The 115,343-nt window shown below is 34.5% G+C and carries 115 protein-coding genes and 1 pseudogene (1 of these 116 only partly in view); 8 read left to right on the forward strand and 108 right to left on the reverse strand.

What is annotated here, in order from left to right; genetic code table 11:
- Positions 1-72 precede the first annotated feature (72 nt).
- The 3 genes from BLP68_RS05180 to BLP68_RS05190 all read left to right on the forward strand — a co-directional run bounded on the left by BLP68_RS05180 (position 73) and on the right by BLP68_RS05190 (position 1,859).
- A complete protein-coding gene (locus tag BLP68_RS05180; RefSeq protein WP_091540861.1) occupies positions 73-657 on the forward strand; it encodes a TetR/AcrR family transcriptional regulator in 585 nt (194 codons plus the stop codon).
- A 61-nt stretch (positions 658-718) separates the two neighbouring features.
- Positions 719-1,273 (forward strand): hypothetical protein, encoded by a 555-nt coding sequence (locus tag BLP68_RS05185; RefSeq protein ID WP_091540862.1) that lies wholly within the window; start codon positions 719-721, stop codon positions 1,271-1,273.
- Positions 1,263-1,859, forward strand: coding sequence for a GNAT family N-acetyltransferase (locus BLP68_RS05190; protein ID WP_176758874.1), 597 nt, complete (start codon positions 1,263-1,265; stop codon positions 1,857-1,859). The genes BLP68_RS05185 and BLP68_RS05190 overlap by 11 nt, the downstream gene beginning before the upstream one ends.
- A gap of 286 nt (positions 1,860-2,145) precedes the next feature.
- On the opposite strand, the gene BLP68_RS05195 is transcribed toward BLP68_RS05190, so the two are convergent.
- From BLP68_RS05195 to BLP68_RS05555, 75 genes and pseudogenes are all read right to left on the reverse strand, one after another.
- On the reverse strand, positions 2,146-2,622 hold the full coding sequence (locus tag BLP68_RS05195; RefSeq protein WP_091540865.1) for a pyridoxamine 5'-phosphate oxidase family protein: 477 nt from the start codon (positions 2,620-2,622) through the stop codon (positions 2,146-2,148).
- A 53-nt stretch (positions 2,623-2,675) separates the two neighbouring features.
- The gene (locus BLP68_RS05200) at positions 2,676-3,656 is read right to left on the reverse strand and encodes a helix-turn-helix domain-containing protein (RefSeq protein WP_091540868.1); all 981 of its coding nucleotides are present in this window, start codon (positions 3,654-3,656) and stop codon (positions 2,676-2,678) included.
- A 136-nt stretch (positions 3,657-3,792) separates the two neighbouring features.
- Entirely contained in the window at positions 3,793-4,500 is a 708-nt protein-coding gene (locus BLP68_RS05205; protein ID WP_091540869.1) for a DUF5131 family protein, read from the reverse strand.
- Positions 4,501-4,637: 137 nt separating this feature from the next.
- Positions 4,638-5,492 carry an AraC family transcriptional regulator gene (locus BLP68_RS05210; RefSeq protein WP_091540872.1) on the reverse strand — a complete coding sequence of 285 codons (855 nt, stop codon included), beginning with the start codon at positions 5,490-5,492 and terminating at the stop codon, positions 4,638-4,640.
- Between the two features lie 403 nt (positions 5,493-5,895).
- Positions 5,896-6,420 (reverse strand): DinB family protein, encoded by a 525-nt coding sequence (locus BLP68_RS05215; protein WP_242876905.1) that lies wholly within the window; start codon positions 6,418-6,420, stop codon positions 5,896-5,898.
- Positions 6,421-6,471: 51 nt separating this feature from the next.
- The gene (locus BLP68_RS05220; protein ID WP_091540874.1) at positions 6,472-7,059 is read right to left on the reverse strand and encodes a helix-turn-helix domain-containing protein; all 588 of its coding nucleotides are present in this window, start codon (positions 7,057-7,059) and stop codon (positions 6,472-6,474) included.
- A 34-nt stretch (positions 7,060-7,093) separates the two neighbouring features.
- Positions 7,094-9,130 (reverse strand): AAA family ATPase, encoded by a 2,037-nt coding sequence (locus BLP68_RS05225; RefSeq protein ID WP_091540877.1) that lies wholly within the window; start codon positions 9,128-9,130, stop codon positions 7,094-7,096.
- A gap of 1 nt (position 9,131) precedes the next feature.
- Entirely contained in the window at positions 9,132-9,596 is a 465-nt protein-coding gene (locus tag BLP68_RS05230) for a DUF6530 family protein (RefSeq protein WP_176758875.1), read from the reverse strand.
- Positions 9,593-9,937 (reverse strand): GIY-YIG nuclease family protein, encoded by a 345-nt coding sequence (locus BLP68_RS05235; RefSeq protein ID WP_091540882.1) that lies wholly within the window; start codon positions 9,935-9,937, stop codon positions 9,593-9,595. Before BLP68_RS05235 ends, BLP68_RS05230 begins: the two co-directional genes overlap by 4 nt.
- A 351-nt stretch (positions 9,938-10,288) precedes the next feature.
- Positions 10,289-11,197: an Mph(B) family macrolide 2'-phosphotransferase gene (locus BLP68_RS05240; protein WP_091540883.1), complete on the reverse strand. Its 909-nt coding sequence runs from the start codon at positions 11,195-11,197 to the stop codon at positions 10,289-10,291.
- Between the two features lie 163 nt (positions 11,198-11,360).
- Complete coding sequence (locus BLP68_RS05245; protein WP_207647873.1) at positions 11,361-11,960, reverse strand: TetR/AcrR family transcriptional regulator; 600 nt, start codon at positions 11,958-11,960, stop codon at positions 11,361-11,363.
- Between the two features lie 680 nt (positions 11,961-12,640).
- On the reverse strand, positions 12,641-13,423 hold the full coding sequence (gene bla / locus BLP68_RS05250; protein WP_091540889.1) for a subclass B1 metallo-beta-lactamase: 783 nt from the start codon (positions 13,421-13,423) through the stop codon (positions 12,641-12,643).
- A 497-nt stretch (positions 13,424-13,920) separates the two neighbouring features.
- Positions 13,921-15,711: a BlaR1 family beta-lactam sensor/signal transducer gene (locus BLP68_RS05255; protein ID WP_091540893.1), complete on the reverse strand. Its 1,791-nt coding sequence runs from the start codon at positions 15,709-15,711 to the stop codon at positions 13,921-13,923.
- 3 nt (positions 15,712-15,714) lie between these two features.
- The gene (locus BLP68_RS05260; protein ID WP_091540895.1) at positions 15,715-16,101 is read right to left on the reverse strand and encodes a BlaI/MecI/CopY family transcriptional regulator; all 387 of its coding nucleotides are present in this window, start codon (positions 16,099-16,101) and stop codon (positions 15,715-15,717) included.
- A 543-nt stretch (positions 16,102-16,644) separates the two neighbouring features.
- Positions 16,645-17,613 carry a linear amide C-N hydrolase gene (locus BLP68_RS05265; RefSeq protein ID WP_091540897.1) on the reverse strand — a complete coding sequence of 323 codons (969 nt, stop codon included), beginning with the start codon at positions 17,611-17,613 and terminating at the stop codon, positions 16,645-16,647.
- 771 nt (positions 17,614-18,384) lie between these two features.
- A pseudogene (locus BLP68_RS05270) lies at positions 18,385-18,657 on the reverse strand (HEPN domain-containing protein); the annotation flags it as partial.
- Positions 18,658-18,678: 21 nt separating this feature from the next.
- On the reverse strand, positions 18,679-19,002 hold the full coding sequence (locus BLP68_RS05275; protein WP_091540899.1) for a nucleotidyltransferase domain-containing protein: 324 nt from the start codon (positions 19,000-19,002) through the stop codon (positions 18,679-18,681).
- A gap of 121 nt (positions 19,003-19,123) precedes the next feature.
- On the reverse strand, positions 19,124-19,381 hold the full coding sequence (locus BLP68_RS05280; RefSeq protein WP_330389079.1) for a hypothetical protein: 258 nt from the start codon (positions 19,379-19,381) through the stop codon (positions 19,124-19,126).
- 399 nt (positions 19,382-19,780) lie between these two features.
- Entirely contained in the window at positions 19,781-19,921 is a 141-nt protein-coding gene (locus BLP68_RS21645; protein ID WP_176758876.1) for a hypothetical protein, read from the reverse strand.
- Between the two features lie 149 nt (positions 19,922-20,070).
- Positions 20,071-20,883 (reverse strand): DUF169 domain-containing protein, encoded by an 813-nt coding sequence (locus tag BLP68_RS05285; RefSeq protein WP_091540902.1) that lies wholly within the window; start codon positions 20,881-20,883, stop codon positions 20,071-20,073.
- An 11-nt stretch (positions 20,884-20,894) separates the two neighbouring features.
- The gene (locus BLP68_RS05290) at positions 20,895-22,526 is read right to left on the reverse strand and encodes an ABC transporter substrate-binding protein (RefSeq protein ID WP_091540904.1); all 1,632 of its coding nucleotides are present in this window, start codon (positions 22,524-22,526) and stop codon (positions 20,895-20,897) included.
- Between the two features lie 39 nt (positions 22,527-22,565).
- On the reverse strand, positions 22,566-23,552 hold the full coding sequence (locus BLP68_RS05295; protein WP_091540906.1) for an ABC transporter ATP-binding protein: 987 nt from the start codon (positions 23,550-23,552) through the stop codon (positions 22,566-22,568).
- Between the two features lie 29 nt (positions 23,553-23,581).
- A complete protein-coding gene (locus BLP68_RS05300; RefSeq protein ID WP_091540909.1) occupies positions 23,582-24,550 on the reverse strand; it encodes an ABC transporter ATP-binding protein in 969 nt (322 codons plus the stop codon).
- Positions 24,547-25,392 (reverse strand): ABC transporter permease, encoded by an 846-nt coding sequence (locus BLP68_RS05305; RefSeq protein ID WP_091540912.1) that lies wholly within the window; start codon positions 25,390-25,392, stop codon positions 24,547-24,549. The genes BLP68_RS05300 and BLP68_RS05305 overlap by 4 nt, the downstream gene beginning before the upstream one ends.
- Position 25,393: 1 nt before the next feature.
- Positions 25,394-26,341 carry an ABC transporter permease gene (locus BLP68_RS05310; RefSeq protein WP_091540914.1) on the reverse strand — a complete coding sequence of 316 codons (948 nt, stop codon included), beginning with the start codon at positions 26,339-26,341 and terminating at the stop codon, positions 25,394-25,396.
- 1,011 nt (positions 26,342-27,352) lie between these two features.
- Positions 27,353-27,757 (reverse strand): SMI1/KNR4 family protein, encoded by a 405-nt coding sequence (locus tag BLP68_RS05315; RefSeq protein ID WP_091540917.1) that lies wholly within the window; start codon positions 27,755-27,757, stop codon positions 27,353-27,355.
- Positions 27,758-27,775: 18 nt separating this feature from the next.
- Positions 27,776-28,360 carry an HNH/ENDO VII family nuclease gene (locus tag BLP68_RS05320; RefSeq protein ID WP_091540918.1) on the reverse strand — a complete coding sequence of 195 codons (585 nt, stop codon included), beginning with the start codon at positions 28,358-28,360 and terminating at the stop codon, positions 27,776-27,778.
- Complete coding sequence (locus BLP68_RS05325) at positions 28,357-31,617, reverse strand: ATP-binding protein (RefSeq protein ID WP_091540921.1); 3,261 nt, start codon at positions 31,615-31,617, stop codon at positions 28,357-28,359. Before BLP68_RS05325 ends, BLP68_RS05320 begins: the two co-directional genes overlap by 4 nt.
- 12 nt (positions 31,618-31,629) lie before the next feature.
- Positions 31,630-32,127: a hypothetical protein gene (locus BLP68_RS05330; protein WP_091540922.1), complete on the reverse strand. Its 498-nt coding sequence runs from the start codon at positions 32,125-32,127 to the stop codon at positions 31,630-31,632.
- 18 nt (positions 32,128-32,145) lie between these two features.
- A complete protein-coding gene (locus BLP68_RS05335; RefSeq protein ID WP_176758877.1) occupies positions 32,146-34,446 on the reverse strand; it encodes a dynamin family protein in 2,301 nt (766 codons plus the stop codon).
- Positions 34,446-35,807 carry a dynamin family protein gene (locus BLP68_RS05340; protein ID WP_091540927.1) on the reverse strand — a complete coding sequence of 454 codons (1,362 nt, stop codon included), beginning with the start codon at positions 35,805-35,807 and terminating at the stop codon, positions 34,446-34,448. The genes BLP68_RS05335 and BLP68_RS05340 overlap by 1 nt, the downstream gene beginning before the upstream one ends.
- Before the next feature lie 17 nt (positions 35,808-35,824).
- Positions 35,825-36,748, reverse strand: coding sequence for a helix-turn-helix transcriptional regulator (locus BLP68_RS05345; RefSeq protein ID WP_207647874.1), 924 nt, complete (start codon positions 36,746-36,748; stop codon positions 35,825-35,827).
- Positions 36,749-36,922: 174 nt separating this feature from the next.
- A complete protein-coding gene (locus BLP68_RS05350; RefSeq protein WP_091540932.1) occupies positions 36,923-37,501 on the reverse strand; it encodes a GGDEF domain-containing protein in 579 nt (192 codons plus the stop codon).
- A 217-nt stretch (positions 37,502-37,718) separates the two neighbouring features.
- Positions 37,719-37,862, reverse strand: a complete 144-nt coding sequence (locus tag BLP68_RS22430; protein ID WP_408606025.1) for an ADP-ribosylglycohydrolase family protein — start codon at positions 37,860-37,862, stop codon at positions 37,719-37,721.
- Entirely contained in the window at positions 37,802-38,203 is a 402-nt protein-coding gene (locus BLP68_RS05355) for an ADP-ribosylglycohydrolase family protein (protein WP_242876909.1), read from the reverse strand. Before BLP68_RS05355 ends, BLP68_RS22430 begins: the two co-directional genes overlap by 61 nt.
- Before the next feature lie 24 nt (positions 38,204-38,227).
- Positions 38,228-39,277, reverse strand: a complete 1,050-nt coding sequence (gene mcrC / locus BLP68_RS05360) for a 5-methylcytosine-specific restriction endonuclease system specificity protein McrC (RefSeq protein WP_091540935.1) — start codon at positions 39,275-39,277, stop codon at positions 38,228-38,230.
- Positions 39,278-39,282: 5 nt separating this feature from the next.
- Positions 39,283-42,015, reverse strand: a complete 2,733-nt coding sequence (locus tag BLP68_RS22075; RefSeq protein WP_091540938.1) for an AAA family ATPase — start codon at positions 42,013-42,015, stop codon at positions 39,283-39,285.
- Positions 42,016-42,028: 13 nt separating this feature from the next.
- Complete coding sequence (locus BLP68_RS05370) at positions 42,029-42,646, reverse strand: hypothetical protein (RefSeq protein WP_176758878.1); 618 nt, start codon at positions 42,644-42,646, stop codon at positions 42,029-42,031.
- 7 nt (positions 42,647-42,653) lie between these two features.
- Positions 42,654-43,724, reverse strand: a complete 1,071-nt coding sequence (locus tag BLP68_RS22080; RefSeq protein ID WP_242876910.1) for a hypothetical protein — start codon at positions 43,722-43,724, stop codon at positions 42,654-42,656.
- A gap of 65 nt (positions 43,725-43,789) precedes the next feature.
- Positions 43,790-44,557 carry a DUF2089 family protein gene (locus tag BLP68_RS05385; RefSeq protein WP_176758879.1) on the reverse strand — a complete coding sequence of 256 codons (768 nt, stop codon included), beginning with the start codon at positions 44,555-44,557 and terminating at the stop codon, positions 43,790-43,792.
- 164 nt (positions 44,558-44,721) lie between these two features.
- Positions 44,722-44,997, reverse strand: a complete 276-nt coding sequence (locus BLP68_RS22085) for a hypothetical protein (RefSeq protein WP_242876911.1) — start codon at positions 44,995-44,997, stop codon at positions 44,722-44,724.
- Positions 44,994-45,551, reverse strand: a complete 558-nt coding sequence (locus BLP68_RS05390; RefSeq protein WP_242876912.1) for a hypothetical protein — start codon at positions 45,549-45,551, stop codon at positions 44,994-44,996. The genes BLP68_RS22085 and BLP68_RS05390 overlap by 4 nt, the downstream gene beginning before the upstream one ends.
- A gap of 205 nt (positions 45,552-45,756) precedes the next feature.
- Complete coding sequence (locus BLP68_RS05395; RefSeq protein WP_091540942.1) at positions 45,757-46,836, reverse strand: hypothetical protein; 1,080 nt, start codon at positions 46,834-46,836, stop codon at positions 45,757-45,759.
- 109 nt (positions 46,837-46,945) lie between these two features.
- Positions 46,946-47,815: a DNA-methyltransferase gene (locus BLP68_RS05400; RefSeq protein WP_091540943.1), complete on the reverse strand. Its 870-nt coding sequence runs from the start codon at positions 47,813-47,815 to the stop codon at positions 46,946-46,948.
- Positions 47,816-47,937: 122 nt separating this feature from the next.
- On the reverse strand, positions 47,938-49,329 hold the full coding sequence (locus BLP68_RS05405; RefSeq protein WP_408606026.1) for a recombinase family protein: 1,392 nt from the start codon (positions 49,327-49,329) through the stop codon (positions 47,938-47,940).
- Complete coding sequence (locus tag BLP68_RS05410; protein WP_242876913.1) at positions 49,214-50,500, reverse strand: recombinase family protein; 1,287 nt, start codon at positions 50,498-50,500, stop codon at positions 49,214-49,216. Before BLP68_RS05410 ends, BLP68_RS05405 begins: the two co-directional genes overlap by 116 nt.
- Positions 50,501-50,585: 85 nt before the next feature.
- Positions 50,586-51,266 carry an N-acetylmuramoyl-L-alanine amidase gene (locus BLP68_RS05415; protein WP_091540949.1) on the reverse strand — a complete coding sequence of 227 codons (681 nt, stop codon included), beginning with the start codon at positions 51,264-51,266 and terminating at the stop codon, positions 50,586-50,588.
- Position 51,267: 1 nt separating this feature from the next.
- A complete protein-coding gene (locus BLP68_RS05420; protein ID WP_408606023.1) occupies positions 51,268-51,669 on the reverse strand; it encodes a phage holin family protein in 402 nt (133 codons plus the stop codon).
- Positions 51,670-51,726: 57 nt separating this feature from the next.
- On the reverse strand, positions 51,727-53,781 hold the full coding sequence (locus tag BLP68_RS05425) for a non-contractile tail sheath protein (RefSeq protein ID WP_091540954.1): 2,055 nt from the start codon (positions 53,779-53,781) through the stop codon (positions 51,727-51,729).
- A 2-nt stretch (positions 53,782-53,783) separates the two neighbouring features.
- Positions 53,784-55,421, reverse strand: a complete 1,638-nt coding sequence (locus BLP68_RS05430; RefSeq protein WP_091540956.1) for a hypothetical protein — start codon at positions 55,419-55,421, stop codon at positions 53,784-53,786.
- A gap of 18 nt (positions 55,422-55,439) precedes the next feature.
- Entirely contained in the window at positions 55,440-56,813 is a 1,374-nt protein-coding gene (locus BLP68_RS05435) for a hypothetical protein (protein WP_091540957.1), read from the reverse strand.
- A gap of 12 nt (positions 56,814-56,825) precedes the next feature.
- Positions 56,826-57,173, reverse strand: a complete 348-nt coding sequence (locus BLP68_RS05440; RefSeq protein WP_091540959.1) for a hypothetical protein — start codon at positions 57,171-57,173, stop codon at positions 56,826-56,828.
- Complete coding sequence (locus BLP68_RS05445; protein ID WP_091540960.1) at positions 57,174-59,720, reverse strand: phage tail tape measure protein; 2,547 nt, start codon at positions 59,718-59,720, stop codon at positions 57,174-57,176.
- 44 nt (positions 59,721-59,764) lie between these two features.
- Complete coding sequence (locus BLP68_RS22090) at positions 59,765-59,917, reverse strand: hypothetical protein (RefSeq protein WP_242876914.1); 153 nt, start codon at positions 59,915-59,917, stop codon at positions 59,765-59,767.
- A gap of 125 nt (positions 59,918-60,042) precedes the next feature.
- The gene (locus BLP68_RS05455) at positions 60,043-60,390 is read right to left on the reverse strand and encodes a hypothetical protein (protein WP_091540962.1); all 348 of its coding nucleotides are present in this window, start codon (positions 60,388-60,390) and stop codon (positions 60,043-60,045) included.
- Between the two features lie 2 nt (positions 60,391-60,392).
- Positions 60,393-60,695, reverse strand: a complete 303-nt coding sequence (locus BLP68_RS05460) for a hypothetical protein (RefSeq protein WP_091540964.1) — start codon at positions 60,693-60,695, stop codon at positions 60,393-60,395.
- A gap of 2 nt (positions 60,696-60,697) precedes the next feature.
- Positions 60,698-61,093 carry a phage tail tube protein gene (locus BLP68_RS05465; RefSeq protein WP_091540966.1) on the reverse strand — a complete coding sequence of 132 codons (396 nt, stop codon included), beginning with the start codon at positions 61,091-61,093 and terminating at the stop codon, positions 60,698-60,700.
- A 13-nt stretch (positions 61,094-61,106) separates the two neighbouring features.
- A complete protein-coding gene (gp17, locus tag BLP68_RS05470; protein ID WP_091540969.1) occupies positions 61,107-61,514 on the reverse strand; it encodes a tail completion protein gp17 in 408 nt (135 codons plus the stop codon).
- Positions 61,514-61,921, reverse strand: coding sequence for an HK97-gp10 family putative phage morphogenesis protein (locus BLP68_RS05475; protein ID WP_091540971.1), 408 nt, complete (start codon positions 61,919-61,921; stop codon positions 61,514-61,516). The genes gp17 and BLP68_RS05475 overlap by 1 nt, the downstream gene beginning before the upstream one ends.
- Entirely contained in the window at positions 61,921-62,238 is a 318-nt protein-coding gene (locus BLP68_RS05480; protein ID WP_091540974.1) for a phage head closure protein, read from the reverse strand. The genes BLP68_RS05475 and BLP68_RS05480 overlap by 1 nt, the downstream gene beginning before the upstream one ends.
- A 4-nt stretch (positions 62,239-62,242) precedes the next feature.
- Entirely contained in the window at positions 62,243-62,515 is a 273-nt protein-coding gene (locus BLP68_RS05485) for a head-tail connector protein (RefSeq protein WP_091540976.1), read from the reverse strand.
- Positions 62,516-62,523: 8 nt separating this feature from the next.
- On the reverse strand, positions 62,524-62,709 hold the full coding sequence (locus BLP68_RS05490) for a hypothetical protein (protein ID WP_091540978.1): 186 nt from the start codon (positions 62,707-62,709) through the stop codon (positions 62,524-62,526).
- Between the two features lie 98 nt (positions 62,710-62,807).
- Positions 62,808-63,998 carry a phage major capsid protein gene (locus tag BLP68_RS05495; protein WP_091540980.1) on the reverse strand — a complete coding sequence of 397 codons (1,191 nt, stop codon included), beginning with the start codon at positions 63,996-63,998 and terminating at the stop codon, positions 62,808-62,810.
- A 12-nt stretch (positions 63,999-64,010) separates the two neighbouring features.
- On the reverse strand, positions 64,011-64,727 hold the full coding sequence (locus BLP68_RS05500; protein ID WP_091540982.1) for a head maturation protease, ClpP-related: 717 nt from the start codon (positions 64,725-64,727) through the stop codon (positions 64,011-64,013).
- On the reverse strand, positions 64,728-65,963 hold the full coding sequence (locus tag BLP68_RS05505) for a phage portal protein (RefSeq protein ID WP_456297604.1): 1,236 nt from the start codon (positions 65,961-65,963) through the stop codon (positions 64,728-64,730). It abuts the gene before it with no gap.
- 63 nt (positions 65,964-66,026) lie between these two features.
- Positions 66,027-67,157 carry a PDDEXK family nuclease gene (locus BLP68_RS05510; RefSeq protein WP_091540984.1) on the reverse strand — a complete coding sequence of 377 codons (1,131 nt, stop codon included), beginning with the start codon at positions 67,155-67,157 and terminating at the stop codon, positions 66,027-66,029.
- 58 nt (positions 67,158-67,215) lie between these two features.
- Positions 67,216-68,364, reverse strand: a complete 1,149-nt coding sequence (locus tag BLP68_RS05515) for a hypothetical protein (RefSeq protein ID WP_091540987.1) — start codon at positions 68,362-68,364, stop codon at positions 67,216-67,218.
- Between the two features lie 139 nt (positions 68,365-68,503).
- The gene (locus tag BLP68_RS05520) at positions 68,504-70,057 is read right to left on the reverse strand and encodes a terminase large subunit (RefSeq protein WP_091540990.1); all 1,554 of its coding nucleotides are present in this window, start codon (positions 70,055-70,057) and stop codon (positions 68,504-68,506) included.
- Positions 70,057-70,530: a phage terminase small subunit P27 family gene (locus tag BLP68_RS05525; protein WP_091540992.1), complete on the reverse strand. Its 474-nt coding sequence runs from the start codon at positions 70,528-70,530 to the stop codon at positions 70,057-70,059. The genes BLP68_RS05520 and BLP68_RS05525 overlap by 1 nt, the downstream gene beginning before the upstream one ends.
- 118 nt (positions 70,531-70,648) lie before the next feature.
- Positions 70,649-70,855, reverse strand: coding sequence for a gamma-glutamylcyclotransferase (locus BLP68_RS05530; protein WP_091540994.1), 207 nt, complete (start codon positions 70,853-70,855; stop codon positions 70,649-70,651).
- A 97-nt stretch (positions 70,856-70,952) separates the two neighbouring features.
- The gene (locus BLP68_RS05535; protein ID WP_091540997.1) at positions 70,953-71,726 is read right to left on the reverse strand and encodes a hypothetical protein; all 774 of its coding nucleotides are present in this window, start codon (positions 71,724-71,726) and stop codon (positions 70,953-70,955) included.
- A gap of 64 nt (positions 71,727-71,790) precedes the next feature.
- Entirely contained in the window at positions 71,791-73,140 is a 1,350-nt protein-coding gene (gene dcm, locus BLP68_RS05540) for a DNA (cytosine-5-)-methyltransferase (RefSeq protein WP_330389081.1), read from the reverse strand.
- Positions 73,127-74,398: a site-specific DNA-methyltransferase gene (locus tag BLP68_RS05545; protein WP_091541002.1), complete on the reverse strand. Its 1,272-nt coding sequence runs from the start codon at positions 74,396-74,398 to the stop codon at positions 73,127-73,129. Before BLP68_RS05545 ends, dcm (BLP68_RS05540) begins: the two co-directional genes overlap by 14 nt.
- A gap of 35 nt (positions 74,399-74,433) precedes the next feature.
- The gene (locus BLP68_RS05550; protein WP_242876915.1) at positions 74,434-74,979 is read right to left on the reverse strand and encodes a hypothetical protein; all 546 of its coding nucleotides are present in this window, start codon (positions 74,977-74,979) and stop codon (positions 74,434-74,436) included.
- Between the two features lie 188 nt (positions 74,980-75,167).
- Positions 75,168-75,542 (reverse strand): HNH endonuclease signature motif containing protein, encoded by a 375-nt coding sequence (locus tag BLP68_RS05555; protein ID WP_091541004.1) that lies wholly within the window; start codon positions 75,540-75,542, stop codon positions 75,168-75,170.
- 451 nt (positions 75,543-75,993) lie between these two features.
- Between BLP68_RS05555 and BLP68_RS05565 the strand changes: the two genes are divergently transcribed.
- Positions 75,994-76,413, forward strand: a complete 420-nt coding sequence (locus BLP68_RS05565; RefSeq protein ID WP_091541009.1) for a hypothetical protein — start codon at positions 75,994-75,996, stop codon at positions 76,411-76,413.
- Between the two features lie 338 nt (positions 76,414-76,751).
- Here BLP68_RS05565 and BLP68_RS05570 read toward each other — a convergent pair whose 3' ends face one another.
- The 16 genes from BLP68_RS05570 to BLP68_RS05630 all read right to left on the reverse strand — a co-directional run bounded on the left by BLP68_RS05570 (position 76,752) and on the right by BLP68_RS05630 (position 88,461).
- Positions 76,752-77,180: a DUF1492 domain-containing protein gene (locus tag BLP68_RS05570; RefSeq protein WP_091541011.1), complete on the reverse strand. Its 429-nt coding sequence runs from the start codon at positions 77,178-77,180 to the stop codon at positions 76,752-76,754.
- Positions 77,170-77,415 (reverse strand): hypothetical protein, encoded by a 246-nt coding sequence (locus BLP68_RS05575; RefSeq protein ID WP_242876916.1) that lies wholly within the window; start codon positions 77,413-77,415, stop codon positions 77,170-77,172. The genes BLP68_RS05570 and BLP68_RS05575 overlap by 11 nt, the downstream gene beginning before the upstream one ends.
- Positions 77,415-77,843 (reverse strand): DUF7768 domain-containing protein, encoded by a 429-nt coding sequence (locus BLP68_RS05580; protein ID WP_091541014.1) that lies wholly within the window; start codon positions 77,841-77,843, stop codon positions 77,415-77,417. The genes BLP68_RS05575 and BLP68_RS05580 overlap by 1 nt, the downstream gene beginning before the upstream one ends.
- Positions 77,833-79,215, reverse strand: a complete 1,383-nt coding sequence (locus BLP68_RS05585; RefSeq protein ID WP_091541016.1) for an SNF2-related protein — start codon at positions 79,213-79,215, stop codon at positions 77,833-77,835. The genes BLP68_RS05580 and BLP68_RS05585 overlap by 11 nt, the downstream gene beginning before the upstream one ends.
- Entirely contained in the window at positions 79,212-79,433 is a 222-nt protein-coding gene (locus tag BLP68_RS05590; RefSeq protein ID WP_330389085.1) for a VRR-NUC domain-containing protein, read from the reverse strand. Before BLP68_RS05590 ends, BLP68_RS05585 begins: the two co-directional genes overlap by 4 nt.
- 361 nt (positions 79,434-79,794) lie before the next feature.
- Positions 79,795-82,221 (reverse strand): virulence-associated E family protein, encoded by a 2,427-nt coding sequence (locus BLP68_RS05595; RefSeq protein WP_330389087.1) that lies wholly within the window; start codon positions 82,219-82,221, stop codon positions 79,795-79,797.
- Positions 82,222-82,223: 2 nt separating this feature from the next.
- A complete protein-coding gene (locus tag BLP68_RS05600; RefSeq protein ID WP_091541018.1) occupies positions 82,224-84,185 on the reverse strand; it encodes a DNA polymerase in 1,962 nt (653 codons plus the stop codon).
- Positions 84,166-84,342 (reverse strand): hypothetical protein, encoded by a 177-nt coding sequence (locus BLP68_RS21650; RefSeq protein WP_176758880.1) that lies wholly within the window; start codon positions 84,340-84,342, stop codon positions 84,166-84,168. The genes BLP68_RS05600 and BLP68_RS21650 overlap by 20 nt, the downstream gene beginning before the upstream one ends.
- Before the next feature lie 67 nt (positions 84,343-84,409).
- Positions 84,410-84,961, reverse strand: a complete 552-nt coding sequence (locus tag BLP68_RS05605) for a DUF2815 family protein (RefSeq protein WP_091541021.1) — start codon at positions 84,959-84,961, stop codon at positions 84,410-84,412.
- A 22-nt stretch (positions 84,962-84,983) separates the two neighbouring features.
- Positions 84,984-86,135 carry a DUF2800 domain-containing protein gene (locus tag BLP68_RS05610; protein WP_091541024.1) on the reverse strand — a complete coding sequence of 384 codons (1,152 nt, stop codon included), beginning with the start codon at positions 86,133-86,135 and terminating at the stop codon, positions 84,984-84,986.
- Positions 86,135-86,461, reverse strand: a complete 327-nt coding sequence (locus tag BLP68_RS05615) for an rRNA biogenesis protein rrp5 (protein ID WP_091541026.1) — start codon at positions 86,459-86,461, stop codon at positions 86,135-86,137. The genes BLP68_RS05610 and BLP68_RS05615 overlap by 1 nt, the downstream gene beginning before the upstream one ends.
- Positions 86,454-86,630, reverse strand: coding sequence for a hypothetical protein (locus tag BLP68_RS21655; RefSeq protein WP_176758881.1), 177 nt, complete (start codon positions 86,628-86,630; stop codon positions 86,454-86,456). Before BLP68_RS21655 ends, BLP68_RS05615 begins: the two co-directional genes overlap by 8 nt.
- 79 nt (positions 86,631-86,709) lie before the next feature.
- Positions 86,710-86,904, reverse strand: coding sequence for a phage antirepressor KilAC domain-containing protein (locus tag BLP68_RS22095; RefSeq protein ID WP_330389092.1), 195 nt, complete (start codon positions 86,902-86,904; stop codon positions 86,710-86,712).
- Complete coding sequence (locus BLP68_RS05620; RefSeq protein ID WP_242876917.1) at positions 86,889-87,404, reverse strand: antA/AntB antirepressor family protein; 516 nt, start codon at positions 87,402-87,404, stop codon at positions 86,889-86,891. Before BLP68_RS05620 ends, BLP68_RS22095 begins: the two co-directional genes overlap by 16 nt.
- 84 nt (positions 87,405-87,488) lie before the next feature.
- Complete coding sequence (locus BLP68_RS05625) at positions 87,489-87,920, reverse strand: sigma-70 family RNA polymerase sigma factor (RefSeq protein WP_091541029.1); 432 nt, start codon at positions 87,918-87,920, stop codon at positions 87,489-87,491.
- A gap of 256 nt (positions 87,921-88,176) precedes the next feature.
- On the reverse strand, positions 88,177-88,461 hold the full coding sequence (locus BLP68_RS05630; RefSeq protein WP_091541031.1) for a hypothetical protein: 285 nt from the start codon (positions 88,459-88,461) through the stop codon (positions 88,177-88,179).
- Between the two features lie 379 nt (positions 88,462-88,840).
- Between BLP68_RS05630 and BLP68_RS05635 the strand changes: the two genes are divergently transcribed.
- The gene (locus tag BLP68_RS05635; RefSeq protein ID WP_091541033.1) at positions 88,841-89,608 is read left to right on the forward strand and encodes a hypothetical protein; all 768 of its coding nucleotides are present in this window, start codon (positions 88,841-88,843) and stop codon (positions 89,606-89,608) included.
- A gap of 58 nt (positions 89,609-89,666) precedes the next feature.
- Here BLP68_RS05635 and BLP68_RS05640 read toward each other — a convergent pair whose 3' ends face one another.
- The 10 genes from BLP68_RS05640 to pssA all read right to left on the reverse strand — a co-directional run bounded on the left by BLP68_RS05640 (position 89,667) and on the right by pssA (position 104,918).
- A complete protein-coding gene (locus BLP68_RS05640; protein ID WP_091541036.1) occupies positions 89,667-92,057 on the reverse strand; it encodes a hypothetical protein in 2,391 nt (796 codons plus the stop codon).
- Between the two features lie 327 nt (positions 92,058-92,384).
- Positions 92,385-95,276 (reverse strand): DEAD/DEAH box helicase, encoded by a 2,892-nt coding sequence (locus tag BLP68_RS05645; protein ID WP_091541037.1) that lies wholly within the window; start codon positions 95,274-95,276, stop codon positions 92,385-92,387.
- Between the two features lie 530 nt (positions 95,277-95,806).
- The gene (locus tag BLP68_RS05650) at positions 95,807-97,417 is read right to left on the reverse strand and encodes a hypothetical protein (RefSeq protein WP_091541040.1); all 1,611 of its coding nucleotides are present in this window, start codon (positions 97,415-97,417) and stop codon (positions 95,807-95,809) included.
- Between the two features lie 220 nt (positions 97,418-97,637).
- Positions 97,638-99,707 (reverse strand): DNA cytosine methyltransferase, encoded by a 2,070-nt coding sequence (gene dcm, locus BLP68_RS21955; RefSeq protein ID WP_207647875.1) that lies wholly within the window; start codon positions 99,705-99,707, stop codon positions 97,638-97,640.
- Positions 99,708-100,208: 501 nt separating this feature from the next.
- Positions 100,209-101,564 (reverse strand): 23S rRNA (uracil(1939)-C(5))-methyltransferase RlmD, encoded by a 1,356-nt coding sequence (gene rlmD / locus BLP68_RS05660; RefSeq protein ID WP_091541046.1) that lies wholly within the window; start codon positions 101,562-101,564, stop codon positions 100,209-100,211.
- Positions 101,565-101,679: 115 nt separating this feature from the next.
- The gene (locus BLP68_RS05665; RefSeq protein ID WP_091541049.1) at positions 101,680-102,444 is read right to left on the reverse strand and encodes a class I SAM-dependent methyltransferase; all 765 of its coding nucleotides are present in this window, start codon (positions 102,442-102,444) and stop codon (positions 101,680-101,682) included.
- A gap of 72 nt (positions 102,445-102,516) precedes the next feature.
- On the reverse strand, positions 102,517-103,236 hold the full coding sequence (locus BLP68_RS05670) for a pseudouridine synthase (protein ID WP_143003057.1): 720 nt from the start codon (positions 103,234-103,236) through the stop codon (positions 102,517-102,519).
- Between the two features lie 29 nt (positions 103,237-103,265).
- Complete coding sequence (locus tag BLP68_RS05675; protein ID WP_091541051.1) at positions 103,266-103,595, reverse strand: DUF1904 family protein; 330 nt, start codon at positions 103,593-103,595, stop codon at positions 103,266-103,268.
- A gap of 20 nt (positions 103,596-103,615) precedes the next feature.
- Entirely contained in the window at positions 103,616-104,167 is a 552-nt protein-coding gene (locus BLP68_RS05680; RefSeq protein ID WP_091541053.1) for a DUF6648 family protein, read from the reverse strand.
- Between the two features lie 232 nt (positions 104,168-104,399).
- Positions 104,400-104,918: a CDP-diacylglycerol--serine O-phosphatidyltransferase gene (gene pssA, locus BLP68_RS05685; RefSeq protein WP_091541056.1), complete on the reverse strand. Its 519-nt coding sequence runs from the start codon at positions 104,916-104,918 to the stop codon at positions 104,400-104,402.
- A 374-nt stretch (positions 104,919-105,292) separates the two neighbouring features.
- Between pssA and fba the strand changes: the two genes are divergently transcribed.
- Both fba and BLP68_RS05695 read left to right on the forward strand, forming a co-directional pair.
- The gene (gene fba, locus BLP68_RS05690; RefSeq protein ID WP_091541059.1) at positions 105,293-106,222 is read left to right on the forward strand and encodes a class II fructose-1,6-bisphosphate aldolase; all 930 of its coding nucleotides are present in this window, start codon (positions 105,293-105,295) and stop codon (positions 106,220-106,222) included.
- 296 nt (positions 106,223-106,518) lie between these two features.
- Positions 106,519-107,682 carry an MFS transporter gene (locus BLP68_RS05695; RefSeq protein ID WP_143003058.1) on the forward strand — a complete coding sequence of 388 codons (1,164 nt, stop codon included), beginning with the start codon at positions 106,519-106,521 and terminating at the stop codon, positions 107,680-107,682.
- Between the two features lie 63 nt (positions 107,683-107,745).
- On the opposite strand, the gene BLP68_RS05700 is transcribed toward BLP68_RS05695, so the two are convergent.
- The 5 genes from BLP68_RS05700 to gap all read right to left on the reverse strand — a co-directional run bounded on the left by BLP68_RS05700 (position 107,746) and on the right by gap (position 113,378).
- Complete coding sequence (locus BLP68_RS05700; protein WP_091541063.1) at positions 107,746-109,215, reverse strand: carbon-nitrogen hydrolase family protein; 1,470 nt, start codon at positions 109,213-109,215, stop codon at positions 107,746-107,748.
- A 254-nt stretch (positions 109,216-109,469) separates the two neighbouring features.
- Positions 109,470-110,624: a class I SAM-dependent methyltransferase gene (locus BLP68_RS05705; RefSeq protein WP_091541065.1), complete on the reverse strand. Its 1,155-nt coding sequence runs from the start codon at positions 110,622-110,624 to the stop codon at positions 109,470-109,472.
- Between the two features lie 37 nt (positions 110,625-110,661).
- A complete protein-coding gene (locus BLP68_RS05710) occupies positions 110,662-111,351 on the reverse strand; it encodes a metallophosphoesterase (RefSeq protein WP_091541066.1) in 690 nt (229 codons plus the stop codon).
- Positions 111,352-111,377: 26 nt separating this feature from the next.
- Positions 111,378-112,181, reverse strand: coding sequence for a GTP diphosphokinase (locus BLP68_RS05715; protein ID WP_091541068.1), 804 nt, complete (start codon positions 112,179-112,181; stop codon positions 111,378-111,380).
- A 186-nt stretch (positions 112,182-112,367) separates the two neighbouring features.
- Positions 112,368-113,378, reverse strand: a complete 1,011-nt coding sequence (gap, locus tag BLP68_RS05720; RefSeq protein WP_091541070.1) for a type I glyceraldehyde-3-phosphate dehydrogenase — start codon at positions 113,376-113,378, stop codon at positions 112,368-112,370.
- Positions 113,379-113,651: 273 nt separating this feature from the next.
- On the opposite strand from gap, the gene BLP68_RS05725 reads away from it, so the two are divergent.
- Positions 113,652-113,882, forward strand: a complete 231-nt coding sequence (locus tag BLP68_RS05725; RefSeq protein ID WP_091541073.1) for a SelT/SelW/SelH family (seleno)protein — start codon at positions 113,652-113,654, stop codon at positions 113,880-113,882.
- A gap of 64 nt (positions 113,883-113,946) precedes the next feature.
- Here BLP68_RS05725 and BLP68_RS05730 read toward each other — a convergent pair whose 3' ends face one another.
- A complete protein-coding gene (locus BLP68_RS05730) occupies positions 113,947-114,384 on the reverse strand; it encodes a hypothetical protein (RefSeq protein ID WP_091541075.1) in 438 nt (145 codons plus the stop codon).
- 93 nt (positions 114,385-114,477) lie between these two features.
- Positions 114,478-115,343, reverse strand: the 3' portion of a protein-coding gene (locus BLP68_RS05735) for a tRNA modification radical SAM protein MnmL/YtqA (protein WP_207647876.1). It continues 82 nt past the right edge of the window; only the last 866 of its 948 coding nucleotides appear in the window; its start codon lies off the right edge, out of view; the stop codon is at positions 114,478-114,480.

Consider the following 115,343-nt stretch of genomic DNA (forward strand, 5'->3'; position numbering starts at 1 on the left):
TTCCATAAAGAAATTGACCTACCGGACAGTTAGTGTTATAATGAAATAAAAACATAAAGAAAGAGGGTTAAAATGACTCAAGATCTAAGAATTACTAAGGGCAACGAAACAAAAGATCGTATTCTAGCTGCATCTATGAAAATCATTGCTGAAGAAGGAATCGAAGGATTAAGTGCAAAAAAAATAGCTGATCTTCTAGGAATTAGTAAGAGCAATATTTTCCATCACTTTGGGTCTGTAGATGAAGTTCTAAATGTGATTTTTGAAAACATCCTTGATTATCTGGTGAAACCAGTTAAATCCCATCAGGGCCCAGACTTAAAAGTATTTCTCCTTTTCCTTGGGGAGAGTATCTACTCACTAAGTGAAGAAGAAAAGATATCCTATTCTGTTTTACTTAATTTCTATAATTCTTGCTTATACAACGAAAAATATAGAGCCTATTTATTAAAGACTAAGGATGAGATGATTGATGCTATTGCAACACAATTATCCCGCTATAGTTCTCAAAGAAAAGAGAAACTTTTAATAATTTCAGAAATGATCATCATGACATTAGATGGTTACGGTCTCCATTTTTTACTAGAATCGGATATAGAAACATTTGAAAAAATTTGGACTTTACAAATAGATGCATGGCAGTCTTTATTAAATTAAATCGCTGCCATTTTCTATATAATTCAAATTGACCGTTCGAACGGTCAGAAAGAGGTGTTTTATGATTAAAATCCCAAAGTTTTTCCATGAAATTCTAGGTGAATTTCAGACGAAATCATCCTTAGTTGTTATTGCTCTTTTTGTACTGATTTCTGGTTTTGCAATAGGTATTCTAGGCTATGATGAGTGGAATGGATTATCTTTAGTAAAACAAATAGTAACTTGGTTTTTGTTCTTAGATATCTCAGGAGGCGTTGTAGCAAACTTAACCAAGGGCACTGATATTTTTTATGATCGATATCCAAGGAAAAGGTGGGTATTTATTGCTATCCACATTCAACCAATTATCCTTTCGTGGTCGATAGGAATTTCAATTCTTTATGGGGTTATAATTTGTGCCTACACTTTAATTACTGCAGTATTCTTAAATTTCATTAGAGACTACTCATTTCATACCCTCTTAGCTGGAAGCTTAACAGGTTTAGGTTTGCTAATAGTGGCTTATTTGGGGCAAACAGTTCCCTTCTTTGCATCTACTTTATTGATTTTTTATGTTTTTAAGGTGTTATTTAGCTTTTCAGTTTTTCACCATAGGGGGGAGCAAAATGAACATTAATGAAACTCATATATCCTTGCTATCTCGAGCATTTGAGAAAGACCCCATGTTTGATTATTTATTTTCAAACAAAAAAAGCAAAGACCAATCAAAGATTTTAATTAGATTTATCATTAAGCGAAATCGCTTATTAGATGGTCTGATCCTTACCGATCATACTAAAGAGCCTACTTACGTAGCGATTGTGGATCGACCAAGGAATCTTGTGAGTATATCTACAAGAGCTATGGTTAGATTAAATATAGAGATGCTTTTATTAATGTTTCAGCTACCATTTCATGTGCTTAGGTTCTTAACGAAGTACCAAAAACTATCTTTTAGAAGTGCACCAAATGAACCCCATTACTATTTAACCATGATTGGTGTAGATCCTTCCTCTCAAGGGAAGGGCATCGGTAAAAAGGTTTTAAGAGAGATTCATGAAATTGCTGAATCTTCACAGCCATCCTACCCTATTGCACTTGATACAGAAAATCAGCAGAATGTCGCTTATTATGAAAGTTTTGGATATGAGCTAAAGGATACAAAAATTATCGATGGACTAAGGGTATATTGTATGACTCGGCCTGCAGAACAAAATAAATAATTACAATTTATACTCTATCAAAATAAACCTAGCCTCTTATTTACCAAGGAGGCTAGACAATTCTTTCCTTACTTTTCACAAATTTCATCTATTCTGCGAAATTTCCTCCCCTCTTTAACATAATAATATTTCGCATAAAATAATTTACTTCCCCCAGGGAGAACTCTCAAATAACTTGTATACATACTAATAATTTTCGAATGGGCTCCATATGGCAATTTAAGCAAGCCTCCAGTAATCAAAAGAACCGTCCCAGTGATTATTTACCAGTGATTATTTACAGTGATTATTTAACTTCTTTCTTGGTAAAGTCGACTTTATACTGCCATTCATCGTATTTTTTGTCGTTATCAGTTATGATTCCTTCCGTAAGGGTTATACGCAGAACTATTGAGTCAGGGTTATCTTCGTCCCCATGTGCATCGAACCATGCGAAGATTTTTTTCATCTTCCCTCTTATTTCTGCATTCCTCTCGTCCTTTACCCAACCGAGATTTTCAGCCCTTCCTTGAGCAACAAACAAGCCCAAGCCACAAATGGAAACCTCGTTGTTTTTCCCAATTTCCAACGTTTTATTTTTATTGGCGTCTGAAGAAACATAGAACACGCCGTCTTCATAATAAGCGTTAACCATACGGACAGCAGGGCGGGGATTACCGGCGGCGTTTAATGGCAATGCAATAGTTGCCAGAGCAATAAGGTTGTCCTTGCCCTTTCCACAGAAATCTTCCATAAGTTTCATTGCGTTTTCGTATTTACTCATTTTAAATCCTCTCCTTTAATGATTTACTTTTTCATTATTGTTTGCCAAAGTGCTTAAATATCATCTTTCAGCTTTATAGGAAAATATCTTTGCATTTGTTTATAACCAAGTCCCTTTTCTATGTCTTTATAGGCAACATCCCTTCCATCTTCATATAAATAAGGCATATTGAACATAACATTGCGGCCTTTATCAAGCTCAAAATTTGTGCTTTCAATCCATCTGCGAACTTTATTTTCCACTTTGTGTATGCTCTCGTTATCTTCGTCAATACTGACTGCCATAGCGTATAAGCCACCCTGAAAATCCAACAGTTTAAAAGGGCTTACATCCGCATTGGTAACACCATCTTTAACGGCGCATATCCATTCGGCTTTGTCATTTTTAGGTAGCAAAAAATCAAAACAGTCGAAAATCACATTTTTGTACAAATGCACATGCTGCCACAATTGATACATGTATCCGCCGTTATTGAACATATCCTCCCATGATTGTTCGCCCACTGTCACCGCTCTAAATCCCGGTATCCTGACGACCATTATATCAGGGATTTTTTTATCTAATTTTTCCGTTATTTCAATCAAGCGGTTTATATTGGAGGGCTTGCCTATATAGTCAATGCTTATCAATTGTGTTTCAATCTCTTTAGCCTTGTTATACAGCAGTTTTATGTCGGAGTTGTCTGAAAAGTTCACTTGTTCGATTTCGCGTATAAAATCCAGCACGATTTCCTTTAGCTCATGCAAAAGCGCAACCTCGTTGTCTATGCTCTGTGCTTTTTTCCCCAGCACTTCTAAGACTACATCGGAACCGGAAGTGTTAAAAACACGTTGAATGTCTTTTATACTGATATTCAACTTGCGTAAAATGAGTATTTGCTCAAGCCGCCTAACAGCGTTTTCATCGTACATTCTGTATGCGTAGTCATCACTTCGGGTGCTGGACAGCAATCCCATATCCTCATAATAACGCAGTGTACGAGCTGTAATGTCATATTTGCTTGACACATCTTTGATTTTGATTAGGTTTCTCATTTGTTTCAACCTCTTTTCTAAATAATTGGGTATAAACTTAGTATAAAGTATTACCCAAAGGAAGAGTCAAGAGGGTAATGCTATTTTCTGTAAAAAATATTATCTCACACCCTGTATCTCCTCTTTAATCGAGTGGCTAACAATCTATATTTGCTTTTCTTGCTTGACTGCATAAGTCTCTTACATTAAGCAAATATTCTTTACCATCTTTAATAAAGCGAGTTCCACATTGTCTAAATTCAAAACCAACTCCTTTAGTTCTGCACTGCTCTCGAATTGATAAAACCCAATTGTAATTTAGTGGTCTTGCATTTCTATCTGATTCTCCACCAACTATAACTACTTCAACATTGTCTAGGTATTTTACAATGTTTATTTCTTCAATAAGCGGCTGACAAATCACATTTCTATGCTTTATTGGAAAGGCAGCGAGCATAGGGAGCCTGTAATCTGCCCTATCTTGATTCTCAACAGTGCAGCCAACAATTACATTATCGTACCCATCATTCCAGTCATTTGGAATACACTGCAAGAACCTTTCGATTCTCTTTGTAAGAAAAATAAATTTCAAATCAAAACGTTCTTTTATCATTTTCCAACATTCTTCTCTCCATTCATCAGCTTCTTCAATAAGAAAATCGGTAGAAAAGCATAAGTAGACTGTTTGACCTGATTTTATCTTATATTCACCTTTTTTGCTCTTTGCAACAGGCGCATTAAAATTATCGGTTTTTACAATAGTACTTGTGTTTACTCCTCTTTTGGCATCACCTTTATGAATATAGCAGTATTTACATCCTTCGCTATATTTATAACATCCACGCCATGGACTCCACATTGCCATAATAACACCACCTAAAATCTCGCATTCTCTTTGTTATGTTATATACTGGACCAACAGCCACATCTTCAATTTTCTCTAGGATAAGCCAATCATCCATATTACCCTGATGTTGGAAATTAAGACTAAATGTACCATGCCTAATTCGCCTTTTTTGTAACCGGGACCCAAACCTCGTATTTAGCATGCTCCGGGTCTGCATTTAAATATACTTCAATATCTGGTGCATTTCCATATTCATAACCTGAAGTCGGAAGCCATTCCGTTACAACTCTTTTTTCTAGTTCTTGTATAGACTGATTACTACCTTCTCCTGAAAATATTGCCCAGGTAGAGCTAGGAACAATGTACTCTTCTAAATCACTTTCTATTGGTTGATTACTTGCAACTGCAATATAATATCGCCAATTCTCTAATTCATTACAGGAACTTACTCCTAAGAGTCCCCATGGCACTCCCTCCATTATAGCAGCAAGCCTTGGTATTATCCCATTAACTGTGGCTTTACCCCACATCTGGGGTACTATTTCAAAGTTCTTCTCTACCTCTGTTTCTAATGGCTCTGAAATCCCAACAATTCTAAATGCTTCTTTCTTTTCAATTCTGTAATTCATCTCACTATCTCCTTTTATTGTTATTTTGAAGCTGATAGGAGGAAATGCTTTTAATATTGTACCTTCTTCTCTTGCCTGGGATGGTGCTATTCCATGTACACTTTTAAAAGCTCGATTAAATGCTGTTGGTGAATCGTATCCATACTTTAGTGAAATATCTATCACTTTCTCATAGCCATTTTGTAAATCTACAGCTGCTAATGACATTCTCCTACGACGTATGTACTCCGATAATGTGATATCCGCTATATAGGCAAACATCCTTTGAAAATGATACGGTGAACAACATGCAATCTTTGATACTTCTTCTAAATTAATAGGTTCTTTTATATTCTCTTCGATATAATTAACCGCACAATTCAATCGTTCTATCCATTCCATATCCACAGCCTCCTAACAATAAAATACTCTATTTTAGATAATCCTACCTCTCTTTTTCTGCCTAATAAAGAGAGGTTTATTAATTTATCCTTTTCCATAGTAATTCTTTTTTCTTTCCTCATTTATCATAGGCCCATTCCCCCGGTCATATACTGGCACTTCATATCTCATTTATTAGATCATTCAGGAAATATACAGAACCATCCTGGCTAACTTTTAATTGTAATTCTGCTTCGATACCAGCGATGTTACTACTACCGCCACATACTCATACCCGATGATTTCAAATCCATGCTTATGCTTATCTACCTAATAATGTGCATGCCATCATTACGTGGTGAAGCTGGTTTGGGTTCCTCTGCTGCATAACCCATAATAACCTTTCTTGAACTTACAAGTTTCCCTACTTTTTGCAGGTTGCATATAAAAATCGCCCATAACCTATTTCTGCTACATTTTTCATTAATTCTCCATTTAACCAAAGTGCAATATCAGCAAAATTCCTATCTGATAATGGCCATTTAGCATACTGCTTTAATTGGTATTCTTCGTCTGCCAACTCATTTAATTTTGATACCCATTGATCGTGTAATAACTTTATTGTCACTTTTGCCTGTTCAACATTTCCTGGCCAAAGGATGTCTTCTTTATTTAATGTGCCATCTCCAAAATTCCAATCTAGTGCAGTAGTCCACCAATATATAATATGCCACATCGTCCAAGCAATACTAGACGGCCCTATCTCATAACTTTCGCTTTCAGGCCAATCTATGCACCACCCATCGTCTTCCTTGCGCACCTGGAGCCCCTTGGGGCTAAATGCCCAATTTGCCTCTGTATCCTCAAGATTCTCTGTATGATAAAGATAGAGCTGCCAGCACATGTCAAGCTGAAATAGTATATTCTCTTTTATTTGCTGATTTCCCATTGATTGTAACACTCCTTAATTATAATAATACAGATTCCCCTTTAAAAAATATCATAAGTTTTCATATACCACTAAACCATGGTTAATACAATAAACATATAGTTTGCCACCAATAGTTATTGGAAACCTACAAGTAGGACTTTGCTCTGGATACAAACGATTTAAAAATACCCTATCGCTTTTAACACAAGCAACAAAAGAAATATAATGTTCTTTGGTCATAGGATGATCAAAGGTAATATAGTAATCCATGTCTATTTCTGCTACTGTAATTTGGGGTGAGGTAAGTGGATCCATAGGCATGATACGCTCCAATTTTCTTCCACAACAGAAGATAGAGGCACTTCCCGTGCTAACCAGAGTATTTCCACAGGAAGGACAGACATAAAATCGGATCCTGTCAATATTGCCATTGTCTGGCTTGTTGGGTGTAATTTCACCCTCCATCATCGGTTTCATATCAACCCCCAAAATAGCAGATAGTTCTGGCCACAGGGATAAATCAGGGCAGCCTAAGCCACATTCCCATTTGGAAACCGTCTTATTTTGAATACCCAACACATCTGCAATATTTTTCTGTGTAAGATTTTTTTCCTTTCGCAGCTTGGAAATCAACTTGCCTATTTTCACACAGTCCATATACCTACCTCCATTTCTGCTTAGAATAACATACTTACAGAAACCTTGCAATTATTTGTAGCAATCTTGCTGGAAGCTGCTTCAAATCGGTTATATCCAATGTATTTTCAGCTCCGTAAAGTTCACGTATAGCCTCTTTATCCTGCCCAATAGCTGCAGCAAGGAACTGGATGCCTTTACGACGATATTCCTGTAAAGTATCTTTCATGTCGTGAGCTGCTTTATCACCTGTGTAATCAGGCATAGCTTTAGGCTGCCCGTCACTAATGCTAATTAATAATTTAGTTTTTTGCGGTGCATTAAGCAATCTATCAGAAATAATACGTAATGCCATACCATCCCGGTTATTGCTACGAGCTTGAATGTTCATGAGAGCATATTTTTCGTCTATGTCTTTGTTTTCAAAGTTTACATATGCATAAATGGACATTTGTTCTAACTTAGAGCGGTCTGCTGTATCCCCGTAAACCATAATGGGAATTCCACAGCCAGTGCAGAATTCATATAAAGCGATGGCAGCCTGTTTTGCTGCATCTAAGCGACCAAAAGCCGACATAGACGCTGACTCGTCGATCCTGAGGGCAACTGCAAGGGAGGGTTCCTCTCCGGGTGGACGCTTACGGGCAAATACCCGAAAATCCAAAGAAGCAGCTTGATCAGCACAGAATTTTGTACCATAAAGCTGGGACTTAGTGAATTCAGCAGAAACCTTATGCTCTAAAAGTGGGTTTGTTTTGCGGATTAGCTCTCGAATGACTGGTAGTAAGCTTGCAGCCATGTTTTGATATTCTTCCCTATTTTGAGCGGTAGCTTCCGGACGGTGGACAATTAGCTTGATTGCATCATGGAAGCTTCCTTGAACACTTTGCCGAGCTTCTGTGTTCAACTGTTTACGAAATTCTTTTTTTTGTAATTGGCTTGTAATGGGTTTATCAAGCTCATGGTAAAATGGAGTGCCATTTTCTCCATTATCATTGCTTGAAGCATCAGTATTTTTATCACTGCTGGTATCGGAATGCCCCTCGCTGTCTGCTGATTTTCTCAGACGGATTGCATTTTTATCAGCCTTATCTGGTTCTGCAGCGTATTCTCCATTATCGGAAATATTAATTTCCATTACTTCTGGATTCTCTCCCTCTAAATGGGATTGATAGACGGTATCCAATTCGGAAAGCATCTCTAGCAAGCCATGGCTTGCTAGAGCCTGTTCTAAAATGGCAAGCTCCTGTGGATCAGTGGTAATTTTGTAGAGTACTTTGTGATATAAAGTATTTTTCACTGATGCCCCACTTGCAACGGCATCAACCCAAAATATATAGGATCGCATGCCGGCCACACCTTTAATTGCATTAGCCTTAGCTGTTTCATCCAACAGGATAATCGTTTCTGCTAATAGAGAAAGAACATTTTCAGAATAATAGCCGGTCTTAGCTTTGGCCCGTTCCATCATAACTGCTTTCGTTGGTAAGTCTAGTTTTTCGGCATGCTGTACTCTATCACGCAAAGCTTCGTTTAATGGACGGTAGCCATTGTAGCCACGGTTTGTTGTAATAATAGCAATAAAATCCGGGTGTCGATGGGCGATGCGAGTTGGTAGGTTTAAGCTACCACCAGGTTCTAATGCTGAATTAAGAGCCATTAAAACAGCTGCATCCCGAATCACTGTCGGCTCCTGAATTTCCAAGAGCCATCCATTTTCATAAGCACGAACAATTTCCGACGGATAATAGCGATATTCAACTGTATCAGATTTATTATTTTCGTTTAATACTGGCAGTATAGAACCCAGCACATCGGATTTATCCATATCTGCAAAACAGGTTACTTTCGTGTAGGGTAGGTTAAAATCGGCAGAGAGGGCTTTTGCAAGCTGGGTTTTTCCCGAACCTGCATCCCCCTCCATTAAAATTGTACTGATTTTCATTTCACCACGATTCCAATTTCTTTTTACTTCTTGATATATGCGTTTTTCTGCTTCACTTTCAATATGGGAAAGAGGCTTTTGCCAAACAAGGGACTGCTCTTCTTCTGTTAACAGTCTGCTAGGTGACAGAATACAGTTCTGTTTCATCTTAATAACACTCCAATTCTTCTAAAATACGGCTCAGTACCCGTTGTCTTTCTCCAATCAATTCCCCTAAATCATTCAGACCTTGAGCAAATGCTTTAATATCATCTTTGATGTTTTGGTTGTCAACACAAATCTCTACGGGTAGTACCCCACCTTGTACGCCAATTCGCTCCACGGTTGGTTTTTCCGGATCATATAACAGTGGAAGCCGATAAGCCTCCTTAAAGTAAAGTAATGTCCTGGATAAAAAGATTATCAGGTCAAATACTTGATGTATAGGGATCTCCTGGGCTAAAATCGACTTACCATCTTTGTCATTTTTCCAAATTTGTGCAGCAATCTGCATTTTTTTATTTTCTTCCAATATTGGCACACCTAATGTTAACCGTTTGATGTCAGAGTTATATGCATTTCTGCCATCTATGAGATCATAACCCTTTGACAACATAACTGTTTTTTCATTCATTTCCATATCCTCCTTGCATTAGGATCAGTAGCTAAACATTGCTCCCTTAAACTTTCTAGTTCTGCTGTATGATCTTCGTTTGGGTCATCATACTTTAACACTTTGATAACTGATAGTTCAAAGTTTTCTCTGCAATATTTGTTCCAAAGTTCCTGTAATCGTTTATTTGGATGCCAGTTGGCTGCTAATTTTAAATTAGTGCTGTTAAAGTCAGCTTTTGTATCTTTAGAGATACCTAAAAATACTTCGCCAGTTTCTTTACAGCAGTAAGATATTACACCCATTTCAGGCTGTCTGTTTTTATAGGCTTCCAAAATTTCTTTTTTTCTTTTAATATCCATTTGTCTTCACCTCGACTTTATTATATACTTATGTACTTAAAAACATAATCCACGCTACGTAGACCAATTAAACGCATTTATCCTATCCTCTCTACCCTACAAATTTCATCTATTCTGTCAACTCAACCCTATCTAATTTTAGGCTCATTTTTTACCTAAAAATAAACCCTCGATATGTTCCTATGAAGGCATATCGAGGGCTAAAGTCGAGAGGACAGAATTACTTTTAATTTTAACATCCTCTGTAATATATTGTTCTCAAGGCTTTCTGAGCCTTACTTTTTAAACATATCCACGGCATTTTTTGAACCATCGGTAGGTGGGAACATATCGATAACTTCTTTACACCGCTTACGAACCTTGCACTTCTAATACTTCCTTTGCCATCTGTTCATATTCCTCAATGCCAGACACTAATGCAAACTCAGCGATTGAAACTGGGTATGCTGCGTCAAGTTCGATAATATGCTCTTTCATCTTAAGCCAGTAATATCCACCAGCTTCCTTATAAGCAAGAATCAAAGCTTCCAGCCCTTCTTCTCCAAAAGCTTTATAGTTGAAAACAAAGTCATGCGAAACATCTGTAACCTTAGCTTCAGTCCAGTCGATTAATCCAGTCACATTGGCATCCTTATCAATCATAGTATGGCCGGCATGTACATCCCCATGAATCAGTCCAGTTTTCTTAGGCCACATATCATCATCATTCATCCATGCTTGCCATCTGTTCCATAGATTCTCACCTACACCAAACTTTGCTCTTACTGCATCCATACGCTGCTTCATTGACATTCTTGCTTCTTCTGGTGTGTGCACTACTAGGTCAAGCTCTGCGGCTTTACTACTAGGTATGCTATGCATCTCTGCCAGCACACTGCCTAGCGACTTGTGAAATAGTTCTGGAACATTATTTATGTCTATCTCCCAAATATAGTTACCTATGTTATGATCTATCGTACCTGCTGGCACACCATCTAACTTTTTATAAGCTATTAGATCATCTGTGTAAATGATCCAGTTTGGTGCCTGAAAGGATACAGCGTACTTATTTACCAAATCCAAAGCTTGTTTTTCTACCTTTGTTCTAGGCATCACATCTTCCCGTCTAGGTAATCTTAGAACCCAATCAATTCCATTATTATCTCGTGCAAAAACAACTTGAAAATCAAGCCCTGATTCATTAAACTGCATCATTTCTTCTTTAAGAAAAAGATTGTGTTTTTTTGCTATCTCAATTACTTGTTTAATATCTTTACTCATTAAAAATCACTCCTGACTTTAGCTTTTATATAGAAGTTATAAACTTGCAGCATGCTTGGATAAACCTCAGTACAGATATGAACATCATTAAAACGAATTATTCTTTCTGTCATAAATAACCACCTTTATACTTTTATATCACAATATCTTTATCTAGTCTAAATTAAAATCGAGTGATTCGATCAGCAACAGCTTCGAACAATAACTCTTTAATTCTTTCATAATTGTATTGCTGCAAATCTCTCTTTTGAGAACCTATTAACCAAGCTGCTCTTAAAACTCCAGCTATAATGCCTGGTTCTTCATCGATAATCTCCTTAGATTCTTGACGTGACTTTATAAACTCCATAAGAGGGACGATGCTTCTTAGATGCTCTGAGCCAACATAATCTGGATTTAGCTTTCTAGATACAAGCTTGTACTCCTCAAGGTCATAAACCAACCTTTGAGTTAAAATTTTATCTTCTAGTTCCAACGCCATCTCATTTAAGTATATCTTTATAGCTGAACGTATATCCTCTGCGGCCATAACCTTTGGCCAAACCTGCTTTTCAATTTGCTCTCCCTCATGTGCTAACAATTCCATATATAGCATTTCTTTTGATTCGAAAAATATATAAAAAGAACTCTTTGCAATGCCAACTGATGAAGTAATATCCTCAAGAGATGTACTCTTAAAGCCTTTATCTATAAAAAACCGATATGCAACTTTAAGCAATTCTTCTCGAATTTTTTCTTTTTCTAACTCTGTAAATTTAGCCACAACATAAAACGCCTCCATTCCAGAACATAAAAACAAATTGTTTATTTGTTTTTATTCTAACATGGATGTATGTAAAAATCAAGATTTGAATCACCTCAAAACCTAATCTCTTTCCTGTCTATTTTTAGTGTTCATTTAGATTTTGTCTTTTCCTCTCTTGACCAAACATACTAATGTACAGAAATATTTCATCGGTATCTTAACTACTGCAGAAATCATCGCCCAAAGCTGATGAAGGCTAAACGACAAGCAGGGCAAGTGTCAATACACTTGCCCTGCTTGTTGGGGCCAGCCCCAAACCCGATTTGACCTCTGCCCAACTTTACAATGGACCTTGATTATAATTATAGCATCATTATCCGTTATCTACTAACTTTCTCTCTTATTTCTAACATTAATCATCGTCTATCCTTATAGCATTCCCAAATTCATCCAACACAAAATCTTTTAAGCCTTTGATATCATCCTAATTTTTCTCAATCAAGACGCAACACAATTTACCAAATAAATGTTAGTGCTTGAACTTTATAACGAAACCTATCCCCAGAAGGTAAGCTTCGAGTGACTACACTCATATCTTTTTATTATTATATTCATTAAGTAATCTAACAGCGCTTGTGCAACACACGAGAACCGTCCCTTTGTGTTCTTTGTGTTCTCACTGAGAGGGACTTTTTATATTACTCGCTTACTAATTTTAATGTGTGTTTAATTAAATCTATACTTCCCCATTCTCCATGCCCAGGTATTACTACTTCGGCATCAGGGTACTTTTCTAGTAAGTTTTTTACTGAATACGGCCATTGTTGAACGTTTGCATCTTCAATATTACCCTTATCCTTTGAATCTAAGGATTTTATGAAACACCCACCAAACAAAACTTTATATTGTGGAAACCAAACTGTTATATTGTCAACTGTATGCCCTTCTCCAGGATAAAAAACTTCCACATCAATATTTCCAACCGAAAAGTTCGGTTCTGAGTCAAGTTTTGGTTGTGGTTTATTAAATCCACGCTTCTCAGCCTCTTTAACAGTCATGCTAGTACTTCTGACATCTACTTGATTTTCAAGTAATGTATCAATACCACCTATTCTATCCTCATGTGCGTGTGTAATGATTGCAATGCTAATATCTTTCTTAAACACATCCTTAGTAAGGGTTAACAACTCTCTTGTTTGCTCATTGTTCCATGGAGTATCAACTAAAATTAATCCATTTGAAGATATTGCAACAATACCATTAGAGGGTACCCTATAACCATTGTATATTGAATAGCTGGTATGTACCCAAATCGTATCATTTATCTTATATAACTCAATATAGTTCTCATCGCTTGAACCACTTTTGTAAAATTCTTCAAAAACCTCAACTTTTCCTTGAGAAATATCACCATTTTTATTGCAGCCAACTAAGGATAATAAAACAATTAAAATTATTATAAGTTTACAAAATCTTTTCATAAGACCTCCTTGAGTATTGTGATTAAACTTATTGCCTTTTTAACATTATACATATCTTAAAAACCTCACTTTCTTTAATATAACTATCCTTTATCTAAATATTACATGTGTAATATTAAAAAGTCAAGTGCTTTTATAAAGATATTTTTTATTGTTATATATAATAAAGACAACCTGGTTCCTTAACAGTTAGAATCACTAGAGTTATTGAAGAATCTTTACTATATACAAAACTACGAAATAACACTTTGGTACTTTATAGTAGTATATTATAGTATAATGGATTGGAGTTTTTTGATATGAGACAATTAATTTTTTACTTTTAATAGCTCCTTATTATTTAGGTTTTTCGAAAATATATTTATCCAACAAAACAAGACAAGGATAAAAGAATGAGAATATTATGTTCAACATTTCTTTATCTTTGTCTCTCGTTGTAAAATAGAAAAGGAAGGTATATTTAGAACACGTTGGTAAGCCGCACCCTACTTTATTACTTAATATATGTTTTTGCTTTCTAATATAGAGAGGGTTATCTCTGCTGCCACACTTCCACTAGCTTCATTATCTGCTCTGATATAAGTGGCAAAAATAAAGGTATTTCCTGCCTTCTCCACATATCCGATGAACCAACCATTGACGCCCTTATCATTAACAATACCTGTTCCTGTTTTTCCAGAGAGAATGGTTCCCTCTTTTTCTGACAGTTTTAATACGTCTTTGACTACCTTAATGTTTTCCTCTTTGAAAGGCATATTATATGTATAAAAATCTTTTAGCATCTGGACTTGCTCCACAGGAGATATGCACAATGAGGATTCTACCCAATAGTTCCATATCCCTCCAGATAAATCATAATTGCCGTATTGGATTTGTTCAAAATAGGATTGTAAGTTACTTAACCCTACCGATCTATCTAAATCTTGAAAATACCAGTTTGTAGAATACTTCATTGCAGAAGATAAATCTTGGTCTTGATTCCATTTTTCAAAAGGGTATTTCGTTCCATTCCAATGTTTTGATGAATTTCCATCCTGTATCACATTCAATTCCAATGCCATTAAAGCACTGAATATTTTGTAGGTAGAGTTGGGGGATACCCTGACTGTACTTATATGCTTATTGTAAATCCAATACTGATCATCTTGTAAATCATATAACACAAAACTTCCATCAAAACCATTGAAGAAGGGACTTAAATCCTCATACAACAGATGTTCTTTTTGAAAATCAAATCTGCCTTCCTTATAAGAGATAGCTGAGATCATAGGAAATTGGCTAAAAATAATACATCCAATAAAAACAAAAATAAGGATACTCTTAGCTCTCAATTGCTTTGATTCCGCTGTAAATGCAGTTATTTTTTCTATTCGTTTTTTTGCTTGTTGTTTGGAAGCACTTATATCTATGGTTAAATACAGATATGAGGGCTGTGATAATTTCTCAATAAAATAAATAATAGTTCTTCCGTAATCAATATAACAGCTTTCATCAAGCATCTTTAATACAGAAATATCACAGGCTATTTCTCGGTCTGTTCTCATGGTTTTAAAGGCTATCCACACCAGAGGATTAAACCAGTACAGCATTTGAAAAATGCACATCAAATAGTTGATAAAAATGTCCTTGTTTTTGTAATGGTTCAGCTCATGCAAAAAAACATACTTGATTTGATTACTAGATAAGTGCTTTACAATATTGGTAGGGAGTATAATATATGTACGTAGAAGTCCAAAAGTAATAGGAGTCTGTACCAAAGAGGACTCCCCCAGTATAATTTTCTTGGTAATGCCAAGTTCATCTTTACACTGCACAAATAACTTTTCTATTTCTTCATTTTGCAATGATCTAATAGATCTTTTTAGGTTCTTAATATGACCAGTACAGAGTATCGTGATTGCTATAAGAATAACTATGCCTGCAAACCATATTCCAATGAAGAACATGTTTAAGTATTCGGGAGTATAGCGGCTTACAGATAGTGCAAAGTCATCCAGCCAGCCAGCACTATTTAATGAATTATATTCTTTATAATGTAGGTCAAATATATGTGGGGTAATAATTTCGTTGATACTTATGCTACCTCCCCATTTATATAAACCTATACCATCAATCCATTGCATTGGTATAAAGGGTATAGTGAGCATACCTAGAACCAAAAACCAAATATTGTACTGCCATCTCATAGAAATATGTTTATTTAATATCCTTTTGACCAATAAGATAAGAAGAATCAAGGAGGATGTCACAATGGAACTTATTAATAAACGTAGATAAAAGAAGTCCATAGGCTACTTTCCTCCCTTGTCTAGCCTTTCGTCCAACATCTTCTTTAATTCATGTATTTCATCATTTGTCAATTTATTGCTTTCAATGAAATTCACAAGCATTGAATTAATAGCTCCGTTATAGAATTTGTTAAGAAAAGATTTGCTTTCTTTCTCTACATAATCTTCTTGTTTAATCAATGAAGTATACACGAATATTCTGCTATTTTTTGTGTAGTCCAAAACTCCTTTTTTAACCAATCTAGAAAGCAGGGTCTGAATCGTCTTAGGAGTCCATGAGCTACTTTCCAAAAGTTTATCGACAACTTCATTGGTACTAATGGGCTCATTTGACCATATAATCTTCATAACCTCGTATTCTGCTTCAGAAATAGTAGGTAACATACTCATATCATTAGACCTCCTAACTCTTACATTTGTAATAAATTGATTTTATCATATTATGATGAACAGAGCAATATCACGAAACACCTTTATAATCAGTAGATAATTGCAACAAACTCATATTGAACCTTCCCACAGGAGACATAAAGGGATAGTTCTTGCGTGCTCCTTCTATGCTCTATATGTTTATCTTATTATGCCGATGCTTATTCTTGTCAGTCTTTCCATTTACAACACACTAGAACCGTCCCTTTGTGTTCTGTGTTCTTTGTGTTGCATGATGGAGGATGTTGAAGCTAAAAAGGTTGAGATGATCATCACTAAACGCCTGTCCTGATTTGGCCGAAATACCGTCGATACACTATAATGTATTAGTTAGCTTAGAGAACTGAAAGTGGGCTTATACTTTGAAAAAAAAATATCCCCACAATAAATAATGAAGATAAACTGTTAATCACCTTGATTTTAGCCACAGCCTAGTCAAAAAGCCTAGATATGGGACTTCAGAGACATTAATGCAAATTCAGTTCTTTAACCTTCTTCGCCAAGTTATGGTAATATTTCTTCATATAAAGTACCTGTGGTTATTGGTATAGGATCATACTTTGTTTTTCCACTGAAATCGATTTTTTCAAAGTTCAAAACTCTAATAGATTGGTTTTGATTACTGCGAAAATAATATTTTTTATTTTTATGGTCTCTAACAACCTCATATTGTGTTATATGAACTCCACCTTCATGTGATTTTTCACCATTAACAAGGGTTACTCTATTAATAATGTAAAAAGCTTGCTGTATTTCCTGATTAATGTTTTGGCTAACTGAAGAATATTTTCGTAGTAGAGAAGTGCGAACAAAGCGGGAAGATGATGTAGAATCTCCCGGAAGCCCATGCAAACTACTACCATCTTGTGAGTTATTATTAAGGTTACGATAATTTTTCAAATTTTTTAGATGCCAGTGTAAAAAGGGATTAATAGTTAAAACTGAAGCACCTTCATTGTGGTATTGATTAATTTGACTGTTTTCTGCTTCAAGCACAATACTATCGCCATTGGCATCATGTGCAATAAGATGAAAGTCATTAAAGAATCGTAGGGGGGTCAATAGTCCACAGATAGTTACTTGAGGTAAGATTTTCTTTATATCTTCAATATCTTTACATTTTCCTAAAATATATTGTAATAGATAAACCATGGGAATATTTTTATCATTACATTTACAGGGTTTTGGATACTGAGTACCACCCAAAACCAGTAGGGCTGCTGATAAACCTTTTTCATTTAGGCCATCAGCATAGAAGGGCATGTTAAAGACACTTATTCCAACAAAACCATAGTCTGATTCCCACCTCATCCCTTCTTTCAGGAAATTTTTTTCATCTCCATCAATGAAACTTTGCACTCTTGTTTCTCTAGGAACTATAACAAACTTTGAATGAAGATCATCAGTGTAGTCCATAGTACGACCAGAGACTTTAATATTTTTTTGCCCAGGCAAAATAAATTCAGTACACATATATGATTCCTCCTTGTAATGAATTAATTTTTAAATAAGATGGCGAAGTCAATTTGTCTATCTGCACTACAATATATGTCAAAAATAATATATTGTGTACTTTGTGGGATTAATATGGGGGCTGGTGGCTTATAATACTAAATAATTAAAGGGGCAACAATAGCACTTATAATTACTAATTTTTGTGGACTGCAGAGAGGAAGGATTGCATTATTTGAAAAGGATCATAGCATAAGAATCCCTGAAGAAAAACTGGAATGGATTTCGAACGATTTATGCAGGCAGACAATACCCTAAGTAGAAAAGCAGAAGGTTCCGATTGGACTTTCATTGGTAAAACATATCACTAATTTCAACTTCTCTATCAGCACAACAGCCTCAGTCGTAGAATGTTCCCAATTCCACTTCGTTTCTCTCGTGCTCTTTGACATTCCTGACATGAGACGTATATTAGCTCGTCCAACGACAAAGGAGTTGTCGACGAACTTATGCAAGAAAATCTCAAATCTTTGATTTCGCGATTTCTACTGCCATCTGCTTACTTTGTAAGCAGTGTTACGGCTTCAACATGTCTGGAGTTGATAGTGTCAACAAAATCAAGTCGGAATAGCGCTTGCTCTCTAAAAAAATAATCCCCCTTAGGGGGATGGTAGTTCTATTATTATATATACTCCTACTCTTCTTGTACCATTTTTGGTGCTATATTGATAATAAAATCCCTAATTGCCTTCGCACTTATTAAGGCATCCTGCATATCTCTTTCCTCTAGCATTAATTCATTGGATACCTAGGTTGTACCCCGTAAGCAGTTAAGTCGGAACAATGATCTGCTATATCTAAAAAGCTATCAGATACATTGGCACATAGCTTTTGTAATTGATCTAGGTCATGAGTCTTCGGTGGATTCATCCCATGCAATACTAGATATCCCTTTAGATATTTTTCAGCTGACTGTTGACAATGATAACAGATAATTTCAATAGGAATAGGACACATCTTCAGAAGATATTCTGCACTCAATAAGTCCATTTCTGCAAACCTTTGCCATTCCTTTGCACTTGTTAATTATCCATAGAGCACCATACCTTCCTGTGCTATTTGACGCTCTATAGATGGAATATACTTTCGTTGATTAAATTTATTTTTCTTGCTAACTATCACATCTACTGGCATTGTTTTTTTATCCCTAATTGCTTTGTTTATCAGTTTCATTGCATCAATTTCGCGAATATCAGCATCCTCTTTAATTACAACAAAGATATCTAAGTCTGAGTCAGCATGTGGTATGCCAGTTGCATATGAACCAAAAAGAAATATCTGCTCCACTGGAATAATTCCTGTAATAATGTCTATAAGCATTTGTAATTCATCCTGTATTCTTTGATCCAACCTCGACACCTCCACTTACTTCTCAGTTTCTACATATCATTTTAACTGCCCTATATATCTATTATTCCACAATATGTAAAATTTATCTTCTGATATAAATAATCCCCTAGGGGGTAGTTCTCTAAAAATAATACGGCCAAGTCAGTGTATGAGGCATGTACTCCGGTATAAATGAAATTCCAACGACTGTTCCCGGTATATTTGTAATCTTTGCTAGCCATCCATAATCTACTTTTTGCGAGTACTTGACGATACCATAAATTCTCCCTGTATTTTCACCTACAATCAGGCTGTTTCTTTTAAGTTCATTACCGATTGGGGTAATAATATTTAATAGGCTATTATTAACTGTTGCTTGATTTTTCTGTGTCTTTTTCATTCACTTTCCCTCATTTTTTGCACGAAAAAAACACAACATCAATGTGCTGTGTTTTTTTCGTGATTATATTCATTTAGTTAATCTATCTTTTTGTATTCAAAGAATAAGTGAAAATTGCTATACCGTTTGAGGGAATTTCCGTTTAGTTTTATAAATTCCCAAGTCTCTTTGTAATCACCTTTAACTGCAAACTGTTCATCTCGAATGAAGTCAACAAATGTAGCTTCCGTCTTATAATAGGAATCAGAAAACCGACCTACAGAAGTTATAGGGTGAATTATCTTTTGTGATATAGTCTTCTTCATATTCTAGAAAGACAATTTTACTTTTTCTATTTATACCTTCTATGTACTTCTTAAGCAGAAAAGCCCTGTTCACACACCATCGTGAAAGGGGCTTTTATTCATTAGCTATTATTCTTAGTTTATTTATCAACAGGCTATTCTTTACCAGTCCACGGGCAGTTGCTGTTCTTGAAACCGGATTTTTAAATCGACTTTCAAGAATAATCCTTAGTTCAATTAAAGAGGTTTTTGACATATCTCCTAATTATTCCACCTGCCATAGTTAAATATTGAGCTGCAAATACGGTAAGTCTGATTGGCAAGTGGGCTACCTCCATCAAAATGCAACAGACGTGTTAATATTCATACCTTAGAGACAACTCATAGTAATTGGTTAGATAAAATCTATATACTGTTATTCCTTATTTTTTTAACCCTCTCGTCGTACTCTTTTAAACCAATACCATAGTTATAATGCATATCAATTTTGTTACCTAAGTCATTGTTATCAAGTGCATTTAGTATGCGTTTTTTCTCTTTATGACTAGAAACGGGATTGGCAGTTGCAACAACTCCGTCTACCAATGTATCAAATATGCCTATAGGAATGGCCACCCCTAATTCTCCTTTTTCAAATCTACCATTAGCTCTCATACCTCTACACATCAAGGAAACATTGATGTCATTGTTATAATATGGTTTAGAAATTAAATCTCCGCACGCAGCTTGATTCCCAAAGAAATTTAGATTTTTGGGGCTCCCAAATTTATATGCATAACCTTGCATTACCCTCATAATAGTTTCTGCATAATCAACCATAATCACAATGTCGGCATCTTCCATTAACTCCAATGGTCCAACCACAATTCCATATATTTCGTGACTCAGATACTTCATACTAGATACTATTTCTCTTGCAACTCCTTTACTTTGGTAAAGTCCGCTATAGTGATAGCTACGACCTTCTGATATAGTAATGTCTGGTTTAGATAAACCCAACGCATATCTAGCATACTCACAGGTCACATTACTATCAACAGCTTTTAAAATATTACCCTCCATAGCTTCTCTCAAGAGATAACACAATGTTCCTTTTTTTGCTGGTGTTGGAATTTTTAAGGCATCAAATTCATTTTGAAAGTCTACAAATTTTACGCCAATAATACTCCTTTGTAAATTCAATACAATAGTTGCCTTTTTTATATTCTGACTTTTCATGAGATGAGCTCCTAGTCTTCGATCCAAACATTCCAGAAGAAAGGTTGTCCATAGCCTGCATATCCTCTTACATTGTCTTGAATTCCATATAGCCTTTTATCATTGAAAACCTTGATATAAGGGACACTCTTCCAAAACTCTTTATAAAACTCTTTTACGATTTCGTATCTTTTATCATAATCAATTTCCTTTTCCATTCTTTTAAAAATTTCATCCATTCTTCTTGAATCCTCATCATCCCAATTAGTGATCCAACCATTTGTACCGGTCCACGGCTCAAACACTTGAGGATCTGGATTCATATCACTCCAACGGGAAAGAGTAATATTCCAATTGCCATTCTTCCTGTAATCACTATATGTTGATCGGTCATACAACTGTACCTCTACATTCAATCCAATATCTTTTAACTGATTTTGTAATACTAGTGCTCCATTACTCATATACATATCAGCTCTAACACCTAAAATAGTAATTAACTCTCCATTATAGTTGGAGTTCCGTACAAATTCTTTAGCTTTTTCTATATTCTGGCTGTCATATATACCTTCCCCCGCTGTCGCATCATGCCAAATGCTTCCCTCTGTGAACCAAGAACCATCATCAACACTCCAAAACTTACTATCCCCTACTTGTGCAGCTGCCATATCATAAGGGTTAATTGCATATGCAACACTTCTCCTTAGATTAACATCATCAAATGGACTTTTACCACTGTTAAATGCTACTACTCCAATAGTACCAAAGTTAGCTGCCGTTGGAGAAATGTTGGGAAAGTTTTCAACTTCATCGTATCTATCAGTTGACAATTCGTCTATAAAAGCAAATTGGGCGCTCTGCAGTCCCGCAACTCGCACGCTTTCTTCTGGAACAAACTCAATCGTTACTTGATCCAAGTATGCAACTCTTTTCCCCGATAAACCAGAAGGTTCCAGCTCTACATGTGTATAATCTTCATACTTCTTTAAAACTACTTTCTGTCCCATAACTATTTCGTCAAAATAAAACGGACCTGTCCCAATATGTTCTGTTATTATAGACTCACCAAATTTATCAATTATTTCTTTTTTCTTAACAAGCATTTTCTGACGAGAAACAGGAGACGCTAAAATATTTATAAAAGGTGAGTAAACTTCATCAAATTTCACTAATATTTTATAATCATCTATGATATCAATACCAACTAGAGAATGAGCAATGGCAGCACCAGCAGGGTTAACCTTGAACCATCTCTCCATAGAGGCTTTAACATCCTCCGCTTTCATTTCTTCACCATCATGAAATTTAACACCTTTTCTTAAAACTATTTCATAGGCTTTCCCATCATCAATAACTGTATATGATTCAGCCAAGTGTGGTATTGCTTCGTTATTGGCACTGAACTCGAACAACCCTTCATAAGCATGATTCGTAACTGCTGTTACTACCCAATCCGCTGATGGATGATCAGGATCAAAATTGTCTGGTGCTGACTGAAAAGCAACTGTTATTTCTCCACCATATACTGGTTCATTGCTTCCCTCTTCATTTATAGTATCATCATAGTCTACACTAGTAGGCTCAGATTGACACCCAGTTAAAAGTGTTGCCAATAAAGCTATTATTATCATAATTTTTATACCTTTTGATAGTTTGTTTTTCATTTTATAACTCCACCTTTTTAATTAATTTTAACATTAAAGTCAACTGCGAATCACTGCTGCCTTTCCTGATTCATTATGATGTGTTTTTTTACAAGCCACATAATGGGTTTCAGTTATTCTTTCATATTCATTTTCAAAATTTCTGCAGTTTTCATCCCCAAAAGGGCACCTATTATAAAAGCTGCACAAATCTTCATCATTTTCCATCTCTCCACCACCAAAGCATTCATAATCCAAATCTAAATTGCTATTTGGCTCAATTTTTAAAATAGAATCTAACAAGAGCTTTGTATATGGATGATGGGGAGATTCAAAGATCTCATCGGTTTTACCAACTTCAACAATTTGTCCCAAGTACATTATAGCGATCCGGTCACTCACATGTTTTACAACTGATAAGTTGTGTGATATGAATATGTAGGAGTAACCATAATCAACCTGTAACTTTTTAAGCAAATTGAGTATTTGGGCTTGAACGAGTAAATCCAGCGCTGAAACAGGTTCATCGCATATTATCAAATCAGGTTTTGTTGCTATAGCTCTTGCAATACCTATACGTTGTCTTTGCCCTCCTGAAAATTCATGGGGATATTTATTCAAATCATCAACTTCTAGTCCTACACTTGTAATTAATCTTTCACATTCCTGTTGAACTTCTTGTTTACTTAATCCTTTATCTGTCATTATGGATTCAGATAAGAGCTTTCTCACATTCATTCTTGGGTTTAAAGAGCTGTATGGGTCTTGAAAAATAATTTGCATAGAAGGTCTTATTCCTTTTAATGTTCTTTTAGACATAGTTCTAATATTCTTACCTTTAAACCATATTTCACCAGTATCTGCTTCAATTAATCTCAAGATTATTCTTCCTGTAGTCGTTTTACCGCAACCAGATTCTCCAACTATTGAAAAAATTTCGCCATTCTTTAAATTAAAATTTACATTTCTAACTGCTGGAATAGTATGGTCTTTTGAGGTGAATTTTTTGCTTATATTCTTAACTTCTAATAAATACTCATTATCCATTTTTCATCATCCATCTTCTATAATAGTTATCAATTATTTACTTCCCAGCATTTAACTCTACCACTTCCATGTAATTTTAAGGTTATGGGGGGTCTTACATTCATACATAGTGGTTTTCTCTCTTCACATCTTGCTGCAAACTTGCAACCGATAATTATTTCTTCCGGCCTAGGAACAGAACCATTAACAATCGTCAGATTCTTTCGACCTTCCACTAATTCCTTAGCAGAAAGTAAGAGTTTTTTAGTGTAGGGATGTTTCGGATTATTAATAATGTTTTCTGTTGTATCTTCTTCAACAATTTCACCGGAATACATGACAATAACTCTTTCACACATTTGGGAAATAACACCTAAATCATGCGATATGAGTAACATCGACATGCTTTTCTCTTTTATTAGCCTTTTCATAATTCTCAGCACTTGAGCTTGAACTGTAACATCTAAAGCTGTAGTAGGTTCATCAGCAATTAGTAATAATGGGTTACACGATATAGCAATGGCAATTAAAACACGTTGTCGCATTCCACCTGAAAGCTCATAAGGATAACATTTCAAAACTTTTTCTGGTTCTTTAATACCCACATCATTTAATAGTTCTATACTTTGACTATGTGCCTCTCTTTTAGACATTTCTAGGTGAGTTCTTAGTGGTTCTGCCAACTGTCTTCCTATAGTAAGCAATGGATTCAATGCTGTCATTGGCTCCTGAAAAATCATCCCTATCTCTCTCCCACAAATTTTCCTCAGTTCTTTCTCTTTCATAGTAGAAAGCACTTTCTCTCTAAAACTAATCTTCCCCCCTGTTATGCTGATATGTTTGTTTAATAGTCCTAGAATACTTAGTGCGGTTATACTTTTTCCACAACCAGATTCCCCAACTATTCCTAATGTTTGTCCTGGTTTTAAACTAAAGGATATATTATCCAAAATGGTCACAATAGCATTTTTACTCTTAGCTTTAATCTCTAAGTTCTCAATTTTCAACACTTCACTCATATTTCTCCTCTTCTATTTACATTTTTATTCTTAGGATCGTAATGAATTCTTAATCCATCTCCAAATGTATTTAAAGCAAAGACAGTTAAAGAAATAGTCAGTCCTGGGAAGGTCATAATCCATGGAGCCGTCATAAAGTAGTTCCTTCCATCATTAACCATGCCACCAAGACTAGGCATTGGAGCTTGAATCCCGACACCTAAAAAACTAAGAATCGATTCATTTAATATGGCCATTGCAAAAATATATGTTGTCTGCACGATTATTGGTGATATAATATTGGGCAGTATGCAGTTGGTAATGATATAAATATCTCCCTTGCCGATAGCTATAGTCGATTCAACATATTCAGTTTCTTTCACAGAGCGAACTGAATTAAAGGTAATTCTAGCTATCATAGGGAAGTATGAAATAGATAACGCTATTATGATATTTATAACCCCTGACCCCAAGATACCCGCTAGAGTAATTGCTAATATAATTGTTGGAAAAGCCATAATGCCATCTACAATTCTCATTAATAGTTTTTCTGTAATAGGATAATAGGCAGATATAGTTCCTACGACTAAACCAACAAATAAGCTAAATAATGTAACGAAAGCACCTATAAATAATGATATCCTTATACCAAAACAGGTTCTTGCAAATACATCTCTTCCCAAGTTGTCTGTACCCATTAAATGCTCTGTATAAGGACTTTCAAGTCTATTTGCAGGAGAAACAGAGGTTGTATCATGCTCTGTTAAAATAGATCCAAATATTGACAACAATATAGGTATGCACATCAAAATAATACCTAATCTTATTTGTGAATTTTTAAATGTAAGTTTATTGCCTATCATATTACTCAAACCTAGTCCTTGGATTAATTAATGTACATATTATATCTGCTAGCATGTTGATAAAAACAAAAATAATTCCAATAAATAAAAGTACTCCCTGTATTAAGGGATAATCGCGATTATGAACTGCAGTTATCACAAGATTCCCAGTTCCTGGTATATTAAATATTTGCTCAATCACAGCCGCACCACCTAACAAACCTGCAAAACTAAAACTCACCACCATCACAATCGAAGGCAACGCATTTATAAAAGCATGGAGGTTTATTACCTGCTTTTCATTTATTCCCTTTGCACGAGCAGTTCTTAAATAGTCCTGTTGTAGAACATCAAGCATTGTTGTTCTCGTCATCCGAGCAATTTGTCCGCTGTGCATTATTCCTAAAACTAATGCCGGAAGTAACAGGTCATAAACTGCAACGAAGAATCCTGCTGTTTCTACCCTTCGATATCCAGCCACTGGAAATAAGTTGATTTTTACGCATAATAAATGTATAAGTATTATTGCAATCCAAAATGCAGGTAATGATATAGATATTAATGATCCGATGGAGAAAGCTCTGTCGAAAAACCCACCATTTTCTTTTGCTGCTTTAATACCTATTGGAACACCTAAAGCAACACTAATTGTGATCGCAATCAACGCCAATAAAAAAGTGGGCTCAACCCTTGACATAACTATATCAATTATAGGTTCTTTCCAAAGTAAAGAATCTCCCATATCTAGACGTAAAAAGCCCGTTAACCAAATTAAAAATTGCTCAACCATAGGCTTGTCCAAATTCAACTCTTGTCTCATATGTACAATTTGATCGTTGGTAGCCTTATCCCCAAGCATTGTAATTATGGGGTCGCCTGGCATTAGGTGTATAATAAAAAACGAAAAAATAATTATCAATAATATTACAGAAAAACCCCTTAAAATTCTTTTAATAATATAGTTCAACATCCCTTATCGTTTATGACATCTTTAAAAAACTATTATGTCATACATCCTTTCTTATTATTACATTAATTTTTAGTACCATTATCGCTACAAATCATAGTTCCTTTTCCCAAACCTGTCATAAAAACTAACAAGTGGTCACCATCATTGAAAGAAAATTACACTAATAAATGCCATCAACTTACTAAAGCCCTTTATGCTTAAAAGCCATCTAGAATTATATCTCAACTTTATAACCACTGTCTAATTGATTTTATCAATATCTTTGTTAAAAATTATTCAAAGATTCAATAATATAGGTATTTAAAGTATAAATTGTTATAGTTGGTAAATAAGGCTTCTCCACAGCTAGTTTAACGCTTCAGCGCTATATTCTAAACATAAAATAATTATTTGCAAAACCAGTGAAATTACTATAGATAAACAGCTCGAAGGTTAATAGAAGATACTAAGGGTCTACAGACGCTAATCATAACTCCAACAGTGGTGCACATTTGCTAAAACAACTATCTTTCAAAGCACTTGAACTTTTAAGTTTTTTAAATCGCTCAATAATTTTGTTGTTTTTCATGGGAGCACTCCTTATATTAATATTAATATAGTTTATGCAATACTAAATATATCGCTCCTTTCTCCTACGTATACGTGTACAATTACCCCGTTGTCCCACCCGCACTTCATCGTATTGGTCTTTAATACGATTGCTAAAAGTTTGTGACCGATCCCAATGCAACAATTCAGAATTGATAAACCTACCCTTAATTCAAACCCATGACAATTTCGCAAAACTCTATATGCGAAATTTCTTCCCCCCCTCTAAAGAAAAATCCCCCAAACTATAGTCTGAGGGAACATATTGTACTATTCAATTTTCATAAAAACCCTTCCAGACCCACTACTCTTTCACCCTTGTTATCAATGTCACCGTCTCCACGTGGGTCTTGATAGAAAGATGATAATATTTCGCAGAATAAATAAGGGGTTTAATGGAGTTTCCCCCCTTCCCCCTTAAAATTATATTACACTATTATATGAGCTTAAATAATCACTTAAATTGTTATGAATTTTATTCATCTTGCCTGTTTCTCGAGCTTCAAAAACTTCTGATTTTTCATTTTGGAGTATTAATATGCCTTCAATTGCAATATTTTCTATAACATACATATTAGATGGTATATTAGGATTAAGCTCCCTTTCATTTAATGTAACATCCACCACATTAATTCTTGAGGATACATTTAGACCTGTCAACTCTATACCTTTAGCGCTTATAGCCCCAAAGTTTTCTAAATACATTTTATAATCAGCTGAAAAAACTAAATCTAATCTCTCTTCTGCGCTTTTAATCTCTATTTCTGATACTCCTTTTGAATGTCTTAAACCTTCTAGTTTTTTTATTACACTTATAATATTTTCCATAAGATTCACTCTCCTTATTTACTCACTCTCATTAGCTCTTATTTCCCAGTGATTAGATCTTTCTTTTGCAAATTCATTTCTATCTATTTCTGACTCCTTAGATTTATCATGTAAAATTTTATCATTACCTTTACCCCTATGTTCTTGAGTTGTCAGCTCAGCTAATGGACTGTCAGACTTTTGGCCAATATGATGTAGTTCAACAGTTTCTCCACTTTTGGTTATAGGTGGAAGTCCATTAGCCATACGCTCCCTATTAGTTTGTCCAAAGTCATCTTTTTGTTCAAGGTCAATATCGTTTCTTATTAAGCACTTCTTTCCATCGATTTCCGCTTCTTGTAACCCTGCATCCTTATATATCTTATATTCTTCCATAGACTCAATAGCATCAATAATTTCGTCAGACCAGCCTGTTTCTTCTTTAATTTTTTGTTTATCTTCATCAGTTAATCCTTTTTTCTCAGTGCTATCATTAGTGCAACTAAACGATAATGGCTTGTCTAATTCACTAATATCCATAGTCTTATTTGGCATTTCTTTAGCTAACTTAACTAATGAAGAATCTTGCCAATTTATTTCTGCAAATTTCATAAAAGCATTCATATCAATAGGCCTCCATTGTCGATTTCTTTTCTCCAAGCAGCATATATTTCAAGTTTATCTCCTCCTTGTTTTGAGTAGTCCTTCAATAAACAATGACATATAGCTATTATTATTTCATTAGTTAGCCCAATTGTGTGTTTTCTTACTATATCATATAGTTCATCTGTCAATAATTTGAAATTTTCCACTCTCTGAACTAAATTTTCTACAATAACCTTACAGTCAAGTAGCTCAGTAACCAGTTCAGCTAATTTATCAAAATGCTCATTTTTCCATACTGTCAGTTCACCTGTATTCAAGTATTCTCTCAACAAGAAATGTACACCTATTTTATTTTTAGTAGTAATATTTGCTTTTCCTAATAATTTGTTTAATTTATCTATATCAACATCAATTTTTTCAATAACCCGTCCCTTTAAGAGCAATTTTAGTAATTCATTAACAAATATATTATGATCCTCTTTTGTGTGTTCAAGAGATCTTGCATATTCATAGGGAATTTCTTTGCCATCAAATTTGTTTATTCTACACAAAACTGGCTCCAACCAGTCGTTTTGATAAACAACAGCAACTCCTCTTGGTAATTTTGCAATTTCATCCAATTGCTCATCTTTTAAAGCTGCTGATTTGCCCGCAAGTCGCCGATCAGACTCATCAGGTAATCTCATAATAATTTTCGTATTAGTATTCCTTATAGCAGAAATGTCTACAGCACTAGGTGACTGATCAGCTATGATAAAGCCTTCTCCATAGGTTCGCATCTCAGCTATGGCATTTGACAACATTTCTACTGATTTTCCTGCAACGTTAGAACCTTCTGGGTTTTGATCGTTAGATGTTCTCTTTAAAATATGGTGAGCTTCTTCTAAAACTGTAACATGTTTTAGCGTCTGATTCATACCTTCTGTAAATGCCATCCTGTGTTCATTCAACCTCATCACCAGAATGCCCATTATGAGAGATTTAGTTTCTAATGAGCCAACTCTACTTAAATCTACAATAACATTTTTATCAAATAAAACATTATTATCCACTTCGTCTGCAGAGAATATTTGTCCATTCAAACCATTAGTTAACGATTTTACTCTTGTTGCAAGTGAGCCTATATAGTTACTTTTTAACTCCTGTGAATATGCGGAGTTATCTATTACATTAATTAGCTCAATTTGCAAATCTTGAAAAGTAGGAAACAAATCATCTGAATATTTATTTTTAGACTCAACTAAATCCCATCCACATACCTCATATGCTTGTAGAACCGCATCTTTTAATACCGCAGGCATAGCGGCATACATAGGCCAACACACGCTAAATATTTCTATCAGACGGTCGATATGTTCTAGGATATGTATTTTAGGTGGAAATTTAAATGGATTAATTCTCAGCAAATCAGAGTATAGAGGATTAGTTCCAAATACAACTACATCTCGCCTATTACCAAATATATTTTTATATTCACCCTTAGCTGGTTCAATAATCAAGAAATTAATCCCAACAGTATCAAGTTGATCAAGTAATTCATAGACTGTATTACTTTTTCCTGAACCAGTAGAACCAGTAATAAAAGTATGCATAGATAAACTATTTCTATTAAGTCTTACTCTGTTACTACAGTCACTTCCCATGTTAAATACTTTGCCTAAGTTAATAGTATGGGTTGCTTTAACCCCATTATAGCTAACAACTTCCTTTCCAAAATCAGCATGTTCAATTACAGGAAAGCCACAAACTGATCTTCTTGGTAATCCCATGTGGAGTGCTAATTCATTTCCACTTACCAATGCACAAGGAGTTACTTGTATACTTCCTGCAGTGCTATTATAGGAAAAAATAGGATGGGCAAAATTTGTAACGTATTGTTTAATTAAGTTTGTTTTTATGCCATCAACTTTCCCCCAAGAATTGATAGCTGAAACTTCCACACCAGAGTTTTCTCCACGCATAAGTGCCTTATATGTAGAAGCTGCAATTTCAGCTGCATAAGAATTCTCTGATAAAAAATATGCAGCACATTCCCACATTCCCAAACTTTCAAACTCTTTTAATCTTTCTAGCTGTGTATCAATACGTTCTAAAGTATTTATTATTGTCTTGTCTTGCATCGTTAGCGCAATACTTTGAGATGTACCAGAAGCTATTCCTTTTGTATCTGTAGTCCCTTCATTCCTACTTTCATTTTCACCATAACTTTCTCCACTTGTCTCAGATTTGCTTTCACTGAAAGATGTACTAGATGATGTGCTATGTGTCTCAGTGTTTTGTAAGGCTGTACCGAGCAAACCTAATCCACCTGAAACAACACCTCCAATAGCTAAACTAGCACCTCCAGTAATTGGTGCAAGGGCAGCACTCACGATTCCCACAGCCGAAGCCAAGCCTTTTGTTGTTTTACTTCCCATTCCTTCCTTAGATATTGAATTAGAAACAGAATCACTTCTGGATTCACTAGAACTATATGTAGATGATTGGTTTTTTGTATATGAACTACCTTTTGTTAAACCCTCAGTAAATGATTGGGCTAAATTTATTGTATTATTATTTGAATAGCTTATTTGAGAATTTGCGAATGGTGACAAATGTGTATATATTTTCTCATAGTTTTTTCGTGTTTCCATCAACTGCTCTTGTGTTGTGCCATTTGCAACTATAATAGCTGTGTATCTTTCACCCTGCATTGATAGAGCAAGCTTTTCTAAGCCCTGCACAAAAGATTTATTTGCTTTATTTTCCTCATCTCTGCTATTAGCTACACATGATACTGCTGATATACTGTTCGCTTTTATTCTCCCCAATATATCATGCATTTCATCTTCAAGAAATTCTTGAGTTTTTATGCCAGGAAATTGGCCAAACATTGCATTTTTCAGTGTATCTTTTAAAGAGTTGGTAGTGCGTTCAGAGTCAAGTGAACGTATACCCAAATAAAAATCAGTTTTTTCTCCATTACTATCAATAATAATAAAAACAGCACAGTTCGTTGTTGAAAGTGCATTAAAAACACTGGCAAACTTGTAAGTAGAATATTCATCTTTTTCATATACCATTTCAGTAATTTTAAAAAATCTTACATTTTCAGCAATGTTTGATTTGAGTTCCTGCTCATCTAGAGGAACAACTTCTAGTTCTCTCAGTTTTGTTATATAATTTTTTAAAACTATATCATTAACTACTTGTAATGCATCTCGGAACTGCATATCTAAACTTTCATATCTTGGCAAAGAAACTGAATTACTACTATATTCTTTGATTTCATTCATGGATCTGTCCCCCTACTTATCAGTGATAATTAGCACTCCTCCAACAACCACAAATGCAACACCTGCTACTACAACAACTGACTTTGCAACAGTTATTCCTACCACTGTAGCTAGTACACCCCCAACCACCATACCTGTGCCAATTTGTTTCTGTGAAATCTGATTTCTATTTGAAGAAACTATTCGTTCCTTCTCGATTTTTTGAGCTCTCTCCCCATACAAATGTTTACATATACGTTTAAGTAGCTCAATTCTTACTTTTGAAAAATTATAAACAACCTGTATCATTTGTTCATCCATATAATTTTTAGTCCATAAGTCCACATCATATTTTAGAGCTTCTCCATCATGTTCTTCATACAAATCTAATAAATTCCCTTCAGACAAAGAAATCATCTGATTAAACTCTTCAAATGTAGGATCGACCACTAAGCTATCCTTTAGCATAATTCTAATCATAAGTGTATCATTATCTTTTACTGCTTGTTTAAACTCTTGAGTAATTGCCATTTCTATTTCCCTCCTTTATTAGATATCCAAAATAGATTCTATACGAGATTGTATATCCTGAAGCCACTCTAAACGTTTCTGCGTTTCTTTAATCATTGCTTCTACGTTTTTGCTATCCTTAGCACAGTGCTCTAATTCATGAAGTTTTTTGCTTAAAACTTCATCAAGTTCAACAAACTTTGATCTAAATGTGGTCTTTATGTAATTACTTTGTTCTTTTGCATATTTCATAGCATTATCACTGTTTTTAAATAATTGTTTTTGAATAGGTGCAAAGAATCTTTGTGTTAGCTCTGATGCATCAACATATTCTTTATTTTCATAAACATCTTTGTAGTAACCATCTTCATCAAACCATGTCCATGGTTTATACCATTTTTTATCTGAATTCTCCACCCATTTTTCCCCAACTTTAATTGATTCTGTTTTTGTTAAGTTGGTGATTAGGTTTTTTATATTTGCCATTGTCCCGCCATCTATTTCTCCATGTAATAATTCAAATGGATTTACTGTTACCGTACCTATTTCAATATCCTGTGCTAAGGCAGATATCCTTTCTTTGTATTGATCTAATAAGTCTTTTGCATTTTTCTCAACATAATCAGTAATTACCTTTTCTAGTTTAACTTGAACTTCTGCCTGTAAACCTTCCGCAAACTTTCCAAACACTTTGCACATGCTTTCCGCATCTCGCTGAGTAAGCTTAGAATCATCTTTTGAATTTTGAGATGAAATTTTCTTTTGTGCCTCCATAAGTATGGTGCTTGTAATAGACTTAATTTCCGAGTCATAATTAATTGCTTCAATTTTATCTTTAAATTTTTTAGCTTCTTGTCCATTTTTTAATTTTGCTTCAATAGCTTCTATTTGTGATAAAATCTCATTGCGTTTATTTTGATTTAAGGCTATTTCTTGTTTTGTATTCTCAAATGATCTTGCACTCTCCAGCTTTTTAGAAAAGGTATCTACGATGTTTTTGATTTTTGCTGTTTTTGCATACTTCGCAACATACATTTTAATAGATGATTCAATTGGAATTATTCCAGTATGAATAAGTGCTTCTGTATATTTATCATTGGAGTCCTTGGCTATAGCTAATTGAGATGTTATTTCACCTCGGACACTTGGTGTTAATGGTGCATAAGTTTCCAAGTGCAACTCTTCATTACGATTTAATTTCTTCACTTTTGTAATTGCTTCCATAATATTAGGGCTAATATCGTCATCCATAAAATTAATACTAGCTAAATCTACATTTTTCAGAGACGTTCTTATATCTAATGCAGGTAATGCTGCGGCAGGAAAAATATTTGGATTTTTGATTCCTTTATCCTCTAAATATTTTCGAACTTTTTGAATTGAACCAACAACACTATCTTCGCCTTGTTTAAAATCATCTAATTTATTAACTACAAATATGAATCTATCTTTTGACTGTTTACCTCCTACTCCCATACTATCTGCTACATGATTTAATAAATCATTATCATCATTAATTGCTAATTGAGTAGCATTAAGTATATATAAAACAACAGTTTTAGAGGATTCTGATAGCATTCTATACGTTGCTGCTTTATGCTCTGGATCTCTAGAGTTATTAGGACCAGGAGTATCTACTAATACCAGAGAAACATCATCTGCAGTAACAAAAGGAATATTTCCCTCAATACTTATGTTCGACACTATCGGGTTACTATTCAATTTATCCATAACTTCCAAACTAAGCTCCATATGAGTTTCTAATAAATCTCCATTTTTATCATATACAGTAGCTCTAAATGGATCTAAGTCCTTATCTTTAATTTTTGTAATAGTAGCTGTACATGCCTCCTGTTTTGCTGGCATAAGTTTTTGTCTAAGCAGCGCATTAATTAATGTAGATTTTCCTGCACTCATCGTTGCAACAACATTAACTTCAAAATCACTACTACTTGCCATTTCAAAGGCTCTCTTAACATCTGTCTGTTTCAATTCATCAAAAGGACCATTCTGAATATCATAAAAAATATCTTTAATAGCTTGTTCCTTATCTTTTACTTCCTTAGCCGGTCTATGATAACATATAATATCGATACCTTTTTCTTTCGCATCCTTGGTTACAGACAATAAATCTTCATAATCTAAAACAGTCCCATGAAAAGTAATTCTAAATTCTTTAGTATTACATTCTTCAACAAGAATTTTGGGCAACTCTTCTATCCACTCTTGTAATCTTCTATCATCTACATTTAATGCACTGTTTGCCTTAATAGGTTTGCCATCAATTTGAACTCTAGTTTCAACCTTGTATGGATTGTATTTAATAAATATTTCTCTCATTAGTATTCTGCCCCTTCCATAACGATTTGTTCTAAACAAAGTACTCCACATTTTACTAGCAAGTCATTAATTTGATAATTTTCATGTTTACTGTAATTTTTTATGGCCTTATTTAATGTATCCTCAGAGTAAAATTTCGAAAGATTATACTCGTCTTTTTTAAACTTCATTTGTAAAAATTTGTATTCATCTTCTTCGTCTTCGTTAAGGTCAATTCCATACATTTTCTTTTTTGCTAGTCCTCCCACATATGACGACACAGGACAAATAATCGGATTTTCCCACCCAATTTTATTTAAGTCTTTCTTTAAATTATTGATGCTTTCCTCAATTGAGTCCTCTGGAACTCTAAATCTATCTAGCTTATTCAGAACAAATATCAGTTTCTTTTTATCTACATTCTCATAAATAAACTGTAGATACTTTAAATCATCATCTGTCCCTGCATTTTCAGCATTTACTATGTAAACAATTTTATCATAATTTTCATTTAGAATACTCTCTTTTGTGATTTGAGCGTGATCATAGTTTTGTGATGAATTAACTCCAGGGGTGTCAATAATACATAATCTAGATGAGCCCTTTATCAATTGCCTAAAGTATGTAGAAGCAAATATTCTATTATCTTTGCTGTCAATATCATCAGTTAGTAAGTCTTTTTTACCTGCATTTAAGTTTAAATCATAATCAAATTTATAATTAAATCCATCCTCAAAGGGCTTATTATAAACAAAGTGTAACTTTGATGTGCATGCATCGTTCATAGTACGATTTACTGTCTTTCCAACTAGTGTGTTAATTAGTGTGGATTTTCCTGCACTCATGGTAGCTGTTGTCAAAATTGTCATTTGCTTTTGTCTTATATGCCTCTGGTTAATCTTCCAACATTTAACTTGATATTTAATTTTATCTAAATCTTGAATAGACTCTTCATCATTATAAAGATAGTTAAAAAACCTATCTAAATTTCTATGGTGTCTTTTATGACACATAAATTTAATATCATTTATTATGCTAGTGGCTTTATTAGGTTCCATCATAGCATTTATAAACAGACAGTCACAAATAAAAGCATATCTGTATGTAAAAAATTTGAAACCTTTAATTTTAAGTCCCATTACTCCTTTGCTCATCTTTTTTAATTCCTGAGTTCTATAAGTGTAGCTATCCTTGCTTACTCCTAAAAATACATTTTTATAATTATCTAAAGCTGATACAGAGAATTTATTTTTCGCGGAGTACTTATTTACAAAATATTCAAGAGCATTCAAATATTTTATTTTATATTTAATACTTTCTTCTATTATAGGATGGTCTTTTAAAAAGTGTGAAACGAACATCAAGTTTATATCAAACTCCATTTTTCTACCTCTCTCATTTAAATTTCCTTAACCATATCCCCCTGACTCCTTAACCACATATTAATTCCATTTCCATATACCTCAGCACTAATTGTATATACACCATTTTGCTGTGCAATAATTTCTGCAGTTGGTAATTTATCTAAAACAGCCTCAATAGATGGTCCAAGAAACTCAAATTTAACTTTTCTTAGTTCTCCGGAATACATAAATTGAACTCTCTTACGAAATTCTCCATCATTAAACTTATCTTTATATGGGATATTAAATTGTTGCTTTGTACCTTCTAAATCATTAATCCTATCGATTCGAAATACTGTAGGAAAATCTTTGCTTCCATCTGCCATATAAGCTATTAGATAAAAATAGTATTCAGAAAACATAATAGCAACGGGTTTAACTTCTCTCTCCTTCATAATGCCGTCTTGGCGTGTATATGTAAACTTTGTAATCTCACAATTTAAAATTAGTTGAGATAATTCCCAAAGTATAGAAAGTAGCTTTTTCCCATGTTTCAATGGTTCATAGTAGAGCTGCTCATTTTTTATTATTTGCTCGACTTTTTTACGGTCATTAGGTACTACCTGATTCAATAACTTATTGATAAGCCTATTTAGTTCTTCTTTACAAAATGCACGACTCTCTAATAATATTTTCAATATAGCCATTACTTCTTCGTTCGTAAGCCACTCTCGCTCAAACCGAACTAGAAAATAACCTTTTCTAGTCTTATCATATTTTATTGCAACTTCATTCTCTGTATAGTGATTTTCTGAAAGGTAGGCTCTTAGATCCTCTATATCTCGCTGTATTGTTTTTTGAGCAACTCCAAATTTTTCTGCAAGATCTCTTTTGCATAAAAGCTCTCCCTTATTTAAACCCTCATACATACTTAAAAGCCTAAAACCTTTGTTACCATTATAATCAAGACTAGTATTCAACTTATTCACCGCCTTATTTTCATCTTGAATCATTATATCTGGTTAAGACGGTCATTGATGGAATTTCGTTAGATTTCATCAGAACATACAGAATCCCATGTGTCCATCAATATTCACATATAATGCTGTTAAATTGTGGATATAACCTACACTATAAAACTTCGACAAAATCTTTTATAATCCTTTCCGTTTTTGCTGTTTTTCCCTATACATTTCACTATCTGCTAAGTGTATAAATTGATTAACATCTAAATCAGAACAACTATCATATTCATAGAAACCTATACTTAAGCTTATAGGAAAGATAAAGTTGCTCTCTTTGTTAAATCCTTCTATTGCCTTATAGACTCTTTTCCAAACTTCTTTAGCCTGTAATTTTGTAATACTAGTAAATACAATTATAAATTCATCTCCACCAAATCTAATAATAAAATCTTCTTTTCTAATGTTTGTAAGTAATATCTTGCTAAGTTCAACTAATAATTGATCCCCTGTACAATGTCCTAGTCTATCATTTACCAGTTTAAATCTATCAATATCAATAAAAGCAATAGTTGTGTTTGTATTATCTCTTAAATTTTTTTTCATTTCATCTTTGAGTTTCTTTATGCCTTCACACTTATTTAGAAAGCCAGTCATTTGATCTATAGAAGCTTGTTTTTTCAATGCATTTATCTCTTGGTTTAACTGTAAAATTTCTCTTTCTTTTTCTTTCAATAATATACAGTTTGATCTTTTACACTCTTGCCCCATATTGAATCTCCCCTCGCAACCCAATCTTATATGTAATCCTATGTCTCATTATATATGGTGATAAAGGACACATATTGTCCATGTATCCAACTTTCCTTAAGTTTTTTCAATAAAAAAACCGGCTAAGATAATTTTTTATCCCAACCAGCATATTTGTTATTTATTCTATTTATATTGAATACATTATCTCTAGAAATCTCTTAATGTAAGGTTCAAATCATCTACGATTAAATGCGAAATCCGATAATTTAAATAGCTTATTTCCTATGTCAACTATCAGCTCTTTTAATTGAACCACCTTTATCCATTCTTTAGGCAAGGCATCAATGCCATAACATGCCCCAAGAATATTTCCACAAATAGAACCTGTAGAGTCACTATCCCCATCATGCTTCTGGTTTGTGTATAGTACCAGCGAAGATAAGATTGATATGTACCACTTCCTGCGTAAGTTCCAATTCCTCTACGACTACAACGATGATATGCCCACATCATCCCATCAGCAGTAAACAGGGTCATCTGAGTATCATCAGAGATAAGAGCCTTACCAGTTACCATGTCAATCTCTAAGTCAGTTATGCCTAACTCTCCATATTTAGATTTGATTTCATCTAGTTTCATAAACTCCACTGTATAGCCTAGGGCATCCCCTATAGCTCCTCCAAGCAATGATGCTGCGAATAAGTCTTTTTTATTTCTCAAAGTTGGCACCTCCTAATTACTAGGTTAAACAACAAGAGATAATAACCTAGCAGATACATCTTCCCACTCTGCATCCAGATTTAGAGTTCTTATGCCAATACTTTTTCCCATAATTGGGAAGTTAGCATTGATTTCTTTTTCAATCGTTGGATATAACAGCATTCCCTTTACATTACCAGTAAAATTGCTATTGTTAACGTACGCCAAGATTTGAAACAAATGCCCAGTACGAACCTTTTCAATATCTGTCCAGTTGCTTGAGACAAGTGTCTGTGCATAATACTTGGTATCGATTATTAGCTGTGCATTTTTAACTTTATTTTCAATTACTATATCTGTTCTCATTTCTGGAAGCAAAGATAGATCTTCCTCGCAGATTTCCTCATCTAAGTTCCATTTCAATCTAGGGGCATGAACATTATATATTGCTTCTTTTAAATGGGTACGAAAAAAGTTCAATACAAATTTTTCATATAGTTTTGCCATTTGATTGTCCCTTACGAAGTCTGAAAAAGAAAACTCATTCTCCTCCTCATTAGTGATTAAACCTTGATATATTAATTGACTAATATTTATTAACATCCTGTAGTGGTAATTATTTCTGTTGTATCTAAGAGAAGCAAACAATGCTTTAGAAAGTCGAACTTCATTTATATCTGAAAAATACAGACGCATTCTCAATAGCTTATTCTTTAGAGTAGTGTCTAGGCTCGGTGATTTTACTAATATATTAATAGTTGTCTTTACAATCTGATTTAGCTTAATATCTTCTGAAAAATAATCGTACTGACATATCATCCTACCATTAAGAAAAGTCTGCTCCTTAATTGAATCTGATATATTAATCTTTCCTTTGATAGTTGATACTGCTTCTTTCTCTTGAATATAATATCTATTCAATCCTCTTTTTATTAAACTGCTTGTCCCGTTTATATAAATTCTAGCAAATAGATTGTAAATATTGTCAAACTTTTCGCTACCTAAAAGGATGCTATCTGATTGATCTAGCACATTCCATGCATAGCAAAGCATATAATATATATTTTTTATTGGTATTTTAGGACTATTACTCATATCTATCACCTTAGTAACTCGTCAACATAGTTCTTTGCCTTTTCTTCTTCATCAAACCAATATTCTCTTATAAGTGGTTGTATCTCATACTTAATAACATCTTCGTACCATTTATCCGAATTAATAAAATTACAGAAATAACTGTGGCCAATTCTAAAACCTTTTCCTAAATTAACATCTTTCACTATTTCTAGGTTTATACTACCTATCTTTGTCTTTATCTTATTTACTAGTTCTTCACTAGCCCCTTGTTCTATAAGATGGTTTTTAAATGCTTCTGTTTCGAATGCTGGTTCTAGTTCAAAGAAGCAAAATCTTCTTCTCAGTGCATAATCAATTATTGCTAAACTTCTATCAGCCGTATTCATCATGCCAATAATATACAGGTTCTCTGGTACGTAGAAAGGACTATCCGAGTATGTGAGTGTTAATTCTTCTCCACGTTTATCACTTTCTATCAGCATCATCAGTTCCCCAAATACTTTACTCATATTACCTCGGTTTATCTCATCAATAATGAAATAGTAATCTTCATCTGGATTTTCTGATGCCAGTTTACAGAATTGGTAGAAAGGTCCTTCTTTTAGTTCAAAGCCCATTCCATTGGGCCTGTATCCTATTATAAAGTCTTCATATGCATAACTTTGATGGAATTGTAGCATCTTTATTCTTGATGCATCCTCTTTTCCCATCATGGAATAAGCTAGTCTCTTAGCTGCAAAGGTCTTACCAACCCCTGGTGCTCCTTGTAAGATTAAGTTCTTCTTTCTTATTAATAATGATTTTATAGTTTCATAGGTTTCTTCTGTAATGAAAACTTGTGATAAAAAGTCTGCTTTTGTATAAGGTTTATATTCCTCTTGAGGTGGAAGTTCGATTTGTGGAGGCGTTATCCCTGTTTTAATTTCAATTTTCCCACTCCATGCTTTATACGATAATTCAGGAAAAGAGTGGACAGGATAATCCTCCTCATTAAACTTTTCTTTCATCAACTCTACAAGTGCGATATAGTCTGCACCAGCACACATTTTCTTTTGAGAGTTACGTGGTACCTTTATTTTTAACTTCTCTACCAAACTCGTTCTTGTATTATTATCTAGGGTTAAGTAATCCCACGGCCTAATCCAATATAATCCAAATGTGATGTTCCACTGAATACCATGCTGTTTAATTACTTTATCGTATATTTCTATAAAAGAGCTTTTATTTTCTACTGTATAGTTTTCAGCTAAGTTAATAGCATATTCAAACAGCTGCCATAGATTATCTATATCATTTTCTTCTCTATGATTCTCATCACCAAAGAACCATGACTTCATATTGTTTAGCACAGGAATGCCATCAAACGAGGTAGGAACTTCCTCTTCTACTCCAAGAAACTCAGACATTTCTTTCATTATTAATATTCTATTCTGATTTGTAATCCCTTTATTAAATAGTCCAAACACTGTAAAGGGGCAAACGTCAGTTAAAACTTCCTCTGTACCATCTGATGACTTTTTCATTAAAGGATTGTTCATATCAATTTTATTAAAAATTCCATTAATACCACTCATTAATTCAGAACGCTTGTCCTTATACTTAAGCAGTGCTTTTGCAGTTTCTTCATAAAACTCTGTCCATTCATATTTGTTACTTTCCAAGCCCCCATATTTATCTTTCCAGTAAGGGTCATTAAGAAATCTATCAATATCTTGATTACCTTTATTAAACGTAAAGTCTATCAGGCTTTTATACATCCATCCGTCTTTCTCATCTATTCTCCAAATAGTATTTCTACTAGTAAAAAAGTACCATTCTCTAAGGGGATTAACCAGTTCCCATTTAACAAATATCTTATGTCCATCATTAGAGTTGTTAGTCACAACCCCTATAGATTTAATTCCCATGACAGAGACACTGTGCCCTTGATTATCAAATGGCAGATTGTTTTTCCTAGTATAAGAGGCCTTTATTGCAATCCTGTCACCTGGCTTAATAGAGTTTACAAGTTCAGTATATTTATCATCATAGCCATTTTCCCATATCCCCTCATCTACGAATCGTTGCGTTTGATCCACATCATTTATAACAGCTCCAACAAACCAAGCTACTATACTTGTAGAAGTTCTTTCCATTAAAAACTCGCTGTACTTTGCCATTACTGCCGAGAGTTGATTATTTCCATATTTTTTATTGACCCTTGGAAAATCTTTATTTTCTCTTATTAGCTCTTCAATCTTTGTAAATTGGTTAAATGAGTCAATAGTAAACAAATCACTATTATCCAATGTAAGATTTTCAATTTCACTACATGCCTTTGAAAGAGTATATATATAACCTTTTATAGTAACCTGCGAGTATGGTCTCCCATTTTTTTGAACTTGTTTGCTCATCCATTCTGCAAATTCTTCTTTCAAATCATTTTCTTTCATCACATTTTCCTCCACAAAATCATTAGTATTATTTCTATTAGCCAATATATTGCACTCAATAAATTGCTTATATAAAAGTAAAGCAGAGCTCCATCTCCTGTTACACGAAATGTTCTTCTCATTATATAACTCTGATGAGTCCAGCAAATCACAGACTCTGCTTAAGACTTTACTATTATTAATTTCATATATATCTTGTTGAATAATCTTTTCACTCATTGCCCAAGTAGAGACAGCTGTTATTGCTGACCCATATGATTTTCGAGTCCCCTCAGCTAAATTTTTATTATCTTTTAACCATTTCTCAAATAATTCTCTCCCCAAGATATCCTCCCCCTTAACCTATATCTTCTCCTATGTACTTCTTCATAATTTTTATTAATCCATTCCAGTATGGTGGGTAATCATTACTTCCATTCTTACTGATTTTTTCACGGTTAGGAAATTTAATAATTAGATGCCACTGAGTTCCATCGCATATATTATTCTCGTAGTAACTATCCCTCCAACATGATACATCCAGAGCTGCTATTTCCTCTGTAAAAGTAATCCATTGTTCTGGTGGTAATGGGACTTCTTTTAATAAAATATCTGGGTGAAAATTAATTTCATTTTTAGGGTGCTTTAAATCCGCTGCCATTCCACCTGGGGTCTTAGCATATCTAATTAATTTGCTTTTTCTCTTCCCATTGATATATACAAAATAGGACTCTCCAAAATATCCGCCTACATAGAATTCTAATGATGTCATTCCTAGCATGCTAAATGTCTCATTAACACCAAAGTCTTGTCCACATGTTTTACAGTGTCTAGTTGGATCGTTGTCCGAAACACAACACCCTCCTAACACTGTTTCCCCACGTTCCACTAATTCAAAAGCTTCATACGATGGCATGCCATATAAAATTTTAACCGTTTCAGTTGATCCACAAGCTGGGCATTTTTTCTTTGGCATAGCAATATCACCCCATTGTCCTTTGTAATGCACCATTTGGTGTAGGTATATTATCACTGTCTATTTCTTTAATCAGACAGTAATGTTCCAAAAACTCTTTTGCAAATCTCTCCTCGGAAGTTCCTTTCTTTATTTCACAAATTTTCTTAAGTACTTGAGATGCTTGTATATCTGTTATGTATCTATGTAATCCACTTCCAAATACAATCTTCTCTGGCTTATTAGGATTAAAATAATAATCCCAAAACTTCAACTTTATGGCTTCATCAAGAGATAGTTGTAATCTATATTTGGGGTTTGCTCCTACATATCCTTCTTCTCGACTATCTCCTTCATGGTTTTCATCAATTAAAAATACAGCAAAGATAAATCTATCGCTATCATCAGTATAGGGAAGCTTAGAGGTCAGTAGTGCTAAACTATTAGCTTTCACATTTCTCAGTGACATAGGTTTTCCTTTCTCATCACCATTCTGTGTTACCCCTGCCCCGGCATTCCATATTTCAAGCATTTGGCTCTCATAACAAACAGATTTGCTGAATTCAAATTTTGTTTCATCGTAAAACTTAGCAATTTCATCTCTTGATATTTCACCATTTAAATATTTAAAACACATATTTTCTGGTTGACTACACCAAATATGTTTTGCTACTTTTATATTGTATTTAATTGTTTCGTCACTACATACACCTTTATAACCAACTACTTCGTTGTTTTTCCCACCATCACAATAATTACACTTAAAGGCAATATTATTTCTATCTGAATATTTTGTAGTAGATGCCTTTGTTTTACTGGAACTACCCATATTTTTTTCATTCTTTTTTACCTTAGCACTTTCCTCATTAACTTTCTTTATCTCTGCTTCTTTCTGTGCAATCTCAATTTTAACTTCTTCAATTTCTTTTAATAGGGCTGTATTTTCCAATTCCAAAAACTGTCCAAAAGCCGCTGGGAAAACAAACTTCTTTTCCGCCCCAGTTTCGTCAAATAATACTACTACATAATTTTGTTCAAATTCTATTATTTTTCCCTTACCAAAAACTTTATGTATAGCAATTTCACCACAAAGATTCAAATATATCCCCCCTATAATAGTTAAATTAATCCAAATGAAACATCACTATGAGCAGTATATTAAACCTACGTAGTAGCTCCATCTATAAACATAGGATTTATTGTTAAATATCCTCTTTCATTATTACAAATGCCTGCCCAGTCAAGTACTGCACAGATAACAAATCCTGGTCCAAATGCAGTTTCGCCTTCCTGTGCTCCATGCACTTTATGAGCAATATAGCCCTCAACAGAATCTAAAGATAAGTCATCACTACCAAGCTTTGCCCCTGAACGGGCTTTGCCTTTTACAGCTTTACCATTGTTTTTAAGTACCACTTCTACAGCAGCATCAAATGCTTCCCAAGTCAGTTGATTTGCTAGCGGAATTTTAGGTGAAACTAACCCTTTTCCATTTATATCAAACCTTATATCACAAGGGTCACCCTGTAATAATCTGATGGTGGTTTTACCTCCACAGTCGTTCAGCTTTTCTTTAATCTTTGCAATTACCGAACTATCACTACATTCTATTGGTACAAAACTCAATGTGGGCGCATCTGGAACCTCTTCCTTTTTATCTTTTATATCATCTATTCCTAACTTCATTACAATTTCAGCAATCTTCTTTTTAACAGCAGGATAAGACATACCCTTTTGTATTTGTACAGTCTTAAAATTTCCTTGATATCTTAGAAAAGTCATCACAAAGTCTAGTTCATCAACCGTAAGGTAATCAAACCTACTAAGTCCAAAATCTCCTGTTAATTCTAAGTTGCATTTCTTACAACTAAGATGAGTGGCTATTAGTTTATCACTACACCTTGGGCAATGACCTACAAGCTCCTTATCCATAATTATCCCTCCATTTATTACCATTGTATTTTAGTTTATTATTTATGTCAATGTAGTATATAATATATTTAATGACTACTTTTACTTTTATACATACTTTTCCTAAAAAAACAGTTGAGATACTTAGCCTCAACTGTTAATATTTTGTCTTTAACTTATTTAATTTAATTTAACGCTGGTAGAGTTTTTTGTAAATACTCTTGCCAATAATCATCGTCACCTTCTAGCCTGTGAATCCAGTGATACATCATTAATATCTCAAACCCTTGCTTTTTCCCTTTAGTATAAGGTTTCTTTGGCATTCTCCTATATAATGAATCAAGATTAAATAGATTACTTTTTTGCTTTATGTCATAATCATACTTCCTAAAATTATAACTACTTTTCTTTCTATGTGTAGCTGGCCATAACTCTTCATGGTCATAGAAATGTTCTGTCATTTATATACAAAGGCCCATACATTTACTTGATATTTGCTCCATGTTGATTCTATCCACTGATTTATTTCATCAGATATAAAAACACTTTCCTTTTTTATCTCTCTTTGACTCATCACTCGATGATAATCCTTTATAAACAAAAATAGTATCTCGGTTTGGTCTTTGATAAAAGGAAATTTCTTTACAAGTTTTGAATAACAATCATATGATAAGCTTCTAAATTCCTTATCAGAATCATAGAGGAAAAAGAATTCATCTTCTTTTAAGATGTTTCCAATATACCGGTTGATTTGCTTTCCATACTCTGAATATATTCTTGCAAGCCATTCCCTTATCTCCTCATCATATTCCTTCAGCTGTTGACTATATTTATATAGCTTTTCATTCTGAAGAACTGTTCTCTCTTCTGCCTCAGTAATATTAAGATAGTTATTAAAGTATTCGAAAACATAATTAACACAAAGTCTCATGTTTTCATTTCGTTCGTCAATATTAAATTCATTAATTTTATCTTCCTTTTTTCTTTTAGCTACATATTCTTCAATAGTTAGCACTATATCACCTACGCTATTCATTTGATATAATTACATTATCGTCAAACTTCTAAGACTCTAAATATATTGCAAACAAAAAATCCGGTTAGGTTGGTGTGTACCTTGACCCGGAATATTAATAATCTATTTTTTACCATGTAGTAAAGCCACCATTTTACTTTTCTCCATTATAAAAACCAATCCCTATTTAATATATTCGATCCACTTACATATATATTGTATTAGTATTAATATCTAATAATGCATCGCTATCGAAAAATTCTTCTAGTAGTAAATGTTTGCTTTTCTGCTTATCTCTTTTAGTCAAAATCTCAATTAGCTTCTGAACAGATAAATATTTAATTTTTGCATCTTGAAAATCCCTATTAAAATTTATGGAATTTACCCATTCACAAATAACGGGATAATCCGTATTAGGATCATTACCAACTATAACAAAATAAATATCTTTTCCATAGTCACCACATAAAAGTTTTAGAGCTTGAAATTTTAATAATACATCTTTCCAGACCCTCTTTAATTCCACCTCAAAAGCTACAATAATTTTTCCCTTTTTATTAGTCCATATAACATCTATTAAATCCACTTGTTCTTTTGACTTACCCTCAATCAGATTAATCAAATCAATATCCTTCATTGTTAAACATGCAACACTATTTAAGTTTATCCCATATAAACTCTGATTTTTTTCCCCTTTGGCTAATTTTGAATTGAAACCGAAATACACACCTAATGCACTTATTTGCCCTTGATAACTTAAATGTAACTGTTGTGCTGTTTCTTTATCTACAAAGTAATATTTCTGCTTTATCAGCGAATTTAAATTTGCAAGTTCAAACTCTACATAAACACTGTCAGTCTTTAGAGTTCCAAATCTGAGCACATTTTCTTCTTCGAACCAACCTTTAATCTTCTTTGAGTCTGATTGAAAACCTTCATAGTAACCTCTATCCAATATTTTTTCCTTTATTTCTTGGTATTTATCTTGCCAATTTTGATAGACATACACAACTGGTTTTTCAGGATCAGAAGTAGGCCTAGTTACTACTAACTTACTATTAGGCCGAATAATATTGTTAGTTTTTAGTTCTGCAATATCAAAATAGTTACTTTTACCACAAGCTCTATTTGTGTCCCATGGTTTTACAATATTATAATTGTTAAGAAGTTTTCTAACTTCTTTATGACTATTATTTAGTATCTTGTCTTTGATCGTTGATCCCTCATAGTAGCTTAAGTTATTAAACTTATTTAAAATTATTTCATGATTATTAGTTTCATCCAAACCTCTATCACCTAATCCTAGATTTTTATCTTTAGTGTTGGGTTAATTGCATAAAAAAATACCTATAGAAAGCATTTAGCCACTATAGGTATTTTTTGTTCAACTATATTCATTTTAAAGAAATTAATTCTTCCACAAGACCTGAATAAATATCTGGAATTAATTCACACCCAATAACATTTAATCCTAAGTTTAATCCAGCAATTAAAGTAGTTCCACTACCAGCAAAAGGATCTAAGACAATATCATTCTTTTTCGTTGCAATACTTAAACAATATGTAGGAAGTTCTATCGGAAAAAGTGCAGGATGTGATTTCATAGGTTTTCTCTTTCTTCCAAAGCATCCTATATTACTGTAAAAATAGTTTGTTGCATTTTTAAAATCCAACCAATTATCATCTCCGCAATTCTTACATATAAAATGACTATTACCTGGTTGGAAATTATCAGCTTCAACGGCAAATCCCTTCCCCTTTGTAAAGGCTAATACATATTCCCACCCACTAGATAGATACTTTTCCTTATATCTTCCTGAAGGCATTGGATTCCGTTTAATCCAAATTATAGTATCCCAATGATTAAATCCTACATCTTTTGCAATTCTAATTATGTCATGACTTGCATCAATTAATTCACTGTTTTTATGCCAAGTTGAGATATTGACAAATGCAAATTTATTCTTCTTAAGCTTTTTATACATAAGCTTAATTACTTCTCCTATGTCATTTATATACTTTTCATAACTACACCCGTTTCCTATTTCCCCTTTCATTAGTTTCCCTTTATTTGCATACTTCCATTTTCCGATATTACCATCCGTTCCTCCTCTTTGTCCGTATGCTCTTCTTTCCCAGTAGGGGGGACTTGTAACAATACAGTCTATCGAATCATCATCTATTTCGCTATTTAATACTGCTAAGCAGTCTCCTTGGTATACTTTCCACTTGTTTAATCCAAATTCCCCTTCATATACCCCCATAATTTTAACTCCCACAGGTAAAAGTTTTATACCTCAATATATGAGAGAAAAATTATAGAAATAACAATTATACTAAAATATAAGATATTTATGTAAAATAACATGCTCTTTAGATTGTGTTTTCATTCAATGTCACACTCAACTTCCGTCCCATCCAAAAGGCTGACAATCAACCTTTTATCTTCAAAAACTGTCATCTTCTCAGTAAGTTTAAAGTATAAATTCATATCAAAGTCCTTAAGGCGTTCTGCCTTTTCCAAAACCTTTATAAATTGATTTGCCTTATATCTTACTAAAACATTTTCACTTTCAAGTCTTTGTTTCCATTTATCTATAAAATAGTCTTTGTTTTCAATCATGGCATTAAAGGTGTTTACAAAGGCTAGATATAAAACTTTATCGTCTATGTGGCTACTATTACAGCTCTTCTTGCCCTTCCTTTCATACTTTTTATTGCATCTCCAAATGATTCTCTTTAACCTCTCATCTGTAGAGTTCCATACTTTTCTGCCAAAGGTACTTCCACAGTTGCCACAAATAATTCTACCTGCAAAGGGGTTTTTAACTGTTGCATAGTCTAACTTTGCTATTCCATGCTCTTTAACAAATGCTTTCCTTCTTTCCATCTCAAGCTGCACAGCTTCCCACATTTCTTTATCAATAATGGCAGGATGGCTTTCCTCTACATAGTACTGTGGAATTTCACCATTGTTCTCCGTCCTCTTCTTTGAAAGGAAATCTACTGTGTAGGTCTTTTGTAGTAAGGCATCACCCTTGTATTTTTCATTAGTTAGCATGTTTCTTATGCTGCTTTCATACCACTTTGCTTTTCCATTCCAATTGATAATCCCTTCTTCTTCAAGTTCTCTAGCTATTCTATTTGCTCCTTTACCATCTAGAAAATCGTTATAGATTCTTCTTACAATCTTTGCTTGGCTTTCATTTATTATAAGGTTACCTTCTGCGTCTTTGTCATAGCCTAAAAACTTAGTATGGTTAAGATGTAATTTCCCCTGTTCAAACCTTCGCCTTATTCCCCAGGTAGAGTTTTCAGATATCGATCTACTCTCATCTTGGGCCAGTGAACTTAAAATGGTAAGTAGCACCTCTCCTTTAGCATCTAAAGTATTGATATTTTCCTTTTCAAATATAATCCCTACTCCTATATCCTTTAGCTGCCTTACATAGTTTAGGCAATCTAGGGTGTTCCTTGCAAACCTTGAAATGGATTTGGTGATAATCATATCTATCTTACCTGCTTTACAGTCCTCAATCATCTTGTTGAATTGATCTCTCTTCTTAGTGTTGGTACCACTTATTCCTTCATCGGCATAAATTCCTGCTAGAGTATAATCTGGGTGATTTTCTATAAAAGTAGTGTAGTAATTTACTTGAGCTTCATAGCTTGATAACTGTTCTAATTGGTCTGTGGAAACCCTGCAGTAGGCTGCCATTTTCTGATTCTGTGGTTTTAAACTCTCTGCGAGATTTGTTCTGTTTACCTTTGCTGGTATAACTGTAATATTTCTCGCCATTTTTCATCTCCTCCTTTACTATCACTTCTTCCTTTATATTAATCCTGCTAATAATCTCATCCTCTATTTTTGTGCCTTCGCAGGAATTTTTTCCGTTTTTAATATAGTTGCTACATTGCCATACAATTTTTCTGCAGCTTAGCTTGCTATTCCAAGTTCTCCTTATTAAAGATGCACCACATTTACTACAGTAGAGCATTCTTGATAGGGGATATTGTTTTGTGTATTTATCTCTACCCCCAGTGTTCCCTTTGCACTTTCCTCTTCTTTTAATCTCCTCTTGTACTCTTTCCCACATTTCTTTTGAAATAATGGCAGGGTGATTGTTTTCTATATAATAGCTATTTACCTCTCCAGTATTTTTAACTTTCTTTTTCGTTAAATGATCTAGGGTATATGTCTTTTGAAGCAGGACATCCCCTTTATACTTCTCATTTTTTAAAATGGTTAAAATAGTGCTGTCATACCACTGTCCACCTGTAACCGTTGGAACCTTTTCATGATTTAGTTCTTTTCCAATTAAAAAGGTCCCTTTTCCACCAAGGTATTCATTAAAAATCCTCTTAACTATGTTAGCTTCCTCTTCATTGATGATTAGATTGCCATCCTTACTTTTGTCATAGCCTAGAAACCTAGTGGTGTTAATCATCACTTCTCCAGCTTCAAACTTTTTTCTAACTCTCCATTTAATGTTGTCACTGACATTTTTGCTTTCTTCTTGGGCAAAAGAAGAGAGAACAGCAAGCATCAACTCACCGTCCCCTGATAATGTATTAATATTTTCTTTTTCGTATCTTACCTCTACACCTAACTCCTTTAACTCCCTTACAACTTCTAGCATTACTGTAGTATTTCTTGCAAGCCTTGAGATGGATTTAGTAATGATTAAATCTATCTGACCATCCCTAGCTGCTTTAATCATTCGTTTAAACCCTGGCCTATTTTCGGTAGTGCCTGTTATACCCTTGTCAGCAAATACACCTACAAACTCATATTCAGGATTTGATATAATTAAGTTTTCATAGTAGGTTGTTTGGTTTTCCAATGAGTCTCCTTGAGCTTCACTATCAGTTGAAACCCTAGCATAGGCACATACCTTTTTCTTTACATCTTGTACCTTTCTAATGGGTTCAATAATCCTCACTCGCACTGCAGTTCCTCCTTTCTATCAATTTGGTACTACTATATATCACTCTAAACTTGATAGAAGTCAAGCTATATACAAGATAAAGAAGTTACCTATTAAAAACCATAATGGTGGCATCAAAACCTGCTGTCTTCAGCCTTTGCACTTGTTTTTCAGCATTATCTCTGACCCCATAAGAACCTGCCATTACTCTATAAAGGACCTGCCCATCTGTTTTTCCAGTAGCTAAATCTTCTTTATAGGAAATTCTAAGCTGAGCTAATATAGCCTTTGTAATCCCCATCACAATTTCTTTTCTTTTGCTATCAAATAGGTTATTATCCTTGGTATTATCAATAAACCCCATTTCCACCAGCACTGCCGGAGCTTTGATTTCCCTAAGTACATGAAAGCTTGCTGTCTTAACTCCCCTATTGATAAAACCAACCCCCACTAAAGCATTTTGTATTTTCTCAGCCAACACCTTTGACTTTGCTGATGCTTTTGTATAAACAAAGGTTTCAGCCCCCGTAGCTACCTCCGGTTTAAAGGCATTTCTATGAAAAGATATGAAGTAGTCATAGTTCCCTTTGTTCTCAAATTCACTTCTTTGTTTTAAACTTACAGCTACATCAGTAGTTCTAATTTCATCTATTTCAATGCCATGACGTCTAAGTTCCTTGGCTACCTCCATTCCTATACTAAGATTATCTTCTGACTCCTTTCTTCCTTTGTAAACAGCTCCTGGATAACTTCCTCCATGGCCATAGTCAAAGCATAATCTTGCCATTCTACTCATCCTCCCTACTAAGCTGAGATAGTACGCCCTTTAACTTATCAGGTATCGGTAGTCCTATTTTTGAAGCATTCTCTAAAATGCTAATCCCTTCATTTGAAAGGTAGAAAAAAATAACAGCGGTGCGAATGGCACTACCATTTTGAATAATATAAGTATCTACAGTGTGACCTACTGCAACCATAGTGAAGATAAGAACCTTTTTGAATATCCCATGAAAGCCTATTTCACTGGAGAGTTTCTTCTGTAGAACTGCAAGCATTATTCCCGTTACATAATCAATAGTCACAAAAGCCAAAAGAGCATATAAAAAGCCGTCAAAACCTCCTAAAAACCATCCCAGGAATGCTCCAACAGCTGTAAAAATAAACTGTATTGAATTTATAAAATCCTTCAAATTACTTCCTCCTCCCAACATTTATAATTGATTTTTTTTAAAATTTCATTTGGTATTCTATATATCCATCTTTTCAATTCTCAGAAGTGTCCTATTAATCATCCTTGGAATGTATTTTACTGGGATATCAGGCATCCAACTATCTCTTCTGATTTGTGTTCCTGCCCATACAAAAACCTCCCTCATTCCTCTAGATAATGCTATAACCGCTGCACTTTCAATTAACTGCCACTGTTTTTCTATACTTTTACCAAATAGATTGGTGAACTCTTCCCAAGCAAAGCCTGCAAAGTAATGGGTTTTATGCTGCTGATACCTAAGAAAATCTAGAGCAAAGTCAAAGATTTCCGGATGTCTTTCATTTTCATGGACCACCCAGTCATAGTCCTCTATCTGAATAAAGTCCAGGCTGGGATTTCTCCAATCCTCTATAGGAACATTTACGATTCGTATTCCTTCTGGAACCCTTTCTGCATCCAATACTGATGGTGGGAAGAATAGAACTGTATATTGCCCTCCAAAATAACTTTTAACGATTTCCTTTGCAAAATTAGAAAAGTCCCCTAATTGGTCTCTTAACCATTCAAGGACTTCTATATTTCCCGGTGTCAGTGGGATATCTGATGTTGTATAAACAGGTAACTGCCTTCCCTTCTCACTTTGAAATTTCTGTTTTGTGGCTTCATCATAAAAACAGGGCGGTCTTCCAGGATAGGGCTGTTGAACATTTCCCGGCATAAACTCCTGCCACCACCACCAAGGTTCTCCCAGCTGCAGTATTGGGGGCATTCCCTCTTCCACCATAATATCTAATAACTCCCTACATACCTTCTCATAATATTTCCTCGCCTGCTGATTGGTGGGACTAAAAAATGAGGTAGGGGGTTCCCATCCCGTTTGTCCATACTTCCCATCATACATTTTCTGTCTCCACTCCTCCGGTAGCTGCAGATTTTCCATGGATACTGACATTATCAAAGTTTCAAACCCATACTCCTTCATGGCTCTGCATAAATATCTCACCCACTGCTTTGCTGCTGTGCAGATACCTACTTCTTGTATAAGTGTTTGAGTATTATGATCTGTTGAATCAGCTCCAACTGTCCCTTTTTTATCGTAATAATGAGAGGCACCAATATATAAGTTGATGATTTTCCTATAACCTAAATGATATGTGGATTGTACCAACCTTAAAGGGTTTCTATAGTATTCATCATCATAACCTTCTGCTACTCGAAAAGGATGTTCTGCTACTACTTCAGGATAATCACCTAACGCTCCTCCTGCTACTAACCAATTATTAAACACAACTTTAATTTCATCAGAGTTTCCTGTTAATTCATTTTTTCCTTCTATATAATAAGTAGGGATTATGGGAATAACAATTCTTTCAATATTTGTATTACCTACACTGACAGCATTGTTTGGATGTGTCCCTTCCTTTAGGTTGTCAAAATGAATAGTATAGGTTTGATGCAAGCCATATTCGTAAGTAACCCAAATATCAGCTGCATAGAGAATTCCGCTTCCTGCAACTGGAGCAATCCTTCCATTAGCATAGTCTAGAACGTAGTCAGACTCCCTTGAACCATAGCCAGTATGAAGTTCTGTAATTTCACGGGTGTATAGGTAGTTACCTTCGCTATCAAAGACATCTTCATAACCTACCACTACCCACTTTTCCCAATAGACGATTTCACTGTCCCAAGCTATCCATTTATGAGATAAAGCCACCTCCCCTGTCCAGTAGTTGTAGCTATCTGTAGTATTTGCCCTGTTAGAGAGAAATCCTAATGTAACAACCTTCTCAGTGCCATCGGTATAATATATTGCTAAAGCCGGCAACTGCTCTAGATCATTAAACTTTGCCACACTTCCTTGAAAAACAGGAGAAAAACTGAGACTTACCCCTGCGTAGTTTTTACTAGTAGGATACTTAGCTCTATCATGCATTCTATAATCTTCACTGTTAAACAAAAGACCAATATAATCTGAAAAGGATCTAAAATGGCCTGTCACTTCTAAGCTATTTTCACTAGGAGATACTACAGAAGCCATAGCAGAAAAGTTAAATTCCACCTCCATAATTTCTGGCTGAAATTTAGTAACCATTTCTACAACCTCCCCACCACTTGTACACTTACATAACCATTGTCTATTGAAGCTGGTGCTGAACCTCCCCAGGTAATATAGGCTCCTGTGTAAAAAAGAAATCCATTTTCTTCTTCAATGATTAAATCGATATTAGGTACTATGTTATAGCTACCAAAGGAACTTCCTACATTGCCAGCAAGTATATTTCGAAGTAGAGAAGCCGTCACCGTTGGCGGTATGGTATATCTTTGATTAAACTGAATGCTAATGGTCTGATTATAGGGTATATTAATGTATTCCAGCCAAGTATCTGAAAGAGGAACCTCATCGGCACTGACAGAATAGGGGCCATTGGTATAGAAGGATGGGTATTTGCCATTAAAATCCGGTTCCATTTGAACTGCATCAATATAGGCTGCCCTTGTTCCAATATTAGAAAAGCGAATCCATACCCTTCCACTTTTAAGGGGTTCAAAGGAAAAGGTGTATCTTCCCACATCCCAATTGTTAGATTCTCCTGTATTATAGTAAGTTGCCATCATCCCAGCTTCATCTCTTAGTGGATAGGGGGCATAGTCATATTCACTAAATACCTGTACCTGAACATCCCCACCTTTTTTAAAGAAGGAAACTCTCGTAGATTTATTATCCCACCAAGCTGGATTTGCTCTTGGGTTATAATTTCCTTGAGTTGTTGTCTGTTCACTGGTTTCTCCCGGGTTAAGTTTCATGGACCTTGTATTGTCAAAACTTGAATCAGCAGTGGAAATACCTCCTGTCCAGAAGTGGGGTATTTTACTGACGGGATCAAACCGTTCAAAGGAGGAGTTAAAGATTAGGTTTTTAAAGGTTTTAATGAACCTTGGGTCAATGCCGTATTCATCCAACATAACTACATTGTTTCTTCCTCTGATTTCAAGACCATAGCGAATCTTTTTTTCCTCTTCTTCTGTATAAACATCTACTTGCCCCAACTTAACTTCATGATTACTTTGAGGTCCTTTCACTTTTAGACCAAACAAATTAATTTCTTCCCTTTTATCATGACGGCCTAGGGTTATAATCTTTTCAGCACCTTCAAAGGCATTTCCATCATAAATATGAAGTCCATCATCGTCGGTAATAATAGAGTTAAAATCTTTACCTTTATCTTCCCTTTCTAAAAGCTCATTGTCTAAATGCCTAAGATCTACATTATCTACCCAGAGATTCCCTATAGTCCCTTCCTTTTCAATGTAAATCCCAACCGAAAGGATTGTTTTATCTTCTTCCCTTTCAGGTTCTATGGTGATTTTCTTCCATGTAGGATAGCCTATAGGTCTTAAACTCTCTGGAAATGTTATACTTCCTATGGGATGAATAAACTCGTCCATACTGCCATCTGAGTAATAATAGGTCATTCTACATCGTGCTTTTATCTTTGGCTCTTGAATCAGAGGTGCTTCATCTACTCGATAGGTGAGGGTCAGTTTAAAGGAATAGGGCTTAAAATCAAGATTTGCTAGATTTACGGATTGGGTCATATAGGCATCTCCCGTTAAGACAAAGATGTGTCCTTGGGTAATGCCAAAATTAGCAACCCACACGCCACTAGAAGTCCAGTTAGAAAGTCCATCTACTGCTGTTGAATTTTTAAGTAAGCTGGCACTATAGCCCATTCCCTTCACCTCCCCTATTTATGATAATGCTTCTTTGGCCATTCCATAAACGCTACAGCTAAGTCCTCCATCATATGCATACTCTAGTTTTGTTACAAGAATTTCTTTATTGACAACCTTTAGTCTTTCATCGGATATTTTTATCACATCTCCAACTTCTAAGGCAGGATTTCCTCTAGCCTCTATTCGAACATTTCTACTTGGGAAACTCAGCATTTTAAGCATATTGGCACTTACTGCTACTGCGTATCCTTCATTTTGAATGTATTGGGTTTCATAGAAATATGTTTTTTCTCCCACCATCCCAACTACTGTAGAATTTTTCTGCTGAATTGTAAAACTTGCTTCCTCCACCTTATAGCCATATATATTTAAATCTACAGTTGTTCCCAGTGGTGATGAAAGAATGAATTTACCTAGATTAACTCCAACCTCTGCTGAGTCAAGGTATACTTGATGCGAGCTTCTTTTCTTTAGTTCAATACTGTGGAGAAATGCAACCGGCCCATTAAGAGATACCCTATCTAAAGTAATGTTTCCACTTGGAACTTGAAGATCTGTTAAAGACAATATTTCTTCCGGTTTTTCTACATTTCCCACATAGGATTTCTTATAGGTTAGGTCCATGCCTGAATAGATTTTGTCATAGGGACTTTCTATTTCCATAGATAAAATCTGATCTTCTCCTGTCCAGTGGGAAATAAATGCTTCATGATTTAAGAGCCTTCTTATCTTTATAACTCCATATCTGTCTACATACACGGAAGAAAACCCAGCAGTAGCTAACTTTTCAAGGCATTCTCCCACTGTATCTCCTTCGTACCAAAATATATCCAACATTTGTGTGAGGCCAGAATCAATACTGTACTCACTAGTTGATAATCCTAAAAAATAAAAGAGGACTTCAAAGGCCTCCTTTAAGGTTTTACTGTACTGTATGGGTATGATAGGCATTGGCTGTTTCATTAAATCCGCCAAAATATCATAACAGGTGGCATTGACGGTTAATCCATCGTAATCATAATTCCACGTTGAAGTTTTAAACTTTCCAAGAGGAATGTATTCAAAATCTCCACCAACCTCAAGTCCTAAAAAAGCCTTTACTATAATTCCTGGCACCTGTTTTTGATAATATGGACTTTCTGTATTGGTAGGTAGAAACATTTTATCCGTATCATTCAATGTAAATCTCAGTTCATTAGCAGTAACACTGCCAACTGGACCTAAAGCATCCCCACTTAATTCTTCTAAAAGAGAGAGGCTTATCATCTCCTCATCATCAAATACTGTTGGAGGGTTGTTTTCTCCTTCGAAATAGATTTCAATTTTCCCCTTCCATTTTCTATAGTCGGAGGATACTTTTTCTTTGTAGTTTTCACTGGTTGAAATCATAAGCCACCTCCTCTACTGCTCCATTAAGCTTAAGGTTACATTCTCCCAATACCTCTGACCCCTTATTGTGTTCCATAGACTTGTATCAAAGTTCTCTACATAGCAGACCATAGTCTCCACTCTTCCTGCTTCCATGTACTCCACACTAAAAAAGGGGCGATTTTGGTTTAACAGGGTATAAAGGCTATCAAGTTGACTATCTGAGAGATATCTCCAACCTAAGGTTAGCTTTCTTTTAGTAGCAATATAGTCAATTTTTGTGCTGCCGCTTGCTGTTTGGTTGATTCGTTGAATATCAGAGTATGAAATCTTGTACTCCGATAAGTTGAGTATAGGAACTCCAGCTATTTTAACCTCCATCTACTTCACCACCAATCCTATGCCTCTTTGTTTTTCCTTCATAAGGTTTGGTATAATTGCTCTGGCAAAGCTGGTCCCGTCAATTTTTAGGACGATTTCCTTTTGATCATTTCCAGCCTCCATACTGCTGAACTTTAGTGCATCTAAAACCCCTTGGTATACTGCCTTTGATAGGGTATCTTCATTACCCATAACAGTATCTATATTCCTTACCATTCCCATACCACTACTAGGTTCTATAGTTGGATTCATAGCAGCTGAAAGAGCAGCATTAAGTTTTGGTATTTCTTCTTTAATCCCTGCGTTCAACATATCAAAGAGATTGGGTATCCACTTATCTGATTCTGAACCAGGACCTTCTTCTGTGGGGGATGAAAAACCTAAGAATCCTTTTATTTTATTGGCTACACTCTTTGTTGCTTCTCCCACTGCATTGATACCTGATCTAATTCCATCAGCTAAACTCTTTGATAAATTGGCACCCCAACTCCAAGCATTTTTTACTGTGTCACTTATGAAGTTAAACACCCCTTTGAATCCATTAATAACGCCTTTCACTATCTTCCCTACGGTTTCAGTGATGCCCTTTAGCATATTAGTGAAGAAAGATAAAGCCCCATTAACGATATCAGGAATAATGGAACCTCCTACTAAGGCATACCATAATCCTTTAAATAGGGAAATTACACCTTCAACAAAACCTTTAATAAAACCTAGGATGGTATTAAAGACATTTACAATTAACTGCCATGTATTTTCTGCAATGGACTTCATAAAATCCCAAGCTGCTGACCAATCTCCCCGTAGGACAGCTATAACTAATCCTATAACATCTACAATAATACTAACTGCATTAATTACTGCCTGAATAAAGGGACCTAAGGCTTGAATCACTCCATTAATTGCCCCCACTGCAATAGCCATATTCATAGCAATAATGGCACCTAAAGCAATGAACACCGGTTCTAACAACTGCCACAATTGTTCAATAACATTCCATAAGGACATGAACAGACTTTTTAATGCCTCCCATATGGGCTCTACATAAGAAAAGAACACCTTTAGACTCTCCCAAAGTTGTCCTAAAACTGTAGATACAACTGTCCAAATGGCTGTAAAAACTGTTGTCACTGTGTTGATGATTCCCTCTCCATAGGTATCCCACCATGCCTTAATTCCTTCAATGGCTGAGGCCACTGCAAGGGATATACTCTGCCATATGGATACTACAGTATTTCTAAAATCCTCATTGGTGTTCCATAAATAGATTAGACCTGCAGTTAAAGCCGCTATTCCCACGATAACAAGTCCTATGGGGGAAATTAAAAAGGATATCGCACCAGCTACTGCACTAAGTCCCTTTGCTAATCCTGCTAAGATTAAAAAGAAGGGACCTATGGCTGCAGCAATAGCTGCTACCGTTACAATCATCCGCTTAACCCCTTCATCTAAGTTGGAAAACCACTGGACAGCCGGCTGTACATATCCTGTTACTAAATCTCTAAGAATAGGAATTAAAATATTCCCAAACTGAATAGCAACTTCTTCCACTGCTGATTTTAAAAGCTTCATACTTCCCTTAAAGGTATCCAGCTGTTTTTCAGCCATAAGGGCTGCTGCATCGGTTCCCGTAAGGTTTGCTTCCATTTCTATTAAAGCCTCTGAGCCTTGAGAGATTAAAGCCATCATACCAGGACCTGCTTCTTGTCCAAAGATGGCAATGGCTTGAGCTGTTGTAATGGATTTATCCCCTAAAATACCTACAATATCTGCAATGGAATTTGTAGCTGGATTTACTTGACCATAGGTTAATCCCAATTCAACAAGGGCATCATTGACAGCCTTTGTTGGCTTCATCAAACGGGATAAGGCTCCCCTTAATACGGTTCCAGCCTTTGAACCATCAAAACCTGCATTATATAGCTGTGATAGGGCTGCTGCTGTTTCTTCAATGGAGTAGCCTAAACTATTGGCCACTGGTCCTACATAACTCATGGATGTTCCAAGTTTATCAAGGGTAGCTTGGGAATTCCCAATGGCCGCTGCAAATATATTAGTGACCTTACCTGCATCTTGACTCTTTAAACCAAACTGATTAAGGGTGGCAATAACAGTATCTGTACTAAAAGCCAAATCACTCTGGGTAGCTGCTGCTAAATCTAGAATAGGCTTAATAGCCTCTCCCATCTCCCCTGCCTTATATCCAGCACTGGCCATATAATACATGGCATCAGCTGCTTCACTAGCTGAAAATACAGTGGACTTTCCCATTTCCCTAGCTACACTTGTCATCTTCTCTAGTTCTTCAGCAGTAGCCCCTGAAACTGAAGCTGCATTAGCCATAGACTGTTCAAAGTTTGCTGCTGTGTTAAGGGCAATTCCCCCAAGAGCTGTAAGAGGAATAGTTACTCCAGCGGTGAGGGTCTTACCGATATTCCCCATCTGTCTTGAGAAGCTGTTCAACTGGCTCTGTGCATCTGATAATCCTTTTTGTAATGATGAAATGTCTGCTGCAATTTTTACTACAAGATTTCGAATAATAGCCAAGCACCCTCACCTCCTCATATAATTTACTGCAATAAAAAAAGCACCTATTTTGGTACTTTCAGCCCCTTCTTCTCTGCAATTTTCAAAAGATCTCTACTGCCAGTTTTTTTCTCTTCCTTTGCTTTAACTACTTTCAATATCTTATCTAACTTAGGCATTTTCTTCTGTCTTGCAAAGGCTTCAATATGCCAAGCCAAATAAAGAAGGTCTTGTTGCTTTTCCTGCTGTTTGTACTGATAAGCATCACTTACTATAGAAAGTTCGTAGGGAGTATAGTCCCAAAAGCTTTGTGGAGATAAACCTAATCGACCAACGGCTACCCTTAGGAGTCCGTCAAAGCTCCATTCTCCTCCTTGTTCTTTTTCACCGCCGGTCTTTTGGACTTTCCCCCACCAAAGGCAAGTTCCATAGCTTTTCCTAGTTTCTCTGCTACTGTTTCCATTGAACTATATTCATCAATCAGATTCCCAACCACCTCTGGTGTCAGAGATTTATCCTCATGAAAAAGACCTCCGTACACAATGGTTCGAAGATCCTTCATACTGATATTTTCTAAGTCTAATTTACTGATAGGCTTTCCTGTTAGCTCTTCAATCTTAACTAAGGCATTCATCCCATACCTTAAGGTTCTAGGTCTGTCTAATTCTAAAGTGACTCCCATTTTACCCATTGTCATTCCTCCCTATATTCAAGCTGTCCCCTACCTATTAATTCGAGGGGTTTATTGATTATTTCATTACTGACTTCTACTTCTTCTAAAATAAAAACACACCCCTCATATCTTCTTCTGCTTTTACTGCTGTCGAGATAAAGATGGATGGTGTACTCTTTACTTTCTTCTGGCTGTTTTTCAAACCAGTAGCTTTTCACATTTACTTCGAAACTGAATTTTTGGAAGGTGCATTCCCAGTTTAATAAAAGACCTATTTGTACATCTCCATCAAATACAGCAGCTATCTTGCCTCTACTATACATTCTTAGAATCCACCTTCAAAGCTTAGTTCCCCTGTTCCTTGAAATTCAAAGGAAATGGTTACTGCATCTGATACATCATCTTCAATGGATAGGCTTGTGATAATTGCAGTGCCACTATAATAAACCGTTGCATTGACATAAAGTTTTAATAATACTGTCTCTCCATTTAAAAAAGCTGTTTGTAGAGCCTTCTGTCCATCGGTATCATTTTGAACATTAAACATTCCTTCTGCTGAAGCAGTCCACTCCATAATTCCTGCAATGTACTGTTTCCACTCCACCCCAAAACAGGAGGTATCTATGGTTTCAGAGCCTATGTCTAAAGACCAGTTTTTAATTTCCGAAACTAAAGTGTTATCTCCAATCTCAACCTTACCTTTTCTACCTGCTATTGCCATCTGTTTTCACCACCTAATCTTCTATATATTGAAATTCATAATCTGTTGAAATGATAAATTGATCGGTTCTATAATTTGTTGTAGTTCCTTGGCTTAGTGTTACTTCGCCAATTAAAAGAACCCCTTGAATGGTTAAATCACCCATAGTGCCACTGAAATTCTGCAGTATTTTTCTAAGGGTTTTTGAAAGTGCAACTGCTTCCTTATAGCTTTTTCCATGGCAGGAGAACTGTATTGTTTGGCTAACAAAGCCTGTGTCTTTTTGCAGAGCATGGCTTCTTCTTGTTGATATTTGAGAATATATGATCACTGGTAATTTTGCATTTTGGGGCATCATTATAGGATAAATCCTATCTCCAATTTTCTCCTTTAGGTCAGAATGATTTGATAAATACTGAAAAAGTGCTTCTCCCAGTTCCATTATCGAAACCTCCCTAATGCCCTAAGAACTGCTTGATTAACTGCCTTTGATATCTCTCCCTGTTTCTCATCAACTGCTGGTCTAAGGTAGGGTTTTGCTCCTTGATGTTTCGTTCCAAGCTCTACAAAGGTACCGTAATACTCCTGTTTTCCCGTCGCTATTTTAACATCTGCTTTACTTTGACTCTTTTTTCCCTTTGTTAAATGCAAACTTGCCTTTAACCTCCCTGAATCTACAGGGCATCTTCTTTTGGCTTCCTTAAGAGCAATTTTGCCTCCTTCTTCAGCAGCTTTCTCCAGTATCTTCTCTGCTGCAATCCCCATGTCTTTAAGGAGTTTTATAACTTCATCTGCTCCTTCAATACCTGAACTCACTTTTCTCTGCCTTGATGAATAGCTTCTCCCCATTAAACTTCCTCCTTGCACATCAGTTCAAGTTCTCTTTTCTTTTCTTCAACATTGATAACAGAAAGGATTTCAAAAATCCTATCATTAAAAAGAACCCGCATCTTAGGATGTATTCCTTTAAGATAACGAGTTCTTATTTTCGTTGTAACCTCTGCATTGATTTGCTTTGCAGAAAAATATTCTCTTCCAGATAAGGGCTCGATACTTGCCCATACTGTTTTTATATCCACCCATTCCTTTACCTCAGCACCGAAGCTGTCCCTTGTTGCCTGATACTCCTGTATGGTAATGCGATGACGAAGTTTTCCTATCTTCACCCTATCACCAGCTCTCTTTTCTATAGGGACTTAGGAGCCTTTTTATGGTATCCAATGTATTTTTAATGTTTTCCCCCTCCCTATTTTCATACATGGCACTGACGCTGTAAAGAACAGCATGCTTCACAAGTTCTGGTATTTCTTCAAACTCTGTAAGTGGATATCTTAAAATTCCTTCACAGAGTTCTACTGATGCTTCTATAAAGGAAGTAATCAAAGTATCCTCTTCGTCACTGTCTACTCTCAAATAAAGTTTTACATCTTCCAGTGCTATCATCTTCCCACCTACCCATCGGATTTAGATTTCGAGGCATTATTGGCCGTCTTTTTAGTTGCTTCTTGGACTTTTACTTCCACGGCTACTCCAGCCTTAATCCATTCCTTTGCTTTTCTTTCTTCCATGTCTACTTCTTCACCCTTTTTATAGCTAAAATTCAAGCCTGAAAGAGATGTATTAATCCTCACTTTCACCTGCTTCACCTCCATTAACTTCCCAAAAACCCTTAAAGAGGGGCATAAAAAAAAGACCCCTCTTCAAAAGTCTTAGTATCTTCTAACCATTAATTTATCTAAGCTGATTTCATTGTCAGTACCTTCACTGCTTCTGGAAGGATCAGCTTTCCATCTACTCTTTGGTAGGCTCTAAATCCAACCTGACCATTTACAGCATATAGTTCATTTAGTCTTTGGAAGGATCTCCCCTGTCTGTCTGCAATCCAGTAGTAGGAATAATCCCCAAAGGATAGTACCTTTTCCCCTGCTCCAATCTCTGGCATGAAGGCTGAAGTCTTTACTGGATTATTTAGAATTTTATCTGGTTGTCCTACTTGAACAGAAGGCTGCCAAATATATTGACCGTTATCATCCTTAAGCTTTCTGATGGCCTTTGCCGTGCTATCATTTAATAGCCATGTTGCATTTTTTCGATAGGGCTCTCTTAGAGAATGCCAAAGGTCAATGACTTCATCAAAGGTAATGGCATCGGCTATTGCTGTTGTAATACCAACTTGAGCTGTATTAAGAACTCCAGTAGGCTTGTTACTTCCATTTCCTTTAATAAAGGCTTCTTCTTCAGCAGCACCAATCCTTCTTGCAAACTCTGTGGCAATATAGTTTTCTAGGTTGAACACACTGTCATTTAGTAGTTCCTCTGAAATCTTAATAATCGTCCCAAGCTTATGAGCCCCTAAAATAACCTGACTAAAGGTATCATCACTTTCATTAAAGGCTCCACCCTCTTCAATCCAAGAAGCTGTTCCTTTAGAGGATACCACAGGAATTTGTCTGTCCCCATAGGATGTAGTGATAACTTTTGCCAGAGTTCTCATGATGTTTACATCATTAAGTGCTTGAATTAATGTAGCTTCAAATTCATCTGGAACCAAGTATCCCCCTTCTGAGTCCTGACCAATCCGGAGAGCATTCTGCACATCTAAGCTACTCTTACTCTTCATGGCATTCCAGAAGGCTTGTACGTATTCTCTTGATCCTCTACCTTTTCTTTCTGGCTCATCTAGATTGGTTGGCTTTGATGTAATAGGGTTGCTTGTTGCCCTTGAAAGTTCTAAATCTAAAGTAGCTTGCCTTTCTAGTCTTTCAATTTCCTTTCCTAGAGCTACAACTTCTTCCTCCATTTTTTCGTAAGTGGTTGTATCTTCTTGAGATAACAGTCCGTTTTCTCCTCTTCTACTGTCTAAAAACGCTTTAGCGTTTTCCCATACATTTGCTCTTTTTTCTCTTAACTGTAAAATCTTATTCATTATCCATTCCTCCTATTTCAATAGTTCTAGTCTTTTGACTAGATGATTATATGGGGTTCCTTTTTCCTTAGGATCACTATCTTTGCTTCCTTGTGGTTTAGCTTGTTTTGCCTTTTGAAACTTACCCATAAAGTTGTTGGTAATAGTGACCCTATCAAACATGAAGCTATTTACGATATTTTCAGGAACTTCTGTTTCTGTATATAACACCTTGTTACAAAATCCTAATTCATGAGCCTTATTGGCACTCATCCAGGTTTCTCTATCCATCATCTGAGATATTTTGTTTCTCGGAAGTTTTGTCTTTAGTTCATAGGCAGTAATGATACTTTCTTTTACTTCTGCTAGCATTTCAATGCCACGTTTCATATCTGCTTCTTCACCCCACACAATGGTGCTAGGATTATGAATCATAAGCATAGCCGTTGGTGACATGAGTACCTCATCTCCAGCCATGGCAATTACAGATGCTGCACTGGCTGCAATGCCATCGATCTTCACTGTAACTCTTCCTAGATACTCCTTTAACATGGTGTAAATTTGACTGGCAGCAAATACATCACCCCCTGGGGAATTGATCCAAAGGGTGATATCACCATCTGCCTCATCTAATTCTGCTTTAAATTCCCTAGGGGAAACTTCATCTTCAAACCAACTCTCCTGGGCAATGTACCCATCGAGATAAAGGGTCCTTCCATCTTCGTTTTTAACCCAGTTCCAAAACTTCATCTACTTTTCCCCTCCTTCCTTATCTGTATCTGATTCCTTCTTTGCATAGGCTCCTATGTCCTCAAGTTTTAACATATTCCCATTAACTGCATAGACATCCCCATGTTCGATGGTGTTTAGATCTTCTAATTCCCTTACATCATTTGGAGATAGGAAGCCATTTTGAATTCCAGTTGCATATCCCTCCATTCGACTCTTGTAATCTCCTCGAAGAAGTCCCTCCACATTAAGCTTTATAAAGTAGTCCTTTTTTTCTGATGGGGACAGTAGAGCCTTTTTCATGGCCATCTCCCACCTTGATAGCCACGGAGACAGAGTGTATTTTACAAACTCCAATGACTGCTGCTCAATGTTAGAAAAACTGGACTTCTCCAAATCTCCAATCATATGGGGCGGAATTCTAAAGATACGGGCAATTTCATTTAATTGAAACTTTCTTGTTTGAAGAAATTGGGCTTGTTCTGGGGGTATCCCAATAGGTTTAAAGCTCATACCTTCCTCTAACACTGCAACCTTATGGGCATTGCCACTACCTCCATAGACACTGTTCCAACTCTTCCTCACCCTTTCTGGGTCTTTTAAAATTCCAGGATGCTCTAAAACACCACCGGGATTGGCTCCATTATTAAAGAAATTTGCACCATATTCTTCAGTTGCTATTGCCATACCGATTGCATTCTTCGCCATAGCAATTGGTGAATAGCCTACAAGTCCATCAAATCCTAGTCCTGGAATATGAAGAACCTCCCAGTTTCGAAGAATATGCTCCTGTCCCTCTTTGTTGTAGATATAATAAAGTTCACCTGCCTCACTTCTATGGACTGTCATCTTATCTGGCATTAGAGGATAGAGTGCCATTACCTTCCCTCTACCATCTCGGATAATTTGAGCATAGGCATTTCCCCAAAGTAAAAGATGACCTATCAGTGTTTCACGAAACACGAATGAAGTCATCTCGGGGTTGGGTTCATCATGAAGTAAATAATATATTGGGTGGTCCAGTGCCTTTTCTTTTCCTCTGTCAGTCCTTTTATATGTGTGTAAGGGTAAAGATGCAATAGTCTCCGATAAAATTCTTACACAGGCATATACTGTTGTTGTTTGCATAGCTGTTTTCTCATTAACCATCTTCCCACTAGAAGTAGGTCCAAAGAAAAATTGATAGGCACTTTGCCACATACTATTTTTAGGGTCTGCTCTCGACCTAAAAATTTTTGATATAATGGGTATCTTCAAATGTCATCACCTCCTATAAATGGGCATGAAAAAAGCACCCATGTTAGTGGATGCCTTATTTATCTATACTGCAGATAGTTTTTTATTCAAGTTTGCTAAATTAATACTTTCTTGATAATTCCACTCAATTAAAGCAATACTATTTTCTGAGCATTTACGTCTCTTTTCATTATCTAGCCAAACTCTATGTTTAAATCCCTCTTCACCCCCAAAATAATCAATACTTTCATAGTGTTGTATACCTTGATACTCAATACCTATCTTTAGTTCAGGAATAAAAATATCTAAACTCTGTGGTGATAGCCAACTGGGTCTATGTTGATACAATGCGCTTGGGTACTTACTTTTAATAATTTTAAACAATGTTTCCTCTGACTTCCACTTTGATTGTATCACCCCGTCATTTACTAACTTGCTAAATATATTTTCCTTTCTACTTTTCCAATCATATGTATACCCTTCCACAGTCTTCTTGGTATTTTTATACCAATTATGAAATTCCAGCAAAATTAATTCATACAAGTTTCTAAAAAGCTCTAATTCATTTTTAAAATATTTATGTTCAATTACAAGTTGCGTAGCTTCACGACATTCCAAAATCAAAAATGGATTTGTATCTCGCCTTATCATATTCCCCTGAAAATGTGCCAGTAAACTTAGGAGAACGTGGTTCCTCAAGTCAACCCCATTATAACAAAGTGCATTTGCATAATACATCAAGCCTTTACCAAACAATTTGTACCCACCAAAATTATCACTCATAAAAAAGTAATATACCAAATGAAACATAAATGCTATATCATCTATATTTTTTCTATTAAATACAGTAAGATGATTTATTGTTTCATCTAAATCAAATAAATTATCTATAATTATATTTTTTTCAGCTTTCTTTACTACTTCTCTGATAATAAAAAAAGTATGAGAATAATCTTCTGGGTAAATAAATGCAACTTCATTCTCCCAATCTATCCACTCAAATTGTTTCATAAATTTTGATACGGTATCATTAGCAACAAAATGGCCATCTGCTTCTAATAGAAGTTGTGTGCTTTTCATAGACTCCTGCTGCTCTTTATAATTAGGCCACAAATACTTTTCGCATCCCATTTCAATAAATTTTTCTCTAATAGAGTCTATTGTTTTTTCATATTTTTTAAAACTTTTATGTTGTAGAAAATCCTCTAGATTCATGCCACGCCCCCTAGTTTTTCATGATATAACCAAACACTCAAATATTATTACTATTCAATCAACAAAGCTTCTTTACACTTTTCTCTTTTTTAATTAGATTATTTTGAATACCTTTAACATTATGAAGTAAATTGCTACATTCCTCATTTAATCTTTTTAGGTTAGTTTCATTCATATCAATGGATTGTAAATTTTTTAGAAAATCAATGCTATCATAAAAATCATCAATATCGATATATAACTCCCTATCATTTAATAGTACCAAGCCATCTTTCAATATGTCCCACCTTTGATTTAAAATATTAAATTTATAATTTGAAATAATTTTATGTAAGAATTCTTGATGATAAAAATCTTTATAGATTTCAATCATAGGATGTTCTTTGTACCTTTCACCATAAAAAAACTGGAACATTTCTTCATCAAATCTATTATCATTTATAATGGTATCATCTAAACGTATTTCATACATTAATAATGTTTTATACAATTGAACAACATTTTCTTTAGTTTTATCTTGCAAATTATTAAATTCGTTTATGTTGTCATATATATATTTAAATATTTTTAAATTAACCTTACCACTATCGTCAATTTTCTCATACCAACCTTCTATTAAATTACTATCTATATATTGCTGTATTAACATAAATTCTTTATATACGTCTCTTTCAATATTTATGTAAATCTCCTTTTTTTTCTCTTTTATTTGTTCTTCAATATTTAAAATTTGTAGGGCTTTTTCTCTTGATATAATAGGATTTTCACTCTGAGACAATACTACCATTTCTTGTTTTAAATCAGTTAAATTTTCTTCTAATTTTTCTATTTCACTACTTAATTTCAATAGTATAGAAGGTCGTTCAAAAACATACTGATCAAAAGCAAAGTAATCTTTTTTAATATTTTCAAGTCTTAATAAGACTTCATAAAGTTCTTTCTTTAGAATTACATTTTCTACTAAAATTTTACTTTTCTTATGTTGATATTTTTTATTTAATTCTAAGAAATCCTCTATAACTATCTTATTACATTCTAATTCTCTCCTCAATAATTCTATTTGTATATATAATCTATTTGCGTCTTTTTTCTGGGCAGATCTCTCTACTAAAAAATATGAGAGAAACGCAGAAACTAAAGGAACTATAATGCCTATCGTTAAACTGGTTAGTGGCAGTTTTTCTACATATTCTATTAATTTCTCCACAAATCCACCTCCAAAATTCAATTTGCTCTTCTTAACAAAATTATACCATAGTTCATAAGAGCTGTTATATTAAAATAGATTTATCTAGATGCTCCTTCACCATAATCAGAGTCACTATATAATAGGTTAGCTTTAATGTTTATAATATTAGAATTCCTCTATCATCATAAACCGACTTTCCACTATTTCCTCCTTCATTCCTAATTGCCCTATCTAGTGCCATCACCATAGCAACTGCCCCATCTATTTTTTCAGTAGACTTAGCTTTATCAAGCTTAATATTTCCGGCAGGATCCGTCCTTACATGAATATTATCCATCATCCATGATAGCACTGGATTTCCTCCATGGGCTATCCTCTTTTCCATGGTTATTTTCATTAGTTCTTTTGTAGGTGGAGACATATCTTTAAAGCCTTGTCCGAATGGAACTACAGTAAATCCTAAGTCCTCTAGGTTCTGTACCATTTGAATAGCTCCCCATCGGTCAAAGGCGATTTCTTTAATGTTATATTTAGTACCTAAATCCTCAATGAACTTCTCAATAAATCCATAATGAATCACGTTTCCTTCAGTAGTTTCCAAGTATCCTTGCTGTTTCCAAACATCATAAGGCACATGATCCCTTCTTACTCTTAATTCTAAATTTTCCTCTGGAATCCAAAAGAAAGGAAGAACGTAATACTTATCATCTATATCTGTTGGAGGAAATACCAAAACAAAGGCTGTAATGTCATTGGAACTCGATAAGTCTAAACCACCGTAGCATTCTCTTCCTTTTAATTTTTCTGCATCTACTACGAATGAACATTTCTCCCATAGGTCCATTGGCATCCATCGTACAGATTGCTTGACCCACTGATTAAGCCTAAGCTGTCTAAATAGATTCTCTTCGGCTGGATTATCCTTAGCACTAATAAATGCTGCTCTTACTTTTTCTATATCAATGGTATGACCTAATGAAGGATTAGCCTTAAACCAGTTTTTTTCATCTGTCCAATCGTCATCATCACTGATTCCATAAATAACAGGATAAAATGTAGAGTCCTTTTTCTTACCTCTTAAAATATCCTCTGCCTTTTGGTGTACTTCATAACAAATGGAGTTTCTATCAGTTCCTGCTGTAGTGATTAAAAAGAAAAGAGGTTGCTTTCTAGCATCCCCTGAACCTTTAGTCATAACATCATATAGTTTTCTGTTGGGCTGTGCATGAAGTTCATCAAAAATTACTCCATGAACATTAAGTCCATGCTTTGTAAAAGACTCTGAAGATAGTACTTGATAAAAGCTTCCTGTTGGCATAAAGACTAATCTTTTTTGTGATATCACTGGCTTGATTCTCTTCTTAAGAGCTGGACATTGCTCCACCATATCTACTGCTACATCAAATACAATAGATGCTTGCTGTCTATCTGCAGCACATCCATAAACTTCTGCCCCCCACTCCCCATCACCACAAGTTAGGTATAGGGCCACTGCTGCTGCGATTTCACTTTTTCCATTTTTCTTTGGAATTTCAATATAAGCTGTATTATATTGCCTATAACCATCTTCCTTTACCGTTCCGAATATATCCCTAATAATCTTATCCTGCCACGGAAGAAGATCAAAAGAAATGCCATGCCACACACCTTTTGTATGTTTTAATGCGTTTATAAAATTAACAGCTCTTTTAGCCTTATTATTATCCATCATTATTTCATCACCCTTAAAATCTCTTCCATTGGATCATAACTTTTATGCTCTTCTATATCCACACGAATTCTACTTCTTGAAGCAGGAGTCAACCCAAACTCTGAACAGAAATCTTTCATGACCTTTAGATATGTCTGTGCGATCGACACCTGGGGCACTTGTTGAATATATCCTGATGGAGTTTTAAAAATAGTACCATGCTTTGATAAGAATTCTTCTGCTTCTTTCCATCTAGAGTAGGCTTGGCAATACCCAGCAAAGGCTGTCATATCTACTTCTGTTAGCACCCCTAACTCCTCTAGAATCTTTGACATCCGTCTCCATTCCTTCTTTGCTTCAGGTTCCAACCATGACGGACAACGGGGAGCTTTCTTTTCTGGCTTTGGTTCTTTTTCATTTAAAGGTCTTTTTCCTGGATTACCCTCAAGTATCTTTAGAGCTGTCGGTTTTGGTTTTCGTCCTTTTGTTGCCATGGTTTCACCTCCTATTGTACAACTATAGCTTTAGCCTTTTATAAGTTGATTTACTAGTTCCATAACGAGAAAAAGAGTCTGCAAAGACCCTTCCCTCTCTCTAAAAAAACTATTTCATTTATCCTTTTATTCCTTTGAAATTATAATTGCCTTTCTTTACTTCTTCAAGTTCTGTATCAGCAGCTTTCTTATAATCCTTATCAAGCTTTTCCTTATCCTTGCACTCTAAGCAGATACAATCTTCATTAAACATAGACATAATCCTTCCATTCTTTAAGTCTTTTCCACATCTGTCACAGTTTTTCTGACTAAAAAATTTATCCATTAAAATACCTCCTATAGCTTTGGTACTCTATATATCACTTAAAACACAAGTAATAGCAAGCTTTTCATTGAAAGGTACCTACTAAATCTCTTAACTTTTATAAATTAAAATGGGGGTTACTCTTCCCCCCGTCTTCTCCCTTTTCTTGCTTTGGTTTTTCTTTTCTAAAGGCTGCATTCCCCGAAAGGTTCTCAAGAAGTACCTTTCTTGAAGCTTTATATTCATCACCAATCATCCCAAGTCTAAGGAGCCAAGTTCTGAAGGTATATTTTTCATTATCTATTTTACTAGGCTTGGGTGAAGCATACTTTAAAGATTTGGCATGCCTATTTAATACCTCAGCAAACTCAGAGTAGGTTTTTACCTTTTCCACAATCCACTTCCCTTTTATAAATTGAAAGGTTAGATTCTTATCCTTAAAATTAAATCCTAGTCCTGGGCAACTCTTTTCTCCTATATCCTCTAGTGCTATTTTGAAATCTTCAAGGCTCTTAACTTGGACCTCGTTAATCCCTAGAATAAAATCCTCTTCTACTATATTTTCTTTAAGATCAAAGGATTTTCTAATCAAAGTCTGCTTGCTAAAAATTATGTTTACTAAATTTCTTAATGTAATTCCTGTATGGTCTTCCATCGGTATAACAATCTCAACCTCATTTATTTCTGCATCCTCTTCCTCTAAACTTTCACTAGGGCATAGTATTTCTTCAAGTTCCAGTCTTTTATCACCCTTTGTAATGAATCCTTCTCTGTCGATGATGTAAGATTCTCCTCCTACTTCAACTCTGTATGCAAAACTGGGTGCTGCTAGGTATTTCGCTTTGACTCCAAAGTGTGATTCTAAGGCTTTTACTATTTGTTTTCTATCCATATTCATTCCTCCTGTGTTTTGGTAATACTATATATCACTCTAAAACACAGTAATAGCAAGTATTTTATGTTTTTTTAGGTAGATTATTTGCTATTGCAAAGGCTACATTTACAGTGACGGCATTTCCTGCCTGCTTATAAAGTTGGGCATCAGAATTAACCTTTTTGGCCCTTTCAAAGAGTTCATCTGAAAATCCTTGAAGTCTGAAGCATTCCTTTGGAGTTAACCTTCTTATGCGATAGTTTTCAGAAAGGGTTCCTTGCATACACTGGGTATCTAGAGTCTGCGCAACTTTCTTCCCTACTCTTCCTCTTCTAGTCTTACTGTTAGGAAAGGCAATATTTATGCTATCCCCTATCTTTGCTTCAGCAAAACCTTTCTTTGTAGCTTCTTTGATGGCAACACCATGACGGTCTTGAGAAGTTAAAGTAAACATCGGCTCATCAGTATCTTTCATCCTCCTGCCATTTTGCTTTTTTTCTTCTCGTTCTGGTGTTATAACGGCCCTTGCTTCTAAAACTGCACTATTCATAGCTGTTCTATTTACAATTCCTCCAGTGTATCTCGAAGTTATGCATCTTGAGGTTTCTGTTATTTTAGTTTTAGTAGTGGATTGGTCTATAAAGTATAATCCTGTCTTAGCTCCTACTCCACCACCATTTGCTGTAAGAGTAGGTGAAACCCCTTCTGTATCATACACATTACCACTGGCTCCTCTGCCACTTGGATTTATATTTCCGATTCGATAAAGTCCACTCTTTGCGCCAACTCCTCCAGCATTACTTTGAAGGGTACATGCAACTCCTTCCGTATCATAAACCCGATAACCCTGCATTCCACCTATAATTTGCTTAAGAGCTGCTGCGTTTTCTCCTCTGATAGGTAGTATTTCTCGTCTACCTCTGCTTCTAAGATTTGCAATAATGAACACACGCTCTCGGTTTTGGGGGACTCCGAAATCTTTGGAGTTAAGCACCTGCCACATTGCATCATACCCTGCTTGGTCCAATTCAGAGAGAACTGTGGCAAAATCAAATCCTCCATTAATTGATAGCAGGTTCTTAACGTTCTCAATAAGTAAGTATGTGGGTTTATCTTTTTCTTTTTTGCTTTTGATGAGATCAATGATGCTGAAATAGATTCCACTTCTTTCTCCTCTAAGTCCTTTTTGCTTTCCAGCAACTGAGATGTCTTGGCATGGGAATCCAAAGCACCAAATGTCTGCATAGGGGATTTCTTCTGGTCTAAGTTTTGTAACGTCATCCGCATACCACTCTCCTTCTGTATCAAACATTGCTCTATAACTTTTTATTGCAAATTTATCATTTTCACAAAAACCAATGCATTTATATCCAGCAAGTTCAAGTCCTAATCTAAATCCACCTATACCTGCACATAAATCAAGGAAGGTCATTTTGATCACAACCTTCCTTTTCAATATTCCTATAGGCTATTTTTTCTCCATTTCTAACTAGAAAAACGTCCTCTTCTTTACCCACATGTTCGATATATCTTTTTACAATAACATCTACATATTTCTCATCTAATTCAATGGCGTAACAGATCCTCCCCGTTTGCTCACTGGCGATTACAGTGGATCCACTACCACCAAAGGGCTCTAATATAATACAGTTTGTCATAGAGCTATTTTGGATTGGGTAGGCAATCAAAGGCACTGGTTTCATAGTTGGATGGAGTTCTGATTTTGTAGGTCTGTCAAAGTTCCAAACCGTTGTCTGTTTTCTATCTGCATACCACCGATGTTTTCCTGTAGGCTTCCAGCCATATAAAATAGGCTCATGTTGCCATTGGTAGTCAGACCTACCTAAAACCAATGATTGTTTCACCCACTGGCATACCCCTGAAAGTTTAAATCCAGCGTCTTTAAAAGCTTTCCTGAAATTAAGCCCTTCCGTATCTGCATGGAAAACATAAATAGAACCACCGTCATCTAAAGCTGTATAAATGTTTTTGAAGGCATCTAGCAAGAAATTATAGAAATTATGATCATCCATATTATCGTTTTTTATTGTTCTTTCATTCTCTTTCCCTGCTGTATAGTTCACGTTATATGGAGGGTCGGTTACACAAAGATTAGCCTTCTTCCCATCCATTAATTTTTCATAGGTTTCAACCTTTGTACTATCTCCACAAATAAGTCTGTGCCTTCCTAAAATCCAGAGGTCACCTTGCTTTGATATAGGTTCTTCTTCTAAGGCTCCATCAATGTCAAAATCATCATCAGATATATTTTTATCGTGAATGTTTGAAAATAACTCCTCTATTTCAGCAGCATCAAACCCCGTAAGATTAATATCAAAATCTAGTTCCTTTAAGTTTTCAAGCTCTATGGCAAGAAGTTCATTGTCCCACCCTGCATCAAGCGCCATTCTATTATCTGCTAAAATATAAGCTTTCTTTTGGGCCTCTGTTAGGTGCTCTACCAATACACATGGTACTTCTTTTATTCCCTCTTCCTTTGCAGCAGCTATTCTGCCATGGCCTGCAATAATATTTTTTTCTTTATCAATAAGTACAGGATTTACAAAACCAAATTCCCTAAGGCTACTTCTTAGCTTTTTAATCTGTTCTTTACTGTGAGTTCTAGCATTGTTAGCATAGGGAATTAATTCATCAACAGGAATTAGTTTTAATTCTTCTGTTCTTTTCAACCTTTCCACCTCCTAAAATGAGCATAAAAAAATCACTACTCCTCTCGAGTGGTGACAGCTTCTTCTATCATTTCGTATTCAGTTTCTTCATATGTTCCAAATCTATATTCTGTAGTACATCTTATTGAACAAAACTTTCTATTCTTATTTCCGTATACCTTAAATTCCTTACCACAATATTGACAAGTGAATTGATACCAAGCAGTGTCTCTACGTTTCTTTTTATCGGGGTTTTCTTTCCACCAAGTTCTTCTACACGCATCAGAGCAGAATTTGGCTTTTCTTCCCCTTTGCTTTTTTTTATTAACTTCTTTGCCACAATAAGAACACTGTTTTAAAAGCCCCTTCACTTCTTCCCTATGTTCTTGTAGCATTCCATAACCTACATACCCTTGTAATCCATGTTTCTTACAAAGATCCCTTACCGTATCCCTTTTAAAGCCGAGGGTACTGGCAATACTCTTATATCCATATCCTTTTTTCCTAAGTGCTAAAATCCTCTCTTCTTGAATTTTATCTAACATTGTTATCACTTCACCTTTAAAGTTAATACGCCCACCAAATTCTTGAGCTTTAGCCATTTGGACTTTTTCGCAAAATTCCCCCTTCCCCCCTTAGAAAAAAGCGTTTTTTCGTGTGAAGGGGCGCCACCGTTCCTGGAACAAAGGGCTGTAGGGATTGTATCTCCCCTCCCCTCTTAGAATTATGCACAGGCTCATAAGTTATCAACAGAATGCTAACAATTTATCCATAGTGTTATGCACACCCCTTAATAAGTATATACCCTCAGTTTCCACCGACCGTCCTCCTTTGCTGTCTTGCTATCATGGCAAGACTTACATAGGGACTGAAGGTTTTCTATATCATAAAAGAGTTTCTCATCTCCTTTGTGTGGATTAATGTGGTCCACCACCGTTGCTTTAATAATTCTTCCATTGATTTTACAAACCTTGCAAAGAGGGTGATTTGCTAGCACCTGTCTCCTTAGTTTCTGCCATTTGCCAGTTTTATAAAGTTTCTTATAAGGCCTATTGCTACGGTCGTATTCAATGTCCATCTCCCGTTGATGTTTGTCACAGTATCTTCCTTCACACAACTCAGGACATCCAGTGTAACTGCAGGGTTTATTAGGTTTCCTAGGCATATTTTTTCACCTCACTCTATACGGCTATAAGGCATTCAGTGCGCCCTTTTGCCTATGAAAACTCTGTTTCTAGGCACAGCTTTTGTGTTTTATTTTCTTAACTTATTAATAAAAAATTTTAATCTAAGGATCTTGACATATTAGATTGTCCCATGGTATATTGTTTTTATAAGAATGTACATATGTACGTACGTTTAATTATATAGCTTAAGGAGGTGAATAAAAATGACTCAAATTTTACGTCAACTTTTGACTCCGGGGACAATTTTACATCTTCACGACCTCTATGAGGCTACTACCAGTGTAACCTTCAGAGATCGGCACAATTGTCGTGGCTGCCTAAGCTCCTTGCAAAGAAGAGGATTAGTCGTATCCCTTGGTGGAGGATTATGGAAAGGCATCTAAACACATGTAGCGTTGCAAGTAATTAAAAACATGGGGAGGGAATACAATGGAAGTAATAACCGCAAAATATGAACTCATTATCTATGATGGAGGCGAAAGAATCGAGTTTAAACGAATTGATAATTCGCAAGAAGTAATTGATTACTCGAAATGCAGCTCAAGAATATCACAGATTTTGGAAATTGTCACAGAAATGAGAAAACAGCTATCAAATAGAACTAACGTCTCAGATATAGAAATTTACACAAGTGCAATCAATGAAGTAGCTCGTAATTTGAAAGTTACCAATACCACAATATCAGATAAAGTTACAAGACAACTGGACTTGACCGCTGACCAAGCGCGCTCTTTGATTTTCGATTATCTACGCAATGGTTCACCAGATTTAAAAAATCTCCTATTAAAAAAAGTTGGAAAAAACACCAAAATCTCTGATATTTCTGTCATTGAAAAAATATTAAAGTAATTAGATACTTCAACAGTTTCAAGCAAATTTAGCGAATAAGATAATAGGGCATCCAGCATTTTAAACGGATGCCCTTTTAAATTTCAATTTTCAATCATTTCATTTAACCTCCATACGCCCCTTCTTTTCTATGGCAACCATTCTTTATGATATTTGCAATAAACACTATCAGCCATCGCTTCGTGTCTACAGTTTTTATATTTACAAATCCTTAGCATTGGTTTCTCTCTCCTAAAAATAAAAGCCCACAGTCTCCTGGGGCTTGGTATTGATGTTGATACTAATATTTTTTCGCATCTTTACACTTTATACTATATCAAATTCTTAACTACACTTCACTACACTTTACTACACTCTTTTAAAATCTTATCAATTTCTTTTAGAGCTTGTCCATGAATTTTGAAAACCCCACTTATACTGTATTTTAGTTCTTCTGAGATTTCCTCCCATGACTTTCCGTTGATATATCTCTTTTCCAGTAATAGTTGACAATTCACATCTTCTACCTTCTGAATAGTCTCCATAATTTCCACCTTAAGTTCTATGAACCTATCAATCTCATCATTGATTTCATTGCTTAGATCAATAATCTTTACTAGGGTCTTCTCCATTTGACTCTTTTCTATATTGCCACCACAAACTTTAGTATGACTAAAACAGGAGGTCACCTTCATAGATATACTTTTTAACACTTCCAATTGTTCTAATTTACTATCTATCCTTTGATTTAGCTTATATGCTTGTGATAGATATTCCTTAGCCTTCATAAGAATTCCCTCCCATCTTTCCTCGATAGTAGGTTTCATTAATGTGGTCTTGAACATCTTTATCTAAAGAGAAAATTCTCTTAAGTGCTTTCGCCTGGTCTTTGTGATGTTGGTCGGTAGTTTTATAAAAGCTACAATCTTTACATGCTTTAAACTTTAAAGCACTACATCCTTTCTTCCTACTGGCAAAACAGTCATTAGTAGAGACATGTGTTATTCTATTAGCTCTATCCACTACTTCATCCCTCCCACTTCTTTGCAATGAATATTAAAATACCTAATAGGCATTTTTAACTTCTTAGCTTTTTCTATCTCTAGTGCCATTCCTGAAGACACTCTACTTCCAAATACCCATAACTCTTCACACTTTGAAAGTAGGACTAACCCCATTTGAATTCCTAGTTCCCTTTCCTCTGGATCCTCTTCATTTAGAAATTGTGGGAACAGAAGATGTGGTGCAAAGGGTATAGCCTTTTCCGTTACAGCAAATCGTCCATATCTTTTAGCCCTTGCTATATTCCCTTCAATATCTCCAGCAAAGGGGCTACAAACAAACACAATCTTTCTATTTGGATTTAGCTTCTTCTCTTTCTCTATATTCTTCAGTGCCTCATAGGCTGTTGGATCAAGATATCCTTCACTGTTATATAAATTAACTCCCATTGTTCTTTTCCCCCTTTATTTCTCTTAATTTTGCCCTTACTGCATTAAGCAGCGCTTCCTGTCCTAATTCTTTATTTTCTAAAACCTTCATCACATCTCCATCTAAGGTTCCTTTAGCTACTAAGTGGTGGATAATTACATTTTCCTTTTGCCCCTGACGATAAAGTCTTGCATTGGCTTGACTATAAAGTTCAAGACTCCAAGGTATGCCAAACCAGATAATGATATTTCCTCCAGCTTGAAGATTTAATCCATGTCCTGCTGATGCAGGATGGGCTAGCATGATGAGAATTTTCCTTTCATTCCAATCACTTATATCTTGGGGTTTATCAAGAACCCTTAGGTCTTCTCTTTTCAAGTGCTTTTTAATTCTGTCTATATCATGCTTGTATGAATAAAACACTAGAACTGGTTTTCCATTGGCGGCTTCTATAGTATCCTCTAGGGCCTTTAATTTTTCCTCATGAATCTCTTGTACATCTCCATCCTCATCATAGACAGCACCATTTGCTATTTGTAAGAGCTTATTACTTAGAACTGCTGCTGTGTTTGCTATAATATCCGTATCTTTAAGTGGAAGCAGCAGGTCTCTTTCTAACTGCTTGTACTTTTCCTTTACCTTCTCAGGCAGGTGGACAGAAATAATATTATTGATTCGCTCCGGTAGCTTCAAATAATCCTCTGCCTTCATACTGACACAGATATCACTAAGTTTTTCATAGATGGCTTCTTCAGCACCATCCTTTGCTTTATAACTGAAAATCACATGTTGATTCCTTTTATCTGGAAGAAAGTATCTATCTCTAAATCCAGTAACTGTTTTTCCAAGCCGCTCTCCACCGTCCAAAAGATAAATCTGTGACCATAAATCAATTAATCCATTGGGTGCTGGGGTTCCAGTAAGACCTACTACTCTTTTCATTAGTGGCCTTACTTTCCTTAAGGATTTAAACCTCTGAGCCTTTGGTGATTTAAAGCTGGATAACTCATCGATAACCACCATGTCAAAGGGCCATTTGTTTTGATATAAATCCACCAACCACTTTACATTTTCACGATTGATGATATAAATATTAGCCCTCTTATTTAAAGCTGCTATCCTTTCTTTTTCTGTTCCCAGCACCTTAGATATTTTTAAATGCTTCAAGTGATCCCATTTAGCTGCTTCTTCATCCCATGTGCTTTGGGCCACACGAAGGGGAGCTATCACTAGCACCTTTGCTACTTCAAAGTAATCATAAAGGAGTAAAGATATAGCTGTTAAGGTACAAGAGGTCTTTCCCATACCCATATCTAGAAAAAGTGCAGCCTTTTCTTTATCTATAATCCACTGAGTGGCGTAACTTTGATAGTCATAGGGCTTGTATTTCACTTGATCACCTCCTGTAGAAAATCTTCAATTCCCTCGTAGGAGTCAATGACATATACCTTAAATCCCAACTTCTCTAATTGCTTCTTTCTTTTCTTCTGAAGGGGCCTTAGCTTATTTACGGGAGCCTTTAGTTCCACAAACACTACTCTCCCAAGGGGTAAGAGGACCAATCTATCAGGCACCCCTGCCATACCTGGAGAGGTAAACTTAAGGCACATGCCACCTAAGTTTTCTACCTCTCCTTTTAATTTGGCTTCAATTTTACTCTCTAAAATTTCAAAACACCCCACTTTGATAAACAAGAATAAATCTTGTTACCACATCTTCAAACCTATACACTCCTGTAATTTAAAGGGTTTCACTTTAATTCATCCTCACCTTAGTAAACAAGTAAACGAGATTTTCTTATAGACTATTACGTATTATAGAATTTAGGTATTTACATATAGGCTATATATTCTTTATTTTTATTTATCTATATATATAATCTTGTTTACCTTGTTTACTAATATAGGTTAAAGCATTTATATAACTAAGGTATAGGTGGTAAACAAGAATGGTAACAAGCTTAAATCTTGTTTACTCTTGTTTACCTTTTCTTATAAATATTCTTTGAACACCATATAGAGGAACCTTAGCATTGCCCTGCTTATTGCCGGTGTATTTCTCCCATTCATTAATCTTTCTCATAATGGCATTAATCTCGTAGGAGTCAATTTTCCTCATGGCACTGGCTTCCTTTCCAAAGAGCTCGCACCAAATTTCCATGGCGCATACCTTATCTCGCCTTGCAGTTCCTACTACACTATCTCCAAAGTCATCTCCACGTATATAACTTCTTCTTTCACTAATCTCCATCTCATCCCAATTAGATGGGAGAAATTTATCTAAATACTCCCTAACAATCCCTTCTCTATCATCACTTTCTAGGGCATCAATTTGTGCTTCATTTGCTATTTTTTCAGCTTCATCACTTAAGATTAATGTCTGTGCCTGGCTATAATAAGCCATTACCTCAGCCCAAATCTGATCTATATCTTTTAAGTGCCAAGGCTTAGAACCCTTGCCTCCCGAAACCTTCACGGGCCAAAATCGTCTCCCACCGGTTACATCTCTTAAAAATCCTGCTTCTTGATTGGTTGTTCCAACTAATATACATTGCCTTGGATGGTCCTCAACGGAATAACCATAACTGGCTCTAAACTTATCGTCTTGTCTTGATAAAAAGGATTTTAAGGTTTCTTCATCTATCTTTCGGATACCAGCAAGTTCTCCAATTTCTAATATCCAATAACCTTGTAATTTTTCTGCTGCTGTTTTATCCCGCATGTCTGAAATAGACACAGAATCACTAAAGAACTTACCTGCCAGCTTTGAAAATAAAGTGCTCTTACCGATTCCCTGTGATCCATTTAAAACAAGCACTGTATCAAATTTAATTCCTGGAGTCATGGTTCTAGCTACTGCAGCTAATAATGTTTTTCTAGTTACTTCCCTAACATATACATTATCCTCTGCTCCTAAATACTTAATTAGTAGTTCATCTATCCTTCTTATACCATCCCACTTAGGCAAACTATTTAAATACTCTTTCACGGGATGACGGGATCTTTCAACTGCCACCTTAATCACTGCTTCCTTTAGCTTTCCAGGAGAATAAATGTTATAGGTGGCATCAATATGTCCTGCAAGGGAAGCTTCATCGGTTTTATTCCAACCCCGCTTTAACCTCTTCCAAGGAACCTCTCCCTCTACATCAATTCCCTCTCTCAGCTCGTTATAGAAGATGCTTTCTAGAGATGGATCATGTCTTATGATAAGAATCATATTACTAAGGGTGTTTTTCAATTCCCCTTTGTTATTAATCTCAAGGCCCTCTTGCCAATCAGCTTCCTCCTTAAAATCCTCACTGGCAGTAGCCATCCTCTCACTGGCAATTTGCTTTTTTACTGCTATGTCTTTTGTAGCCATTTCCTGCATGGCAAGATAGGATGGTAGCTTATTTATGGGAGTCCCTTCTTTGGCTTCTTCATCAAGTTCTCCAAACTTATGAAGCCTCACAAGGTCAAATGCATTACATAGCTTACCACTAATAGGGTCTGTCCCATGATGGGAGTAAGCAAAGTTTCCATCTTCATAAATGACAAGTCCTCCTGAGGTGCTACCCTCTGTATAGGTATAACGATTAGGGTCATCACAAGGCCTATATACACCTTGCAGGAATTTATCAATTGCATCTACCACACTATAGGTTCTACAGAAGGCTCCTACTACGCCAGTTTTTTCCCTAGGATCACCTTGTCTTTCTGCTAGCTTTTTACGTTCCTTCTTGGCCCTTGAACTTTCAGGCCAATAGGAGGAATCTTTCCAATCTTCATATCTGCTAAGGACTTCATCGGGGTCCAGCCATGCTTCATCTAGGATTTTAAAGATATATTCTCCATCAGAGGAAGTGGAGGGCCAGTACATTAATCGATGAGGTTCATAAGTGGTATCATCAAAGAAATCAATTCCTAGGTCAGCTGCTATTCTTCTAGATACCGCTCCATACTCCTCAGGAGATATTGGTCTTTTTAGAGGAATAACCAATCTTAGTCTGGGACTTGAAGGTGTATGGCTATGGGTGGAATACATTACGACACTGCACCCTAACATCATCTCTACCCCTGCCCAAAGATCACCCTTTACAAAGTCTGCATCTAAAGTAATCACTTGTCTCCATACCACAGAATCTGCTTTTCTTCTGCCACTCTTTAAAGTCCCTCCTACAAAACCACCCACATCCTTAATTTCATCCCGTCTTGCCTTAGAAGATTTTTTATATTCCTCTACTGTTTCATGGGTTCTTATGGTTTCACTTAATCTTTTAACAATATCCGACCAGAGGATTTCTCTGTTTTTCCACTCTAGTTCCTTTCGACTTTTACCGATTGCAATGGTTAACATGCCATCATGTTTTAGTTTCTTTATATTAACTTGACTAGGATTTAGCATAATTAGCAACACCTCTAATCCTTCATATAAAATTCAGTTTCAAATCCATCTGCATTCATGGGTAGTCCTTTGGCCCAAGGGATAGGCGCAGCCATAATGCTATTGACTTCTTCTAAGGAGCCTTTATCCTTTGGAACATCTAGAACCACTTCATCATGGATATGGGCCACAATGTCATATCCAGCTTTATCTAGTCTTAATAAAGCATCAGCCAAGCAATCTCTAGCTGTTCCTTGAATAATATTCTCGCAGATCTTTCCTCCGTAGGTATCGATTCTGCCCCAGGTTTTAGAAGTCTGATCCATCCCTTCGAAGGTAATTTTCTCCTTATTAAATCTTGTATCTAATTCAAGCCTTGGCCTTACATAAACTAGAGCTCTCCCAGAGGGAAGGACTATAAAAAGCATTCCACTTTTATAGCTAAACTTAAGATTATGCTGCATGGTTACAGTTGTTCTATCCTTTACAGTCTTTATAGCTGATTCCTCTACCTCATACCAAAATCTAACGATATTAGGATTGGCTTTTCTCCATGCAGCAACAATTCCAGGAAGTTCCTCTTCATTTAGTCCCATTCTCGTAGCTCCCATGGCTATTAATGCTCCAGTGCTACCTTGGTAACCACAGGCTAAAACTGCTACCTTTCCCTTTTGCCTAAGTTCATACTCTGGATTTCCCTTTGCAATCCTTTCAAGGGGAACACCAAACATTCTACTGGCAGTCATTTCATAAATTTTACCGTGGCCTCTAAAGGTTTCTACAACCCATTCCTCTCCTGCAAGCCAAGCTATGATTCTAGCTTCAATTGCACTAAAATCCGATATAATTAGCCTGTTGCCAGGAGAAGGGATAAAGGCTGTTCTAATTAACTGAGATAGTACATCCGGAACAGAATCAAAGAGTAGTTCTAACATCTCATACTCCCCCGACTTTAAAAGCACCCTGGCAAGCTTTAGGTCTGTCATGAGGTTTCTAGGTAGGTTTTGAATTTGAACTAAGCGTCCAGCCCATCTCCCTGTTCTATTAGCTCCATAGAACTGTAGAAGTCCACCAACCCTTTCATCTTTTCTCATGACCCTATCCATGGCTTCATATTTTTTTACGGAAGTCTTAGACATCTCTTGCCTTAACATAAGTAGTTCTTTTACCTCTTTAATCTCTGTTTTTTCTAGGAGTTCTGCTACTGCATCTTTGGATAGACATTCAACTCCTATTCTGTGCTTATTCTTTAACCACTCTTTTAGCTGAGTTGGACTGTTGGGATTTGCTAGTCCCGTTAAATCTTCAGCTTCCTTTAGAAGTTTCTCTTGGTATAGGTGATCACACTTTATTGCATGGTCCACCAGTGTTTTGTCAACCTGTATGCCTCTTTCATTAATCCTTTGGTCTAGCTCCCAGGTTTTATGCTCCTTTGCTAACATAGGAAAAGGGGTAAGCTTTCTTCTAATCTCTCTTTCCACTTCAACGTCTTGTTTACAATAGGCTTTAAAGACTTCCCACTTTTCAAGGTCATGTTCTGGTAAGTTCCTTTGTCTCTCTCCGTTAGCCTTAGTAGGCTTACAAGGAATCGTAAAATATCTGATAAGGGCCTTACCCTCCTTCATCTTCTGCTGCTTTAATCCCATCACCTTAGCCACCACTTCTAAATGACCTGGTAAACCTAGGGTTAAGGCATGAACTTGAGAACACCGCCACTGTTCCGGCGGCATAGGAAGATTCAAGTATTTTGATAAACAGGTTCTTTCAAACCGGGCATTGTATGCTGTTTTAATTATTGTTGGATCCGTAAGGGCATCCAATATCCTTTGTGAAATCAGTTCTCCTTGGCAGATATCTATCACCTGTACTTCCTCATCATCAACTCCATAGGCTAAGAGAAGAATTTCAAAGTCATGGGCTTCTGCATAGGGATAAACGCCACATTTTGCAAGGTCAACACTACTGTATGTTTCAATATCAATACTTAAAATCTGCATTATATTCACTCCTAAAAATCTCTTTTAATTTTCCCTTTGCACACTTTAAGATGGTACTTGCATCTCCTACGCATTTATTAGCCTCTGCCTTTGAACCATTATATTTATCACACTTCCTACAATGGTTGTTTCTATATCTTTTATAATCAATTACCATTTCTGGACCTCCTAAGTTTATTTCATAAGAGCTAAATAGGGGGACTATTGAAGCCCCCGATGAAGCCTTATCCTAGGAAATCATCATCTTCACCATCTAAAGCTTCGAAGTCATCTTCAGCTCTTGCTTTTCCTCCTAAGGACTCCCCATCTTCTGTCTTTTGGATGTTATTAAGGCCTGCTGCCAACCCCTTATTTCCTGCTGCACTGTAGGGGAAAATATTAATACTCACTCGTCCAAAGCAGCCACTGTAGAACTCCGTTTGATTACTTATAGGTTGTAACTTTCTATCTACAATCCCAGGCTTGACCTTACTATTGGCATTAATAAAATAACTATCTTCATAGGTTTCATCTTCTGGTCGATCAGTATCTCCATCCCTTAAAGGACTTTTAAAATTGCTACCGCTGGTGAACTTTGCACCAAATCTTTGAATGCCATCCTTCTTCGCTTCTTCGATTGCCTTTTCTATAGCTTTAATTGCTTCTGAATTTGTCTTTGGAATAATAATGCTTACTGAATACTTAGGATCTGAACCATTAATACTTTTTGGTTCAAACACATTTGCATAACTGAATCTCACTGGGTTTTCCTTGGTTCCTATAATCACCTTTGCCATCTTTTCATTCCTCCTAAAATTTTTATTTAAAATCTTCCTGGGCGCTGTTTCTTGCCGCAGGTCTTTTATCTTCTTCAGGTACTAGCTTTAATTTCCCAGAGGGTCTTTCTATTAGGTCTCCTATAATCTCTTCAAACTCTTTCTTACCAATTTCCTTTTCAAGTTTTGTAAGGCTAAGAAGAGACTTTGAGTAGATTTTATCCTCTGGGTATCCTGCCTCCAGTAGCTTTTCTGCCACTTCTGTTTCTGATGAGAATTTTCTGGTTGCCCTACCTTCAACCAGCTTCATTCCAGGCCACTGTTTACCGTCATTTACGGCTGTTTCCAAAGCATAGCTTTCAACATCTGAAGCCCATTTTTGAAGCTCCCCTATTTGAAATAGCACCTCCACTACCTCTTCATCTGTAAGAAGAGCCGGCTCTTTAAAGTCCATACAAGCAAGTTTTAAGTTTTCACGGCTTCGAGCCCTACAAGTGGCTTTGATTTTACAGAACCTACAATACTCTCCCGGATTAAACTCTCCCTCTCCGGCCCAAGCTGCATCGGCTTTGGGTTTTACTACTTCCTCTGCCCACTCCAATAGTTCTTCTACTTCCATTTCGTCAGTTGAGATGTTATCAAGCCTAGGCTGAATGATGGTCATTCTAATCTTTTGAGTGTCATATAACATATCAAATCCATGTATGGCACCTAAGCCATATAACCTCATTTGGGGATTTCCTATTGCAGATATACTAACTCCCTTACCACCCTTTAAATCAATAATTTCAATAATGCCATCAGCTATAATGAGGACATCTCCCGTTCCAAAGCCTTCTTTAACCCAGGGACTATAATCTAGCTTTTCCTCTATAAGAATCAGCGGATCTTTGCACTTTGACCTCACTTCATTAATCTTTTCAATCACTATGTCTACATAAGCTTTTACAGCTTTTTCAATTTCCTCTGTGTAGAACTCTCTTTTCTTCATCTGCTTTAGCTTTTTATTAAATTCTGCTTTGGTGATGTTTTCTAAGTAGTAGTGAAGGTGTAGCTCTGATAACTCATGCATGAAGGTTCCCTCCATAGCATAAACACTGGTGCTATCCCCCACCTCTTCTTCGAGCCTTACACTGGGACTGCAATTAAGCCATCTATGGGCCCCTGAAGCCGAGAGCAGCGCATGTTCTCCCATTACAACACCTCTACTTTCTCTAGAAGCTCAGGGTACCTTTCAGTAGGAATGTCACTTAACTTCTTAGCTCCAAATTCAGTAATTAATTCCTTTACCTGAACTTGCTTTCCATTTTGGGAAAGGACTGCAAGTTTGGCTCTTACTTCCTCTAGAGTAGGTAGTTTTTTAGGTAGTTTTCTAGCTTCTTTTTTCATTTCTTGTTCCCCTGTTTTTTCTACCTTAGTTTCTGTGGCATTTCCCTCTAGTGCTCCAACCAATTCCTCAATGCTATCTGCAAGGCTCCTTAGGTCACTAACCACCTCTAGGGCACGTTTGATTTTACTCATCCTTTTTCTCTCCCTTCTTGCTTTTTTCTTCATCCAGTTCTAACAGCCTTTTTGCTAATCTCTTGGATACAATGCTGATGGCAGTAAGGACTCCAACCATTTCCTCTTGCATTTCCTTATTTGTACCTGTCATAATTTCTTTCTCCCCTTCCTCTGTTTTAGTTATCATCTGGAGACCTCCTCATCTTTGAATAAGTCCCTCACTTATTAGCCAATAGGGAGAGGGGTTTGGTAACCAAGAAATTTTTCTAAATTCCTTTTGTTAGAAGCTTAAAAGTCTCTCTCCCCTTAGGTGTAATAAGAGTCTGAGTACCAACCCCTCCAGTTTTTTCGTTTTTTGCTTCCTTAATCTCGAATAGACCTGTATTCCTCTCTGCATAAGGTTTAAGCTGGCCTTTCTTGTCCCGATATACGTACTTCTTATTAATTAGAAAACTATGAATGTCTTTTCTTTGATTATTAGTTCTTTAGCCGTATCCCTGAAATTAGTGAGAAGATTTCTATCTACCAGCTCATCAAAATATTCTGCCTTTGGTAACATAGTTGCATTATCAGCAAGAAGTCTTAAATTTTCTGTCATTAGCTGATGGATCGTAGTATCAGCCATTTTCAGTGCCCTTGACATAATCATCTCAGGAGTATTCCATGCCTTCTCAATAGAAAGAAAATACTTACGAGCTTGCTTGCCTCTTTCCGTTCTTTGTATCATGCACAGCTCTTTAGCCATATGGATAGTAAGTTGATGATCTGTAGAGGGCCTACCACCAAATTCACCGGTTTTACTCAAAATTGAGTAAAAATCTACGTTCTCTGAAAAACCATACTCACACATCCTTTTAAACCAATCGTTGTATCGTGTTTCCACTTCTAAGAACCTATGTAGTTCTCTTCCCGAGACTGTAGGTTCACTTCTGCTGTAGTCCACTTTCAATAATTCGTTCATGTATAAATCACCTCATAAAATTTGATAGAGGAAGGACCTCCTACTTACTAGCCAATGGGGAGGCCCTTTTGGTAACCAAGAATTTTAAAAAAACTTTCTCAGCTTGTCTAAAATCTTGTCTCTTCGCTTCATTACAGCCACATGGGAGATGTCTTCTTTCTTTGCAACTTCTCTAATCGCCATCTCTTTGTAGAAAAGATCATTAATAAGTTTTTGTTCCTGTCTATTCAGCTCTTTTATTGCTTCCTGCAGTATTAAAAACATGGCCTTTTCAACAACGAGATCTTCTAAGCTCTCTTCATTTTGGAAATCCCGTCCTTTGTCCATCAAACGCTCTATAGAATCTTCTTTACTGGGCTTATAGGTCACCTTACTTGTTTCTTGATCAACAACACTGCTCCCGACTTTGATATCCTCTTCCAAGTATCTCTCTCGGCGCTTCATTTTGTAGTACTCCTTATAAATCTCCTTACTTACTGGGACTGAAATTTTTCCAATTTTAATCTCTTCACACATTACTTGTTCCTCCTCGGGATTTTTTTAATAGCTTTAATAAGCCAGAACGGTTGAAATAGGGGTGAAAATAGGTATAAAAAAAACCACATAACTACTGAAAAAATCAGTAATTATGCGGTCTGAGGTAATTTGTCGATTCCTAACTCGCTATAATCATAATGTATTGTTATTTAACCTATGAAAAACAAACAAAAAGGACCAGACAGCTAATAAACTTAATTATTAGCTATCTGGCCCTTAAGGTAGCTCTGAAAAATTAGGCTCCTTCTCGTCTCAGTAAAGCTTTGTCTATATTTCCTAGATATAATGGATGGCATTTTCCCGTTGACATATCTAACTTGAATTCTTTATCTTGAGTGTTATCTTCCTTACCTTTAACCCATATTACTTTTTGGTTTGTGTAATCAACCTTCCAGTAACGTTTACATTTGCTACATTTATGTAGCAGTTCACCCTTTACATCTCTGCCTCTATATGTGGTAACAATTGGAGTACCACAACTCGGACAATTGATATTAATTAACTCGATTTTTTTCTTCATAAAGACTCCTCCTTGGCATTTTTTCGTTAACAGCAATTAAGTAAATTGTTGATAACGTTTTATTTTTAGTGTTTACTACAGTCAATGGTTGCTGCAAAAAAAATTCGCCTTCATTCTAGCCCTATTTTTTTTAGCTTAACCCCCCTTACCCATACTAGTATTCTGTCTTTTCTTCGTGTAGCATAGCCATCTTAAAATCCTACACATTAAAACTATATTGAGCTAGTTTAGATATAAATTTTATATTATAGTACACATATTATAACACAGACTTATTTTAAACACAATATGCAAATTAAAGTTTATTCAATGCGTATATTGACCACAGTAAATGGTTATGATATAATTATACTTGAAAATGAAGCTGGAGGTGAAAAGAATGAGCAAAAAATATATTAATTTATTTGATAAAGAAAAGTTTGCTGAATTACTAGATAAAGCTAAAGGTGGTCGTTCTATTAATAAATACGCTGAGGAATGTGATATTAGTGCTGCACATATTTCTAGGTTTTTGAGGCTAATGATTGAAACCCCACCAACTCCAGAAACCATATCAAAGCTTTCGTCAAAGGCTTATAATGATGTTTCATATAGAGATCTAATGGCTGCTGCTGGACATATCGAAATTGGTCATAGTGCTGAATTGGGTGATCTTGAAGATGAAAATGACTCTACTATCGAAGATTATCAGCAGAAAATGGGTAGAGTTTCTAGAATTTCGCCTCGAGAAAAAATAAGTCAATTTGAGGAAATAGAAAAAAAATACTTTCAAATAATCTTATCCCATCTATATGAAGTGGATTATAAGTGGGCAATCCAAAAGCCTGAAGGGCGATTTTATAGACCTGACATGATAATTGATATAGATTATGAAGGTTATCAAAGATGGATACTTGATTTTAAAGCTACTTTCAACGATAGACCTTTCATGGGTTCTTTTATACAACACGTATATGGTCAATTTGCAATGAGAGAAATTGAGTCCACGGACAAAGTTACAATTGCTGTTAATACAGATAAGTATTATGAACAGTTTTTCAAAAGACCACCTAAATCTTTAAGAGCAAATCTTTATGTTATGCTAATAGATTTAGATAAAGGTAAAATTTTAAAAGAGGAACAGTTATGTTCTTATGATCCAAAATAAGAAAAGGTCATGACAGCGGTCTAACAAACTCGCCAATCATCACCTTTTTAAAGTTTATTTAGTCTACGATAGAATCTAAGGACTCTATCTCTATTTCAATTGCTGCTTTAAACACATTCAAGAAATAGGTTTCAAGATTATACTTGAATTTTGCAAATAAATTACAATATATTCCTAAATAGACAGCAGTGTCAGTATAATAAGACCTCTTAGATACACCATACTTATTAGTGTTATGATTTGGGTTAAGGTATTTGGTTGAATCCATGTAAATCATATTAATATTTGCACCAGAAGTATTTTTAATAATATTCCTATCAAATAATTTATATGAAATCAATGTAGCTCTACTAATTGCGTTAGATATAATCTTTTTTGCAATTCCGTTTACATTAATCTCACTTCCAATGTCATAGCGTTTTTTAAGAAATTCAGTCAATGGTACCTCTAATATTGCCTCAACAGCATTAATCTTATTATCTGACTTTAGAACTAAGCTATTGATATACTTCACTATTTTTGCGGCTTTATCCTCTGCATTATAACCACTGCTACTAATGTCTTTTATAATAGAACGATTGTACCACAAATAGAATTCGTAATAAATATATCTAAAATCCCACGAATGTAAAGACAAAACTTTTTCTAGCTGATCTTGCCACTTAAAGTTTTTAAAACAAACATCAAGAATACCTTCCATTTGATGAACTAAATCTTCTATTAACTCATCTTTGGGCTCTACACCATCATTTTTCAGCTTAATCTTTCCTTCTAGTGCAGATACTTTATTTTCCCTTTCTAATATTTGTTTTAATAGATCATACCAACTATTGGTAACTGCTATATCATCAATATCTGTGGTTTCTATCATTTCATCGTTTTTGCCTTTACAGATAATTCGGTGAAGTTCCGTATCAAATTCTCCACTCTTAAGCTTGGTTATTTTGGATAAATAGGCATTATCAAATGCAGCTATGAATTTTTTCACTACTGCATTTCTATCAAGTTGATATTTTTCATTATCCCCTTCATTTACGTTATCCTCACTAAGACCAGCAACTAAGTTGTTATGAGTGGTAACAACTTGATCCTTTAGATTTTCAATAAAATCATTATAAGATTCCTCATAATATTCATGAGCGCTACATTTATCTAGCTTTGTTATTACTACAACGTTTTGCTCTGGCTCTGATATTATAATATTCTTAAGTTCATCAACATATTTATCGTCTACCAACTCTCCACCTGTACCAGCTGGAATAAGTAAGATTTTATTTTTAACTTCAAAATCAATGGCAATACCAACTTGTTCAGACTTATTGTGCCCTTGTGAATCTCTGAACACAATACCTTCTCTAAACTTCTTAGGAAGCTTTAGCTTTGCTCTTTCATCACACTTAAAAACCAATACAGCTTGCTCAAATAATATACGATATGAAATGATTTCTGCAAATTCTTCCTTTTTCTCTTTAAATTTATTAAACGTCTTAGTCGGTATAATCGTTTTATCCAAAATCGTCTGATCTACCAATGATATTTCATGCCTATACCCGTAAAAATCATTAAATCCGAGCTCACGTTCAATCAAGGAATCAAGTAGGGTCGCTAGAGAAGAATCTTCAATATTGTCTTCTATAATTGATTGCAAGTCATTCTTACCAGAATATTTCGTTTGTAGTTCTTCAGCAATCTCAAGGAATTCCTTAATTAAGCTATCAGTTCTAAATAAATTGTAAACGCCTTGAAAAATATCACTATCGTATTTTATCTCTTTTTCATCGACCTTCTTCAATCCTTCTTTATTGCTCTTTTCGCTAATACTCTTCTTCAGATCAAAACTAAAGTTGGTATCCATGCTAAGAGCAACTAAGACTAAATCTCTTAAGATATCCCGTTTGGTTCTAGCCTTTAAGAATAATCTACTTTCTGTTTCTTCAAGGATAACTATGTCCGTTTGGATAATGGTGCTATTGCCCGAAGGTGTTATGGTTTTTTCTAGAATTTCTTTTCCTTCTTTGTTAACAAACTGCTGGCAGAAAGTTGTCTTTCCAGCACCAGTAGTACCAATCAAGTCAATGATAGTTGGATTTTTTGCTCTCAAAACATTCTTATAAAATGTAATGATGTCACTGTCATCATAAAACCTCGATAACGTTTCTATTGTTAATTCAAATTCATTCTTCAAGTTCTCTTTATTGATTTTATAAACATATTTATTTAGCTCTGAGTCTCCCCATTCAATACTTACTCCATACTCTAGGTGACTCTGTAAATATCTCACCAAATTGCAAAATTGAATGATATGTTCTTCCGTTTTAGCTTCAGCCTCTTTCAGATAAAATTCTTTATGTAGTTGTGTGAAGTATACTCTTTTATGTCCATCCCACGTAATCCCAGTGGATTTAAGTAGTTGAATCGTTCTTTCACTTAGTTCTTCATGTTTAACCATAGTAATCCCCCTTTGTTTAATATTATGTTAATGTATATTTAAATATATTATCCATCAACTATGCAATTGTTGACTTAATTTAATACTCTTTATTCATCCCGATCCTCCCTATACTCAACAGCCATTTCATCAACCCACCTCTTCCAACACACACATCCATTACGACCTTCAATCTTCCGGTTCAGACCCGTCTTATAATATTTGTAATTCAAAGGACTATAAGAAGATTCAAATCGATACTTCTTGTATCCTCTAGGAGTCTCAGTTGCTTACGATGAACACTCTCTCTGTAGATTTCTAGCTTCGCTGAAATGATCTCCCACCTCATCAACTTCCCCATATTTCAAATGATTTCACTTTACCTGAATTGCTAATATAGTATCTAGTCGCAGCAAGTACTTCTTGAATCTTTTCTGGCATTGCTACACTTTTACTAATTGAGGGTTGGACGGCAACGATCTTCCCTCTAAATAATTTATCTTGTTGCTTTATATCTCGTAAGAATACTTCATAATCTCCTTTTTTAAATTCACAATGCCCTGACTTTCTTCGAACTTTTATTTTTTGCAGAAATGTTGATTTTGTTTTCAGCCATATTATTGATTTAACTGATTGACCAGTAACCTCATAAATATCGCTCAAACTAGAATTAAAATTTTTCGCACTCATCGCTTTTACATGATATAAAATAACTTCAACTTCTGATTCCTTATTTTCAATAGTTATGAAATCAGCGATCTCACCTGTGCTGTGATCATATATTATATAATCTAAATTAGAGTTATCCATTAGAACTTCAAAAAGTGTATCCTGTATAGACTTTCCTTTCTTTTTAGTTTTTTTATTCTTGAACTCTAAAGTTACATTAGTCCCATACTTTTCTTTCCATGGTATAGAAATTATATTCTCATCTGAAAAAACTATCGCTTCTGGATCACCCTTGCTAATTTCAATGCCCTGAATCATAACATCATCAGTAGTACGAAATATTAATGGATAATCTGCTAAGTACAAAGAAAGACTTATTTTATGTCTCCCTTCTAGAACCACTATTTTTTCATCTTCAATATAATATTTTCCGTTTATGTCACAAGTAATAGTTTGTCCTATCTCTCCCATTGATACAATTAATGTTATAAAATCATTTGAGACTTCAAGTATCTTTATATTAAAGTCAGTAATAAGACCTATCATACTATCTGAATCTCTATCATAAACCAATGATGGATTTGTATAAGTATCCCCTGAAAAATCAGCTAAATATATATTCGATGGATACCCTTCCAATCTTTTAGGTATTGGTAGAAAGTCAAAATTAGTATTGGTTTTCACAACAATCTCAGGATTAAATATTTTAGTTCCATTTAAATCACACCATTTAATGTAATCTTTTAATGATGCGTATGCGCTGCTCCAAATCTTTGAACCACTACTGTAACCAATAGTAATTTGTTGTTCATCCGAAAACGCTTTGCAAAATACATGCCCGGCCGAATATAATTTCCCAGTACTTGGATCTATTGCCTGACTCACATCTGTTCCAGCGGATATTCTGTAAGATTCGCCCGACTCATTAAATCTGTTCATCATACCTGAATTAAAAATTTCAAAATCATTTAGATTTCCTAGTACTCTATTTATCTCATGTTTTGCAATCTTTTCATAACTCTGAGAAAAAGCTTCGACAATCTTTTCATAAATAAATTCACTTTTCACTTGCGAATAAATATATAGTATATTTGTTTTCTCCTGAAAATGAATTACATAAAGAAAATTTTCCTCATCTTTTACAAACTCACCTGTATACCATTTCGGACTTTCAAATCCCTTTCCTATTGCTACAATAGTATTGTCTTCTTTATTTATATAAGGTCCATATTCAACATTACATATTTCAGGAAAAGTACCATGCATATTAAATCCAAGTACTTTATACAGCTTAGCATGACAATTAGGTTTAATCGTATGTAAAGACAAATTCATTTCTCGCTCAACTTGATTGCGTTTTTCAATAACATACTCACTTATATATTCTTTTTCAGACTCTTCTCTTTCTATTTTACTTTCACTTAAATCTATTATGATTTCTTGCCAGATTGCATCACTTTTATATAATGCTGTATTTTCAATAATTAACTCATCATCATTCATAGCGATAAATTTTGCCACATCGATGTTTGAAGCATTGGTACGTGCGAATCTGCCTATAAATTGGAGTGTGTTTGCTAATGATTTGTGTGGATCATGGACTGCTGCAATTTTTAAATTAGGAAAATCAAATCCTTCTCCTAACATATCAACGCATATTATTCCATCCAACTCTTTATCTCGTAGTTCTTTGATATATTGGTTCATCGTTTTTATACTCATAGAACTGTCTATGCGTTTTAAGTTTAATATTGTTTCAGTAGCATATAAATCCTCTAAATCTTTAGCTCTTGGTTTACTACTTGCCCTTACCATCAAGAAATGTTCATATCCTTTTTCTCTATCCAATAAAAATATTGATTCTGCTTTTTTTGCAATGAGAAAATCTTTATTTTCATCTGCAGCTATTGGAATGTACTGTATTTCTCCAAAAATACCATCCTTATAAGCTTGAGACAACGGATAGTTATAAATGAAATTTCCTTTGATTGTTTTGTTATCCATTCGAAATGGAGTAGCGGTAAACAAGACTTTCTTTGATTCATTCATATTTTCTAATATCTCGGTCCAAGTTTTAGCTGGCACATGGTGTGCTTCATCGATTAAAACTAAATCAAATTTTCGCTTGAAGCTCTCGACATTTGAAATACTCAAACCAGCTTGTGGTGTAGCCACCACAACATCTGCTATATTAATACTATTCTCTTGATCTTCAGTAAACAATTTCTTCATTTCAAATACTTTTGGTTTTTTAATACTATTTGGTAAAACATTTATTCTAATTAATGTATCTAATGTAGAATATTCCTCTGTAATTTGGTTACGTACTAGTCTACTAGGGGTTACAACTAATATTTTCTTTGCCTCAAGAACGTAAGGAGTCATTATCAAAACAGCAGTTTTTCCAGATCCTGTAGGCATAACAATTATTGCCACTTTCGATTTATTAACTGTAAAAAATGATGAGATAGAATGAATTGCTCCTAATTGGGCATTTCTTAATCCATCATTTTTATCACTAGATTTTGGATATTTTAGCTTACTATAATTTCTAGCAAAGTAGCTTTTCAATTCTATCACCTCTAATTTTTGTTTAATAATCACTTGTAATCAATATTTGCAATACAACTGTTTCCTACATCACAGTTTCATAAACACAAATCTACTATCCAACTAATTGATCAATATGTTATCCCTTGATTACTTCGATAAAAAAAGACTAATTCCTACTAAATTTTGTATGCAAATTTCGACATAAAGTTAATAATAAATTACATTATGCATTTACTTATTAAACAAAAGGCCATAAATTGCAATTCTAGTTGCTAATTATGGCCTTAATGATCTGTAGTAATAAAAATTTCTTCACATTTCTAGTTGTTTTATCTTTTTTTGCCCCTTCTATATCAATATCTAGTTGGTTAGCAAAAGACGCGCAATAAAGCATTCACTAACTAATTCTTCTTTAGATGAGTGTGCTTTTTTTCATCATTTTTATGGCCTAAGCTTCTTCACTTTAAAGCCCTTTAAATATTTAAGTTATGTTGTTTCTACAGCTATGTTCATTTCTAAAAGATTAATAACAATATTTATCATGTTTACTATTGTGGTTTTAAAATTATTGTGTAGCTTCCCTTACTTCTACCTGAACCATTGCTTATGGTGTAGTCAGTATAAACTTCATTTGTTAATTCCCCACCTTTAAAGATAAAACCTATTGAGTAAGGGTTGTCAAACCATCCTTTGCCGGTAAATAAACTAGCTTTTAAACCAGTGTTGGTTTCTATAACTTCTTTTATAAATTGCTTAGTTTCTTTACTGATTTTGCTAGCATAGTCTTTGTCCAAAATTCCACTACCACTAATTTTAAATTTTTTCAAATAAAATGCTTTTAAATCTTCTTCTTTAATTTCTAAGTCTCGTATTATTTTTTTGTTAAGATGTAGTTTTTCTGTATCACTATATAAAAGTAGTCCAACAATAATAAATTCTACTTCATTTATATATTTTTCAAAAGCATTTTTAAAAGTATTATTTGTTAGCTTTACTATAGTATATCTTTGTGAATCAGCTCTTTTAACTGATATCCCAGAGTTTTTAATTATCTTATAGCTTCTTATATCCTTTACATCTTTTTCTGTTATTTGATATTCCTTCTGTAACAAATAATCTTTACTTAGGTTTGCTTGTATAATAAAGCAATCAGCTTTACATTTAACTTTTTTTCCAGTTAGTTTTGATTCTTTGTTACCATCGACTTTTACTATATAGTAATTTTCTTTATCATCTTCTAAACTGCAAGCATTGGAAAGCACCTTCCAAAACTTATGTTTCTTATTTTTATTCATAAGCTTAGACAAGTTGAATTCCTCTTTGTTTCCTTCAAAAGTTCCTATATTGCTAGCTTTCATAAGCATCAGACTTTCAAAATCTTGTACCATAGAGCTATATTTAAACTGTATCTCCCCTCTTTTCTTTTCATTCTTACCATTTAAACTTACATTCCATGCTTGAACAGATAATCTGCCTACACTTAGAGTTGGTACATTTCTAATATTTTTCGACTTAGGATTTTGAATATTAAATTCTAAAATTTCTTTTTTGGAAATCCATACACCATCTTCTGGTCTTCCATGATAAACATAATCTACTTTACTACTGTTATTCCCTTCAAATATAGCTCTACTTAGAATAGTAGCTAAATTTTTCTCTAAAAATTCCTGAATTTGATTTCTTTTTAGTGGATATGTTTTTTTAAAACCTTTGAGGTCAAATCTCCCAATTATTTTTCCATCTTTCCCTTTTTTAATAGAAGCTTGTCCGTGTACTGAGCCATCTCCCCAGATACATAACCTTAAACTATCTTTAATTTCATCTGTTATTTTAACTGTCGGAATTCCACTCAACCATTCAATAAAATCTTCTATTTTCTCTTGATGGACACTATTACCGGTCCCCATCTTAGTGCTAATTCCAAACTCTTGACCTTCTAGTACTATATAGAAATCTTGCTTTAATTTATTACTACTCTCTACTCTAGCACTTATAATCATTTCATCTGTAGTTAATATCTTATTGTCTTCACATATATTCTTTACAAATTTTTTTAGATTTGTGTTTAACTCTTTTAATTTTTTTCCATTTAATTCGCTTACCATTAACTTTTCATTATTAAATCCGTGTGAATTTGAACCTATAACTCTTTTCCCCATAAATTAATCTCCTCTAACATTATTCTATTAAGAAGATTATATAATAAAGGCCATACCTTTTACAAGATATGGCTTAAACTGAATAATATGGAGTGTATTATGTTATCGTTCAAGAAAGTCAGAAGAACACATCTGAACAAAGCGAATCACTTATTACCTAGCTGTCAAAGTGAGTTTGCTCAACATCAACCGAAATTGTGTATGTCATAAACAAGAATGTTTAATAATTTACTTTTAAGAAAATTATTAAATTTTTAGCAATTTGTTCAATCAATTTTACTACAACACTATTACCTATTTGCTTATAACTCTGACTATAATTAGGCTTTATTTTATAGTTTTCTGGAAAGCCCATTATTCTAAGGCATTCTTTTTCTGTAAGTTTTCTGCCTAATGAATATATTACTGGCACATTATTCCCCCCCGTACCCATTTTCGCAGTTAGGCAAGGCGAAATTCCATTTCCACTAAATGATACTTTGGATGGCCTTATATTATTTGCAATTATCGGTTGATCTTCTTTATGTTTTCCTTTATCAATAAAATCCTCTATGTGTGTTTCCATATTTTTTTTAGCAATTTCTGATACAATATAAGATGAATCTACATTTTCTTCTATAAAATTAGACATAAAAGATGTTAGTTTTGTTTTATGTGGAAATATATTTTTTTCTGAAAGTTCACCATATATATTATTGTCAACACCTACACAATACCATCTATTTCTGTTCTGTGGTATTCCATAGTCTTTTGCATTAAGAACTTTCCAAACTACTGAATATTTTAATTCTTTAAGTATTGACAGGATGGTACTTAATGTATTTCCATTATCATGACTAACAATACCAGATACATTTTCTAGTATAAAAGCCCTTGGTCTTTTATCTCTTAGAATTCTAGCAACTTCAAAAAATAATGTACCTCTAGCATCTTCAAAGCCTAATCTTTTTCCTGCAATAGAAAATGGTTGACAGGGAAAACCTGCACAAAGAATATCATGATCAGGAATTTCTTCTGTATTTATTTTAATAATATCTCCTGATGGCTCTTCTCCAAAGTTAGTTTTATATGTTTCTCTTGCGTATTTATCTATTTCACTAGAAAATACACATTTCCCTCCATTGCTTTCAAGTGCTATTCTAAACCCACCTAAACCAGCGAACAAGTCAATAAATTTTGCTTGGCTATCTTCGTTATTAAGATTAAGAAACTTTTCTATATGATTAAAAATTTCTCTTATAACTGGTGGACTTACAGCATTTCCCGATTGTTTATAAAGTTGAGTATCGCTTACTCCTGAATTCCGAAGTTTTTCAATAAACTCATCTTCAAATCCTTGTACTCTGAAATTTTCTATTGGAGTGAATTTTCTAAGTTTTAGTTGTCCATTTTCTTTAACAAGTATTTTAGCTGAATCAGATCTTGCTAGAACTGTTGGAGAAATACCATTTGTGGAATATACTCTCCTTTGCCTTTCTTGATCATTATGAACTTCTCTTGGCAAATCCAGGATTTTTATAATTTTCATTATTTCTTTAGTATCATTAATATTAATATTAATATTTTCTAAATACTTTTTAACTCCCTCATTATCTATAAAATACTTTTTATCAACCTTTTCTTCTAAAATATCTTTTATAAAAATTTTTTTATTTATTGGCTTTAAAGTATCAAAAAAATTAAACCCAATAAAATCTTTATTATTAAGTTCTTGTTTTAATTTATTAATTTTTCTACTTCTATAATCTTCTTTAAATCTTTGTGGCTTAATAATATCTTTTATACCTACTATATAGGTTCTATCTCTGCTTTGTGGAACTCCCATCTCAGAAGAATTTATTACTGTAAAATCTACTGTGTAACCAAGCTCGTTTAATGTATTTAAAATTACTTTTATTGTATTGAAATTATCATGGCTTACTAAGTTTTTTACATTTTCTAAAAATACTACTTTTGGTTGTTTTTCTTTTATGATACGTGCTATATCAAAAAATAGTGTTCCTCTTGTATCATCAAATCCATTTCTTTTTCCTGCTATGCTAAACGCTTGACATGGAAATCCACCAACAAGAATGTCATGATCTGGAATTGTTTTTGCTTCTATTTTAGTTATATCACCATTTAGATTATGATTAGGATAATTTGCAAGATACGATTTTTGTGCATATTTGTCAATCTCAGAAGAAAAAATAACTTCTGCCTCTAAATTAGAATACTTCAATCCTTCCTCAAAACCACCAATTCCAGAAAATAAAGATACTACTCTATATTTTTGTCTTTTTTTATCCATCATTTCCCCTCTTTAAATATGTAATAAAATTAATATAATATCACATGACTAATCTAAATTTATCTTTTAAAATAATTTCTTTTAATCTAAATATTAGCTTCTTTAATGTTACCCTAATTATCTAACCTTTTCAAGGAAAATTGATTATAACCATCTTCTTTTTATTCCATAATCTTATACTAGTAAATATCTTTGTATCTACGCCGTGCAGAAATAAAAATTCCATATGAATGTTAGGAATAAGGGCATAATTTGACTTGTATTTATTTAAAAAAGCTGATTTATATATATATGGAAAAATATTAATTATCTAAAATGGGAGGTGGATGTTTTCCTCTATTAACATATACAAATACACAAACCATATACCTTAACACAAACTACCCTAATTCTGCGAAATTTCTTCCCCCCTTTAAAATCAAATCCCCTAAACTTATCGTCTAGGGGAACATAAATTAATCTTCTATTTTTATCAAAATCTTTTAAACCACTTATTACAAACTATTTCTTCTCTATCAACACCACACACTCCACATGAGGTGTATGGGGAAACATGTCCATACATTTTGCTTGTACAATTATATATCCTTTATTAACCAGTTCCTTTAAATCATTAGCCAATGTTTTGGGGTTGCAAGAGACATATACAATTCTCCTGGTGTTAAAATTGATTATATCCTGTAATGCTTGTGGGTGAATTCCTGCTCTTGGTGGGTCTAATATAATTAGATCTGGTTTTTCACTTAGTTCCTTTATCTTTTCCTTAACGTCTCCCGCAATAAATCTGCAATTATCTAAGCCATTTAATTTTGCGTTTTCCACAGCAGCTTTTACTGCATCTTCAACTATTTCTATACCTATAACTTCCTTTGCCTTGGGTGCCACCACCTGGCCTATGGTTCCTGTACCACAATAAAGGTCAAATACTGTTTTATCATCTGAATCTCCTAAAAATTCTCTAACAATAGAATATAGCTTTTCTGCTGCCAATGTATTGGTTTGAAAAAAGGAAAATGCTGATATCTTAAACTGTAAACCCAATAGCTTTTCTATAATATAATCTCTACCAAATAAGGTATCAGTTTTATCGCTTTGGACAGTATCTGACAGATTATCATTAAAGGTATGTAAAAATCCTACTAATGTACCTTTTAGCTTTAGATTTTTTAATTCTTCTACAAGATCATTTATATCTAGTTGAAGCTGTGTCGTGGTAACCAAATTAACAAGCATCTCTCCTGTATAATGGGCTTTGCGGACAACAAGATGCCTTAAATAGCCAATATGTCTCATACTATGATAGAAGGGTATTTCTCTTTTAGTAAAATATTTTAATATTGTTTTTAAAATTACTCTATAATCTTCGTCCATAATTAAACATTCATCAACTGTAACAATATCATGGTGTCTACCTCTCTTATGCATTCCTAGGGCCAGCTGACCTCCCTTTTCTTCGTCACCGAAGGAAAACTCCATCTTATTTCTATAGCTATATGTTATGGGGCTTCCTTCAATCGGCAGCCAATTAACATTATCTAAACCAGCATCTAGAAATAGCTTTCTAACATTCCTTTCCTTTTCCTGTAGTTGATAATCATAATGTATTGATTGCTGAAAACATCCCCCACAGTCCCCAAAATGATTACAGGTATCTTGATCTTCTAGGTGTGACGCTTCTATAACCTCAAGTATTTTCCCTTCTGCTTGATTCTTCTTGACTTTTTTTATTACAGCCTTAACCTTTTGTCCCTTAATACCATGCTTAACCTTAATTTTGACACCCTCTTGAAAGCCATATGCTTTGCCACCAAACTCTGTATCTTCAATAATAAATTCTACAGTATCTTTTTTCTTCAAATTTATTCACTCCTATTGTAAGCTTAACTTATTTTATGTAATATTTCAAAAAATATAGTGACTCATTTCATAGTCACTATATTATACCCTGTATTATATTATAAATCAAAAGGCTCTATTTATCTGCTTTTATTATATATGCAGGTGCTGAAAACTCCTTTGCATTTTCAAAGGCCTCAACCAGCTTTTCAGTTAACTCTACAAAGCCCTTAGTTAAGTGTTCATTTTGCAAATCATCTTGCCCCTTAATTAATGTCTGCTTTCTTTTATCCAAAAATTTAGTTGCCATTTCGGCATCTATAATTTCTTTAAATTCTTGTCTGAGAATGTCCTTGAATCCTAGTGTGGACATTACTTCCTCTAAATCTTGAGGATGTATTTCATTGAAATGCGCCATAGCCTTTAACACGCTAATACTTTTAATTATTCTTAGTCTTTTAGACCAATATTCATAATCTCGGCTTTCTACAGCCCATATGGGCATTTCTTCAGTTATAAGTAGCTTTCCACCAGGTTTTAGTATTCGGTAAAATTCCTTTAGTGCTTTAATAGCTCTAAATGGAAATTGATTAACAGAGGATAGTGTATAATTACATATAATTACATCCACTGAATTTTGTGAAATAAAATCAAGATTACTCAAATCTGCTTTTCTTAAGATTAATTCATGGAACTTATCTCGAAGACGTTCCTCTACCTCAGCAAAATGACTTTCATCTACATCTACAGAAATTAATCTGGTTTTCCAGCCATTAGCTGAAATTTTTTCTGCAATTAAGTCAGTTGTGTTCCCCCAGCTTGTTCCCCCTTCAAGTACTAATTTACCATCCAAGGAAATTCCTTCCCATAAGAACTTATCAGCAGTTGTTATTTTATACATATAACCCCTCCTTTTTTAAATCTATATTATAAAATAATACCCGTATTTAATGATATTAAAATCTAAATAAATTTATTTATTTAATAGCGCCAATTCTACAGGGGTAAGCTCTCTATATTCTCCTAAATTAAGCTTTTCATCAATAAAAAGATCCCCCATTGATATTCTCCTTAAATAAACTACCTTTTTATTCACAACTTCAAACATTCTTTTAACTTGATGAAACTTCCCTTCATAAATTGTCAACTCTATTTCTGATATAATATCTGATTTAAGTATCTTCAAATCCGCCGGTAGGGTTTTATAACCATCATCTAAGGTTACTCCAGCTTTGAAGGCTACTTTATCCTCCTCAGTTACTATTCCTTCTATTTCTGCATAATACGTTTTGGGCACATGCTTCTTAGGTGACAGTAATTTATGGGCCAGTTGACCATCATTGGTTAGCAATAGTAAACCTTCAGTATCAATATCTAGTCTTCCTACAGGAAACAAGTCAAATCCTCTATAGCCTTCATCAATTAAGTCTATTACAGTTTCATGTCTTAGATCCTCAGTTGCTGAAATTACCCCTGCTGGTTTATTAAGCAAAAGATAAACATATTCACGATATTCCACAACCTCTAAGCCTACCTTGACCCTTTGATTTTCTGTATCTACATGTAGGCTACTGTCCTTTACAACCTTCTCATCAATTGTTACTAAACCCTCTTTACAAAGCCTTCTTATTTCCTTTCTACTTCCATAGCCCATATGGGCTAACATTTTATCTAGTCTTATGCCCTTTCCCATATTCCCCTCCAAAACCTTTTATTTGATTCTTATCCAAAGTGCTTCCCATTTTCATAATATTTTCTTCCTTCAAAACATACAAATGCAATGTCTAAATTTTGCACGCCTATTTTGTGGGCAAATCTAGTTATTATATCAGCCACCTTGTCTTGAACTTCAAGTCCTCGATCAAACCAAGCAACTTCTATAAAAGGATACGCATTTTCAATTAATCCGTCGCGTATTGCAACCGATTCTATGTACTCTAATTCAAAATAATCTCTTGGACATCCAACAACCTTTACCAGTTCATCTATAAGCTCTTTGCTTCCTCCACAGAGTTGTTCTAATGCTATTCCTCTTACTTTTATTTGTGGCATAATTAATCTCCTTATCTAATCTAATATTTTTGATTTACATAATTAGAAATCAAAGATTTCTTTAGCTTTTCATCAAATATGTTTTCTTCCTTAAACCTTTTTAAAAGCCACTCACTGGTAGAGTGTAGGATAACCCCAGGATGATCATCAAATATTACTTCGTATAGCTTTCTTTTCAAGTATTCAGATTTAACTTGTATATAATAGACCTCTACACCATAAAATTCTTTAATTTCAACAGCCTTCAAGGTAGCTCTGTCCTTCTTATAGTAATATTCATCTACCTTCTGTAAAAGCTCCTTAGATTTTTCTATATGCTTTCCATATTTTTTTATTTCATTAGCTTTAAGATAAAAGAACTTAGCCATTGTATTGTAGTATTGATAATTAAATATTGCCTTATCAAAATTATCTATAATTTTAAATGGCTTAATATCCATTTCTTTGATCGTAAAGTAGCCCTCTTCAATATACTCCTTCTTACTAATATCGCCCTTTTTGAATTGTTCAATTAAAGCCTCTCTTTCATTGAAGAATTTATCAAAAATATTTTCACCGTGTGTATATTTCAATTCAAACACCCTATCAGTCAAATTTCATTTACAGTAAAGATTATATCTTCTATTTTATAAAACATCAAATAATCTATTAAAATATTCTAATTTAGTTTACTCTAATACCCTTATTTAATACCTAGATGGCTTTTGTAATCGTAAAACGTTTATTAAAATTAAATTATTAATTATGTATTTTTCAACAATCTCAAAAACTCCCTTGCGGGAGTTTTAAATTGCTTAGGTTATATTATCTCTTTTTTAATTTTATACGTTTACTGATCATGGAATAGGATAGAAACAACATGATTATACCGGTAAAATAAATGCTTGTGTTATAATTAATGGCGTACAGAGTAAGCAACGCCACTATGCCTCCACACAAGGTAATTGGTATTCCCATGTAAAAGCCTTCGAATTCTATGATATTAAACCTAGCTAATCTATAAGCACCACAAATTGCAAAAAGTACTATTATCCCTAAACCAATAATACCAATATCACTTAGTTGGTAGCTCCAAATCAAAATAGCCGGCGCTACACCAAAGGATATTAAGTCACATAGAGAATCTAATTCCTTTCCCAGTTCACTTTCTGCATCAAATTTTCTAGCCAGCTTTCCATCAAAACGATCCATAAAAGCTGCAAGTAAAATTAATAAAGCTGAAATTGCATAAGCTTCTCCTAGTATACTTATAATTGCTAAAATCCCAAGCGTAAGATTAAAGAAGGTAAACATATTAGGAATATGTGCTTTAACTTTAATCATATTATATCACCCCTAACTAAAACAGATTGTTTATAGGTCATTATTAATATTTCCTTTTTATTATTATATTATATGAATATTATGAAGTAGTATGAGAGTAGACTACTCTTATATATTATTTTACTTTATTTTGATTAAAATTCATAGTAAGAAATGATAAAAATAGGTATATTTTTTGAAATTTGATATTTATTTAACATTTTTACTTTAACAATCTTGTTGGTGGGTCATAATATGTCTCCGTTGACGGTATTTAACATATTATGATAAAATTTAAAAAGCTTATTAATTTTAGCTTAAATGCCATAAAATATGATTCTTTTACTTATAATAATCACCATGTAAAAGTATCTAATGAATAGGAGGAAATAAATATGCCTTTAGTAACTAGTACAGAGCTTTTTAAAAAAGCATATGATGGTAAATACGCCATTGGTGCATTTAATGTCAACAATATGGAAATAATTCAAGGTATTGTTGATGCTGCAAAGGAAGAAAAATCCCCAATTATTCTTCAAGTATCTGCAGGAGCAAGAAAATATGCTAAGCCTGCTTATTTAAAAAAATTAGTAGAAGCTGCAATTATGGACACCGATCTACCTATCGTTTTACATCTTGATCATGGAGAAGATTTTGAAATTTGTAAGCAGTGCATTGATGATGGTTTTACATCGGTGATGATAGATGCATCTCATCATTCCTTTGAAGAAAATATTGAGCTTACAAAAAAAGTAGTTGATTACGCTCATAATAAAGGTGTTGTTGTTGAGGCAGAGCTAGGTAGACTGGCTGGAATCGAGGATGATGTAAATGTTAGTGCCAAGGATGCTACCTTTACTGATCCTGATCAAGCGGTAGAATTCGTTGAAAGAACTGGCGTTGATTCTCTTGCAATTGCCATTGGAACAAGTCATGGGGCATATAAATTTAAGGGGGATCCTAATTTAGATTTTCAACGTTTAGAAAAAATTTCAATGCTACTGGATGGTTATCCATTAGTATTACATGGGGCATCTACTGTTTTACCAGAGTACGTTGAGTTATGTAATAAATACGGTGGGAATATACCTGGTGCTCAAGGTGTTCCAGAGGATATGCTAAGAAGAGCTGCTCAGTTTGGTGTATGTAAAATAAATATTGATACTGACCTTCGCCTTGCTATGACAGCTGCAATCCGAAAATCTTTAACTGAAGACCCAGGAAATTTTGACCCAAGAAAATATTTAGGATTAGGAAGAACGGCAATAAAAGAAATGGTTTTACATAAAATCGCTAATGTTTTGGGAAGCAGTAATAGTCTCTAGGCAGGATTTTCAACAATACAAGACTGAAAGCACCTTTATGGGTGCTTCAGGTTGATGACAAAGTCATCAAAATGCAGACTGATCAAAAAACCGCAGATTCAAGGCGCAAGAAAACCTAGCGACTGCAGCGTATACGTAATACGTAAGGGTGCTAGGTTTTCGAAGCAACGAAGAAGATGGGGGTTTTTCATCAGTCTAAAGCACCTTTATGGGTGCTTTTTTTTTATATATTAGGAATGAACTTCATAATTATGGAAATGATAGTAACAAATGCTAATATTTATGGAGGGATTCTAATGAAGGCATTGCAAAGAAGCCTGTTGGCTTTAATAATTTCAATTGTTTTACTAGATTTATTTTTGCAATTTATTGACATGAGCGTGTTTATATCTTTGTTTCCTGCAGATATGCCCCACTATACTCTCTATATATGGGGATTTCCTCTTGCATTCATAATAGGGTGCTTTATATTTGGTTATTTCTCTTATTATAATATAAATATTAAATGGGTATGTATAGCTCTATTCATGATAGGCATCTGCTATGGTGTATATACAGTATCCAAGAGTAGTCAAACTTTGATCTATATTCGTTTATTACATGGGGTTCTTCTTTCTTTTGTATTAATTACATCCACCACTATAATGGATACCTTAGTAAAACTCAAGGAAATTAGAAAGGTAATCTGTCAATTTGGTGTTTTTTTTACTGTGCCTGCTATTATATTAACCTCCTTTAGTGGTAGATTAAGTAATCTTCTTAGCACATATTGGAGCTTTTACACTTTGATGTTTTCTTTCATTTTCGCTGCAACCTTGATTATACTATTAATTAATTATTTTCATTTTTCCTATAAGAAAGAACAGCAACCATCTATTATTCAATTCCTTTATATTATGAAAGATCCTGGTGTTTTATATGGTTTTCTGACTGTTACCATCAGTAGCTTTACCTTAGGTGTGTTAAATAATCAATTGCTTATTAACAATCAATTGAGGAATTTTCCATCACCTATGTTTTTATTAAATATATTTTTACTATCTTTAACAATTGCATTCATTACTAAGCTTTCTACTATATCTGATTATGTAGGTATTTATAAGGGCTCCTTAGCTGGTTTATTACTAATAGCTTTTGCCCTAAGCTCTTTTCCTCTAGTGGAAAACTCAACCTTAGCCTTCTTACCCATTATCATTTTGGGGATTTCCTATGGCATTATAATCCCAACTACCTATGGAGGCTTAAGAGAAATTAATAATAGTTTTAGTGGGATAATATATGGAATCTTCTATGGTCTTAATTTAATTGGTTCCTTGACTGGTTATTTTATATCTAATACTTCTAACAACTATTTTCTCTCTCCCTTACTTTTTACATGCTTACTAATAATAAGCTGCTGTATTCCTTTTATTCGGAAAATTCATTATATCTCTTCGGATTATTTTGAAAATTTGTATTAAAAAAATGGAGACTTCAAGTACTATTGATTTCTCCATTTCCATTGAATTATTTTAATATAAAGTTTAAAAATAATATTTTTTAATGCCTTTAGCTATTAAATAGACTATTACTAGCATTAATATCAATTCTAAGTGCCTTCCAAATATAGAATAAATACTTATACTATGCTGAATGTCAATTTCGTCAACTAGTACTCCCTTTTCTTTTACTGCCAGTTGATCTATAACTTTTCCTGTTCTATCTACTAGCATTGATGTTCCATCTTGGTTTGCTACTACCACCGGAATATTATACTTTATAGCATTCATAATTGGATAAATATTATAATTTGATGAGAATGTTACCCCAAAATTATCATCATTAGATGTAGACAATATAATTTGCGCACCATTTTTTTTCAAAAGTCTTACAGTATTTAAATCTCTTATATCGTCTGCTATGGCTATACCAAATTCTCCATAATCAGTTGATATAGCAGAATAATCCTCGCTTTTAGAAAAAATTATTCTTTGGGTGAAGAAGTTTAAATTTCTCTTGCTACTCTTACCTATTACACCTTCAGGTGATATGAGATATGACGAGATGAACCTATGATGTTTACCTCCATGTACACTACTACTTTCAATAAGTAAACTAACTATAATGGCTTCCTTCTCTTTAGCTAGATTTATTAATCTTTCTCTATATTTGTGATCTACTATATTCTCTATGTCATAAATTCCCAATGGTACTTGAGGAAACACAATTATATCTGCATCTACATTCTCCAGCATATTTTTGTAGTAGTTAAAATCAAAATCAAATATTTCTTTCATAACACGAGGTCTGCCTTCAGCACTTACGACATCCCCTTGAACAGCAGCAACTGTAATCGACCTTGATTCACCGACAACTAATAAATTACTTGTTAATATGATGTTAGATAATAGCATTAATATAATAATACTGATGGTTACTTTTTTGTATATACCTATATTTTCTTTATCAACTAAAATTCCGACTATGGAATTTATAAATAGGACTATTAGAAAAATTGTCCCATACATTCCAAATATAGTAGCCATTCGTAACACTGGTGTATGATTATGTATAACTGCAAGTAATGAAGGTACTTCAAGTATATTTATTGCTGGAAGCTTATCAAAAATATAATTTAATATAAAGAATGCCATAGGTAAAAGAAATACATTTCCTAGTTTAATATCAAGCTTATTAATTAAGCCGTTCATAAGGGTTGAAAACATAATAGCTATTAATACTGCAATAATTAATGCTACAAACTGTGCTACTCCATAATTCCATAAGCTAAAGCCTATTATTATTGTATAGGGTAATATATAATAATATAAACCTATTTCATCCACTTCATTTCTATGGTTCTTCCATGCTAAATATCCAATTGAAAAATAGAATAAAAAGCTAAGATGATTTAGTAGTAATCCTAATATTAGTGCAATACCAGCGAGAATAAATCCATATGTCTGTCTATTCTTAAGTGAATTTAACCTCTTAAATTCAATAATTTTATTCACAGTTTCCCCCCAACCCCTCTTTCCATATTTTATATTTTTGACTTAAATTTATCAATGCTATTTTATTTTACCATAGATCAATGAATTTACCAATAAAAGTAACTTATGAAAAAATTAAATTTTCTGTTATATTTAGATACAATTTGATTATGTCCCCTTGTACTTATTTGATATTCTAGAATAATAGTAATTCATACTTTAGAATAATTAAAAATGAAGCATTAACATTAATTGTTATGCTCCATTTTACTTGATTAATATATGAGTCTTTCAAATTCAGGATCTACCTTTAAGGCTTCCTTTAATTCCTGATATTGATCCATTGCAGCTTTATTTCCATGGCTTCCTTTCACTGCCCTTAAAAGAAGATTTTTGGGGGTTTCTAAGGGAGAGATATACTCCACAAGAGACACCTTGTATCCTTTTGCCTCAAGGAGCTGTGCCCTTAACCCATCTGTAATAATGTCCGCCATTCGTGCCTTCAATATACCATGCTTCAATATAGCATGAAATGGTTCATAGGAGTATTGACTTAATATTTCCTTTTGGCAGCAGGGAACAGAGACAATGGTTCTTGCATTGCTTCTAACTCCTAGTGCCAATGCCATATCAGTTGCCGTATCACAAGCATGAAGGCTTATAACCATATGAATATCTCTATCGGGAATATAATTTTTTATATCCTCTTTATAGAAACTCATATTTTTATAGCCAAGGTTTTTAGCCATATTTATGGATGATTCAATCACATTTTCCGAGTAATCTAAACCAATAAAATAACACTTCTTTTTTAATACCTCTGTAATATAATAATTCAGTACAAAGCTTAAATATGATTTACCACATCCACAGTCCAATATTGTTATTTCATCAATATCTTCAAGTTCTCTTAATAAATCTACTATTAGTTCCACAAAGTGATCTATCTGATTATACTTCCTAATCATATCGTTTTTGATCTTACCTTGTTTGCTTAAGATACCGATTTCCATTAATAATGGATTGGCTGGTCCTACTTTAATGTAATAATCTCTATTCCCAATCTGGGCGGTTCCTTGATGCTCAATAGTCTCTTTAACTTGTTTGTCCTCGTACTTTATTCTTACATTTTTGTTATCTGCATTTATTATAATATTTGTGCCTCGTTCTTGGTATATCAGCTGCAGCTCATCGTAGCCTTCAGCAATATTACATATTTCCTGGGCAAAATCAATAATACCAATTTCACGAGTTACTCCATTAAATCCAATTGCAATCTCTTCATCCTTTGGAAGCACAGTCCCACTAAATGGCTTCAATCCAGAAACACAGGTGAACTCTATTTTTATAAAGGATAAATAATTTTCCTTTAGTCTATCTTCTAGACCCTTTAAAAACAAATTTAACTTACTAATAATTTGTTTTTTCATTTATCTCATTCCCTTCTTGCATTTGCCTACAAAATGTTTATAATAGCTTCAATAAAGTGAAATTTAAAAAATCACAGGATATAAGATGATATTCGATACCATTATGTAGTCCTTGTAATCCTGCATTATATGAGTCATCACCATGGAGATGACCATAAACCACCTTTTCAACATTGAATGTTTCCAGTGTTTGAGTAAATAATGAAGATTCATAGCTTTCATTTGTAGGTGGATAATGGAGCATGACTATTGTTCTTTCGTATCCCGCTTTTTTTGCTGACTCCAAAGATAATGTCAGACGATGAACTTCTCTATTATAGATTTTTTCATCATGTTGAGTAAATTTGTATTTATTTGGACATAACCATCCTCTGGTGCCGCATATGGCATAATCTTCATAGGTGTAGTATGAATTTTGCAAAAATTCCATATCCTTATACAGGTTATTTAAGCTTGAAATCGAATTCCACCAGTAATCGTGGTTCCCCTTAATAAGAATTTTTCTTCCTGGTAATTGGTTAATCCAGTCTAAGTCTATTATGGCTTCTTTCATTGTCATACCCCATGAGATATCGCCTGCAATTAAAACAGTATCATTAGAATTAACCCTCTGGCACCAATCTCTTTGTATTTTTTCATGATGAAGAAACCAATGGTTTCCAAAGATATCCATTGGTTTATCTGTACTATTACTTAAATGTAAATCTGCAATTCCATATAAAGCCATATAATTACTACTCCTAGTTATAAAATTTATTCAAATACCTCATATTTTTCAACGCATGCTCCAATTTTTTCACCCAGCTTCTTTAAACCTCTAATATCACCCTTATCCCAAAGAATATTAAATTGTTCTTGAAATTCTGAAGCCTCTGTTATTTTTCCTATTGAATACAGCAGCTGAATATTCTTTAAAACCATAGACACTACATTAGATTTCACTTCAAACATTTTCTGTGCCTGTCTTATTTCATGACGTATTTCAGACATTTCCTGATCCAGTTGAAATGCTGCATCCGATGATTTTTTCAGTCTATCATTAATATGGTCTGGTATATTATGTTTATACTTATATTTTAGTGAATGTTCAATAGTAGCCCAAAAATTCATTGCAAGTGTTCGTATTTGAATTTCGGCTAGTATAACCTTTGGCCCCATAGCTGTTTGTATTGGATACTTAATTACAACATGATAGCTTCTATAACCACTATCCTTAAAATTGTTTATATAATCCTTTTCAAAAAAGATCTCTAGATCCTTTCCATCTCTTTCTCTTATGTAATCCACCACAGTATAAATATCTTCAACAAACTGACACATTATTCTAATTCCTGCAATGTCTTCAATTTTTTCTTCTATTTCATCTTCACTGACACCATATTTTTTGGCTTTCTCAAGAATGCTAGATACTTTTTTAACCCTTCCAGTTACAAACTCGATGGGTGAATATTCTCCCAATGATAATAATTCACTTCGAATACTCTTAAACTTTACCTTTAACTCTTCAATAGCATTTTCATATGGAACAAGTATTTTTTTCCAGTCTTTATGAACCATCTAATCACCCCGCTACCCCTATCTATTCTTTTGGATGGGCTATAAATCCATTTATTATTATATCATTATTTTGCCATTGATGGTAATTGATATCCAAAGATTTATTATCTTTTTGCTATTTTTCATCCTTTACAATATAAAAACTGCTGTATACAATTAACAGCAGTTTTTATTACACTCTATTTATTATAGCTTTTCACCAATGTACTGGGCTAAACTTAATGCTCTATTAGAGTAACCCCATTCATTGTCGTACCAAGCAACTACCTTAATCATTTTATCTCCCACCATCATAGTTGATAAAGCATCTACAATAGATGATCTTGGATCTTTTTTGTAGTCAGCAGAAACCAGTGGCTCTTCACTATAGCCTAATATTCCTTCCAATGGCCCTTCTGCAGCCTCCTTTAATAGCCTGTTTACCTCTTCTACCGATGTATCCTTCTTAAGCTGTACAACTAAGTCCACAATTGATACTACTGGAATAGGTACTCTCATTGCCATGCCGTTCAACTTGCCCTTCAATGATGGTATTACTATTCCAACAGCCTTAGCCGCACCTGTAGTGGTTGGTATAATAGATTCTGCAGCAGCTCTTGCTCTTCTTAAATCCTTATGGGGTAAATCTAAAATATTCTGATCATTAGTATAGGCATGAACAGTAGTCATTAAGCCACTTTCAATACCTATTTTATCCTCTAATATCTTAGCAATTGGCGCTAAGCAGTTGGTTGTGCATGAAGCATTGGAAATAACATGATCTTCCTGTGGATTGTATTCACCTTCATTAACTCCCATAACAAAAGTTGGAACATCGTCACCCTTTGCAGGAGCTGAAATAATTACTTTTTTAGCGCCTCCTTTAAGGTGTTTGGATGCTGCTTCATTTGTCAAGAACAATCCTGTTGATTCAATAACTATATCCACACCCATTTCCTTCCATGGGATATCTGCTGGATCTCTATGGGCTGTGAATTTAATTTTCTTACTTCCAATAATTAAAGCATCTTCTGTAGCACTCACTTCTTCATTAAGCTTTCCATATAAAGAATCATATTTAAAAATATGAGCATGCTTTTCCGGACCACTAGTACTGTTAATTGCAACAACCTCAACATTTAAGCTACCATCTAGTGATGCCTTTAGGACTCCTTTCCCAATTCTTCCAAAACCGTTAATTCCAATTTTTATATTCATTTTTATTCCTCCTTATGTAAATATAGGTTTCTAAATATTATACACCATAATTTTATCAATACATAGTGATTTGTTATATTTATTCAGTAAATATACAACAAAAAATCTTAATTAGAATTGTTGATATATATTAAAGATTCCCAATTAATAAAAGAATAATCACAATACATCTATTTTTGTGTTAGTATCATATAATTTGGGTAAATTAAAAATATAATTAATTGCCATTTTGTATCCATGAAATTTTAATAGTTATGAAAAGGAGGAAGTTGTATGAATGAAAGGAAGCTATCAATAGAGTATTGTACTGGCTGAGGCTACTTACCTAAAGCTATGGAGTTAGCTGAAAGGTTACTATCGAATTATAAAAATGATATTAACTCACTTACATTAATCCCTTCTTCAGGTGGAGTGTTTGAAGTGAAGCTTGAGGATAACCTTATTTATTCAAAGAAGGAAACGGGCAAATTCCCTGAGTTTGAAGAGATAACTAAGAACTTCTAAGAAGAAAATAAATGCACCCCAAAATTATATCTTGTCACAATTTGGGGTGCATTTTAAATAAACACTATTTTTTTAATTCATCTTCTAATCTAACTGTTGTATATTTATCCAAAAATTCGGGAAGTTCATCACTATCATATGATACTGAAAAAATAAAGCTTACATTATATTTCATCTCAAGGGAGTCCAGCTTTGCAAAAAAGTTACTTAGATCTAACAGGTCTTTTCTTGTGATTTTGTACAAACCATCGATAAATATAGTTTCTATATCATAGTTTGACGCAATTATTCCACAGATAAAGCCATAAAACCCTTCGTCATCAATAATAGTATATTCTTTAGTGCTTATAAATCTCACTCGATAGTCAATTTGAAACATATGACTATTGTCATAGTCAACGTAAACCACATGCCCCTTAACTTTTTTAATAGCTTCATTAGCAGAGTCAATTAGCAGCTTTGTCTTCCCACTTCCCTTTTTTCCAACAAAGAGTTTGATCATCAGAATACCTCCCGAATAATAAAAAGTATGTTACATTTTGTCTTATTGTTTATTATTCTATATATTCTGAATTTTTCCTTCTATATTTGATTTTTATTTTAGAGCTTTTCCTTCTAAGTAATTAGCTTTTTTGCCTTGATATCTATTTTCATTAATCATTTCCCCATGTATTTCATCACGAATCTTCCACCAGCTCATATTCCAGTTGACAAATAAAGCATTTTCCTCTGGTGCTCTTCCGATTAATCGTTGAACTACAATATTGGGGTATAGAAATTCTAAAAAAGTAATAACTCTTTCCTTATATTCTTCAACAGGCGTAATCTTTATTTCACCAGTTTTATACATTTCCCCTAAGATAGTATTTTCAATTATGTATAATGCGTGAAGCTTCACCTGATCAACCCTTAATGCCGAAACAATTTTTGCATTTTCAATCACATCCTCAATATTATCCCAAGGAAGATTAAGAATAAGATGTGCACAGATTTCAAAACCAAAGGATTTAATTGCTGTTACAGCATCAATAAACTCAGCAAGGGTGTGTCCTCTATTTATTTTCTTTAAAGTATGATAATTAACTGTCTGAAGTCCCAATTCAATTGAAATCTCCAATCCATGCTTTAGCTTTATTTGTTTTAGCACCTTAAGATGTTCCACAGTTATACAATCAGGTCGAGTAGATACACAAATTTCTACCACGTCGTCTATAACAGCATCCTCCATATAACTTGCAAATTGCTTTGTATCTAAATATGTATTACTAAAGTTTTGGAAATAGGCAATAAACTTTTCAGCTTTATATTTTTTCTTTATGTAGCTCATATTTTGCAGTAGTTGCTCTTTAACAGATACTGTATTGGAGAGACTTTCAAAGCCTGCCCCAACATCAGCACAGAAAATACAACCTCCCTCTCCCAATTTACCATCTCTATTAGGACATGTAATAGGTAAATTAA

Origin of the sequence: Alkaliphilus peptidifermentans DSM 18978 (assembly GCF_900101495.1) — a bacterium.
GTDB classification, from domain to species: Bacteria; Bacillota; Clostridia; order Peptostreptococcales; family Natronincolaceae; genus Alkaliphilus_C; species Alkaliphilus_C peptidifermentans.

Excerpts from the sequence above, each read along its gene's own strand:
- BLP68_RS05265 (WP_091540897.1), bottom strand. The coding sequence starts at position 17,613 with ATGTGTACTGAATTTATTTTGCCTGGGCAAAAAAATATTAAAGTCTCT.
- BLP68_RS05715 (WP_091541068.1), bottom strand. The coding sequence starts at position 112,181 with ATGGTTCATAAAGACTGGAAAAAAATACTTGTTCCATATGAAAATGCT.
- BLP68_RS05210 (WP_091540872.1), bottom strand. The coding sequence starts at position 5,492 with ATGGAATGGATAGAACGATTGAATTGTGCGGTTAATTATATCGAAGAG.
- BLP68_RS05290 (WP_091540904.1), bottom strand. The coding sequence starts at position 22,526 with ATGAAAAACAAACTATCAAAAGGTATAAAAATTATGATAATAATAGCT.
- BLP68_RS05370 (WP_176758878.1), bottom strand. The coding sequence starts at position 42,646 with ATGCCAAAGAAAAAATGCCCAGCTTGTGGATCAACTGAAACGGTTAAA.
- BLP68_RS05695 (WP_143003058.1), top strand. The coding sequence starts at position 106,519 with ATGAAGGCATTGCAAAGAAGCCTGTTGGCTTTAATAATTTCAATTGTT.
- BLP68_RS05555 (WP_091541004.1), bottom strand. The coding sequence starts at position 75,542 with ATGCCTAGGAAACCTAATAAACCCTGCAGTTACACTGGATGTCCTGAG.
- BLP68_RS05550 (WP_242876915.1), bottom strand. The coding sequence starts at position 74,979 with ATGGCTAAAGCTCAAGAATTTGGTGGGCGTATTAACTTTAAAGGTGAA.
- BLP68_RS05230 (WP_176758875.1), bottom strand. The coding sequence starts at position 9,596 with ATGAATGAAAAAACAGTTATGTTGTCAAAGGGTTATGATCTCATAGAT.
- BLP68_RS05500 (WP_091540982.1), bottom strand. The coding sequence starts at position 64,727 with ATGAAGTTTTGGAACTGGGTTAAAAACGAAGATGGAAGGACCCTTTAT.
- BLP68_RS05650 (WP_091541040.1), bottom strand. The coding sequence starts at position 97,417 with ATGGGGAAAAGAGTTATAGGTTCAAATTCACACGGATTTAATAATGAA.
- BLP68_RS05280 (WP_330389079.1), bottom strand. The coding sequence starts at position 19,381 with ATGAAAAAGACACAGAAAAATCAAGCAACAGTTAATAATAGCCTATTA.
- BLP68_RS05610 (WP_091541024.1), bottom strand. The coding sequence starts at position 86,135 with ATGGGAGAACATGCGCTGCTCTCGGCTTCAGGGGCCCATAGATGGCTT.
- BLP68_RS05615 (WP_091541026.1), bottom strand. The coding sequence starts at position 86,461 with ATGAGTAAAATCAAACGTGCCCTAGAGGTGGTTAGTGACCTAAGGAGC.
- BLP68_RS05620 (WP_242876917.1), bottom strand. The coding sequence starts at position 87,404 with ATGAACGAATTATTGAAAGTGGACTACAGCAGAAGTGAACCTACAGTC.
- BLP68_RS05255 (WP_091540893.1), bottom strand. The coding sequence starts at position 15,711 with ATGGACTTCTTTTATCTACGTTTATTAATAAGTTCCATTGTGACATCC.
- BLP68_RS05385 (WP_176758879.1), bottom strand. The coding sequence starts at position 44,557 with ATGGATAAGGAGCTTGTAGGTCATTGCCCAAGGTGTAGTGATAAACTA.
- BLP68_RS05600 (WP_091541018.1), bottom strand. The coding sequence starts at position 84,185 with ATGCAGATTTTAAGTATTGATATTGAAACATACAGTAGTGTTGACCTT.
- BLP68_RS22085 (WP_242876911.1), bottom strand. The coding sequence starts at position 44,997 with ATGACAGAACATTTCTATGACCATGAAGAGTTATGGCCAGCTACACAT.
- BLP68_RS05565 (WP_091541009.1), top strand. The coding sequence starts at position 75,994 with ATGGAAGTAATAACCGCAAAATATGAACTCATTATCTATGATGGAGGC.
- BLP68_RS05285 (WP_091540902.1), bottom strand. The coding sequence starts at position 20,883 with ATGAAAAGTCAGAATATAAAAAAGGCAACTATTGTATTGAATTTACAA.
- BLP68_RS05475 (WP_091540971.1), bottom strand. The coding sequence starts at position 61,921 with ATGGGGAGAAGCTATTCATCAAGGCAGAGAAAAGTGAGTTCAGGTATT.
- BLP68_RS05425 (WP_091540954.1), bottom strand. The coding sequence starts at position 53,781 with ATGGTTACTAAATTTCAGCCAGAAATTATGGAGGTGGAATTTAACTTT.
- BLP68_RS05195 (WP_091540865.1), bottom strand. The coding sequence starts at position 2,622 with ATGAGTAAATACGAAAACGCAATGAAACTTATGGAAGATTTCTGTGGA.
- BLP68_RS05440 (WP_091540959.1), bottom strand. The coding sequence starts at position 57,173 with ATGGAGGTTAAAATAGCTGGAGTTCCTATACTCAACTTATCGGAGTAC.
- BLP68_RS05455 (WP_091540962.1), bottom strand. The coding sequence starts at position 60,390 with ATGGGTAAAATGGGAGTCACTTTAGAATTAGACAGACCTAGAACCTTA.
- BLP68_RS05340 (WP_091540927.1), bottom strand. The coding sequence starts at position 35,807 with ATGGAGTTTGATATAAACTTGATGTTCGTTTCACACTTTTTAAAAGAC.
- BLP68_RS05225 (WP_091540877.1), bottom strand. The coding sequence starts at position 9,130 with ATGAAACAGAACTGTATTCTGTCACCTAGCAGACTGTTAACAGAAGAA.
- BLP68_RS05305 (WP_091540912.1), bottom strand. The coding sequence starts at position 25,392 with ATGATAGGCAATAAACTTACATTTAAAAATTCACAAATAAGATTAGGT.
- BLP68_RS05710 (WP_091541066.1), bottom strand. The coding sequence starts at position 111,351 with ATGGCTTTATATGGAATTGCAGATTTACATTTAAGTAATAGTACAGAT.
- BLP68_RS05665 (WP_091541049.1), bottom strand. The coding sequence starts at position 102,444 with ATGTATAAAATAACAACTGCTGATAAGTTCTTATGGGAAGGAATTTCC.
- BLP68_RS05320 (WP_091540918.1), bottom strand. The coding sequence starts at position 28,360 with ATGAATGCTTTTATGAAATTTGCAGAAATAAATTGGCAAGATTCTTCA.
- BLP68_RS05180 (WP_091540861.1), top strand. The coding sequence starts at position 73 with ATGACTCAAGATCTAAGAATTACTAAGGGCAACGAAACAAAAGATCGT.
- BLP68_RS05295 (WP_091540906.1), bottom strand. The coding sequence starts at position 23,552 with ATGGATAATGAGTATTTATTAGAAGTTAAGAATATAAGCAAAAAATTC.
- BLP68_RS05510 (WP_091540984.1), bottom strand. The coding sequence starts at position 67,157 with ATGAATCTAGAGGATTTTCTACAACATAAAAGTTTTAAAAAATATGAA.
- BLP68_RS05205 (WP_091540869.1), bottom strand. The coding sequence starts at position 4,500 with ATGGCAATGTGGAGTCCATGGCGTGGATGTTATAAATATAGCGAAGGA.
- BLP68_RS05435 (WP_091540957.1), bottom strand. The coding sequence starts at position 56,813 with ATGATTTCAACCAGTGAAAACTACAAAGAAAAAGTATCCTCCGACTAT.
- BLP68_RS05300 (WP_091540909.1), bottom strand. The coding sequence starts at position 24,550 with ATGAGTGAAGTGTTGAAAATTGAGAACTTAGAGATTAAAGCTAAGAGT.
- bla (WP_091540889.1), bottom strand. The coding sequence starts at position 13,423 with ATGAAAAGATTTTGTAAACTTATAATAATTTTAATTGTTTTATTATCC.
- BLP68_RS05400 (WP_091540943.1), bottom strand. The coding sequence starts at position 47,815 with ATGGGGGTATATGAAGGGGAATTTGGATTAAACAAGTGGAAAGTATAC.
- BLP68_RS05705 (WP_091541065.1), bottom strand. The coding sequence starts at position 110,624 with ATGAAAAAACAAATTATTAGTAAGTTAAATTTGTTTTTAAAGGGTCTA.
- BLP68_RS05630 (WP_091541031.1), bottom strand. The coding sequence starts at position 88,461 with ATGAAGAAAAAAATCGAGTTAATTAATATCAATTGTCCGAGTTGTGGT.
- BLP68_RS05315 (WP_091540917.1), bottom strand. The coding sequence starts at position 27,757 with ATGGAAAATATTATAAGTGTAATAAAAAAACTAGAAGGTTTAAGACAT.
- BLP68_RS05200 (WP_091540868.1), bottom strand. The coding sequence starts at position 3,656 with ATGAGAAACCTAATCAAAATCAAAGATGTGTCAAGCAAATATGACATT.
- BLP68_RS05590 (WP_330389085.1), bottom strand. The coding sequence starts at position 79,433 with ATGTGCCTTAAGTTTACCTCTCCAGGTATGGCAGGGGTGCCTGATAGA.
- gp17 (WP_091540969.1), bottom strand. The coding sequence starts at position 61,514 with ATGGAACTGGGAGAAGCACTTTTTCAGTATTTATCAAATCATTCTGAC.
- BLP68_RS05190 (WP_176758874.1), top strand. The coding sequence starts at position 1,263 with ATGAACATTAATGAAACTCATATATCCTTGCTATCTCGAGCATTTGAG.
- BLP68_RS05220 (WP_091540874.1), bottom strand. The coding sequence starts at position 7,059 with ATGGACTGTGTGAAAATAGGCAAGTTGATTTCCAAGCTGCGAAAGGAA.
- BLP68_RS05525 (WP_091540992.1), bottom strand. The coding sequence starts at position 70,530 with ATGGCAACAAAAGGACGAAAACCAAAACCGACAGCTCTAAAGATACTT.
- BLP68_RS05625 (WP_091541029.1), bottom strand. The coding sequence starts at position 87,920 with ATGTGTGAAGAGATTAAAATTGGAAAAATTTCAGTCCCAGTAAGTAAG.
- BLP68_RS05495 (WP_091540980.1), bottom strand. The coding sequence starts at position 63,998 with ATGAATAAGATTTTACAGTTAAGAGAAAAAAGAGCAAATGTATGGGAA.
- dcm (WP_330389081.1), bottom strand. The coding sequence starts at position 73,140 with ATGACCTTCCTTGATTTATGTGCAGGTATAGGTGGATTTAGATTAGGA.
- BLP68_RS05310 (WP_091540914.1), bottom strand. The coding sequence starts at position 26,341 with ATGTTGAACTATATTATTAAAAGAATTTTAAGGGGTTTTTCTGTAATA.
- BLP68_RS05460 (WP_091540964.1), bottom strand. The coding sequence starts at position 60,695 with ATGTATAGTAGAGGCAAGATAGCTGCTGTATTTGATGGAGATGTACAA.
- BLP68_RS05605 (WP_091541021.1), bottom strand. The coding sequence starts at position 84,961 with ATGGCAAAGGTGATTATAGGAACCAAGGAAAACCCAGTGAGATTCAGT.
- BLP68_RS05260 (WP_091540895.1), bottom strand. The coding sequence starts at position 16,101 with ATGAGTATGTTACCTACTATTTCTGAAGCAGAATACGAGGTTATGAAG.
- BLP68_RS05330 (WP_091540922.1), bottom strand. The coding sequence starts at position 32,127 with ATGGCAATTACTCAAGAGTTTAAACAAGCAGTAAAAGATAATGATACA.
- BLP68_RS21650 (WP_176758880.1), bottom strand. The coding sequence starts at position 84,342 with ATGGTAATTGATTATAAAAGATATAGAAACAACCATTGTAGGAAGTGT.
- BLP68_RS05730 (WP_091541075.1), bottom strand. The coding sequence starts at position 114,384 with ATGATCAAACTCTTTGTTGGAAAAAAGGGAAGTGGGAAGACAAAGCTG.
- BLP68_RS05430 (WP_091540956.1), bottom strand. The coding sequence starts at position 55,421 with ATGGGCTATAGTGCCAGCTTACTTAAAAATTCAACAGCAGTAGATGGA.
- BLP68_RS05535 (WP_091540997.1), bottom strand. The coding sequence starts at position 71,726 with ATGGATAGAAAACAAATAGTAAAAGCCTTAGAATCACACTTTGGAGTC.
- BLP68_RS21645 (WP_176758876.1), bottom strand. The coding sequence starts at position 19,921 with ATGTCAAAAACCTCTTTAATTGAACTAAGGATTATTCTTGAAAGTCGA.
- BLP68_RS05640 (WP_091541036.1), bottom strand. The coding sequence starts at position 92,057 with ATGGTTAAACATGAAGAACTAAGTGAAAGAACGATTCAACTACTTAAA.
- BLP68_RS05530 (WP_091540994.1), bottom strand. The coding sequence starts at position 70,855 with ATGGATAAATTTTTTAGTCAGAAAAACTGTGACAGATGTGGAAAAGAC.
- BLP68_RS05335 (WP_176758877.1), bottom strand. The coding sequence starts at position 34,446 with ATGAGAGAAATATTTATTAAATACAATCCATACAAGGTTGAAACTAGA.
- dcm (WP_207647875.1), bottom strand. The coding sequence starts at position 99,707 with ATGGATAAAAAAAGACAAAAATATAGAGTAGTATCTTTATTTTCTGGA.
- fba (WP_091541059.1), top strand. The coding sequence starts at position 105,293 with ATGCCTTTAGTAACTAGTACAGAGCTTTTTAAAAAAGCATATGATGGT.
- BLP68_RS05580 (WP_091541014.1), bottom strand. The coding sequence starts at position 77,843 with ATGGGAGTTAATTTATATAACAGTGAAGGATATCTTGATCCAACAGCC.
- gap (WP_091541070.1), bottom strand. The coding sequence starts at position 113,378 with ATGAATATAAAAATTGGAATTAACGGTTTTGGAAGAATTGGGAAAGGA.
- BLP68_RS05215 (WP_242876905.1), bottom strand. The coding sequence starts at position 6,420 with ATGGGAAATCAGCAAATAAAAGAGAATATACTATTTCAGCTTGACATG.
- BLP68_RS05235 (WP_091540882.1), bottom strand. The coding sequence starts at position 9,937 with ATGGATATTAAAAGAAAAAAAGAAATTTTGGAAGCCTATAAAAACAGA.
- BLP68_RS05570 (WP_091541011.1), bottom strand. The coding sequence starts at position 77,180 with ATGAAGGCTAAGGAATATCTATCACAAGCATATAAGCTAAATCAAAGG.
- BLP68_RS05240 (WP_091540883.1), bottom strand. The coding sequence starts at position 11,197 with ATGAGTAAAGATATTAAACAAGTAATTGAGATAGCAAAAAAACACAAT.
- BLP68_RS05675 (WP_091541051.1), bottom strand. The coding sequence starts at position 103,595 with ATGCCACAAATAAAAGTAAGAGGAATAGCATTAGAACAACTCTGTGGA.
- BLP68_RS05485 (WP_091540976.1), bottom strand. The coding sequence starts at position 62,515 with ATGATAGCACTGGAAGATGTAAAACTTTATTTGAGAGTAGACAGTGAC.
- BLP68_RS21655 (WP_176758881.1), bottom strand. The coding sequence starts at position 86,630 with ATGATAACTAAAACAGAGGAAGGGGAGAAAGAAATTATGACAGGTACA.
- pssA (WP_091541056.1), bottom strand. The coding sequence starts at position 104,918 with ATGATTAAAGTTAAAGCACATATTCCTAATATGTTTACCTTCTTTAAT.
- BLP68_RS05465 (WP_091540966.1), bottom strand. The coding sequence starts at position 61,093 with ATGGCAATAGCAGGTAGAAAAGGTAAGGTTGAGATTGGAGATAACACT.
- BLP68_RS05325 (WP_091540921.1), bottom strand. The coding sequence starts at position 31,617 with ATGAATGAAATCAAAGAATATAGTAGTAATTCAGTTTCTTTGCCAAGA.
- BLP68_RS05520 (WP_091540990.1), bottom strand. The coding sequence starts at position 70,057 with ATGATGGATAATAATAAGGCTAAAAGAGCTGTTAATTTTATAAACGCA.
- BLP68_RS05670 (WP_143003057.1), bottom strand. The coding sequence starts at position 103,236 with ATGGGAAAGGGCATAAGACTAGATAAAATGTTAGCCCATATGGGCTAT.
- BLP68_RS05185 (WP_091540862.1), top strand. The coding sequence starts at position 719 with ATGATTAAAATCCCAAAGTTTTTCCATGAAATTCTAGGTGAATTTCAG.
- BLP68_RS05635 (WP_091541033.1), top strand. The coding sequence starts at position 88,841 with ATGAGCAAAAAATATATTAATTTATTTGATAAAGAAAAGTTTGCTGAA.
- BLP68_RS05415 (WP_091540949.1), bottom strand. The coding sequence starts at position 51,266 with ATGGCAAGATTATGCTTTGACTATGGCCATGGAGGAAGTTATCCAGGA.
- mcrC (WP_091540935.1), bottom strand. The coding sequence starts at position 39,277 with ATGAGTAATAGTCCTAAAATACCAATAAAAAATATATATTATATGCTT.
- BLP68_RS05350 (WP_091540932.1), bottom strand. The coding sequence starts at position 37,501 with ATGGGGCAAGAGTGTAAAAGATCAAACTGTATATTATTGAAAGAAAAA.